Source organism: Arthrobacter sp. UYCu512, assembly GCF_040547075.1.
GTDB lineage: Bacteria > Actinomycetota > Actinomycetes > Actinomycetales > Micrococcaceae > Arthrobacter.
In genome coordinates, this window is the sequence record NZ_JBEPPA010000006.1 from 1 (window position 1) to 115,343 (window position 115,343).

The following is a 115,343-nucleotide window of genomic DNA, read 5'->3' on the forward strand; positions in this document are numbered from 1 at the left end:
GAGAGATCCATGACCAAAGCATGACGCTGACGGGGCTCGTCCCAGGCCGACGACACGCGCTGTGAACCGTCAACATAGTCCGGTAAACAGATCATCGACGACGGCACCTTCTGCCCCGGATTCCAGTTCCTCCCCGGCGGACAACTCCGCCCGCAGGTCGTTGAGCTTTTTCAGAGGGCGATGGAACTGGACATCCCGCATAACTACTTCACCGTCTGGATGGTCACGATGTCCAGGGATCCTGCCGTCTCCCGCCCCGTTGACCACCTTAAGACCGACCCCGCTCCCCTGCTCCGCGCGCTGGAATCCTACCGCTGGCGGTAGGTGCCAACCAGCCTCTTGCTCGTCTAGTTCGTTTCCGGCCGGAATGCGGATCCTTTAGATGTCCGGGAAACAACCTTTTCTACGATCCGATTGATGACGCGCTGGTGATCTTTCCACTTCATAGCCAGCCGGTCGTGGTCCATCCCGTGTTCAGCCACGATGTCACGTAGCTGCTCGAGGTCAAGGCCTGAGAGGCGCTCTCGAAGACCCTGCTCGTCGGTATCGTTGTAAATCCCGAAGGGATCGACGACGCCGGGCGCTCGGCGCCCCGTTCTCCTAGCCTTAGGTAATTCTGCCGAACTGGGAGAAAGCGCAGTTTGAAGAGAGTTGGCAAAGCGCGGCGTTCGCGCTGCTTCATCAGCAATGGCGGCAATCAAGCTAGACAACCTGGCCGCAAGCTCAGGGCGGCTGCCACCAAGAGCGAGAAGGGCAGCGGCTACCGCTTGCGCGCTCTTGACAGTTGGTTCATCCGTCACGCTATCGCCTCGGCAGCATCAATGACCTCCGCAGCCAGATCGCGGAAGGCCTCATACCCACCCTGATACGCGTACTTCTGCCGTAACGTGGACGTGGTCGAGTACTCGGTAGAGGCCGCAATGGCGTTTCCCTCAGGGATGACGGTCTTGAATACCTGAGGTAGCTTGACGTCGTCTTCCAGACGTTCGATCGTCGTGCGGTGCAAGGTTGAGCTTGAGCGGAATTTGGTGATGACGATGCCCAGCTCACTGATGGTCTCGCCCAAGTTGTCCGCGAAAGCCTTCACCCGAGTCTGGATCTGCGGAATGCCGTAGGTAGAGAGGACGTCCGGGATAGTCGGGATGATGTAACTCTCTGAGATGCGGATTCCGTTGAGGGTGACGATGCCCAAGTTGGGTGGGCAATCAACGATCACGTAGTCATAGTCATCAAGGATTGGCTTCACCGCGCGCCGCAAGAGATCGGTCGGATTGTTGGAATAGAACTGGCCCGAAGGCATTGATGCCAAACGGTCCTGAACATCAATCAGGTCAAGGGAGGATGGGAGCAAATCAACATTTTGAACTTCCCCGACCGAACTAACATTATGCTGCAGCGTGGCATTTAGGTCGAACTCAGCGGGCTGATCTTGAGGTCGCAAGGCATCTTTAAAAAGAGTCGCAAGAGTGTGGCCGTCGTTGTTGAGCTCGCGCCAGCGGTCTTCTCCAATCAGCACTGTCGTGGCGTTGGTTTGGGGGTCGAGGTCTATCACAAGGACCTTCTTGTTGAACTCAACTGCAAGTAGCTCAGCCAACCCGACAGTGGTAGTTGTCTTACCGACGCCACCCTTTAGATTGATGGTTGAAATCACATGCGCCATAGTTTTATTCCGCCTTCGTAAGTACCTCATGATGATGTCTCGGCGGAAAACAGGTCCGCTCCGCAGGTCAGCGATAGCAGGGGGAAATCTGCGATCACGAACACGCCAGTTTGAGACTACGGTTTTGCTTACATGCGCCATCTCAGACACTTCTGCAAGTCCAACCAAATCTTCTTTGGCCATTACACTCCTGTGGATGATGTTCACGCCGGTGAGATCATAGTGAACGATGTTCACAGAGATGTCAACGCTTGCCGCCGTTCGTACGCTATGGGCTTGCCGAGACGCTAGCCCACGCCGGCGCTGGGACCGTGGGTCCCCCTTACCGCCATCCACACGACGAGCCGCACTTCACCCTCGTTGACGGCTGGCAGTGGTTCCACCTTGGCCGGCGGCTGAATTCCTGCTGCTTCGATTTCCTTTGCGACCGTCCGGATCCGTTCCGTTGCGGCTCCTTCGGCGTTCAAGGCAGAACGCACGGCTCGAGCGACCTTTGCCGATGGAACACTTCCCAGTTTCCGAAGGAGCTCGCGCTGATCTTCTGGGCCCAGAAAGGATCCGTATTTGTAGACCATCGCGCTTGCATCTCTGAATGATTTTGGCGGTTCGGGGAGGAGATTATTGATATCGGTCAGGCTGCGCCAGCTCCCGAAGGCATCTGCTCGTGCGGCGTCCCAGGCATCGAAGGCACGGTCGTAGACTTCGTCGGTCATCCAGCGAGGGACGTGCGGAGACTGCGGGTCCGCTGCCACAAGGCTGCGGAGGGTGTCTGCGACTACCTCGTGGTTGCCGGGTTCGCCCATTATCCTCCAGTCGTGATCGGTCGGTACGTACCTGAACCACGGCTGAGGGTGTCCCGCAATCTTTATGCAGAACACGTAGCCGTTCCCTTCAACGTGGGGGTTCTCGAACCCGCTCCCCGACCCGTACGGCAAGGATGTGACTTCGTGTTCGGCCATCAGGTCGCCGGTGAGATCGGTGAAGAGGCGACGGCGGTATTCTTCCCCTGACAAGGCTGCGCTGCTGCCCCGGGACTCGAGCAGGTCCTCGATCTGCTCGACGGCACGGACCTTGTCAGTGAGTACGACTTCCTTGGCGGCCTTGCGTCCAGGTAGGACCTGGCCTGTGCCGACCGCAGCCTCCGCCTGTGCAAGTTTGCGCTCGAGTGTCTCCTCCAGCTTGAGCAGCAAGTCAAGTTCGTCCGAGGGAAAGAAGAGCCCCAGCTCGACGGCGTCGTGTTTGCTTCCGATCCGGTCGACACGACCGTGCCGCTGTACGATCCGCATCGGGTTCCACGGCAGGTCATAGTTGATTATTTGACCAGCCTGCTGGAGGTTTACTCCTTCGGCAAGCACATCCGTAGTCAGCAAAATATCGTACCTATTATGTGCATGCGGTGTTCCATCATCTCCCATGCGGCCGGCGGTATCCGGTGCGAACCCTTCGACGATCGCGGCCCTGCCGCCCTGGTCCACGCCGCCTGATTTGCCGGCTCGTTGAGTAGATGCGTAAGCCCCCATGACTGGCGGGGGCAGCCGCCCGACATAATCGGCCAGAGCCGAATCAGGGTCCGCTGTCAACGCCGCTGCCACGCGTTCGTGGAGATCAACGATCGTGTCCGAGTACGTGGAAAACACGATGACTTTGCGCCGGTCACTCGACGACAGCCCACCCGGATCAATTGCGCGAGCCCGGTCGGCGATTTCGGTGAGTTCGTGGATCAACCGGTCTGCCTTCGAATCTCCGTCGTTGGCCGTGGTGACAGCCAGCTGTCTGAGCTCTTCGAGCAGGGCAAGGTCTGAGGCGACGTCCTCCCGGAGAGCTTCATAATGGAAGCCCGAACGGCTCTCCGCCTGGCCGGTGTCGTCAGCGTCAAGGTCAGCGACGAAAGCCTCCAGGTCATCGGACTCGGAAGAGGCCCAGTCCCGCAGAGCCTCACCGCGCAGTACGTACCCTTTGTCGAGAGCGCCAAGGAATGTGTTGTGCGCCTTCGTCAGTACCCCGAGAGTGTTTGCCAGGGCGTGCGGGCTGCTCTCCAGCCGTTTCAACAGGGCCGAGCGCAGGAGGCCGGCGTTGCTGATCTGGAACGCTTCAAGCTCCTGACTGATTGAGTATGCGCTGGAGGTGTACCTTGCCAGCACGAGCCGGTTTGGATCCATTTTGCGTTCTGAATATTTCGCAACCAATGGCGTGTCTTCGGGCAGATCAAGCGCGTACACAACGCGCTTGATCAGTTCGCTTCCCGAATCGTCCAGATCGTAATCGATGCGGCGGACCTTGGGCTTGGGGAATTTGATGACGACGGGTTTCCCATCCGGCCCGTCGATGGTTTCGTTGGGGTATTGCTCCTTAACGAACTTGCGCGTGCGGCGAACGGCGACCTGGTCCATGAGGTCGAAGAGGTGTTCGGGCGTCAGATTTTCCGGCTCCAACGCCTGGGCCGCCTTGATGTACCCACGGATGCTTGGAATATTGAGGCTGGCAAATTGGGCGTCGTCCCTGATGAAGTACTTGATAAGCGTTTCGAGATCAGTGAGGCTGTTGTTGACGGGTGTTGCGGTTAGCAACACGACCTTCTTCGGGACTTTTCCGCCGAGAATCGCCCGGTCAACGGCCTCGGCGCGGGCGGTTGACGCGTTGCGGAGGTTGTGTGCCTCGTCGATGACAACCATGGCATACTCTTCGATTTGACGCCGGAACGCTTCATGCTGAGGGTTGCCCTCGTCCATTCGGTTGCGGATTTCCTCATAGGAGAAAACGTCTGTCAGGCGAAAGCCTCTTTTCTGAAGGAAAGGCTCCCACATTCCCTTTTTGAGGGATGCAGGACAAATGATGAGCACGCGCTGGCGACGCTCTTCCGTGGCGCGGTGAATCACTTCACCCGCCAGGAAGGTCTTGCCCAGACCGACTTCATCGGCAACAAGAACGCCGCCGAGAGTGTCGAGCAGCCGTTCCATTCGGGCCACGCCGTCGCTTTGGAATCGGGCGAGATTGAACGCGGTTGAGGGAGTCCGTTCCTCCTCAATATTTGCCCCGTAAAGCTCCCAGAGCATGCGCATGAAGATCGTCCACGGCGTGTGTGCGTCCCACTGGTGTTCGTAAAGGCCTTTGAGATCGAAAGCGTCGCTTTGCTCCCAATAGTGTTCGAACCAGTCCACGACCTTGGCTGCGTGGTGCGTGTCTCCGGCGGGGTAGCCCAGATTAAGTTCAGCATTCAGGCTCAGCCCGGCGTACGTCATATTGCTCGATCCGGCCAATACAGCGGGCATCGTCGGGTCGTCAGAGATGAACGCTTTCCCATGGAGAAATCCCTTGGCGTAGCGACGAACCTCAACCTTGGCCTCGCCCTGAGGATCAACGGATTGCAGCCACTCAACAAGCCGTTTTGCCTGCATTGTGGATTCACGGCTGAAGCCCATGGTGTCTCGTTCGGCGTGGAGCCAGTCGTCATGGTTGCGCAGTGCGGCGGAGACCCGTTCGTCCCGATCGCCGTCGTTTTCGGCGATAGCTCGCACGGAAGCCTGTTCGGGCTCCGCGCCGAGCAGCAGACGTATGCGTGGCGCCTTTTCTAGCTCATCGGCGAGAAGACTGAAACCACCGGGGTTGATGTATGCGGTGGCGATCGCCACTGCAGGATCCTCCGCGTACTTCTCACGAAGGATGCGGAACATCTTGCTCACTTCACCGCCAACGGTCTGATTGAGATCCGCCCTGTTGCTCGCGAACGCCGGCAGCATCTCCATACCCGTCACGCCTTGTCCTTCCATGCCTCGTAGTGCTCAAGAACCGCATCGAGACGCGGCTGGTAGTTCCACCCACGTTGGAAGGTCTCGAATACATGGGTAGTTTGCGTCTCGTCGAGACCGTAGAGTAACGCGACCAGAGCATCGAGTTCATCCGTTAGGGCAGACTTCGTTGCCGCATCGGCAGCCGAGCCAACAGGAACCCCCACCTCCGCGGCCCACGCCGTGTAGCGTGCATCCACGGCTGCCATTCGACCGCTAATCTCCACGATGCGACGACGAATAGGATGCTCGGCCTCCGGCCGCGGTACTGGACAGGCGTTCAGGATCTCGATCTTCAGATGAAGCTCTACCCATTTGCGGACGCACCAGTCGAATGAGATCGAGGACATGACTCCCAAAAGGTAAGCCTCTGTCCGCTCGTCTCCCTTAGACCTGAACAGATATGGAGCGTTTTCAACCAGAAATGCCCTCGGCGGCAGTAGACACGGAATCGTTGTGCGGCTATCCGTCTGCCGTGTTACATCGCGAAAGGCTATTCGCGCGCGCAACCACGGGCGTGGAGTTAGCTGTTCATTCGTCATGCCCAAGAACGCCGAGCTGGAGAGAACGCGCTGTCTTGCAAGCTTCTTCTCAAGCAACTCAGTGACGTCCTTGAAATTCACTCTCGCGAAGGGATTCCCATACGTAGGATCCCAGTGTCTGAAGGACGCTCCAGTAAGTACGACGGCATCGCCGTCGCCGTCAAGATCGAAGTTATACAGAGCCTTGTTTGAAGACGTGTGCAACTCCGCGACGGGCCTGAAGCGCCAGTTGGTGTCATCCCGATCAAACCTGGGCTGCTTCTTCATCAGGCGGAAGACCTCCGCTGACGCCGCATCAGGGATGAGCGGAAAAGCAGCTGTGTTCGACCAGGACAAGAACTCCTCCGCATTCACTCGTGCGAGCGTCTCGGCAGCATGGCCAAGCTGTTCTGCGTTGTTAAAAGGTCCGCAGAAGCGGACAACGGGGTCCCCTCCGCGCTCGATAACTGTGAGCCCAACGGTGTAAGAGTTATGTACCCCTTCGAAGATCCATCCTCCGGTGTTTGTCAGGAAGCAGACATCGGCGAAGGACCCTCCGCTGAGGACATCCTGGCGCCACGTCGAGAGCCCGGATCCGGATAGCGCGCCGCGTGGGAGCACGATGGCGGAGCGTCCGCCCTCGCGAAGGAGATGCCAATTGCGCCATGCGAATGCCTGGTAGAGGTCGGGGTCACCACCGGAGCCCAGGCCCGGGTATGGGCCTTTGATGAGAACCGCGCGAAACGCGTCGACAGATTCAACTTCGTCTCGGTACTCGGCCATGAGATCCGGCCGCGCTTCCTGGAAGTCCTTCAACGCGGAGTTCTTCTGCTTCTGCGGCATGCTGCGCAGCTTGGGGATGCGAAGGCCCCACCATTGGTGTTCCTCGACCTTGACCTTTTCCCACGGCGGGTTACCGAGCAGGATGTCGAAGCCGGGGTTCTCGCGAATGAAGACCTCCGGGAAGAGGTAGGGCATGTGTGCAGGCGCGAGTTTGCCGACCACGTCGGCGACGGCTTTGCTTTGTGATAAATCGGTGAGCTCTTCTTCTGTGAAGATCCCGTCCGCATTCACGGCTCCGATCCGTGCAGCTACCGCCGCGTCGAAGATCAGCTTGGTTGGTTTGGCTGCCGCCTTGGCTCGCTGTGCGAGAGCAACTCCGTCGCGCACTTCTTTCTTGCTTGCTTCGCTGGCGTTGGCGGCATCCAGCAAGAGCGACTTTGCGGAGCTGAGGTTGCTCTCAATGATGCCGTCGAAGAAGGTGGCGTGGCCTGGGATCCTTTTGGGTTGCAGTGCGTTGAGGGCTTCCTCGATGGTGCCGATGCCGGTGAGGCTGTTTGCGCAGACCAGGCCGTGGTCGAGGCTGGACATTGGCAGTCCGGGGACGAAGGTGTGAATCCACAGCGCAAGACGCGAGAGCTCAACTGCCAGTGGGTTGATGTCCAGACCGTAGATACAGCGCCGGGCGACCTGCCTTCGCAGTAGCGCGGCTGGTTCGACCTCGCCGATGGCGGTCTCATCACGTCCGAGCGCATTCTTGGCTGCATCGGCGAGGCGCATGAGTTCGTCCTGGACACCGGGAACCTGCGTCTCAGGGTCCGCCAGGAATGACCGCATCCTGGATTCGATCCGGTCGACGGCGGCGACGAGGAAATGTCCGGACCCCATGGCGAGGTCCGCGACGCGGAAGTCAAAGAAGTCGCGTGCTGCCGCTGCGTCGTCCCCCGCGTTGAGGTGGGTACGGATGCGCTGTAGGTGGGCGTCAAGGGCCGGGTCAAGGGACCGGTCGATCAGGTGGTCGACGACGATCGCGGGGGTGAAGTACGAGCCGGTCGCCTTGCGTTCCCCGGATGCGGAATGGAAGTAGGCAGTTCCTGCCGCAGCCTCCACGACATCACCGTCCTTGGCCGGTACCCAGGCCCCGTTCCTGTCTAGAGTGAGATCGATGTCGGTCACGGACAGGCTGCTCTCCAACAGGCCCTCGTAGATTGTCCCGAACTCACGCACGCTCAGCGACCTGAAGTCGACAGGCCCGCGCACACCGTCCTCGCTGAGATCGATGAGCATGTGCTGCAGGGCTGGACCCAGGACATCATCCGTAAGGGTCAGCTTTTCGAGAAGTGCGCCCTCCGGATGCAGGTCAGGATCGGATCCGAAAAGACCACCGTTATATGCCGGGACCTCCCACAGAGTATTGCCCTCATCAATCGCGTTCCATACCTGCACCAGGTCAAGCCACAGCGACTTCGCGCCCGGACTGAACTCCTCGGGCTGGGTATCGATCTCGCGCTGGGCGATGGTCTTGAGGCTGTTGGCGTCGTAGCGTGCATTGCGGCCGGCCGGAAGCAGTCCGCGGTCTTCGGCGTACGCCTGAAAAAGCAACCTGAACAGCAAACGAAGGGTCAGACGGTAGGCTGTCGCCAGTCCATCGGCGTCGGCGGCTAGCCCGAGCTGCGGCAATTGCCCCGCCACAGCCTTGGCAATGCCGGGAACAACATGTTCGTAAACCCGTTCACGCAGGCGTACGCCCAGTCGGGAGGCGTATCTGCTGCTGTCATCCAAGAGCTGCTTTGCCGTGCCATTTGGCTCGAGCGCATCCGCGGAGAACACCAGTGGCAGCAGCGCGGCATGGGCTTCATCGATCGCGGCGAGGTCAATTTCGAAGAAGGTCTCGACCTGGCCCTTCTGGCCCACGCCAACGCCATCCTTGCCGGGATACAGACGGATCTGATCCTTGCGCAGCACGATAAGCCACGGAACCCCCTGCCTCGCCGCCACATTCAGGCCCCATGCAACAGGAGAGAGCTGAAACCGCGCACTTTTGCTCTCAAACTGCTCAGTCTCATCCAGGAGCACCGCAACGGCGCGCGGCGATTCCGTACTCGCTGAAAGGACCAGCGCATTTCCGACTGTGCTCTTGGAGGTGAACCCGAGACCGTGAATGAGCTTGAGATGCCGCAGTCCTAAAAGCTTTTTAGCAGCCGTGTTCTTTTCGCCCCAGTCGGCGCGCTTGGGTACGTTTTCGCGAACGTGGTAGCTGGCGAACAGTCCGTTGTTGGTGAATCCAGGGATGCTCGTGCTGTCTAGGGCGCGCCGGAGTGAGCCCAACCGGGTATAGGCGGCCAGGCTGTCGGGTTCATCGAGCGCGGACTGCAGCTGGCGCAGTCCCTGGTCGAGGGTCAGGTTGTCGACCACCGCTGTCTGCTCGTCGGGGCCAAGCAGCCAGATGCGGTCGCCCGTCACGGCAGCAACCACAAGGCTGATGTTGCGCTTCCCTTTGCGAGCAGAATGGAGGGAGAGCATAGTCTCCCTGGATGGTGGTGCACTCGCCTCGGCGATCGCCACTTGGAATCCGCCCAGTCCGTATGGGTCCGGTCCGACGTAGACCTTGCGCGGAACGGCACCGTTCGTTGCTGTGTCGTTCCAGTCCAAGACCTGCGGCGCGGATAGTTCGTAGCGGTTCTCACTCATGGGGTCACTCTAGTTTCCGGGTTCACGTCATCATCAGCTGACGGTTTCGAAGGTTGCGGGCTGGGCGCCGGGGTGGATCTTGCAGCTCTTAATCGCCGAGGACAGCCCTTTTCCGAAGTGGGTGGTCAGCGCCTGGGTGCTTTTTTTCCGGCCGAAAACGGCCAGCGTGCGACGACGCAGGTCTTCTTCGTTGAGCGCGCCGGCGCGGAGTATGTCTGTGGCGGCGTTCGCGATTTCGTGGGGGCTAATTTCCAGGAATTTCCGGGTTGTACCTATGGGGCTGCGTCGATGGATTTTCCAGTCTGCGGGATCCGTGTCGCCGGGCCAGACGAAGTGATCCTGATCGACAAAACACGCTGATGCGTTGATTTGGCTCAGAATCTTCTTGGCCCGGGCCTCGTGTACCTTCCCCAGGCCGTACGTATAGCCGACAAGTTTGGTGAGCCGGTCGCGGTGGATGGGGCCCTCAGAGTCCACGATCTCTTCGATCGTGGCGCGCACGGACTCTTTGGCGACCTTCTTTGGGAGGTTGTCCAGTGTTTCGACAGATCCGGTGACGACTACGTCCCAGGGCTCAAATTCTGTCCGCCGACGTGCGAATCTCCGGACCGGTTCCCCGGGCACGTCAGGGGCCTCCTCGGGAAGGTTTTCCGGTTCGGTTGATTCCGGGCCGTCCTGCCCGTCCGGCATCTTCTCAACCGCTGGCTCGTCGATCAGTCCCAGCACCAGTGCGGCCCGTTCGGCTGCGGCTCTTCCGGCGCCCTCGGTGTCACCGATGTGCGTCAGGAGTATAAAGACTGTATCGACGGCACGCATCGCCTCGAAGCTGGTGAACTGGTCGTTGTGCGCCCAGCGGTTCCGGACGATTCTCAGTTCATTGCCGTAGGTGCTCATCATCCGGTTCGGGTCACCGGAGTCGAAGGGATAGCCCAAATTTCCCAGCCGTTCGGTGATGGCCCGTAGCTGGCACTGGATGTCGGTGCGGCTGTACAGCTTGGGGGCTTTGCCTTTCATCTGGTCGAGTTCCTGGAGGATGTCCGTCCACTCCAGATCACCGCCAAGGTGTGGTGCCAGAACCTTTGCAATGTGTTTTTCGAGTCCCCCAGACAGCAACGCCAGTGCTGTTTGGACCCCGGTTTCATTGTTCACTGGTGTCTTTCCTGTTGATCCAGTCATCAGCGTAGCCACGAATACCGACTTTTCGTTGGTAACGACACACGAGCCGAGGTCCGGTCGGCACTTGGCTCTGATCTAATTCCTTGCAGATACATCGAAATGCTGATCTTCAATACGGAGCCAGCGATGATGTGACGCTGCCAAACCCTCGCGTCAGATCATTCATCGCTGGAAAAGGAACGGACAAGTGTGAAACGTGTTTTAGCGGTCTTAATTGCGGCAACGGCGTTCGTCGTCTCGGTCCATTTCCCATATGGTGCCGTTGGCATGGGCATTCTGGCCGGTCTTTTGTGGGACAGATCCCGGTCCAAGGCCGCCCCGGGCCTCGGCGCCAGCAGCAAGGACGGACCTGCTCCGCTGTCTCTGGCGGTCCCCCCTCGGATGCTCGACTCCAACGGCCCTCCCTCGAGGCAGGAGAGTACAGGCCGGTCCGATCCGCCCGCAGCGCTGGTTCCACACGTCGGCATTCCACATATATCGACACCACCGCCGAACATCGGGACCGCTTCCACAGCGCTGCCGCCGGCGTCCGTGACAACCACCGCCGGCGAACGACCTGCCAACCACATACCGGACCGAGGCGTCTCCGACCCGGACGGAGGCGCCAACATCATCACGCGCACCTCCACTGCGCACCCGAGGCAGCCGCTGGAGGACCCATTTCTGAATACGGAACGCGTATGGGCCCGGGAGGAACTGATCCGGATGCTTGACCTGTATGAGAACCGGCAGGGCGTGGCCGCCATCGCCCAGGCAATGCGAATCGATCAGCGGCAAGTCGCCATCCGTCTCCTCCGCATCCTGTTCCAACCTGCTGGAGACATCGACGATGCGACGGCCGCCCCGAGATACGGAAAGAACTACTCCAAGTCAGAGACTGAAGAGCTGCTGAACCTCTTCCACAAGGGAGCGTCGATCGTACAGATCGCAGGGAAGGTCAGCAGAACGCCGCTGGGTGCTGCCTGGAAATTGTTCAATCTGCATGTGGTCCAAGTCCCGCCGGGCTTGCGGGAAACACTGTCAGGTGACGCCTAAGCGGGCGCGTATGCTCCTCGCGTGATTGGTCCGCGAGGGATGTCGATATCGCACTCTTCTGGTTCGGCGATCCGAAGTCACAGTCCTGAAGCACGCCGCGACTATATCCACGTCGCACGTGCCTTGCGCCGAATCAGGTGCTCGTGAAACTTGGGCGCCGTGTATTCACGGTGAGGGACCGGAAACCTGCTCCCCGTTCCCTGATGTCCTCGATGATGTCCAGGACGTGGCGTGTATTTCAACCCAAACGGTCGAGCTTCCACACCGTGAGTACGTCGCCGGTCTCCAGCCGGTCCAGGGCTTAGGACAACTGAGGGCGTTCAACCGTGGACCCGCTGACCCCATCGACAAAGGTCCGGGCTGCACCTGCGGACTTGAGTGCAGGGAGCCGCAGATCAAGGTTTTGTTCCGCGGTGGAAACCCTCGCGTACCCAATAACAGCCACGGCCAACCTACTATTCTCTTAATCCCGATCAAATTGCCGTTCAGAGACTATCTGTTGTTGGACGGCATGGGGGTTCACGACTGACGTGAACGCCGTTCTCCCTTCGTACCCGGACACGTCGTCGTTGATGGCAGCCGGCAGATCTGTCATATCGAAAACGAAGAATTCCGAGAACGACGTTAATCGAGAGTCGAAGGCGTTCCAGCCCGTCAGGTGAAGCGCCTCGGTAACAGTTCTCGAAACCACATAGGCGATCTAGGTCCGCGGCTCGGGTTTTGAGAATCGAAGAGTTCTCCATCGTTCTGTGCATAATTATCGAAACGACTGGGGGACTAAGATGTTCGATCTTTTGCCGCTCGATGGAGACGGACGCAGCTGCTATCCGAAGGACCCCGACAGTCGCTGGGAGAGCGCGGAGGTTCTTGTCGTGGTGAAGGCTGCTCCCCAGCCCTCTGCAGCCTATGGCGACACCGTCTGCGTGGCGGGCATCCGAATGAGGGAGAGCGGCCCGGAGTGGATACGTCTCTACCCCATTCCGTTCCGCTCAATGGAGGAGTATTTCCAATTCACAAAGTACGACTTGATCCGGCTGCAGGTGAAACCGGCGTCAAAGGATCCGAGAAGCGAAAGCTACATTCCAGACCGTTCCACGATAGAAGCTGTCGCCCATTTGGATCCTTGGAAACCGCGTCATCGTTATGTATCGCCGCTTTCGTCACAATGGAGCATGTGCGGAATACTCAAGGCGCAGAGGGCCGGCAAGGAGTTCCCGTCGCTTGCGGTGATACGCCCCCGTGAGGTTCGAGACTTCAAGCTAACCCTTCACCCAGGCTGGACTCCGGAACAGGCACAAAAGCTGAAAGTGAACCTTGGCCAGGAAGATTTATTTGGAGATGCTCCCAAAGTGCAGCTGCTGGAGGCACCTCGGTTCGAAGGAAAATATTCCTACCTCTGTGAAGACAAGACTTGCAAGGGGCACGTCCAGGGATTGCTCGACTGGGAGCTTGTCGCGCTCGAGCGACGACTGAAGGACCGCGAAGACGCCACTGCCATGTTCGAGATCCGCAAGAAATTCTTCACGGAGATGTGTTCTCCCGATCGTCGCCCGCTGTTTTTCGTCGGAAATCAGTTGAAGCACCCCCTAGCGTTCAGCGTCATAGGGGTCTACAGATCCCAGTCGCAGAACTAAGTGCGAGACAGAGCTGAAGCCTCGGCCGAAACGGCCTCAAGCACCAGTCGACGATGGCAGCAAGCCTCCGATGCCTCAAAGCACAGAAGGGCCACATGTTCGGTCGCCGCGAGCTGGGCCAGATAGTGGATCGCAGCGTGAGCTGAGTCAGCGAGCAGCAACTTTCGATACTTTTCATGGGCAGACACCGCGGCATTCGTACCAGGGGCCCAGAACCCGTCACGGTTGTCTTTGGGATTGCCGAGGACGGGAAGATGCTCGTAACGAATGCCGGCCTCAGCCAAGGCAGACGAAAGTGCGGTCTTGGAGAACCCCTTTTTCCGAGAGATGGCATTCAGGCGAACGTCTACGAGTACGTCAACCTTCCACGGCTGAAGATGGTGAATGAACGACGAAATATCGTGGCCCTCGTAGCCCACACCGATAATCCCGCTAGTCTCCGTCCACATCACCCCATTCTTTCATGGGTTGAGTCGATAACTTCTTGGTCTGCGTCGTACGCCGCCGGTTGCTCTCTGCCCTGGCGACCGGGGTCGCCGTAGGAGCGGGTTTCTTCGTACAAGCTCCTCGCTATACGCACGGACTGCGAGCCGACAGTCTTACCTAGGCGCAGCTTTAAGCCCTCTCGCGATACTCAGCTCGGCACTTGTCGTAATAGTCATCATCGAGTGATGCTAGGAAATGGACGGCGTCGCCGGACCAAACGTGGCTTGCCGCGTTGCTGTGCTTCCACGCGTATTTCGCCTCGTCTTTCAAGTTTTCTTTCCAGCACACGGCTTGATAGTCGTAGCTATTCAGGAGACGCCCTTCACGTCGGTCGTTGACCCTTACCAGTAGCTCTTTCATGTTGTAGGGGTGAGTCTTGTTGGGGTCGGTCTTCCGCACCACAACTTGCCCGTCTCCCGTCGGAGAGATGGCAACGACAAGGTCCGCACTCGTCATTTTCTTCACGGACTGCATGTTGATGTCGTAGATCGTGGCAACGCGCGACATTTCACTGCCCGCCGCCTCTGCGTCGTCCATGTAACCTCGCAGCGCTTCGATGAACTGCCGCACTTCGGTAACCATGGTTGCATTGCCGTCCGTGCGCATGAACCTCACGGCGTCCGCCGGCGCTGTCGCTCCAAGCGGCAGGAGCTGCCATGTCATGGAATCAGCAAGATCCTTGTTGAACTTGGCCAGCATGAAGTCCCGGTAGTTAAGGACATTTTGTTGCAGAAATGGGTAGATGATCGCCCCCAGACCTTGGGCGTTGTAGAGATGAATGGCGCGATCCCGGTACTCCGAGAGGGCCTTCACGTTTGCTACTACGGCTGGACCATCAATGTGGGTGGGCCAGAGATTTTGTGCGGAGACTCTTCCAAGGCAATCGTCGAGGGTGAGCGATCGGTACTGATCGCCTCGATTCTTGGGATAGAAGATCGTTTTACCGTTCTTCCGCAAGGTTGCCTTCAGCGCGAGTTCCCAGGCATTCACCACAAGCATCACGGTGACTTCATCCCTGTATGTCATCCGCGGCTTGTTGTAGACCTCGACTGCGCCCAGGATTGCAGACAGCGAGTTATCAACCAACCGCCTCATAGATACATACGGCGCACCCATTCGATCTACCTCCAGCATTCGACGCTGGATGAGATCCTGCGCTGTGATTGTCCTCCACCTCGGGACACTATTCCCACAGGCTACCTGCGCCAACGGCGTGGAAGATGAGACCTCAACGTGTCGAGGTCACGTGGCTGGCACGGAGCGTTGAATGGTGCTGTTGACCGTAGAGCGAGCGATGTCGAACAGTCGCACTTCGGGACTTGCGGCTACCGATATAGGGTCGCTGACGGTATCCGGTGAAGGATCGCCAGTCGGGCACGATCGCCGACCGATCTCAGAGCGCCATCCGGCATCTCTGGGCAGGTATGGTTCTCGAATGGCTAGCTGGTAGCCGGATCGATTCATCTCCGACTGATCGGATCTGTCCAAAATTGCGAAGCTATTGGCTCTGCCCCTTCGGTCCACGAGCAGATCGTGGCTGAAGGCGTCGGACCGCCAACGGTTGAATTGATCGGGTGAACGTGAGCGAGAGGACGTCAGAATGAGCTCGCCGAGTTCGAAAGCACGCCGCGCGGCGCAAGCAGCGAAAGTGACTGCCCGCAGCGCGCAGAGTTCCGGCATGATCAAGTGCTACGTGGAGTACTTCGATCACCCTGACGGAACACCCGACCTCTGCCTTCGTGAAAAGTTGACCCGGCGGACGGTGCGTGTTCTGACTGCCGAACCGATGCTTCAACCGTTAGCGCCGTTGTCGAATCTGTTGCAGGACTGCTATGCCCACGGCGGGGGGCTTATCGAGCCCCGGAACCGCAAGGAGCACGTCGCCATCGCCGCACCAATCGTCATGCAGAACGCGCAAGAGATCGCGGTGCAGCTCGATGGCAAGTTCTCGGTGATAGTTAACATCCTGCCCGCGCGAATTACCTCACCGCCTGTCTCCGTTTGGTGCTACATCGAGGAGTACCCCGGCGGGAATGGGAGTCTCGGCCTCCGACTCCGGGAGAAGGTGACCGGCCGCAAGGTCGAGATGTATGGCAAGACTAAGGAGCACTTGACCGAATTCCTTGCCAGCCCTATCTTCACTGGCGCGTATAGGCACATGCCGAACCTCTATGAGAAGGACGGACACCAGGACTACGTGCTGGTCTCTGGTGGGACTGCCGTGGACTCGTATGACGTGCTCCTCTTCCAAGGCGACGCCCAGCTCTCATACCTGCTCGGACCGACCCCGGACACCGCGTACCGGGATGCGTTCCGTGCTCTGGAAGAGGAATCTCCGGTCGCGGCGCACTCACGTACGGCCGTAACTCATTTCGAGGGTGGCCGATACCGCGAGGCCGTGCTCGCCGCACGTCTCGCGGTCGAGATGGCCAGCGGCGGAGGTGGTACAGACGTGAAGCGTCGTCTCATTGGGGCACCCCAGGATGTTTCGACAGCTGGCGACGCCCTTTATACGAAGCGGCATGTTGCGGTCCATGAGGGCGGCACAAGAGTCGAACAGCAGGACGCCCTAGAAGCGATCCGCGCGATGAAGCTCCTCCTTGACTACCTGGAGCTGCAGGGCGGCCCATCGTGACTGTCGAGGCAGCGGCTCGTGCGCCTCGCAAGCAACCACCGACAGAACATAGGCGCTGATTGCCGGTTTGAATCGCGTCGGGGCCGTGCCCGAGCTCCCTCTGAGGTTTCCGCCGGCATCCCGAATCGCCATGTCGCCCCGCAGGCTGATCCACCTACGGCACACAATCGCCAAGTCATGGACGGCCATGGGGGAAGTCTGCGGCCGGCGTCGCTCCCTGGCCATGCGGCGCTCAGCTAGCCTTTAGATAAGGCTTACTGACGGCCTCAATTCGAGCCTTCCCACCCCTTTCCTGCTGCGTCTACGCATGTAAAAAGACATGGACCCCCGTAAGAGGCCTCAGCGCCCAAAACGCCCGCTCTCCGCTCGTGCCCTAGAGGCATTCGTAATCGCAGCATCGGCTGCGGCTGGAAAGATCGGAGTCGATTTGCTCTTTGACTGTCTAGAAGCACTCCTCCAGCTTCCACACCGCTAGACCAGCCTCCGGATCCCTGACGCGACGGCCGTAGGGTGTTCCACTTCCTTAGAACTGGGACACCGCGAAGTGGGACACTCCCCCGGCAACTGGATCCGCGTCCTTCCACGTAATCTGAACGTCCAGGATGTTATGCCAAAACTTCAGCCATAATGAGCCTTTGCGGAAGCAACTTTCGGTACCGTGCGTGAAAGGACATTGGATATGCGCGCGTCTCAACGGCAAAGCAAGACTTGGGCCGGCAACCGGATGCCCTGGCGCCGGCATCACGATGGTCTTTTCCGAAAAGAGGTCCGGAGCCACTAGAGATCGCCCTGGTCTTCCTGGCGCGCTGCAGCACGCCAGGGACGGCGATGTCATCGTGGTGCACACCCTGGACAGGCTGGGGCGCACGGTGCGGGATACGCTCAATCTGATGCACGAGCTCAACGAGCGCGGAGTTGGAGTCCGAACGCTGGCCGACCCTCTCCGAATCGATACATCGACTCCGGACAGTCCCACGGCGCAGCTGGCCGTGGTCATGCTGGCCCTCTTTGCGAAAATGGAGCGCACCTACGCTGCCTAACGCGCAGAACACGCCTGTGCCGTGGCCACAGCCAACGGCCGGCGCACGGGCAGGCCTTCGGTCGTGGATCCCGACAAGCTCGAACATGCGCTGATGCTGCGGGACAAAGGGGTACCCATGCGCGAAATCGTCACCAAGACGGGACTTGCGCGGACCACCTGTACCGGCATCTCCCGCCTCGTTCAAGCCAGCGAGGTGATGGGAAAGACCCTGAAGAAAGCGGGACGTCAGTTCTCCCCTAAGGTGACCAAATGTCGTGAGGCCGCCCGCCATCGTGGCGCCCAGCCTCTTGTCAGTGCAGTCACCACCGGAAACGCTGGGTGCGGGAAGCGCGGGATTCCTCAAAAGCAGCCAGCGCCTGCCCTCCGAGCGCGCTTTCCAGATCTTCTTGTACGAACTGAGGTACGTGGGCGTCGTACTGCCCCAGGAGCTCCCCTGCGGCGAGCACCGTAAGGTGTCCTTCCTCTTGGCGGAAGAACGGGTCCAAGTCTTCTCGAACAAGGTCACCAAACAGGTTGATGTAGCGGGTGATTTCAAGGGTTAGATCCGACATATACGCCCGCCGGGCCTTGTACTTCGCCAATAGTGAGCTGTAGCGCTCCGCATCCCACTCATTGATCCGGTAGAACGCTGGATAGATTCTCCGGTGCCCCCCATCTTGCAGCTCCGCGCGCTTGTTAAACACATTGAGCAACTCGTTCAGAAAAAGACCGATGTTAACAATTGCGGCTTTTAGCCTGTCATGGCCTTGGGGCCAAGGCCTCTTCGCAAGCCACAATGCACAATCGCGAAGCCGTTGCTCAGTGGCAACATCTAACTGGATCGGGGTTGCGTCGAAGAACGGGCTAACCTCCTCCGCCCAGGTATCCAGTCCCAACTTTGCCGGCAATTGGTCGACGATCTTTGCCCACAAAACCTCGTTCGCATCGACCTTCGACCCCAAGGTCTCTCGTACCCAGGCTTCATGGTCCGCCTTTGTCTCGTGCAAGAACTCAACGGTGTACTCTTGCGGAGCCTTGTCGATGCGAGTGTGATCATGAGAGCAGAGCAGAATCAGATTGCTGTAATCGTTGCGTTCCTCCAGAGTGAGCGGGGATTCGCCGCGCGGCCCATCCTCCTCCTTCGCGACAATGTGCGCCTCTTCGCCGAGAACTATTGCCCCAGTGCTGAGCACAAGATCCTGACTGAGGGGACTGCGACAATCTGGCCATGAACAGTGGCTGGCCGCCCTGCCCCAGAGGAGCTTCCGCGATACAACTGATATAGACACTCAAGTTCTTCCTGATCGAGCTGGGCAATGTACCTGCAATACTGTCAAAAGCGTGGACGCGGCGATGCCAGCCACAGGCACCTCGCACCCAGAATGGTTCAAGGGCCACGCTAGCCGGGATTGCTCCCTATTGCGTCCCTGCCGGGGCCTGCTCCCCCAGTACTCCGGGGTTCCCACACGACATCGTTATCGCAGTCTGCTTGCGCGAACCCCGCGCAGTCTTTGACGACGTCAAGGGACTATCTCATTAACGGTGGATCCGGGGTTGGCCTGACACGCCGGGCGGTGCCTGGCGGGGAGGACTGATCATGAGCGAAACCATGGATCACATGGCGACTGAAGTGGATCAGCAAGAGTTAGCGCAGCAGCTCCTGGCCCAGGCCAAGGAGCAGGGAATCGAGCTCGTCGGCCCGGGCGGGCTGTTGAACCGGTTGACGAAGAACGTCTTGGAGACCGCTCTGGAAGCGGAGATGGACGAACACCTCGGATACGGCAAACACGACGTGGCCGGGCGCGGGAGCGGGAACTCCCGCAACGGCACCCGCACCAAGACCGTACTTACCGAGATCGGGCCGGTGGAGATCGACGTGCCGCGGGATACCGGATCGACGTTCGACCCGCAGATCGTCAAGAAGCGACAGCGACGGCTGACGGGAGTCGACGAGATCGTGTTGTCGCTGAGCGCGAAAGGCCTCACCACCGGGGAGATCGCTGCCCACTTCGGCGATGTCTTCGGTGCCCGGGTCTCCAAGGACACCATCTCAAGGATCACCGAGAAGGTCATCGCCGAGATGACCGAGTGGCAGAACCGGCCCCTGGACCGGGTCTATCCGGTAGTGTTCATCGACGCTATCCACGTCAAGGTCCGGGACGGTCAGGTCACGAACCGGCCGGTCTACGTCGCGATCGGAGTCAGCGTCAACGGCGAACGCGACATCCTCGGGCTATGGGCCGGGGACGGCGGCGAAGGCGCGAAGTTCTGGCTCTCCGTCCTGACTGAAATCAAAAACCGCGGTGTCGAGGACGTCTGCATCACGGTCTGCGACGGGCTCAAAGGCCTGCCCGAGGCCATCACCACCGTGTGGGAGCTCGCTGTGGTCCAGACCTGCATCGTCCACCTGATCCGCAACACCTTCCGGTTCGCGGCCCGGCAATACTGGGACGAAATGTCCCGTGACCTGCGCCCGGTCTTCACCGCTCCGTCCGAGGCCGCCGCTAAGGAACGCTTCGTCGATTTCTCGGGCAAATGGGGCCAGCGGTATCCCGCGATCACGCGGCTATGGGAGAACGCGTGGAGCGAGTTCGTTCCGTTCCTGGACTACGACGTGGAAATCCGGCGGGTCATCTGCAGCACCAACGCCATTGAATCCGTCAATGCCCGCTACCGGCGCGCGATCCGAGCCCGGGGACATTTCCCCACCGACCAAGCCGCACTGAAATGCCTCTACCTGGCCACCCGGGCACTGGACCCGACCGGCAAAGGCAGGGCACGATGGGCCACAAGGTGGAAGCCGGCCCTGAACGCCTTTGCCATCACCTTCGAAGGAAGAATCAATTAAATGCCAGCCACGGTTCCACCGTTAAACGGACACTCCCGGCTGGCGCGGGTTGGAATCTTAGATCGCGGGCCAGAGCCTGCAGGACAGTAGGCCATGCGGATCGTATCCATTTCGGAGAAGTCTGCTGCGGGTGCATTGAGGCCGCAAGTTCTCGGGCGTATTCGAGCATTTTGTGCGCGTGCCCTAGGTCAAGTCCAAATGCGTGGTGTAACGCGGTTGCCGCGTGATCTTTGGTTTTTTTAGGCGCTGAGCGCCAGTTCTGGGGTGTTCGCTGTCTCCTCTGTGGTCGTGGTGCCGATGGTCCGGGCCTGTTGGATGAGGTCCAGGCCGAGGTAGCGGCGGGCTTCGATCCAGTCATCATGTTGCGTGGCGAGGACGGCGCCGACGATGCGGATGAGGGAGTTCCGGTCGGGGAAGATCCCGACCACGTCGGTGCGGCGGCGGATTTCCCGGTTCAGGCGTTCCTGTGGGTTGTTGGACCACACCTGGCGCCAGAGGCCCTTCGGGAACGGCGTGAAGGCGAGCACGTCGGCGAGGGCGGCGATGCGCCGGTATTTGGCGGCCAGGTAAGTGTCCTTGCTTCGGGAAGCGGACAGCGCCGCGATGCCGAGGGCGGCTTTGAGGTATTTGTTGCCGGGCAGGATGTGCGCGGATTTGATCCGGCCGGCGGATTCGTTGGAGCCGGGACAGACCCCGGTCCAGGACGCGAGACGGCCGGGGGTTTCGAAGCGGGACATGTCGGCCCCGGTTTCGGCGATGATCACGTCGGCGACTTTGAGTGAGACTCCGGGGATGGTGGCCAGGAATTCCCTGGCGGCACGAAAGGGTGTCATCGCCTCCTCGATCCGCCCGGTGAGCGCGTCGATGATGCGGGACTGGGCATCGATTTGGTCCAGATGCAGCCGGGCCATGAAGGCATGGTGGGCCTTGAACCGGCCGGTCAGCGCGTCGACAAGTTCCGGGATCTTGGAGCGCAGGGTTCCCTTGGCCAGGCCTGCGAGGACTCCCGGGTCCCGTTCCCCCCTCGATCAGGGCTTCGAGAATCGCCCGGGACGACACTCCGGTCAGGTCCGAGACCACCGAGGAGAGCTTGATCCCGGAGCCTTCCAGGAACTTCTCCAGGCGCTGGATTTCCCGGGTCCGGTCACGGGTGGCGATCGCCCGGGCCCGGGTCAGGTCCCGGAGTTCACGGATCGGCTCCGGAGGAACGAACGAGGCCCGGAGCAGTCCGTGCGCGCCGAGCTGGGCCAGCCATGCCGCGTCGGAGACATCTGTCTTGCGGCCCGGGATGTTCCGTGCGGCCTTGGCATTGACCAGCATCACCGGCAACGTCTCTTCGAGCAGGTGGTAGAACGGTTTCCAGTAATCACTGGTCGCTTCCATCACCACCGTGGTGACGTGCTCGCGTTCCAGGAGGTCCCGCAACTCAAGGATCTGCCTTGTGGTCGCACCCCAGGTGCTCACCGTGGAGGTGTAAGTCCCGGCCCGCTTCCCGGGTACCCGGAGACACACCTTCGCGTCGCGTTTGGAAATGTCCACACCGGCCGCCCGTTCGTGCACGATATCCATGACTGTTCCTCCTGACACCTTGAACCGGATATTGGGTGTCTGCCGCGGGGAGGACAGGAAAAATTCAGGAATCTGACACTCGTGCTCCAAAGCAACAATCCACGGTTCCCGTGGAAGTCCTCCGCGCCACGCTAACCAGCAGGCTCACCATCAGCACCAAGGGCGAACCGGCGCCCACCGCGGCAGACACCTTCATAATCCGCCCGGACACGCACCACCCGCCAGAGACTAAACGTGACGCGAGAACAACTTTCTCCCACCACGGCGCGACAGCGACGCTGAACCGCTAACCATGCTCATCTGCGAAGGGCCCGATTTCCTGCCTCCGTCGGACTCAGCAATAATGGGCTGATGCCCCCTTGGTCTATAGCGTCTCAAGTGCCTCAACGCGTGCTCGGTCCCACGCCCATGGGGGCGTTCGCAGCTTGATCAAGCAGTTATACAAGTCCCCGATGCTTCGCAGGTTTTTCGCCAGCATCTGGTCCACGCTCGTATCATCGGCCGTGATCTTTGCGGGCGGCGCACTAATCACGATCGGGCTGCGAGACCTAAGCAATCCGGGGAAGAAGGCCATCGTCGTTGGGATCGTCATCCTCGTCCTCGGATGGTTCCTAGCCCACATTGCGAAAAAGTTCGAGAACGAAGAGAAAGACTCTTCCAAACGGGACCTTGAGAGTGCAGGCCGAAAGGCGGTAGCCGCTTTCAACGGCCGTCTCGGCCACGTGTATACATTGCTGCTGAAGGTCGTGGACCCAGTCACAAGGCAAGCAAATCTTGAAGCATACATCCAGACCGCATTGGGAAGTTCCGTCTCGCTCTTCGACGTCGACCGCGCAAGGGCATGTTTGTACATTCTCGACGGATCTGTGACGAAAGCAGACAGTGACAAGCCAAGCCTGCTAGTTCACAGACCCCCACACTGTGGACGCGCCGATTCGCCGAGACGCGACTTTCGAAGAGACACGGACCACGGCGACCTGCTTTTTGACGTCCTGGCTACCAGGCGGCCTCTGCACATCCCCGACACCTCATCCACGGAAAAGCGCATTGATGCGGAAGCGAAGATCTACAACTCCTTCGTTGCGGTGCCAATCTACTCGGGTAACGATGAACTCGGCGTTCTGACACTGGATGCCGTGGTGGCGGGGTCACTCACCGACGACCACGTCGTCACGGCCCAAACGCTCGCTTCCATGCTCGCCATAGGCCTCCATCTCGCTGCGCCACTCGAACGAATCGTGCCCAGTAGAACAAGAACAACAGAAAGCGTTCGCATGGGCCCAAATCCGGCGATCGCGAGCGGCGCTACTGTAGCCTTTGTCCAAGGCAATGAAGGGAGCAACAACAATGGCTGACGTACATAACGTTGCTGCTTACATAGTTTCCAGGCTCGGCAACATGTCCACGATGAAGCTGCAGAAGCTGTGTTACTACAGCCAAGGTTGGCACCTCGCATGGGAGGGGGAGCCGCTCTTCAACGCACGTATCGAAGCGTGGCGGCTGGGCCCAGTCGTACGAGAACTGTATGCTTACCACCGCCTTGAATCATCGGTAGACAGCTGGGAGAAGGGCGATGCATCCCAACTTTCCCGCGCGGAGCGATCCGTAATCGATGATGTCTTGGCGGCATACAAGAACATGAGTGGGCTTCAGCTCAGCGAATTGACTCATCAGGAAGAGCCTTGGTTGAAAGCCCGTGGCGCTTCCCATCCTGCCGCTAGCAGCAACCGGGAAGTAAAAATCTCTGACATGGAGACCCATTTCCGGGCCCTCGCTCAGGAAGCACTGGATTAGAACGACTGCGGGCCGAATCACCTCGACAGGCATGCAAAACACCTCACCGCCAAATCCTGGCCGCGAGGTGTTTTGCATTGGCATGACAGCACGTCAGACGATGCAACTTCCACACCACACAAACATCACCAAGAACATGCGATGCCGACGCACCAAGCTGGAATCGCACTGGCTAGTCCCACGCGATCGGCCCATCGCCGAGGCCGGAGACGCCGTTGCCTGAGCTGACTGGATAGTCAGGCTATGGTCGTGGAAGACAGAGACCGACCCGAACCACCATGGGGAGGTACCTCAGGACTCTTCAGAGTGGTCATGAGACCTTCATCGGGAAGTATCAGCATGTCCATTTCCCTAGGTAAGCAGTCACGCTCAGGATTGACAGCCAGCTACCACGAATCGTTGGCCGTCCTGGAGCCCGGAGACAAGTCCAACTTCAGTGGCACGATGCAAACTCCCAATCGCCCGAAGGCAACTTACTAATCGACTGGATTGCAGCGCCCACGCGTTTGAAGAGACATCTGAATTACACCCTCAGCTGCTCAGAGCGAGTACCTCGCCCCCGGGGGGCGTCTATGACGAAGCGGAATGAGCCCGCGGTTGCCGGGCACATACTGGGCACATTCTGAGCACATCCGGTGTCACCTGCGGCTATCTGCAAGTCAAGGCTGGTCGTGGAGAGGGCAAGCTTCTCTGCGGGGTGGGCAATCGAACTGGTCTGATCATCCGTAGCGGGAAGTAGCTGAGGTCATTCATCGAACTGAAAGAAGAGAACCGACTGCGAACGCTTGCCGGCCCTCACCGCACAGAAGCGAAACTGTCGGAATCTGCAACTGGAATTGATGTCGGTGCCCGACTCCAGTTTGCCCCAGCGCCATCGACCTTTGAGCCCTGTTTACGAAACGCAACGCGATCCCCGGCCCACCCCTTACTGTTGATCCTGCACGCAACGAAACCGTTTACGTAAACCGTTTGCGTAACTCGTTACGCACTCGGGCCACGCAACGCCCAGAAGACACCCTCAGGGAGGAGGAACCGTGGTCACCATCCGCGATGTCGCCAAGCACGCCGGCGTCTCCCCGGCCACCGTCTCCCGGGTCGTCAACGGACTCGTTGGCTACTCGGATGAGACCCGTGAACGCGTCGAAACCGCGGTCAAGAGCCTCAGCTACGAAACGGACTACCTCGCCCGGGGCCTCAAGACCCGGCAAACCTCCGTGATCGGGCTCCTCGCCCCGATGGTCTCCGATGCCCTGGCCTCCCAGGTCATGCAGGGCGTGGAGGAGGAAGCCCAGGAGCGCGGCTACGCGGTGATGCTCGGCCGCACCGGCGCCAAATCCGCCTACATCGCCGGATACCTCCGCACCCTGCGCACCTACCGGGCCGCCGGCGTCATCCTCATCTCCGCGGTGATCACGCCGGAGACCCGGCAGCTGCTCGGGCCCAACGTCCCCATCATCTCCGTCGCCATCAGCGACAAGTCCGGCTCCCCCAGCGTGGCCATCGACGACGAGCAGGCAGCCTACGACGCGACCCGTCACCTGCTCCGGCTCGGCCACCGGCGCATCGGCCTGCTCACCGGCGACCCGGCGTCGATCTACGTCGCCCAGCCCCGGAAACGCGGCTACCTCCGCGCCATGACCGAGGCCGGCTGCACCCCGGTCACCGCCACCGGGAGTTTCTTCTACGAAAGCGGCGCACCCGGCGTCGACGAGCTGCTGCAGCAGGAGCCCGGCCTCACCGCGATCTTCGCGATGAGCGATGAGATGGGTGCCGCCGTCGTCAATGAACTGCAGCGGCGCGGGCTCCGGGTGCCGGAGGACGTCTCCGTCCTGGGCTTCGACGGCACCTCCACCTCACTGCACGTGAACCCGCCGCTGAGCACCATGGCGCAGCCGCTGGAGGAGATGGGGCGGATGGCCGTGAAAAAGCTGCTCCGCTCCCGCGACCTGGGGCCGAAGATCATGCCGCACCGGCTGATCGAGCGCGGCTCCACCGCCCCGCCCAGCTCAACACCGGCGAACCCGGCACCGCCCGGCGAACAAGTCCTCGTCAGCTAACCCACCGAAACCACCCACCACCGGCGGCAGCCGGCACTCCCCCGTGCCACAAAACCAGGCAGCCGCCGCAGCTCCGCATGCACCAACCCACTCGCAAAAAACAGATAACAAGGAGCAACACATGAGGCAGCGCCGCCGCACCTGGCAGACTCTTCTCGCCACCACCGCATCCCTGACCGTCGCCGCCGTCGCCCTCACCGGCTGCGGCGGGACCGCCACGGAAGCGAAGAGCACCCCGAAGGCCGCCGCCGCGTCCTTCGAGGGCAAGGGCCCCATCAACTACGTCTCCAACCGCGACGCCTCCGGTGCCGCGAACAAGACCATCGAGGAGTGGAACGCCGCCCACCCCGAGGAGAAGGTCACGTTCATCGAACTGCCGGACTCCGCGGACCAGCAGCGCCAGCAGCTCATCCAGAACGCGCAGATCAAGTCGGACACCTTCAGCGTGCTGAACCTCGACGTCGTCTGGACCTCCGAGTTCGCCGCCAACAAGTGGATCCTGCCGCTGCCCGCGGACGCCGTCCCCACCGACAAGATGATCCCCGCCACGGTCAACGCCGCGACGTACCGGGACACCCTGGTCGGCGCCCCGTACTACACCGACGGCGCCCTGTTCTACTTCCGCTCCGACCTGCTGAAGGCCGCCGGCATCGCCGCCCCGCCCAAGACCTGGGACGAGATGAAGACCGCCTGCAAGTCCGTCCTGGCGCTCCCCGAAGCCGCCGGCATGTCCTGCTACACCGGCCAGTTCGACAAGAATGAGGCCCTCACTGTCAACTTCTCCGAGGCCGTGGCCTCCGCCGGCGGCACAGTGGTCGACGCCGACGGCAAGCCCACCGTCAACACCCCCGAGGCCAAGGCCGGCCTGAACCTGCTGGTGGACGGCTTCAAGGACGGGCTCTTCCCGTCCGACGCCATCACCTACCTCGAAGAGCAGGGCCGCCGCGCGTTCCAGGACGGCAAGCTCGTCTTTATGCGCAACTGGCCCTTCCTGCACGCCTCCCTGAGCGCCACCGACGGCTCCAGCAAGGTGAACGGCAAGTTCAGCATCACCTCCATCCCCGGCACCGACGGCCCCGGCGTCTCCACCCTGGGCGGCCGCAGCCTGGCCATCTCCCCGTTCACCCCGAACAAGGCCACGGCGCTGGAGTTCGTCAAGTTCTTCACCAGCGAGGAGCAGGCCCAGAAGCGCCTCGCCCTGTCCTCCCGCGCCCCCGTCTACGCCTCCCTCTTCGAGGACCCCGCCGTCGTCGCCAAGCGCCCGTTCTTCCCCACCCTGCTGACCTCGCTGAACAACGCCCAGCCGCGCCCCAAGGTGGTCCAGTACGGCGCCACCACCAAGGCCATCCAGGAAGAGGCCTACGCGGCCATCACCGGCGCCAAGGACACGGACACGGCCCTGAAGGACATGCAGGCCAAGCTCACCGAGCTGTCCAAGTAACTCAGCCCGCAGTTCAGACCACACGCCTGGCCGGCCGGTCCGCCCCGGCCGGCCAGGCAGCTGCAACTCCAGTTAGGTACCCAGCATGACGACGACGACCGCCCCGCCCGCCGGCGCGCAGACCGGCACGCCCCAGCCAGGCAGCCCGCGCAGACGCGGCAAACGCTCCCCAAGTGAAGGCCGCATGGCCGCGATGCTGCTCTCCCCCACCATCCTGGTGCTGGCCCTGGTGATTGTGTACCCGCTGCTCTCCGCGGTGCACCAGTCCCTGTTCCGCGCCGAATCCGGCCTGGACGCGGACGGCTTCGTCTCCGATGTGGAATCCTTCGTGGGCCTGGCCAACTACGCCGACCTCTTCGTCGGCGAATCCGGCCGGCGCTTCCTGAACGCCTTCGCCAACACCACCTTCTTCACCGTCACCACGGTGTTCCTCGAGACCGTCCTGGGCCTGGCCCTGGCCCTCGCCATGAACCGCGCCTTCCGCGGCCGGTCCTTTTTGCGCGCCAGCATCCTGGTACCGTGGGCCGTCCCCACCGCCGTCTCCGGCCTGCTGTGGCGCTGGATCTTCCAGTCCGACGGCATCGCCAACACCATGCTCGGCAGCGAAATCCTCTGGACCGCCGAAGGCAACGCCTCCAAAGTCGCCGTCATCATCGCCGAAGTCTGGAAGACCGCCCCGTTTATCGGCCTCCTGGTCCTCGCCGGTATGCAGGTCATCCCCGGCGAAGTCTACGAAGCCGCCAGGATCGACGGCGCCGGCTGGTGGCGCCAACTCGGCTCCATCACCCTCCCGCTGGTCAAACCCACTCTCCTGGTGGCCGTGCTGTTCCGTATGCTCGACGCGCTGCGCATGTTCGACCTGCCCTTTGTGCTGATCGGCCCCGGCAAGGAATCCGTGGAAACCCTCTCCATGCTGGCCTGGGACGAATCCAACCAGCTCCGCTACGGCTCCGCCTCCGCGTTCGCCGTCATGCTCTTCCTGTACGTCGCCGTCGTCGCGATCGTCTTTGTAAAGGTCCTCGGCGCCGACGTCACCGGCGCCAAGGAACTGAAGCTGCTGTCCAAGAAAAGCGCGAAGAAGTCCCGCTCCCTGGCCAACTCCGAACAGAAGAAGGCCGAGGCCACCCGATGACCATCTCCGACCTCCGCAACGCCGCAGCCGACTCCGGCGCCACCGCCCCCGACGCACGCACCGCCGTCGTACCCGGCAAAACGAAACCCAAGCGCACCTGGCGTTCCTACAGCGTCTACGCCGGCCTGGCCCTGATCTTCGCGTACTGCCTGGCCCCGTTCTACTGGATGCTGGTCTCCAGCCTCCGCCGCACCGCGGACATCTTCGACAACACCCTGTTGCCGGCCCCGTTCTCGCTGGAGAACTACACCAAGGTGTTCGACGGCTCCACGATGTTCGGCCAGGCGCTGCTCAACTCCCTGATCGTCGCCGGCACCACCACCACGTTCGCGCTGGTCCTGGGCGTGTTCGCCGCCTACGCGATCTCCCGGCTGAACTTCCGCTTCAAATCGGTGATCCTCGGCGTTATCATCGCGACGTCGATGTTCCCCGGCATCTCCGTTGTGGTGCCGCTGCTGCGCCTCTTCACGGACATCGGCTGGATCAACACCTACCAGGCGATGATCGTGCCCAACCTGTCCTTCGCGATCCCGCTGGCGGTCTGGAACCTCACCACCTTTATGAAGGCCCTGCCGTTCGACCTCGAGGAAGCCGCCATGATCGACGGCTGCACCAAGTGGCAGGCGTTCCGCCGGGTGCTGCTGCCGCTCGCCGCGCCGGGCGTCTTCACCACCGCGATCCTGACGTTCATCCACAGCTGGAACGAATTCATCATCGCGCTGTCCATGATCAACGACCCCAAGATCCAGACCGCCACGGTCGCGATCTCCAAATTCACCGGCGCCACCGAATTCCAGGCGCCTTTCGGCGAACAGATGGCCGCCGGCGTGATCGTCACCGTACCGTTGGTCATTATGGTGCTGATCTTCCAGCGGCGGATCGTCGAGGGCCTCACCGCGGGCGCCAGCAAATGAGCCCTGCCGAAGAGACCGCTTTGGCGCCTGCCGCCGAGTGGTGGCAGTCCGCCGTCATCTACCAGGTGTATCCGCGCTCCTTCGCCGACGGCGACGGCGACGGCGTGGGCGACCTCGCCGGGCTCATTGCCCGGCTGCCGTACATCGCCTCCCTCGGCGTCGACGGGATCTGGATGACCCCGTTCCAGCCCTCCCCGCAGGTGGACCAGGGCTACGACGTGTCCGACTACTGCGGCGTGGACCCGCTGTTCGGCACCATGGAGCAGTTCGATACTCTGCTGGAACTGGCGCACTCGCTGGGGCTGCGGGTCCTGCTCGACGTCGTCCCCAACCACTGCTCCGCCGAGCACCCGCTGTTCCAGGCGGCCCTCGCGGCCGGCCCGGGCTCGCCGGAGCGGGACATGTACCACTTTGTGCCCGGCCAGGTGGACATGTCCGACGGCGGCGGTAACGTCGCCGCTGACATCCCGCCGAACAACTGGCAGAGCGTCTTCGGCGGCCGCGCCTGGAGCCGCGCCACCCCCGGCTCGGCGACGGACACGGACTGGTACCTGCACCTCTTCTCCGCCGGGCAGCCGGACTGGAACTGGCGGAACCCCGCCGTCAGTGACTACTTCGACGGCGTGCTGCGCTTCTGGTTCGACAAGGGCGTGGACGGGCTCCGGATCGACGTCGCGCATGCCCTGTTCAAGGCCGACGGCCTGCCGGACTCGCCCTCCACCGGCGGAGTGGTGGACGGGCTGCGGTCCAACCCGCAGGTCTCGGACCAGGAAGAAGTCCACGAGGTCTACCGCCGCTGGCGCACCCTCGCCGAGAAGTATCAACCGCACCGCCTGCTGGTGGGCGAGGTCAACCTGGAACCGGCCCGCGCCGCCCGCTACACCCGGGCCGACGAGATGCAACAGGCCTTCGCCTTCGCGTTTGTAAAACTCGGCTGGGACCCGGAGGCGTGGGCCGCCGTCGGGAACGAGCTCGAAGCCGCCCGCCAGCTCTACGGCGCGACCCCCACCTGGGCGCTGGAGAACCACGACATCGTCCGGTCCGTCACCCGGTTTGGTGGTGGGAATGTTGGCGCCCTGCGGGCCCGGGCCGCTTTGGTGGCTTTGCTGGGTTTGCCCGGCCCGGCGTACCTCTACCAGGGGCAGGAGCTCGGACTGCCCGAGGTCGACGTCCCGTTAGAGGCCCGGGTGGATCCGATGTGGGCCCGCGGCGGCGTCTGCCGCGACGGGGCCCGCGTCCCGTTGCCCTGGACCGCGGACTCGGCACTGAACCACGGCTTCTCGCTGGCTGAACCGGCCGCGGCGGTTCAGACATCAGCGCCCTGGCTTCCGGTCCCCGCGGACTGGGGCGCGCACGCCGTCGCACTCCAGGAGCAGGACCCGGCGTCAGCGCTTAACCTCACCAAAGCAGCCCTCGGGTTACGCCGAAAGCTGTGGAAGAACGAGGTCTTCGGCCCGGACGACGGCGGCACCTGGCGCGTCGAAGCCGGGAACCTGCTGATCTGCGAACGCAGCGCCGATTTCTTCGTCGCCGTCGCGATGGGCAGCGAACCGGTGCAACTGCCGGCTGGAACCGTGCTGCTCACTGCTGCGCCCTTGGAACAGGACGGCTGGCTCCAGCCGAACAACGCCGCGTGGGTGCTACGCGACTGAGCTGACCGGCCGCACGAAGTGCCGTCCACGAACCGCGTTGCGCTATCACTTGTAGCTGCTCTAAAGGCTCAGAACGCCCATAAGTGATACCGCAACTGGGAAGTGGGGCCCTCCGTTCCTCGATGAAGGGCGCGCCCGGCCAAAGCCGGACGCGCCCTTAAGTGCACCGAAGCCGCGTGTCGGTTCAGGCGAGTCAACTAGTCGACGAGCGCCGGCTGCTTGTCATCCTCTGAAGAATCAATGCTGCCCGGAATCTTCCTCCGCTGGTGCAGCCAGTTCGCCACCGCCAGCAGCGCCACCAGCGAGAAAGTGCTCAGCAGCTGGGGGCGTGAGTCCTCGCCGATGAAGCCCACCGTGAAGATCGCCGCGAGGATGAGCAGGCCAAAGCCCGTCAGCCACGGGAAGCCGGGCATCCGCAGGGGAAGCTCCGTCCCCTCGCGGTCGGCGCGGAGCCGCAGCGCGAGCTGGGCCAGGAGCGCGGACGTCCACACCAGCAGGCAGGTCGAGCCCACAATGTTGAGCAGGACGGGAAGGACTTGATCGGGGAACGCCAGCTCCAGCCCGACCGTGACAACGCCGAAGGCGACGCTGGCCAGGACTGCGATAACCGGGACCCGTGCCTTGGACACCGAGGCGAGCAGGCGCGGCGCGTCGCCCCGCTCGGCGAGGGAGAACGCCATCCGGGAGGCGCCGTAGAGGTTGGCGTTGAGCGCGGAGAGCAGTGCCGCCACGGCCACCAGGGTGATGGCGGTGGCTGCACCGGGCATGCCGGCGGCGTCCAGTACCGCCGCGAACGGACTCTTCAGCCCCGCCGAACCCACGGGGACCACTGCCGCAATAATAAAGATGGAAGCGATGTAGAAAACCAGAATGCGCCACAGCACCGTGCGGACCGCTTTCTTCACACTGCGGGCCGGCTCGGCGGTCTCAGCTGCCGCCACGGAGACAATCTCGGTGCCGCCGAACGCGAAGGCCACCACGAAAAGCGCCGTCGCAATCCCGGCGAAATTGCTGGGTGCGAATCCGGCACCGCTGAAGTTGGAAAGGCCCGGCGACTGCACGCCCGGCAGCCAGCCGAAGAGCAGGGCTGCGCCCACCAGGAGGAACCCGACGATTGCTGCCACCTTGAGCAGGGCGAACCAGAACTCAAACTCGCCGAAGTTCTTCACACTGGTGAGGTTCACGGCGGTGAGCAGCACGATGAACACGAAGGCCATCAGCCACACCGGCAGGGCCGGGAAGATGGTGGCCAGCAGGCCTGCCGCGCCGAGCGCCTCGGCGGCGATGACCACCACGAGCTGCAGCCACCACAGCCACCCCACAGTGGCACCGGCCACCGGCCCGTAGGCCTTGGCGGTATAGACGGAGAAGGCTCCGCTGTCCGGGTTGGCTGCGGCCATTTCGCCGAGGGCCCACATCACCAGGATGATGAGGGTGCCGGCCACCAGGTAGGAGATCAGCACGGCCGGGCCGGCGGCCTGGATGCCGGCCCCGGAGCCGATGAAGAGGCCCGCACCGATGGCGCTTCCCAGGCCCATCATCGTGAGCTGCCGGGGTTTGAGTGCGGCGCCGAGCGGGCGGCCAGACGTCTTTGTCTGTTGTTCCATGGGGAGTCCTCTGGTTGTGGAACGGATTGATAAGGGGTCGATAAGTTCCTAGGCTGCGTGGGCTTCCAAAACCCGGAGCACGCGGTTGTTGGCGGCGGGGCCGGCAACGGTGATCCGCACCCCGTCACCTCGGTAGGCCCGGACCATGATGCCCGCGCGGTCAAACGCGTCCACAAGCCTTGCCTGGAGGCTCTCATCCGCGCGGATCCAGAGGAAGTTGCCCTGGCTCGGCGGCAGCTTCCAGCCCTGGGCTTCGAGCTGCGCGGCCATCCGTGCGCGCTCCTGCTTGACCGCCGCCACGCGCGCTTCCATCTCGTCCCCGGCGTCCAGCGACGCGATCGCGGCTTTCTGGGCCAAGGCGCTCACCGAGAAGGGAAGGGCGGTGCGGCGCAGTCCCTCGGCGATGGCCGGCGCGGCCACGGCGTAGCCCACGCGCAGGCCGGCGAGCCCGTAGGCCTTCGAGAAGGTGCGCAGGATGCAGACGTTCGGGTGCCGGCGGTAGAGCGCCAGGGAATCGGGGCCGCTGCCCGCTTCGGCGTATTCCACGTAGGCCTCGTCGACCACCACGAGGATGTCGGGACGGACGGACCGCAGGAACGCCTCGATGCGCTCGTGGCCGATCGGCACGCCGGTCGGGTTGTTGGGGGTGCAGAGCAGGATCACCTTGGTGCGGGCGGTGACGGCTGCGGCCATGGCATCGAGGTCGTGGCCTTCAAAGGTGTCCAGCGGAACGCGGACCGGCCGGGCGCCGGCCAGCTCCACCAGGATGGGGTACGCCTCGAAGGAGCGCCACGCGAAGATCACTTCATCCCCGGCATCGCACAGGCCGGTGATGATCTGCTGGAGGACGCCCACGCTGCCGGGTCCCACCGCGACCTCTCCGGCGGTGACGCCGAAGTGCCTGGCGATCCGTTCACGGAGTTCGACGGCGGCACTGTCGGGGTAGCGGTTCATGGTACCGGCCGCTGCGGCCACCGCGGCGGCGGCAGCGGGCAGCGGCTCGTAGTGGCTTTCGTTGCTGGCAAGGGCAGCAATGTCGGTGCCTGCGCTGCGCCGGCCCGGGACATACGGCGGGAGGCCGGACACGGCGCCACGAAGGGTGGGGAGTGCGGTGTCCGGTGCGGTGCGGAGCTGATCACGGGTCATGAGGACTGATCATGGTTGTGACTCCGCCCACAATGCAAGGTACGCTCAACCCATTGGGACTTCTGCTCAACTTCAACTGTCTCTGGTGAAAATATGACCATCCTGCACCCCCGCACCCTGGATTCACTCGACGGCAGGATCATCCTGGCCCTGGATAAGGATCCGGAGGCCAGCGCCCTGGCACTCTCCCGGACACTCGGCGTCGCACGGAACACGGTCCACGCCCGGCTGGCACGGCTCGAGCGCAGCGGCGCCCTCCGCTCCTTCAGCCGTCGACTGGATCCCGCTGCACTCGGCTATGAACTGATGGCCTTCCTCTCCCTGTCCATCAGCCAGACCCGGACAGGTGCGGTGGAAGACGGGCTCGCCGCGATCCCGGAGGTCATTGAGGTTCACGCCACGACCGGCGACGCGGACCTCATGGCCAAGGTGGTGGCACGCGGCACGGCGGATCTCTATCGCATCACCAACCAGATCCTGGAAATCGAGGGGATTCAACGGACCAGCACGGCCATTTCCGTGCTGGAACTCATGCCGCCCCGCTACGACGGACTGCTGAGCCGGCTCTCCGAGCAGGAGCCCCGCGCTGCCGGCTAAGTGCGGGTGACGCAGGGCACAATTGGTCATATTTTCAATTGCGCATCTTGCGCCTGCCAAATCTCCTAGCCAAACCTGACCCCCTTGCCTATCTGGGGACCAGCGCACAAAATTTCTGCATGACTACTCTCACCGTCTCCGGCCGCGTGGCACAGGTTCTCAGCAGCTATCTCACTGATCTCTTCGGTGTGATGGGCAACGGAAACGTCTACTTCCTGGACGCCGCGGAAAAGCTGGGCCTCCGCTTCTCCGCCGTCCGGCACGAGGGCGCCGCCATCGCCGCGGCCGACGCCTACTACCGGACGTCGGGACGTCTCGCCGCGGGCACCACCACCTACGGCCCCGGCTACACCAATGCACTGACCGCCCTCGCCGAGGCGGTCCAGGCGCAGATCCCCGTCGTGCTGGTCACCGGGGACGCCCCCACCACCGGCGCCCGGCCCTGGGACGTGGACCAGGCGGCCATCGCCGCAGGCCTCGGCGCCGCCACGTTCACCGTCACCCGCGACGCCGCGGGTTCCATCACCCGGCAGGCGGTGGAGTACGCACTCACCAAGCGCACCGCCGTCGTGATTGCCATCCCCTACGACCTCGCGGCCGTCGAGGCTGCGGACGAGGAACTTCCGGCACCCCCGGCACGAACGGTGACGGACGACGTCGACGCTGGCCTTGGGCAGGTAGCCCGCCTGCTCGCCGGGGCGAAGCGGCCGCTGATCCTCGCCGGCCGCGGCGCGCACCTCGCCGGAGCCGGCCCGGAGCTCCGGGAGCTCGCCGACCGCCTCGGCGCCGTGACCGCCGGAACCGCTCTGGCGCTCAACCTCCTCGAAGGCGAGGGATACCTCGGCGTGGCGGGCGGCTTCGGCACGGACACCGCAGCCGGGATTATGGGTGAAGCCGATGTTGTCCTCGTGGCCGGGGCAAGCCTGAGCGCCTTCACCATGCGGTTCGGGCACCTGCTCGGCCCGGACAGCACCGTCATCCAGATCGACACCGCCCTGCAGCCGACGCACCCGCGGGTGGATAGGTTCGTCAGCGCGGACGCGAAATCCGCGGCCGGACACCTCCTGCGGATGCTGGAGGGCGAGGCCTCGCCGGACGCCGGCCGCGGCGGAGCGTGGCGCGCGGAAGCCCGCAAACGGCTGGCCGAAGGACCGGCCCACCACCCGGGCTCCGAGGAGACCGCGGACGGCCGGCTGGACCCGCGTTCCCTGGCCACCGCATTGGACGCCGTGCTGCCGGAGCGGCGCACGGTGGTCCAGGACGGCGGGCACTTCCTCGGCTGGGCACCGATGTACTGGAACATCCCCCGGCCGCAGGACCTGGTGATGGTGGGCACGGCCTTCCAGACCATCGGGCTGGGCCTCGCCAGCGCCGTCGGGGCAGCCCGCGCCGTGGAGGACGGCCGCACCCTGGTGCTGGCCTCCGGCGACGGCGGTTTCCTGATGGGCCTGTCCGACCTCGAATCGCTCATCGGCGCGGCGACCAGCGCCGTCGTCGTGATCTACAACGATGCCGCCTACGGCGCCGAAATCCACCAGTACGGCTCCCAAGGCCTGACCGTCAAGCCCATGCTGATCCCCGAGGTGGACTTCAGCGGCGTCGCTCGAGCGCTTGGTGCCGAATCGGCGATCATCCGCTCGCTGGCGGACCTTTCCGCGTTGCAGGACTGGGTCGATGCCGGCGCGAAGGGAACCTTCGTGGCCGACTGCCGCATCACCTCCAGCGTCCGGGCCCCGTGGCTGAGCGAGTGGATGGAGGCCTCGCGGGCGGCGAAGGCGGCGGTGGCTGGCTAGTCAGCCCGGCGGGCCGGGAAGGAATCAGGCACGCCGGGCGGGTCCGCTTCCCGGCAGGAGTCTGCAGCCACCTCAGACACCTCGGCGGTTCCGTCCAGACCGCGGCGGCCCCGGAGGTTGGATGTCGGTCACCCAGCGTATGGTCGCGACCATGATCAGAGACGACGATGACCTGGACTTAATAATGATCCAAGAGGCGATCCTCCAAAAGGAGGAGGACATGAAGGCGTGGTGCCCGTCGAGCGGTGAGGACGTGGGCGAGATGATCGAGTTTCCCGGAAACGACGAGTGGTACATCAAGTGCCCGACGTGCGGCACGAGGTGGGCTGGCGGCAGCACTGTGCTGGCCGATCACAACAAACCCGATTACCGATGAACGCGGGGGCTCACCTCGGCTGACTCCGGCTCCTGGGTCCCTTCGGCTGGAACCCACGCGCCGCCGTCGTAGGCCTCTCCCGGGACCACGCCTATCGGCGGCCGCGAGAGCACACATGCGGCCCAACGGCGAGCCGTTCCAGGGTCCGGGACGGACACCGACTGGTACCTGCACCTCTTCTCCCCCGAGCAGCCGGACTGGAACTGGCGCAACCCCGCCGTCGGCGACTACTTCGACGGCGTGCTGCGCCTCTGGTTCGACAAGGGCGTGGACGGGCTCCGGATCGACGTCGCCCATGCCCTGTTCAAGGCCGACGGCCTGCCGGACTCGCCCTCCACCGGCGGAGTGGTGGACGGGCTGCGGTCCAACCCGCAGGTCTCGGACCAGGAAGAAGTCCACGAGGTCTACCGCCGCTGGCGCACCCTCGCCGAGAAGTATCAACCGCACCGCCTGCTGGTAGGCGAGGTCAACCTGGAACCGGCCCGCGCCGCCCGCTACACCCGGGCCGATGAAATGCAGCAGGCCTTTGCCTTCGCGTTTGTGAAGCTCGGCTGGGATCCGGCGGCGTGGGCCGCCGCGGGGACCGAACTCGAAGCTGCCCGCCTGCTGCACGGCGCCACGCCGACGTGGGCGCTGGAGAACCACGACATCGTCCGGTCCGTCACCCGGTTTGGTGGTGGGAATGTTGGCGCCCTGCGGGCCAGGGCCGCTTTGGTGGCTTTGCCTGGCCCTGCGTATCTCTACCAGGGCCAGGAGCTCGCACTGCCTGAGGTCGACGTCCCGATGGAATCCCGGGTGGATCCGATGTGGGCCCGCGGCGGGGTCTCCCGCGACGGTGCCCGCGTCCCGCTGCCGTGGACGGAGGACGCGGCACTGAGCCACGGGTTCTCGCGGGCCGAAACTGTGGCCGTCAAGTCACCAACGCCGTGGCTGCCTATTCCGGCGGGATGGGGCACGCACGCGATCGAGCTCCAGCAGCAGGATCCGGCGTCGTCGCTTGCCTTGGTCACCAACGCGCTACGGCTGCGCCGGCTGCTGTGGAACAACGAGGTCTTCGGCCCGGACGACGGCGGCACCTGGCGCGTTGAGGCCGGGAACCTGCTGATCTGCGAACGCAGCGCGGACTTCTTCGTCGCCGTCGCGATGGGGAGCGAACCGGTGCAGCTGCCCACCGGTTCCGTGCTGCTCAGCGCCGCGCCCCTCACCGAGGACGGCTGGCTGCAGCCGAACGACGCGGCGTGGGTGCTGCGGGGCTGAAACTCGAGGCAGGCAAAAGGCCGTCCACGTTTCTTCAGGAACGTGGACGGCCCTTGCAAGCCAGCCAGTCAGTCCGGTCGCGTCAGGCCGGCGACACTCCTTACGGTTTCATTCTGATTCGGGACGTCCACGCTGAACCGTCCCAATACCTGAACGGCGCCACTTCCTGTGGGTCGGGATAGAAGCCGGGCACAAGTCCCCCCGCTTCGGGCTGAGCTAATTCCGGCTCATCGGAAATGTCGGCGTCCTCATCGAACGACAGATCGATGACGGCCGCCTGCAGGGCTGGCTTCGGGGCTGCCCGCTCGGCTGCCAACCGATCTCTAGCGGCTGCTTTTTCTGCCCGGACTCTCTCCGCTTCGGCGCGCTTCTCCTCCTTGGCACGCTCGGCCTCCTCGCGCTTTTGCTCCGCAGCGCGTGCCTTCTGCCGGATGGCATCGGATTTATCTTGTTCGATTTCCTGTTGGCGCCGCTGGATCCGGGCAAGCGCCTCGCGAAGGCCCGGGAGGCTGGAGTCTTCGGCCAGAATCTTCTCCAGGTCCGCCGTGGCGCGCGCGAATGCTCCCTCTGTCAGACTGATCTCGGAGCGCAGAGCCAAGGCCTGAAAGCGCAATCCGGTCCCGTACTTCTTGCTTGCCGTCAGCGGCTTGATGCATTCCTTGGCTGCGACGAGTTCACCCAGTGCCAGATGTGATTTGGCCCGGAAGATGGCAAGCATGGCTGTGATTTCGGAATCGACGCCGAAGCCGTTGGTGAGTCGAAGAACCTCATGCCAGTCTTCTAGTTCGACATAAAGGTCAGCCAGGCTCAACAAGGCGGGATAGCTCGGATCCAAAGCCTCGACGTAGTACACAGCGGTCCGGGTCTGACCCTGGATCTGCAGCCCTTCGGCAAGCGCGAGAGTCACGGCATCGTGCGAAAGTGGCAACTCCACTGAGACGCCGCCGGCGATACCGAGCGTCAGCCGGTAGCTGGAGAGATACTTCCGGGTGAATGCGTGCGATTCCACTTCTCCGTCCAGGGAGAGCGCGGCACGGAGATACTCGACAGCCCGGTCCGTCTGTCCGTGGATGAGGTGCCGCAGGCCCAGCAAAGCGTTTCCGAGCAATGCGTATTGCGGGTGTGCCAGCACGGTCTCCTCTAGGTTCAAGGCATCCGGCTGGGAGAGAAAGGCAAAAAGGGCCTTCTCCTCCTTCGGCGCGAACATCCCTGGCCGGACCGGCGCCTGCGCCGGAGCCGTCGTCGACGTTCTGGCAGTACCCGTCCTTGGCGAAGCTGGGACCTTTCTGGGCGAAATCTTGCGGCCGCCCACGTAGGTGCCGACTCCGTGAGTGGAGACCCGGACGCGCACTCCGGGCATCACCTTGAACGACGTGCTTTTTCTAAATCCCACTAGTCCCCCTTGGACATTGAAATGCTGCGCCGAAACTCTGAGGCTTCGGCTTCTTCCCTGAATTCGAGTGTTGTGGCCCCGACAATGCGTCGCACCGCTTCACGGACCTCGTGCGGAGTGGCGTAGAAGAACTCCCTGCGCAGGTTGACGCGATTGACGCGGCGATCCTCGAATTCGCGGTGCAGTTGCCCCTCCAGACCGGCGGCGTCGTCACTGAAGAATAGAACATGAACGTCGTAGAGGAACGGGACCCCCGCGCCGCTGAGTTCACGGATTCGCTCCGTTGGCTCAAGGCGGCGGGTCATGCCGATCTTCACAATCTGGTCGCCGAAGGCACCGAGATTCGAAATGACGTAGACGTAGCCGGCCTTGGCATTGGCTTCCCGGTTTTCGATATCACGAAGGTTGTGTTCGGCTTGTTCGAGCCGCGACTGCATCATGGCTATGGCCGAAGCATCCCCGCTACTGATCGCTATCTGCAGGGCCGCTTCATATTGGTCGCGTTCCTTTTCGAACTTTTCCCTGGCCTTTTGGAGCTCCCGCTCGACCTTTTCCTGTTCACGGAGTTCCTCGCGGATGGCCCTCTGAGTCTCCCGCTCTTCGGTGACCTTCAGGTGGTAGTCCGCTGTGAGCTGGATTTCGGCGAGACGGAGCTCGTGATACTCCCCTGTGATCTGAATGGCCATGCTGCGGCCCAGTTTTTGGATGGATTCTTTCGCCCGAGTCAGCCTTGCCATGGCCGGCTCAAGGTTGTGGCTGCGGACTGTCCGGATGCAGTTGTCGGCTTCGGCATTGTAGGCGCGCAGCATCAGCCGGCATTGCTCGCGAACCATCCGGGCACCGTCTTGCAGGCTCCCGTTAACTGCCCAGTTTGCAGCGCCCGTCACGCCCCGCTCCTTCGCGGTTTCTTTCACGTTGGCGCGCAACAGGTTCAGGCGATCCTTATATTCAACTGCGTCATCCAGCGGGTGCGCGAACTCGTAGATGCCTAGATCCTGGAGGAGCTTGATCTCCCGGGTTTCGATAATCGCTGATTCGAGTTCTCTCAGCACCGCCTCCTTTTCGCGTATCCGGTGTTCCAGGTCATGGAGGTCATTGATACGGTGGCTGTCAGGTTCCCGGCGTGGGTGATCGGGCGCGGGATCCGGTGAAACCTCACCGCCCAGCGCCACCCCATGCTGGTCGAGGAAGGATTCGAGACCACCCGTCCATCCTTGCGAGACGTTGCGGATCTTCCACTCGCCGTTCCTGCGGTAAATTTCGCCTATTACTGCCACATTCTCATTCGACAGATCCGCTGCCGGCACTTCGAAGGAAACGCCGGAAGGCGACTTTATGAACAGGCGCAGGTCTCCCAACTGGCCCAGGACCTGTTCCTGAGAATCCAAGCTGGCCGCTATTGCGATTCGCTGAACAACGGCAGGGATTTGGGCCAGCGAAATCGATGCTGAATGTTCTTGGCTGTCAGCCCGCGCAGATGTCCTGCCGAGGTATTCAACCGCGCCCTCGAGATATCGCGGCTGATTGTAGAAAACGACTGCCTCATTGGAAGGGACGCGCCCACCAGCGTCGACCATGACCAGGAAAAGGTCAACATCAGAATTAGAACTCAAAGACTGCCATTTAGGCTCAACTGACAGTCTTTCGCCGGTGTGTGCTGGCAGAGTCGAATTTCCACCTTTGGACAGGATTGAGTGCGGCATTTACAGACCATATAGCAACCGACTGACATCTCTTGCGTGGAGGTCCGCTCCCGCCGTGGCGCACCATCGACCGGAACTTAGGCAGCGGATTAGTCAGGAGATAGCCGACGACCCGCAGCCCACTAACCTCCGGGGTTACTTCTCGACCAGTTCCTCGCTACCGGCCTCAGACCCGCCCACCGACTGTTCGCCGCGCATTTTCCGTTTGATCAACCCTGCGACGCTCCCGCCGACCGAGCCCGCCGTGCCAGTGATGGCGCCGCCAACACCCTTGACCGCGGTGAGGGCCTGGGGCTCATCTGGGATCCCATCACCGTCGATGTTCACGCTCCGGAACGCGCGCGTTACCATGTCCGCTGCGGTTGCCACCACGGCGCCCGCTAACACAGCGCTCGTTGCGACGCCTTCTCCGACAGTGTTGGCCGTGCCGGCGATCCAGTTACCCGTCAACTTCGCGGCATCTTCCATGGCTGCAAGAGCTCGGTTCTGGTCCACGTCTCACTCTTCGGCGCCAGCCTCTACAGGAACGGCCAGATGTTCGGGGAACGTGTCTGGGGCATCGGCGAATGCTTCCCGGGCTGCGACGATGACACAGCGGCCGAACACGAAGCGGGCGACGCCAGAACCACGACTTCTCGCTGACTGAAGCTTTCACCGCGGACGACGGCGGCACCTGGCGCGTCGAAGCCGGGAACCTGCTGATCTGCGAACGCAGCGCGGACTTCTTCGTCGCCGTCGCGATGGGGAGCGAACCGGTCAGGCTGCCGGCTGGATCCGTACTGCTCAGCGCCGCGCCGCTGGCCGAGGACGGCTGGCTGCAGCCCAACAACGCCGCCTGGGTGCTGCGCGGCTGACGCTAGCGTGGCCAAGGGCTGCCACTACCCGCCGCACAGGCTACGTCGGCACCCAAGACCCGGTGCCGCCGTCGTGCTAAGCACTGCGGGGTCCCTCAGTTTATCATCGCGCCCTGGGCGCCGCCCATAAGATGAGGCATGGACTTTGCGGATACGCTCTGGACGGTTTTGGGGGCCGGGCTGGTTCTGCTGATGCTCGTCGACGTCTTTCGTACGCTCCTTTATCCCCACGGCTCCGGTCCCGTGGGCCGGGCGATCATGCGCGGATTCTGGCTGGTATCCAGAAAACTGCGCGGCCGGGGCTCCTTCATCGCAGCACCGTTGGCCATGGCGGCTGTCATTGGCGCCTGGGCGGGCCTCGCGGCCATAGGCTGGGCCCTGCTGTACTTGCCGCATCTGCAGTCCGGCTTTATTCATGGACCCGGGGTGCCGCAGCACGGCGACTTCGCCGAAGCGCTCTACATCTCCCTGGTCACGCTTTCCACGGCGGGGTTCGGCGAAATCGTGCCGGCGCATCCGCTGCTCAGGCTGGTCGTGGCCCTCCAGGCCGTCACCGGTTTCGGTTTGCTGACAGCAACAGTCACCTGGATCCTGCAGATGTACCCGGCCCTAAACCGCCGCCGGGCCCTTGCCCACGAGCTTAACTTGTTCAGGGAGGCTGCGGGTCCTGCCGGTGTGCTGGCCGTGGAACCCACGCATGCTGCCGGGCTGCTGGAGTCAATGGCCGGAAACGTATCTCTAGTGAGCATCGATCTGCTTGCGTTCCATGAAACCTACTATTTCCGTGAAATCGAGCAGCGCGGCTCCTTGCCGGCCACAGTCGCCTATGCCCAGGAGCTGGCATCCGAAGCCCAGCGCAGCGACAACCCTGAGCTCCAGTTCGCCGGCCGGATGCTCCGCGCGGCGCTGGACGGACTCGCGGACGTCCTCCGCGGCAAGTTCGGCCATTCAGGAACCACCTCTTCTGAAGTGTTCGACAGCTACGAGCTGCACCACCGGCATCTGCGGGGCGGGAACTAGAGACGAACCAGCGAGCGGGTAGCGCCCTGCAGCCCCGACGCCTGGCTCACGGTCGGCCGACCCGTCATCCCAACCTCCGGGGCCTCGACAATGCAGTCTCTCTTAGCCAGCTGAATCCGACTCCCGCCTTGGTCGCGGAAGCCGGATCACTTCGCCTTTGCTTCGGGCAGCAGCGTTGCCCTGCGTCGTTGATCGGAGCCAGACTCCGGCCTACGCGCGCTGGGCGATGTTGATGATGTTGCCCTCGCTATCCAGGAACCAGGCTGCCTTCCCCCAGGATCCCGTCGCGATGCCGTTCTCCGTCTTCAGCCCGGGAAAATCGTAGTCTTCGAAGACGACACCGCGGCCTCGCAGTTCCTCCATCTCGCCTTCGAGATTGTCCGTTTCCCAGCCCATCTGGGTGTTCTTGGCCGACCCGGCATTATCCGTCGGGTAAACGAGGAAGCGGGTTCCTTGACCGCAGCTGTACCTAATGCTGCCGTCCTCCATGGATTCGTCGGGTTCGATTCCCAGCTTGTCCCGGTAGAACGCCTTCGCCCTGTTGATGTCCTTCGCGGGGAGGACAGCAACGATGTTTGAATCCTTGAGCATGATGATTCCCTTCAGTGCGTTGATGAGCGCAGGGATGGCGTTGCCCACCCCGGTTTCGGTCTCCGGAATCCTTGTCCGGAGACCGTGACTGCCCCTTGCGCCCAGCCGGGGCGGCCACCTGGGACCCTTGAACGCCGCGCCACCCCGTCCACCAGCGCGAGGAGTCCCCGAAGTTTATGTGGCCATTATGGACCGCTTTGGTCCTTCGGAAAATGGGTGGCTGGCACCCGGCCAACGTCCTGAGCGCAGGGCCGCCGTGCCGGCCGCGCCGCTTCCGTCAGCACGCCCGATGCTCCCCCAGGCGACCGGGAAACCGTCGTCGACCTTGCACCGCAACGGATGGACCGAGTCGTTCGATAACTTGCAGGCGGTATTAGGTAGTCGCACCTGACAACGCCGTCTGCTGCTGCGCTGCTGGGCCAAGCGTGGCAGAGTGCTGCCATGGCAGCTTTCAGTCAGTCCGATGACCTCCGCGGCGCAGAATTCACCGACGTGAACCTGCGCGGAGCCCGGTTCGTCCGCTCCGACCTGTCCGGCGCCGTGCTGCGCGGGGTGGACGTGGCCGGGGCGGAGATCGATGCGCCGTGGCTCTTCGATGGCGTAGACGCCCTGCTGGTCAACGGCGTCGACGTCGTCCCGCTTGTCGAGGCCGAACTGAACCGCCGCTTTCCCGGCCGCGCCGAAAGACGCGCAGCTGACCCCGACGGTCTTCGTGCGTCGTGGACGGTGCTGGAGCGAACCTGGGCGGCCACGCTGGAGCGGGCCGCGGCCATGCCGACGGGCACGGTGGATATCTCGGTGGATGGTGAGTGGTCCTTCGCCCAGACACTCCGGCATCTGGTGATGGCCACCGACACGTGGCTTCGCAAGGCAATCCTGGAAATCGATCAGCCCTATCACCGGCTCGGTCAGCCGAACGTGGAATACGCATCCGACGGCTACGACACCTCGGTCTTCACCCCGGACGCACCCTCCTACCAGCAGGTGCTGGAGGTGCGCGCCGGCCGGCAGGCCATGGTGCGCAACTACCTCGCCGCGCTCACCCAGGAGCAGCTGTCCGGGGCCCGCACGAACCCCTGGGCCCCCGGGCAAGCCGAGACGGTACTCGCCTGCCTGCATACGATCTTCGCCGAGGAATGGGAGCACCTCCGCTACGCCGTCCGTGACCTGGACGTGATCGAGGCGGCGATTCCCACCCCAGCCCCCGCGAACGGCAGAATGGAACCATGACCCTCACAACGTTCGCGCTCATCCGTCATGGCCAGACCGACTGGAATGCGCAGCGCCGGCTGCAGGGAGCCACCGACATTCCGCTCAACGACGTCGGCCGCGGCCAGGCCCGGGACGCCGTCGCCGTGGTGTCCGGCTATAAGTGGGATGCGGTGGTGTCCTCGCCGCTGAGCCGGGCCGCGGAAACCGCGGAGCTGATCGCCGGCGGGCTGGGGCTCGCCGTCGACCGCCATGTTCCCGAACTCGCCGAGCGCAGCTTCGGCGACGCCGAGGGCCTGCAGGACGGGCCCGAGCTGGAGACCCTGCGCATCCCCGGCGGATTCCGTGGCGCCGAGACTGAGGACCAGGCGGCAAGGCGCGGACTCCTGGCGCTGGAAACCCTGGCCGAGGAATTCCGCGGCGGCCGCATCCTGGTAGTGGCCCACGGCACGCTGATCCGGCTGAGCCTGAACCGTGCGGTCGGACGCCAGCTGGAGCGCATCAACAACGCCGCGCTGAACCTCGCCCACCACCACCCGGCCGACGGCTGGCAGCTCGAATGCCTCAACGGCGCACCGGTGACGGCCGCGGCGCTGAGCTGAGCGCCGCCCCGTTCGACTGGTCCTCGCTGAACCTGACCAAGAAGATCGCCCCGGAGCTGCCGCTGGTTGCCCTTTCCAGCGGCGACGCCTGGCTTGAGGTCGGCCGGCCCGGCGCCAGCCCCAATCTCGGCGGCATCGACATCGACACCTACGGCGGATCCCTCGCCCAAGCGGCCGCGGCCCAGGGCTACAACGCCATCTCCCCCGCGTTCCGTTCCGTCACGCCCGGAATGATCACGGAGGCCCACGGTCTCGGACTGCCGGTCATCCCCTGGACGGTCAACACCACGGCTGATATCAACCGGCTGATGGACCTCGGCGTGGACGGCATCATCAGTGACTACCCCACCCGGCTGCGCACCGTGATGGAAGAGCGCGGAATGAAGCTCCCGAAGGCCTACCCGCTGGTCGCGTCCCGGGGCCGCCCGCGTCAGCAACGCGGGCGTCTAAGCGTCATTGGCGCTAAGTTTGAGGGATCCCGGCACTTCGCGAGCGTGACGTTCGTTCGTTAGGTGACCAGCCCCCGCCGACCACACCGGCCGACACAAAAATGAGGCACCATGCAAGTCCCCGCCATTGTTTGGATATTCACGATCATCGGAATAGTGGGCCTGCTGGCCTTCGACTTCTTCTTCCACGTACGCAAGGCCCACACCCCCACCCTCAGGGAGTCGGCCATCTGGTCATCGATCTACGTCAGCATCGCCCTGCTGTTCGGCGTTGGTGTTCTGGTTTTCGGCGGTGCCACCATGGGCACGGAGTACTTCGCCGGTTACGTCACGGAGAAGGCCCTCTCGGTCGATAATCTCTTCGTCTTCCTCATCATTATGGCCAGTTTCCGGGTGCCCCGCGCCGATCAGCAGAAGGTGCTGCTGTTCGGGATCGTCTTCTCGCTGATTGCGCGCACCGCGTTCATCTTGCTCGGCGCCGCCCTGATCAACAGCTTCTCCTGGGTGTTCTACATCTTCGGCCTAATTCTGCTGCTCACGGCCGGCAACCTGCTGCGGCCGGATTCGCACGATGACGACTCCGACGGGCTGATCGTCCGTCTGGCCAAGAAGTTCCTGCCCGCGTCCTCGCACTACGACGGCGACAAAATGTTCACCCTCGTAAACGGCAAACGCGTCCTCACCCCGATGCTCCTGGTGATGGTGGCCATCGGCGGGACGGATATCCTGTTTGCGCTTGACTCGATCCCGGCCATCTTTGGCCTGACCCAGAACGTCTATATTGTCTTTACCGCCACCGCCTTCTCGCTGATGGGGCTGCGCCAGCTGTTCTTCCTGATCGACGGGCTGCTGGACCGGCTGATCTACCTCTCCTACGGCCTCGCCGCCGTCCTGGGCTTCATCGGCGTCAAACTCGTCCTGCACGCCCTCCACGAGAACAACCTGCCGTTTATCAACGACGGCGAACACGTCAGCGTCCTCGAGGTCAGCACCGGCGCCTCGCTGCTGGTCATCCTCGGAGTCCTCACCGTCACCATCCTGGCCTCCGTCTTCAGCCCCAAGGGCAAGGCCAAGAACGCGGTCTCCGGCGCCAAGAGGCACGCCACTGACTACCTGGACCTCAGCTACGAAACCGACATCGCGGAACGGGACGCGATCTTCACCAAGATGGTCAGCGAAGAAGAGCAGCTGCGGACGCTGCCGGAGAAGTACAAGCGGCTCATCCACCATGAAACCGAGTTCCTGGATCTCCTCCACCGCGCCCATGCCGAGCACGACAAGGCCCTGGAGCGGAACACCCGCGGCTAAACCCGGCAGCCGGCGCGGTGCGGGCAAAAGGCCGCTAGGACACCCGGCGGGACAATAGCGTCGGCTGTCCGTGCCTGCTGCGGGTCTTTGAGGCGTACATATCGGCATCGGCCCGGCGCAGCAACTCCTCGGCCGTTTCGGTGTCTCCGTTGCTGATCGCCACGCCGATGGCAAGTCCCACCTGCAGTTCGGCCCCGTCGACCATAACGGGTGGTGCCAGCGAATCCAGTACCCGCAACGCCACTCGTTCCACATCGTCGACGGTGGCCGGACCGGCGACCAACACCACGAATTCGTCGCCGCTGTAGCGCGCGGCCGTGTCGACGCCGCGGATCGCTCCGGCCAGCCGCGCGGCAACCTGGCAGAGTACCTGGTCGCCGGCGGCGTGGCCCATTGAGTCATTGACTGTCTTGAAGCCGTTGACGTCGCAGAACAGCAGGCCTACCTCCCCGCCGTCGTGCACTGCGGCCGCCAGGGCCATCCCCAGCCGGTCATCGAACAACGCCCGGTTCGGCAGCCCGGTCAGCGAATCATGCATCGCCGCGTACCGTGCTTCCGCCAGCAGCCGTGCCCGGTCCGCCTCGGCGGCCTCGAGCTTACGCATCGCGGCCGCGAGTTCACGCTCGTAGAGCCGGCGTTCCGGGGCGCTGAAGAGGACGATGCGGTCCAGCTCGGGCGCATTCGCCGCGGTGCGGGACCGCGCAGCAGCGAGAAGTACCGGCAGCCGGGTCCCGTTGGCGCCAATGATCTGGACGGAGAGTTCGGTCAGCACCCCGGTGGCGTCCAGCTCCGGCATCGCGTGGGTCAGGTACATAATCCGGTCACCGGCCGGCATCAGCCGCAGCAGGCTTGAACCCACCAGCTCGGCGCGGGATTTGCCGGTCCAGTCGCAGAGCGTCCGGTTCGCCTCCACGATGGTCCCGTCCGACAGGGTCAGCAGATACCCGGCCGGCGCGGCATGGAACAGCGCCGCGAAATCCGTGCGGCCTGCCGGCTGGGGCTCCGGCGCGGCGTTCACGTGCCGCTCTGCAGGTAGCCGAGGATGGCGGCCGCTGTCTCCTCGGGCGCACTGGCCTGCGGGAAGTGGCCCTTGGCGGCCAGGGTTTTGAGTGTGCCTTGCGGCAGCCGTTCGAGCAGGTAGTCGCCGATGTGCGCCGGGGTCACCACGTCATCGGTGGTCTGCAGGATCAGGACCGGAATCCCGACGTCGGCCAGCCGGTGCCGGACATCGGACAGGAACGCCACCCGGGCGAAGTCACGGCCCACCGCGGGGGTGATCCGGCCGAAGCTGCCCCGGATTTCGGCACCGAGTTCGGCGGCTTCCGGATTGTTCAAAAACACCGGAGCCATCGAGTTGGCCCAGACCAGGTAATTGGCGTCGAGGGATTCAAACAGTTCATCGAGCTCGTCGCTGGTGAAGCCGCCGGTGTACCCGTCGTCGGGGTGATCCAGGTAGCTCGGCGACGCCGTCAACAGCACCAGCCTGCTCAGCCGCGGGCCCCCGTTCTCGTTCGTGGCGGTGGCCTCGCGGGCGGCGGCCTCGATGGCCATCATGGAGCCCACGCTGTGGCCCACCAGGGTCACCTCGCGAAGATCCAGTTCCGTGCAGATGTTCAGCAGGTCCGTCACGTAGGGGCCGATGCTGGAGTACTTCCCGGCATCATAGGCGCCTTTGTCAGACCCGCCGGACCCCACGTGGTCAAAAAGCACCACCCGGTAGGTGTCCGTGAAATAGGGCAGGACCTTTCCCCACATCTTTTGATCGGTGCCAAATCCGTGGGCGAACATCAGTACCGGACCCTGCTCGGGTCCGGTGATCTGGACGTTGCTGCGTGCTGAAACCGTCATGGCCCGGTGATGCCGCCTGTCTGATGGAAAGGGAGGTCCGGATCACCCCAGTCGCCGGACCACGTTAGCCGGATGCTTCGATGCGAAGTACGGCCCTCGAAAATGCTAGCCCTCGGAAGGAGCGTTCGTTGCATTCTCCGGAATGATGCCCCGCGGTTCGGAGCGCTCATTGCTGCGCCGGATCCAGTCCGAAACGTAGACCTTCGGCAGGATCTTAGCCACCGCCAAGGCCACGTACATCACGGTGTTGATGGCCACAAACGCCGCCAAGGCCGCGAAGGCATCGCTTTCAAGCAGTGCGTGCGGCAGCAGGAGGCCCGCCGGGACCGTCAGGTGGTTCGTGATCATGGGTGGCTCCCCGGGGTGGTGGTCATGGCTGCGGTTTTTGCTGCGGCGGACGACGCCGGGTGCTGCACGTGCTTCCACGCAGCCTGCCGCCCCACGGACAGATCGATAACACCCTTGACGTAGACGAAGTTCAGGTACATATCAAAGATCAGTTCCGGGAAGATCAGCACCGCCAGCAGCCTTCCGCGCCAGCCGGCCCGCCACACCGTCACCACACGTTCTACGGTGAAAATCGCCCCCAGGCCCAGCCAGAAGGGAAACCAGACCCACTCGTCCAGGGCAAGCAGCATCAGCATTATCAACAGCAGGTAGGACCCCAGGGCGATCACACCATAGCCAATACCGAGCTGCTGCGCCCAATACCGCATGGTCTGCGGCGTGATCCCGTAGGCCCCGAGGTTCTCCAAGGCGCCGCGCTGCCAGCGCAGCCGCTGCGCCCAGAGGGTGCGCCACGTGGGCATCAGCTCGGTGACCACAGTGCATTCCTGCGGCGAAATCATCAGTCCGCCGAGCGACTTCAGCGCAATCGTCAGCTCGTTGTCCTCGGTCAGTGCCGCCGTGTCATAGACGTCCCCGTGCTTACCGGGCAGGGACAACCCGCGGCCTTGCGCCACCGCCCGCAGCGCCGCCGGGCGGAATACCGAGGCGGTGCCGGTCAAAACAAAAACCCGGCCCCGCCGCCGTCGCATGTCCCGGGCGTAACGGACGTATTCGTTGCGCTGGAACTGGCCCAGCATGCCGTGGCCTTCCTCACCGTAGAAGAGGCCGCCCACGGCCATCAGGGCCCGGTCCTGGCTGAGCCGGCGGACCGCGGATTCCAGGAATCCGTCGTCGAGCTGGGTGTCGGCGTCCATAATCATCACAACGTCGTTGTCCCCCAGCCCGGGCAGGACCTGGCTCAGCACCTGGTTCAGCGCGCCGCCCTTTTTGTGGGTGTTCCCCACTGTTTCGAAGACTTCGACGCCGGCAGCCCGGCAGGCAGCCACGGATCCGTCGGTGCAGTTGTCCGCAACAACGATGATCTTTTCGGGCGGGTGCGACTGGTCCATCAGTGACGCCAGGGTCAGCGGCAGCGAGGCTTCCTCGTTGTGGGCGGGGATAAGTACGGTGACCGTGACCGGTCCGGCGTAGACTCCGCGCGTCGCCGCCATAATGACTTTGGGCGCCAAGGGTTTGGTGTTGATGTTCAGCGAGCGGCGGCTGCGGTTACCGATCCGTTGCTCCAGCAGTGCCACCCCGGCCGCGAGGGCCAGGGCGACGGCGATCGCGGCGGTAATCACCCGCGGCGCCGGGGCTTCGGTGGCGTAGAGCACTTTCCAGAGCCCGAAGACGAGCCCTTCAACCGGCGCCTCGGAGGACATGGCGCCGCCCGCTGACACCAACGTCAGGAGCGCGGCAGCCGCCGCAACAACGGACCCCGCGATCAGCAGGCCGGCGGAGCGGGAACTGCTCCCGCCGGCTTCCGGGGACCGGCGCTTGCGGGGCCTCCGGTCGCGGTCACGGGGTTCACGGTTTTTTGTCATGTTTGGCTCCAGCCACCTAAACAGTCAATCTCCAACAGGATCAGCCTCCCGGCAGACCTAGCTGCTGCCTCGAACCATTCGGTGCCATCGGCTCCGGCGGATGGTCCGTACGCCGTGTTGTTACGCCACCGTGACATCCAACCACCACCGCCGGTCAGCTTGTCGATTGTTGTCATCCTACCGGCGAAGGTTGTCATCTGCCGCAGTATTTCCGCGTATTTCCGTCACGTTCACCCCGGTAAGGTTCGTTCCCGCCACAACAGCGAGACGGCAAACACCACCGCACCCAGGCCCAGCATCACAAAGACCATCAGTCCCCAGTTGGCCTGGTTCACCCCGGTGCCGTAAAAGACGCCGATCAGCACGGTAGCCATGATCGCCCCGAGGTACCGGCAGGTCTGGAATATCCCCGCAGCCACCCCGCGCTCCTCTGCCCGGGTTGACACATACATGCCCTGACTCGAAGCGATGCCGACCACCCCGTAGGGCACACCCAGCAGTGCTGTCAGGGCCAGGACCAGCGGGATGGCGAACGAGCCGGTCAGCAGCCACATCATCCCCGACGCTGTCACCAGGAGCACAACGCCGGCAATCAGCACACGCTTGACCCCAAAGCGGTCAATCGCGCGGACGGCGACGGGTGTGACCACCACCGACATCGCCGCCAGCGGCAGCATCAGCAGGCCTACCATTCCGGGGCTGTACCCCCCGGCTTCCTGCAACAGCTGCGGCAAGCCAAAGAAGGCAAAGTAGTAGACGCCGCTGAACAGGGCAAACCCCAGGTAAACGAGCAGCAGCGGGCGGTTGCGTCCCAACAAGCGCAAATCCAGGAACGGGGTGGCAAAGCGCAGCTCCCGCCAGACGAACAGCGCTGCTAGGCCGGTGCCGGCGGCAAGCAGCCACCAGCGGTAGTCCGGCAGCACGTTCAGCAGCGCCATCATCGCCAGGACCATGGAGCCGACGAAGGCCAGGACGCCGGGGACGTCCGAGTCCCGCAGCAGCTCGACGGCCCGGCCGCTCTCGCGTTCCCCGTCCGGCGGAGCAAACCGCCGGACCAGGAGGATCGCCGCGACGGCCAACGGAACGTTGATCAGGAAAAGTGCCTGCCAGCCCACAAAACCCACCAAAAGACCGCCCACCACCGGTCCGACAGCAGCCGCCGAGGTATTCGCCATCTGGATGCGGCCCAGCGGCCGGGTCGACTTCACGTGCGCCTGACGGGCCAATGCCCCCACCATCACCACGGCGCTCGGGTAGGCCGTCGCCGTGCCAAGGGCCATAACGGCCCTGGCAACACAAAGCAGGGCGAAATTCGGGGCAAAGGGAGCCAGTGCGCAGGTCACCGCCACCAGCGCCATGCCCAGCAGGAAAAGCCGGCGCGGACCGAAACGGTCGGCAAGACGGCCCATCAGCGGCTGGCCGGCCGCGGAGGTGAGGTAGAACGCGGTAATCACCCAGGTGACGGTGGCGACGTCGAGCGCGAAATCCGCACGCAGCACCACCAGGGCGACGGCGATCATCGAGGAGTTCAGCGGGTTCAGTGCAGTACCCAGGCTCAAGCCTGCGACGGCCAGGCCGGTCCGGGGAGAGTTGCTCACGGCAACAGTCTCTCCTACCGCGTGCGGTGCCGGAACTCCGTGACGCGTCAGAGGACCTTGGACAGGAACGCCTTGGTCCGGTCATGCTGCGGATCGCTTAGGATCTGACGCGGTGGCCCGGCTTCGACCACCACACCTTCGTCCATAAAGACCAGCGTGTCTGCCACCTCGCGGGCGAACCCCATCTCATGGGTCACCACGATCATGGTCATGCCGGTCCTGGCCAGTTCCTTCATCACGTCGAGCACCTCGCCCACCAGTTCCGGATCCAGGGCACTTGTCGGTTCGTCGAAGAGCATCAGCTTCGGGTCCATGGCCAGCGCACGGGCGATGGCCACACGCTGCTGTTGGCCACCGGACAGGTGCGCCGGATAGGCGTCCGCCCTGTCGCCAAGCCCCACCCGGTCCAGCAGCTCCCTGGCCCGCTCGGTGGCCTTGGACTTGGACAAGCCCTTCACCCGAATGGGGGCCAGGGTGATGTTCTCCACGGCGGTCAGGTGGGGGAAAAGGTTAAAGCGCTGGAACACCATCCCGATTTCCTGGCGTTGGAAGGCTGCCTCCTTGAGCTTGAGTTCGTAGAGCTTGTCCCCCTTTTGCCGGTAGCCAACCAGTTGTCCGTCCACTGACAGCCGGCCGCCGTCCACCCGCTCCAGGTGGTTGATGCAGCGCAGGAACGTCGACTTGCCGGACCCGCTGGGGCCCACAATGCACAGCACCTCGCCGGGATCGACCGCCAGGCTGATCCCGCGCAGCACCTTGTTGGTGCCGAAATTCTTGGAGACCCGCTCCGCCAGGACCATGGGCATGTCCGTCATCCTTTTCCGCCAAAGTCCGTGCCGAGCGGTGCGCCCGGTATACCGGGGACCGCCGTCGGTGCCGGTTCCGGCGTCGACGGTCCCTTGCCCGTTTTCAGCCGACCGGTGCCGCGGGAGAACCGCTTTTCAATGAAGTGCTGGCCCACCATCAAAACGGAAGTGAAGAGCAAGTACCAGAGGGAGGCCACAATCAGCAGCGGCACTGGTGTGAAGGTCACCGCGGAAATACCGCGCGACACCCCGTAGAGGTCAATGCTCAACGGGATCGCCGCCACCAGTGAAGTGGTTTTGAGCATCGAAATCACCTCGTTGCCGGTGGGCGGAATGATGATCTTCATCGCCTGCGGAACCACCACAAACCGCATCGTCTGCCCCCAGGACATCGCCAGCGCCGTCGAGGCTTCCGCCTGCCCCTCGTCCACTGAGAGCAGCCCGGCGCGCACGATCTCGGACATGTAGGCGGCTTCGTTGAGTGCCAGTCCGATCACGGCGGTGATAAAGAGGTTGGTGAAGATCTCGTTGGGGATGGTGACCCACGGTTCCGTAAACGGAATACCCAGTGTAAACACCGGATAGATCAAGGACACGATGCCCCAGAAGACCAGCTGCACGTATACCGGGGTCCCCCGGAAAATCCAGATGTACAGCCAGGCAATACTCTTCAGCACGGGGTTTGGTGAGAGCCGCATGATGGCCAGCAACAAGCCGATGACGATCGCGCCGATCATGGCATAAACGGTCAGCCACAAGGTCACCCAGGCGGCCTGGCTGATCCGGCGGTCAAAGATGAATTTGCCGACGTCGGGCCAGCCATAGTCCGAGCGTTGGGCGGCGTCCAGGACAAAGACCGCCAGGCCCAGGACCAGGAGCACCGCCACCAGGATCCGCCAGGGATGGCGCAGCGGGATTGCGACGATCTCCTCCGGCGGCGCTCCGCCGTCGTCGGTTCGGGTTCTGCCGGCCCGCGGCGTCCTGCCCGGTTCCGTTTGCCCGCCGGGCTCCGCCTCAACCATCCGGCCGGGTTCCGGTTCGCTCATGTGCTATCACCCTTTGGCTGCCACGTTGAGTGCCGCCGTCTTGATTCCGCCGGCTTCCACTCCCCACTTGGACAGGATCTTGTTGTACGAGCCGTCATCGATCAACGACTGGAGGGCCTTTTGCAGGACCGGCGTAAATTCGCTGCCCTGCGCCACGGGTATGCCGTAGGGTGCCACCTCGAAGGCGGTGCCCGCGGTCTGCAGCTTGTCCTTGGTCTTGGAGATCGCGTAGAGAGTCACTGGTGAATCGGCGCTCATGGCGTCGACCTGACCGACCACCAGGGCGTTGGTCGCCTGGTCCTGCGCGTCGTATTTGAAGATGGTGATGGCCGGCTTTCCGGCGTCGGTGCAGGCCTTGGACTTGGCGGGCACTTCGTGGGTGTCCTCGTAGGTGGTGGCCTGGACAGCAACCTTGAGCCCGCAGGCGTCGTTAGGGTCGACCGTTTTGCCCTTCGGGGCCGCCCACTGGATTCCGGCGGAGTAGTAGTTCACAAAATCCACCTGCTTTTCGCGTTCCAGCGTGTCAGTAAAGGAGGACATGCCCATGTCATCTTTTCCCGCGCGGACGGCGGGAAGGATGTTGTCGAAGGTGCCGATATCAAAGTTGACCTTTAAGCCCATCACCTTCCCCAGGGCGTTGGTGAGGTCCACTGACCAGCCGGCCGGCGCCCCGTTGTCGTCCTTGAATTCGTTGGGCGGGTAATTGTTTGCCATGCCGACATTAAGCACGCCTGCGCTCTTGATTTTCTCCGGGAGCATCGCTGCAATCGTGTCACTCTTTTTCACGTCGATTGCGTCCGCGGTTCCGGAGGCCCCGCCGGTGGCGGCGGGTTCACTGTTGTTAACGCAGCCGGAAAGCGAGAGCGCCGTGGCTACGGTGAGGACGGGGAGTAGGTAACGGGTGCGCATGGTTTCCTTAGCTGTTCAGAGATTCTCTAAACTCCCGCAATCCTGCGGGAGCGTGCTGTCTGCCTGCTTATTCAGAATTCATATCTGCGAGGTGGTTGACGCCGTGGTTTCCAGGATTCCTCCGGACTGACGGATATCCCGAAGAATTTCCCCGCCCCGAGCCTTCAACTCGGGAATACTGGAAACGCCTACTAACGTCATCGTACGCCGCAGTTCGTCACCGAAGATCTCGATAATGCGCCCAACACCCGGCGAGCCCGCCGCGACCAGGCCATACAGGTATGCCCTGCCGATCGAACAGGCATCGGCGCCGAGGGCCAGCGCCTTGAGGACATCGCTGCCGCGCCGGACACCGGAGTCCACGTAGATTTCGATCGAGTCGCCCACCCGTTGCCGGGATTCCTGCAGCACATCCATGGGACTCAGCATGTGGTCCAACTGGCGGCCGCCGTGGTTGCTTAACTGGACGGCGTCCAGGCCAATCCGGGCAGCCTTGTCCACGTCGGCCGGGTTGACGCACCCCTTCAGCACGATTTTGCCGTGCCATCCCTGGCGCAGGGCCACCAGTTCCTTCCACCCGCTGGTGGCGTCCGAGTGGCCCAAAATGTGTTGCCACATGGACGGGGTGACGACGGACGTGGCCGCAGGACTGCGCGGATCCAGGTTGGGGAAACTGATGCCGTCCGACTTCAGGAAGTTGATCCACCAGGACGGCCGCCGGGCGATGTCAGCGATGGCGGAAAGGGTCAGTGCGGGCGGGGCGGTGAAGCCGTTGTGCAGGTCCCGTTCGCGGGATCCCAGCGCCCGTGTGTCGACGCCGACAATCAGTGTGGTGAATCCCGCGGCCTCGCAGCGCGCGAGTTTGTTCTTTAAGGCCTGGGCGTCGGAGGTCAGCCCGAAGTTGAACCAGCGGTCAAGGTCCGGGTGGCGTTCCGCGATCGATTCCATCGGCACGGTGCTGAGTCCGGCCAGCCCATAGGGGATCTGTGCCCGTTCCGCGGCCGCGGCGACGGCGAGTTCGCCTTCGGGATGGAACAGCCGGGTTGCGCCGGTGGGAGTCAGCGTCAGGGGCAGCGTGCTGGCTTTCCCGAGCAGGTTCGTGCTGGTATCGGGCCCGGAGACCGGGCCCCAGCTTGGCATCAGTGCCCAGGAATCGAAGACGGCGCGGTTGCGCCGCAGCGTCACCTCGTCCTCAGAGCCGCCGTCGAGGTAGTCGAAGATCCCGGCAGGCAAAACTTTCCGTGCGGCCTTCCGGTATTCCTCGACGTTGTAGGCGTTGGCCAGCACCCGGCGTCGGCGTGAGAAGACGGGGGCCTTCACCTGGATAAGCTGCCTGGCGTCGCTGATCTTCAAGAAGGGCCTTTCCTGTCGCTGTCCTGCGTTATGGTTCAGCGTAGAAAGCCCATTCCTGTGCCACTATGGAGATTCCAACAAATTTAGGGAATCTTCATTAGTAGCAACTACCAAACGACCTGGTTGGTGCCGGCGTGACCCCGGCACCGGCAGGACAGGGGTACTCGCTGCCTACCCTGGCGGACGTCGCCCGCTCGGCGGGTTCGGAAATTGTCAGCCTCGTCGAAATGCCGGCTGACGACCGGCAGATCGTGGCGGGCTCCGTGCTTTACGACTCGACGGCTGTTCCTGCCAGGTACCCGGGCGCTGTTGCGTTGGCCATCGGGCTCTCCCTGTCAGGGAAACGGCTCGGCGTGAAGGTCCGGGAACTCAGCGACGCCGGGTACGTGGCCATTGTCTACAAGTCCAACGGCAGCTCCGACGCTGCGCTGCGCGCCGCCGCGCGTGGGGCGGGGCTGGCACTGTTCCGGGCCGCAGACGCGGTGCCGTGGAACCAGCTCGCAGAGATCATGGACGCCGCCGTCGTCCCGCACCGCCAGTCCGGACACACGCTGGTGGACATCCGGCCCGGAGACCTGTTCGACTTGGCCAACACGGTAGCAGCCCAAACCGGCGGTGCAATCGCGGTCGCTGATCCGGACCAGACGATCCTGGCGTATTCGACGCTGCCGGACCAGCCCATTGATGAGACGCGCAGGAGTTCGATTCTCCGGCTTCATGTGCCGCATTCGGTTGAAACCGACAAGGACTACCGCCGCGTCCATGCCGCCACCGATGCGCTGGAGGTGGCGACGGCGGATCCCCTGCTCCGGCGTACTGCCATTTCCATCCGGGCCGGCGGCTCCGTCCTGGGCTCGCTGTGGCTGCTGGAACGGGCGGAACACCACACCGAGGATGCGAACCGGATCCTGCGTGAAGCAGCCAACGTTGCCGCGCTCCACATCCTGCACAAGCGCACCACCTACGTCTCGAACCTGACCCGCCAGATAGATTTGGTCCAGCCGCTGCTGTTTGAACCGCAACGCGCCGAGCTGGCGGCCATCAGGCTCGGGATCTCCGCGCCGTCCGTCCGGGTGGCGGCGCTGGGCGCCTGGCCGGCCGGTGGCACAGCGTCCGAAACCCTGCAATCCCGGCTCCGGCTCTTCGACGCCATCCGAACCGCCTGCGCCATCCGACTGCCCTCGGCCGTCTGCGGGTTCTCGGACAACATCGTTTACATCGTCCTGCCGCAGAGCACCGAATCGTCCCGGCAGTTTCAACGCACAGCACTATTAAAGATTGTGCAGAATGCCCGGCGGCTCCTCGCCCGGCCGGTCCTGGCCGCACTGGGCGGGGCTGCCACAATCAATCGGCTCGGCGAGTCCCGGGTCAACGCCGAGCTGGTCCTGGCCGAGCTGGCGCGCAACGTCGCCGAAGGACGCATCGCCGCCGATTCCGACGACGTCGTCTCTGACGATGAATCGCTCGGCGCGTCCCTGCAGCTGCGCCAGATCGTTACCTCGCTGACGGCGGCCGGCCAGCTGCCCGGCGCGCACGCACTCCGGATCGCGGATTACGACGAACAGCACAAGAAGTCCTTCGAAGAAACCATTCACGCCTACCTGCGTTGCAGTGGCAACGCCGTGGAAGCCGCGAAGACCCTGGCGGTCCACGTCAACACGGTCCGCTACCGCTTATCCCGGGTGGAAGAACTCTTCGGCCTCGACCTGGACGACCCCGAGACGCGCCTCCTGCTCTGGCTTCAACTCTGGGGAAGGCGCAACTAGCGTCCGGCGGCGGCACTGCCGTCAGGTTTTGATTTTCGCGACCGTCATCAGGATCGCCGAGTCTTCTTCCGCTTCCAGGCTGTGCAGCCCGTCCGGCACTATCAGCAAATCCCCGCTCTTGCCCTGCCAGGACTCCTCGCCGGCCCGCAGCCGCACGCAGCCACGGAGCACAAAGACCGTCGCTTCGCCCGGATTCCGGTGCTCGCTGAGCTGCGTCCCGGCCCGAAACGCCATCACCGTCTGGCGCAGGGTCTTTTCGTGTCCGCCAAACGCGGTGTCGGCAGCCCGCCCGCTGGGAGCCGCCACCGCGGCCGCAATTTGCTGCCGGGCCAGCGCATCAAGGGATATCTTCTGCATGGGGCCACCCTACCGAGAATCGTGCGCGCTGCCGAGGGTCCTTTGCCCCATCCCGGCCAGGAGCAGCCGCGGGGATGGGGAGCTCCCGGGTCAGTACACCACCCGGAAATCGCTGAACCCACCCGTGGCCCGGGAGACCACTTCGTCCACGCTCGCCACCCGTCCCGGGGCTGCCGGCGAGCGCAGCCAGCGCCGGAACTCCAGTACCGCCGGCTGGGGTCCCTCCGCGGCGATACCGACGGAGCCGTCGTCGTTATTGGTGACCGTTCCGGTCAGCCCCAGCTCCGCAGCCTTGCGCACCGTCCCATAGCGGAAGCCAACAGCCTGGACGACGCCGTCCACCCGCGCCGTCAGCCGGACCCATTCACCGGAATCGCCCTTCGGAAGCTCAGCCATGTTCCTAAATGTAGCGCCCGGCATAAAGTGCCCGATATAGAGCGCCCGGGGCGGGACCGCCGCCAGGGACGAATGTTTGTCCACATCGGGACCTAAGCCCCTTACTTTCCCGGCGCCCGGTCGCAAGGATAGTCAAGTGCGCTGCGTGGACCTGTCGAGACAACGGCATGGCGCCTTGATGTGCCTTACCCTCCCGCAGCCCTGCATGGCCCGAAAGGACAATAACGATGGCAGGACAATTCGAAATTTTCACGGACGCTGAAGCGAACGTCCGTTTCCGGCTGCTCGGCGCCGACGGCACGGTGTTGGCGATTTCCAGGCCCTTTGAGGACAAGCAGTCCGCCGCGGAAGGCATTATGGCGGTGCGCGAATGCGCGGGAACGGGCTTGATCAAGGAAGCCCGTCCCAACGCCTGGGGCGGTACAGGCAGCACCAGGCCAGGACTGCCGACGCCCGCCCATCGCCGGCACCGGCACGCCCCCGCCGTCTAAGCGGCGCAACGACACATCGCCGGGCCGCAAGCCCGGCACCATCGGGAGCCACAATGGCCGAAGCTAGGGTCCACATCAGCGGCTTCCGGATGGACTTCGGCGACACCACAGTGGTTCGCGACTTGTCCTTTGACGTGGAAGCCGGCGAGACATTCGGTTTCCTCGGCAGCAACGGTTCCGGCAAAACCACCACCATCCGGGCCCTGCTCGGCATCTACGAGCCCACCGCCGGCACCCTCCACATCAACGGCCGGGACTTCAAACCGGAGCACGGCGACCGGTTGGGTTACCTTCCCGAAGAGCGCGGGCTGTACAAAAAGGAAAAGGTCATCGACATCATGACCTATTTTGGCCGGCTCAAAGGTATGGAGCGGCGCGCCGCGAAGCAGTGGTCGCTCGATTACCTGGACCGGGTGGCGTTGGCGGACCGGGCCTCCACAGTGCTGGACAAGCTCTCCAGCGGGCAGCAGCAAAAGGTCCAGCTCGGCGTCACCATCATGAACAAGCCGGAGCTGCTGATCCTGGACGAACCCACCAAGGGCTTCGATCCGGTCAACCGGCGACTGCTGATGGACATCATCGAGGAACAGAAACTCGCCGGTGCCACGGTGGTGATGGTGACCCACCAAATGGAAGAAGTGGAGCGGCTCTGCGACCGGGTCATCCTGCTCAAGGACGGTACCGCCGAAGCCTACGGCACCATCGATGAGGTGCAGAACAAGTACGGCGGCCGCATCATCCGGATCCGGCACGGCGGGACCATCCCGCCTTCGCCGCACTACGAGGTGATGCTGCACCAGACCAACTATGCGGAGCTCTCCATCACCGATGCCAGCGACGAGGCCAGCATCCTTAAGGACCTGGTTTACGCCGGCGTCAGCGTGCGGAGCTTCACCACCACCAAGATTTCCCTCGAGGACATCTTCATCCGGGTCTACGGCGACCAGAACACGGCGGCCGCTTCCGGGGCAGCCGGAACCGCGCCAGCGCGGAAGCGGGAAGGAACGTAACCGGTGGCACAGCACAATCTCGGTACCGTACTGAGCTTCGAGTTCGTCCGCACGGTCACCAAACGGCGGTTTTGGATCGGCACCTTGTCCGTCCCCCTGGTCCTTGCCGTGGTCTTCGGTCTCGTTTTCCTCAGCAACACCACCACGGATACCGCGGCCGAGGCCCAGAAGAGCGCCCAGTTCAGCATCGCGTACACGGACGCCTCGGGCCTTATCACCGCCGCGGACGCCGCGATCTTCGGAGCCACGGCGGCGGACTCCCCCGACGCCGGAATCCGGGCCGTGCAGTCCGGCGCTGTCGACGCGTACTTCGACTACCCGGCCCGCCCCGAATCGACCGCCGTGCGCGCCTACGGTGTGGACAAGGGGATATTCGAGAACGGCAAGTACGCCGCCGTCGCGCAGGCCATCCTGGCCCGCGCCGTCGAACAGAAGATCGGCGCGCCGCAACTGTCAGTGCTCGCCACCGGAAAACTCCAGATCGAAACCGTCACTTACAGCGGCGCCAAGGAATCCGGCGGGTTGGGCTCGGTGATTCCACCACTGATCTTCCTGGTGGTTTTCTACGGGCTGATCGTGCTGCTGGCCGGCCAGATGCTCAACTCCACGCTGGAGGAGAAGGAGAACCGCGTCACCGAAATGATCCTGACCACCCTCAAACCGACGACGCTCATCGCGGGCAAGGTGATCGCGCTCTTCGCGATTGGCCTGGTGCAGATGCTGGTGTTCCTGTCACCGATCGTGATCGCCCGGTTGTTCTTCCCCGAGGAGCTCAGCCTGGCCGCGCTGAACCTGCCCCCGCTGATCCTGGACCCGGTCCGGATGACAGTTGGCCTGCTGATCCTGGCCGGCGGCTTCGCCCTGTTCACCACCACCCTGGTGGCCATCGGCGCCGTGATGCCAACGGCCAAGGAAGCCGGAAATTTTATGGGCGCGATGATGGCGCTGATCTTTGTGCCGTTCTACGCCGTGGCCCTAGTGGTCTCCGATCCACAATCCCCGATTGTGCAGATCTTCACCTTTTTCCCGTTTTCCGCACCGGTCACCGCCCTGCTGCGCAACGGCTTCGGCTCCCTGAGCCTGCTTGAGGCCGGCATCGTGATCGTAATCCTGTATCTGGGCGCGGCAGTGATGCTCCGTGTGGCCGTGCGGCTCTTCCAGTACGGTTCCATCTCCTACACCTCGAAGGTCAACGTCCGCACCGCATTGCGTGCCGGGTCGCGGCACCGGCCCCCGGTCCGTCCCCCGACGGCGGCCCGCTGAGGGCTGTGGCTTCACCAGCGCGCTACTTACCCGCGCTTCCGGCAATCCCGTCCGCCGGCCGGAGGGAGGTGATCATGGTCCGGATGTCCTGGTATTCCAGTGTGGACGCGTACAGCTTCGCCTTCTCCAGATACGGCAGCGCGGGGTCCCCGGGCGTCTGGTTCAGCTCCGGACTGTACGTCCCGCCGAAGAAGGCGCCGCTCGGCGGCCACAGGAACAGGTGGAACATCGGGCACGCCGTAGCACCGGACTCTTCGGGAACCATGGTGATGCCGTAGGCGGCGATTGTGGACCGGGTTGCCAGCGCCTGCGTGTCCTCACCCCGGGACTCGAACACATAGCGCGGCGCTCCGGCGTCGGCGGCTCCGGGTTCGGCGAGCGCCACCATCGGCTGGGAGTCGAAGATCCGGTAAGCGGACTTATCGGTGCATTCCGCCCCGGTGGCAATGTTGGTCCGCAGACCCGCCATCTGTTTGCCACCGGCGTTCATCACGTCGACAAAATCGCCGGACAGTGCTCCGCCCGGGTCTTTGACCGTCCAGCCGGCGGGATAGTCGAAGGACAGCTCCCGGCCCGCTGTTGTGAATGTCCTCCAGCCCGACGCCGGCGTCCCGGGCTGCGTTGTTCCAGGCGTTGTTACGGGCGGCGGGACGGCTGTGGCGGCCGGCGGCGGGACGGGCGCCGTTGTGCTGCCCGGGCTCCCCGAGGCGGCCGGAGAGGCGGCCGGAGCACCGCAGGACGTCAGCAGCAGCAAGCTCAAGCCCAAGCTGAAGTCCGCGGTTGCGGCGCGCGCGGTGTACACAGTTCGACTCATCACACCCCCCTGGGAGACGACGTGTTGGAACCATTCTCGAACGTTGCGGCGCAGGCGGTAGGGGCTTTGGGCCCGTACCGGCCGCCACAGCCGGCCGTGACGCTACCCACGTTGACACGGCGCCGATTTCAATTGCCCGTCAAAGCTTGCTAGAGCTTAAACATATGGAAGAAGTCTTAAGTGAAGCCGTGCCCTATTTTGCCGTCGCCTGCGGCATTGCCGCCGGGTATTTCCTGTCCTGGCTGATTCGAAAGGTAGTGCTCCGGATTAACCGCGGACGGCACGAGCTGCAGGAGACGTCCCGGGTGGCCCGGGCCCCGCTGCGGATAGTGCTGGTGCTGATCGGCGTTAAGGTCGCGCTGGCCTTCACTACGCAGGGCGGTGGCTGGCGCACGCCGGTGGACCATCTGCTGCTGATCGCACTGATCGGCTCCATCGCCTGGCTCGCTATCGCCTTGCTGCTGATCGTGGAGACCCTGGTACTGCACCGCTACAGTGTGGACAAATCTGATAACCGGCGGGCCCGGCGGCTGCAGACCCAAATGATCCTGGCCCGGCGGATTGCCGTGGCCCTGATTGTGGTGCTGGCGGTAGGCAGCGCCATGCTGACCTTTCCGGCGGTCCAGGCCCTGGGCGCCGGCATCCTGGCCTCGGCCGGTGTGATCTCGATTGTGGCTGGCCTCGCGGCGCAAACCTCGCTGATCAACGTCTTCGCCGGTGTCCAGCTGGCCTTCACGGATGCGATCCGGGTGGGCGATGTGGTGGTGGTTGAGAAGGAATGGGGCCGAATCGAGGAAATCACCCTGACCTACGTGGTGGTTCACATCTGGGACGACCGTCGTATGATCCTCCCGTCAGTGCACTTCACCACCACACCTTTTGAGAACTGGACCCGCCGCCAGTCCGAGGTGATGGGCACCGTGGAGTTGGACCTCGACTGGCATGCCCCCTTGGAGGCCATGCGCGCGGAACTAAAAGCCGTGCTGGCCGAGACGGATCTTTGGGACAAGCGTGTGGGGGTCCTGCAGATCACCGACGCCACCAAGGGCTTTGTCCGGGTCCGCATCCTGGTCAGCGCCGCGGACAGTGCCGCGTTGTTTGACCTGCGCTGCCTCATCCGGGAAGAAATGGTGCTCTTCCTGCAAAAGGGACATCCCTCGGCCCTCCCCCACGTCCGGCTGGAAACCATGCCGGCTGCCCGCCCGGCGGCGAAGCCGGGTACCAAGGGCGAGGCTAAGGTTGCCGCGGCCGACGAGCAGGCCCGCACCCACGGGGACCCGCGCGATTCCCAGCTGTTTACCGGTTCCGTCGAAGCCATCGAACGCTCCCGGGCCTTCTCCGGGCCCGGCGAGGAGGTCTTCGAGGACCGGGACAACGCCATCGCCGCGCAAAAGTAGGCCGGCCGGGTCTTCCCAGCTCCCACCCATTGGCCGATAATCAGACGTTGGCGAAACAGCAGGCGCAACCCAGTATCTGCTGAACCAGTCAGCCCAGGCACCATCCGTTCGATGAGTGAGGGAGCCAGAGATGAGCATTCCGCCGCCGCAAGAACCTGAGCCGTTTCCGCCGGAGCCGGGTCCCACCACGCCCGAGCCGCACCCCGGCGACCCGTTCCCGCCCGAGCCCGGGCCGTCCCCTTCCCCGGAACCCGGCCCCTACCCCGCACCCGGCCCGCTGCCGATTCCGGATCCCGGCCCGCTTTAGCTTCGGGCCGGCACCCAGGACACGCAAAAGACCCCTCGCCCACCGGATTCCGGCGTCGAGGGGTCTTTTGCGTGTCGCGGGGAATGCCGCGGGGAAGGCTGGTCGGCCGCTACGGCAGGACGATATCGTGGGTCCTGTGGTCGTAGTGGATCACCAGCTGGCCGCCGGAGTGGTGCACCTCGTGGTTGGCGCCATCGAACGCACCGAAGGCGCCGAAATTCTCGGTCCAGGAGCGGTTGAGGGCGATCTTGAAGCTGTAGGAGCCGGCCGGGAGTTGCGCCGCGAGCTTCCAGAGCTGATCAACGAGATCCAGCTCCATTTGGGATTCGTCGTATTGCGGGGCCCAGTTGGCCGGGGCGCCCAGCAGGATGTTGAAGTCGCCGGCAACTGCCACTGCGTCCGGCTGCTCGACGGCGCCGACGCTGGCGGCGGGGGCGGCGGGGGCGGCGGGGGCCACGGACTCAGCAGCCGGCGAAGCGGCAGCCGGGGCAGTGGCCGGGGCGGCGTCCGCCGCTTCAGCAGGTGCCTTGACGGCGGTTTTACGCTTGCGGACCGCCTTGGCGACGGGGGCGACGGCATCCTCGACAAGCTTGGCTGCCTTTTCCGCCACCCTGGCAACCTTCGGAGCGGCCTTCGGAGCGGCCTTCGCGGGCATGACGGCGGGCGCCGTAGGCAGCGGGGTGTCGGCGGGAACAGGGGTTCCGGCGTCGAGCGCTGCGGCGAAGGCTGCCGGGTCGGCGAAAGCCACGGTGGCGCGCTGGCCGTCCTCGGTGATCGTCCAGCCCGAACGGCCCTTGACCAGCCAGCCGGCCTTGACCAGCTTGGCAGTAGCTGTGGTCAGCGTCTTGTGACCGCGGGGGATGCCGCCGCTGAGCAGTTCACGCTCGAACTCGGTGAGCGGGACGCGGGCGATTGCCTCGCCCAGGACTGACCCGGCGTTCAGTTTCTCATCTGTCCACACGCCCTCGGCCAGGACGTCCAGTACGGCCTTCAGCCGGCGGGTGGTGTTTTCGGCAGTGTTCGCGCCCATGGGTCTCCTCTAGAAGCAATTGATCCATCTGCATTTTGCCAAGGATGGATGCGTTTCCGCGAGTAGCAACGGTTAACTCTGTGTGTCGTGACCCACTATGACAGCCTCAACGGGGGTCCGCGAGGGCCGAACCACCGGTACCCGTCAGTAGCAAACCCAGCGCAGGCCTCTCGGGGCCGGCGCCGGAGTCCGCGTCCGGCCCTCAGCGACCCCGCCGCGCTGCTAAAGCTTGGGGATCAGGACGGGGGTGTTCTTCTTGTACGCCTCGTAGTCGGCCTGGCCGCCCCACTTCTTGTCGGACTTCTGTTCCAGGAGCGGCACGCCGCTGACCCGGGTGAGCAGCAGGATAACAAACACCGGCGAGATCAGGGCCACCCACTGCCAGCCTTCCAGCGCCGGCGCGGCGATGACCGCGACGCCGATCCACAGCAGGATCTCGCCGAAGTAGTTCGGGTGGCGGGACTTCGACCAAAGCCCGGTGGAGATGAAGTGGCCCTTGTTGGCGGCATCAGCGTTAAAGCGGCTCTTCTGCAGGTCCGCCACGGCCTCGATGGCAAACCCGACGGCCCACAGCACGAAGCCAATCAGCGCGAACCAATCGAGCGCCACGCGGGTAGCTGACGTGATGGCCACCCACGCCGCTGCGGCGGTGAAGACCACCCAGAGTCCCTGAATCGTCCACACATTCAGGAACCGCACAAAGGACGGCTTAATCTCGTCGAAGCGGTCATCCTTGCCGGCCTTGCTGATGCGGCGGAACAGGAAACTGCCCAGCCGCAGGGCCCAGACGAGGACCATGGCTGCCAGCAGCAGGGCCCGCGCGTCGATCCCCGGCGTGAGCAGGACCAGCAACAGTGTGATGGCAATGTAGGTCAGGGAGCCGGTCAGGTCGTAGAACTTCTCAGTCTGGGCTTTAAAAGAGGGAATAAACACCAGCCACTGGATGAGGAACGCCGCCCCCACCGCCATGGCGAAGGCGGGGATCGCGCCCACGGTGGCTCCACCCTGGCTGCCGGCCACGGCGATGAGTGCCGCCAGCAGCACGATCACGGGGAGGACAATAAGCGACTTTCGGACTGAATCCTTCACGAGGAATTCCTTTCACACGCGGGGCGGGACACTGCCGCGCCGCCCCGGAGGTGTTCCGCCGGGCATCAGCAGGTTTAGTCAATCTTATTTGATGATCAAATAAGATTGACTCGTCACGGGATCCGGAACGTCAGGAGTGGACATGACCGCGTCAAAGCAGCACCCGGCCACCTTGGCCCTGCAGAGCCTGTTCACGCTCGCCAACGAGACCGAACGTGAAATCGCCCGCGGCATGGGGCTGAACCTCACCGACTTCCGTGCGCTCTCGGCACTGGAAATCTCGGGGCAGGTTACGGTGGGCCAGCTCGCCGAGCAACTGGGAACAACCCCTGCAACCACCACGGCGATCGTTAGCCGGTTGGAGTCCCGCGGCTACGTGGCCCGGCACCGCAGTACTGAGGACCGCCGCCGGGTCCACGTCCGCCCCACCCCAGCGTCGTTCACAGCAATTACGGGCCTGATGCAGCCCCTGATGATTGCCTCCAACGAGCACCTCCGGCTGTTGCCTGCCGCAAACCAGACCGTCATCGCGGACTTCCTGCACGTCGCGCAGGGCATGATGCGCCACCATTTACACGCACTTTCCGAAAAGGACGCCCGATGAGCGAGTTCACCACCCCGCTGCTGGTCCAGGCCTCCGGCCATCGAAACGCCACGGAACTGCTCCTGCAACGGTTCCGGACCGCCCCGGAGCACATCGCCTTCGAAGTACGCGCCGCGCACGCCGACGTCACCGCACCGTGGCGGCAGGTGACCACCCGGCAATTCGTTGACGAGGTCCGGGCCCTCGCCAAGGGCCTCATCGCCGCCGGTCTGCAGCCGGGCGAATCACTCGCCATTATGTCCCCCACCCGATATGAGTGGGCACTGGCCGACATGGCAGCGTGGTTTGCGGGCGCCGTCGTGGTCCCCGTCTACGAGACCTCGGCCGCTCCCCAGGTGACTGCCATCCTCGCCGACGCCGACGTCCGGCTGGCGATAGCCGGCACCGCTGAGCATGCCCTCTTGCTGGAGCAAGGGTTTGCACAGTCCGGGATACCGTGCCTGGGGGTCTGGACGATGGATGCCGGCCCGGGGCCGGACCTGGCCGAACTCGTGGCCCGCGGCGCCGGCATCACCGACGACGCGGTGGAGGAACGGCGCCTGCTGGCAGACCTCGACTCGGTCGCGACCATCGTCTATACCTCCGGCACCACCGCCGCGCCCAAGGGCGCCCTGATCACCCACGGCAACTTCGTGGGGCAGGTGCTCAACGTGGCCGCCGCCTACACCGGGGTGGTCCGGGAGGGCGGCAACACCATTATCTTCCTGCCCATGGCCCACGTGTTAGCCCGCGGACTGCAGCTGACCTGCCTTGCCAACGGCATGCGTATTGCGCACCTCGCGGACCCCCGGGACGTTGTGCCCGCCCTCGGCGCACTGCAGCCCACCTTCCTGGTGGTGGTCCCCCGCGTCTTGCAGAAGATCCAGGCGACTGCCGCGGCCGCCGCCGCGCAGAAGCATCTGGGCCGGGTGTGGGCGTCTGCGCAGAGCACGGCAGTGGCTTGGGGCCGGCTGGCTGAAGCGCGCGACGCCGACCCGACCGTCAGGCCTGCCCGCGGCCTGCGCATCCGGCATGCGCTCTTCGATCGCCTGTTCTACGCCCGGCTCCGGACGCTGATGGGCGGACGCCTGGACTACCTGCTCTCCGGCGCCGCCGCGCTCGACGCCGAGTTGTCCCTGTTCTTCCGGGGCCTCGGCCTGCCGGTCATCGAGGGCTACGGCCTTACCGAAACAACCGCCCCGCTGACCGGGAATATGCCCGGCTCGATCCGGGCCGGGTCGGTGGGAGTCCCGATGCCCGGCACCACCGTGCGCCTCTCGGACCAGGGCGAGGTACTCGCCCACGGAGTCGGGGTCTTCGCCGGCTACCGCAGGCCGGCCGACAACGCTGACGCGTTCGAGGACGGGTTTTTCCGCACCGGCGACCTCGGCGAACTCGACGAGCTGGGACGGCTCACCCTCAAGGGCCGGATCAAGGACGTTATTGTCACTGCCGGCGGCAAGACCATCTCCCCCGCAATTTGGGAAGGCTACGTCGAGGGCGACCCCCTGGTGGCACACGCCGTCATGGTGGGAGAAGGCAAACCCTTCCTCGGCGGCCTTGTGCTGCTGGATCCGGAGTCCGTCGCTGCGTGGGCGGAGCGCGAGGGCATCGCAGATCTGGCCGGCCTGCGGATTCCGGACGACGGCGGCGCCGTCCAGATCGACGACGTTCGGCTCCTCACCGCGATTGGCAAGGCGGTCAGCTCCGCCAACGCCAAAATCGCGCGCTCCGAGCAGGTCCGCCGGTTTGTGTTGCTGCTCGCGGACCTCAGCGAAGCCAACGGCATCGTGACCCCCACGATGAAACTCAAGCGCGCCGCGTTCACCGCCCGCGCCCACCACATCGTGGACAACCTCTACGCCGAACCCAGGAGCCAGGCATGAACGTTCGAACCAGGAATTGGCTGCTGTCCTACGCAGTCACCGCTGTCATCTTCGCCGTCATCGACGTTGCGTGGATCACCATCGTGGCGAATCGACAGTACGAGAGCCAGATCGGCGACCTGCTGGCCCCCAGCGTCAATCTGGCCGGCGCCGTTGTGTTCTACCTGGTCTACGTCGCCGGGATTGTGCACTACGGCGTCCGGCCCAACCACCGGGCCGCGACGCTGCGGCAGCGGGTGCTGGGAGCCGCGCTGTTCGGATTCTTCAGCTACGCAACGTGGGCGCTGACCGCGCTCGCCGTCCTCAAGGACTTCCCGGTCCTTGTGGCCTTGACCGACATTGCCTGGGGCGCCGCGGTCTGCAGCGCCGTCACCTGGCTCACCGCAACCCTCCTGCGGCGTATCCTCTCCCGGGCCGGCACGCCCGGGTAGGCCGCCGTGCCGGAATAGGCCGTCACGCCCGCATAGGCCGAAGCGCCGTCACGCCGCCGCTTCGGGCACCCAAAAAGTGCCGGGGCGGCGGGGCGTCAGTGCCCCGACGCTGCCAGTTCGGCCAGCAGCTCCATCTTGCGTTCCTCGCTCGCGAACGAGGAACGGATCGAGTTCGCTGCCATCCGCACGCAGTCGAACTCGGAAAGGCCGATCACCGACTTGAGCTGCGCGAAGTTGTCATCCACATGGCCGCCGAAGTACGCCGGATCATCCGAGTTCACACTCACGTTCAGACCCGCCGCGAGCATAGCCGGCAGCGGGTGCAGCTTCAGGGTGTCCACGGCGCGCAGCCGGACGTTGGAGAGCGGACATACCGTCAGCGGTGTGAGCTCCTGCACCAGCCGCTCCACCAGTTCGGGGTCCTCCATGCAGCGGATGCCGTGGTCGATCCGTTCCGCGTCCAGGAGGTCCAGCGCGTCCGTGATGTACGACGGCGGGCCCTCCTCGCCGGCATGCGCGATCCGGCGCAGCCCGGCGTCCTTGGCCCGGGCGAACAGCCGCTGGAAGTTGGCCGGCGGATTACCCACCTCGGCCGAGTCGAGTCCGATGCCCACAATCGGCGCTTCCATGGCGAGCAACTCCTCCAGCACCTCCAGCGCGGAGTCTTCGGCGAGGTCGCGCAGGAACGCGGCGATCAGCAGGGTGGAGATCCCGAACTCCTCGCGGGAGGTCGCCAGCACCGACACCACGCCGTTAACGCAGGTCGCCAGGGCCACCCCGCGGGCCAGGTGCGCCTGCGGATCCAGCATAATCTCGGCGTGCCGGACGCCGGCGAGCGCCGCCCGGGTCAGGTAGGCCCGGGTCATGTCGGCAAAGTCCTGCTCGGTCTGCAGTACGGCCATGTTGGCGTAGTAGAGATCCAGGAATGACTGCAGGTCCGTGAACTCGTAGCGGGACCGCAGCTCGTCCAGATCCGCATACGGCAGCTGGATTCCGTTGCGTTCCGCGAGGGCGAAGATCAGTTCGGGCTCGAGGGTGCCTTCGATATGCAGGTGGAGTTCCGCCACCGGCAGTGGGCCGTACACTTCCTGCGGAACCTCGGCGAAATCGTGGACCTCGGGGGCAGGTACCAGCGGGCTGTCCGGGGTAGCGCCCTCGGTGGCGGGCACGCCGTCGTAAGTTTCCATTGGGTAAGGATATGCCCGCAGACTGCATGGACCGATAGAGTCGATAAGATGCACACTGATCAGCATGCTTCCAATGTGTCCGGCGCGGTGATGTCAGGGCTGGGTCCCGACGATTCCTCCGATGGCTTTGTTCGTGTGCGCGGCGCCCGCGAGAACAACCTTCGGAACGTGGACGTGGATGTGCCGCGCGATGCAATCGTCGCGTTCACCGGCGTCTCCGGCTCCGGCAAGTCCTCCCTGGCCTTCGGCACCATTTACGCCGAGGCCCAGCGACGGTACTTCGAGTCCGTGGCCCCCTACGCCCGGCGGCTCATCCAGCAGGGCCACAACCCGAAAGTGGAAATGATCACGGGCCTGCCGCCCGCCGTGGCGCTGCAGCAGCGACGCGGTACGCCCAGCTCCCGCTCAACGGTGGGCACTGTCACCACCCTGTCCAATTCGCTGCGGATGCTCTTCTCCCGCGCCGGCAGCTACCCAGACGGCGCCAGCCCCCTCGACTCGGACGCGTTCTCCCCCAACACCGCCGCCGGGGCCTGCCCGAAATGCCACGGCCTGGGTGTCGCCTACACCGTTACCGAATCCTCCCTGGTGCCGGACACCTCGCTGAGCATCCGCGACGGTGCGATCGCCGCCTGGCCCGGGGCATGGCAGGGCAAGAACCTGCGCGACATCCTCACGCACCTGGGCTACGACGTCGATACGCCCTGGCGCAAGCTGTCCAAAAAGGACCGCGACTGGATCCTTTTCACCGAGGAACAGCCCGTTGTGGAAGTCACGCCGGAGCGCGACCGGGTGGCTAAGCCCTACAAGGGACGCTTCTGGAGCGCAAAGAGCTACGTGCTGCACACCCTGGCCGATACCAAAAGCAGCACCATGCGGGATCGGGTGCTGCGCTTTATGGACACCGGACCGTGCCCGGTCTGCGGCGGCAGCGGCCTGACCCCGGCCGCCCTGGCCGTGACGTTCGCCGGCCGCACCATCGCTGAACTCAACGGCGTGCCCATGACGGAGCTGGCCGAGATCATTCGCCCCACCGCTGAGCTGAAGTCCGCCGGAACCGCCTCGCGCAGGCTGAGCTCAGGGGAGGACAATGAGGTGGCGGTCGCCATCACCCGGGACCTGCTGCAGCGGGTGAGTGTGCTGTTGGACCTCGGCTTGGGCTACTTGGCCTTGGGCCGGGCCACACCCACCCTCTCGCCCGGGGAAATGCAGCGCCTCCGGATCGCCACCCAGCTCCGCTCCGGGCTCTTCGGCGTGATCTACGTGCTGGATGAGCCCTCCGCCGGCCTGCACCCTGCCGACGCCGAGCCGCTGCTGGCTGTCCTGGACCTGCTCAAGTCCTCCGGCAACTCCGTTTTTGTGGTGGAACACAACATGGACGTCGTCCGGCGCGCCGACTGGCTGGTGGACGTCGGCCCGCGCGCCGGTGAAGGCGGCGGCGAGGTGCTCTACAGCGGCCCGGTCGCCGGGCTTGCCGGGGTGGATGCCTCCGTGACCCGGCCCTATCTGTTCCCGGACGAGGCACAGAACACCACGGACGACGGCCGTTCCCGCCGGGAAGCTGCCGGTTGGCTCGAACTGCGCGACATCAGCCGCCACAACCTGCGCGGACTCGACGCCGATTTCCCGCTGGGCGTACTCACCGCGGTGACCGGCGTCTCCGGCTCCGGCAAATCGACGCTGGTCAGCCATGTCCTCGCCGAGGTGGTCCACGCCCATCTGCATCCTGGCGATGCAGACGCTGCACCGGCACCCGACGACCTGGAATCCGAAGCCGGCGAGCCAGCCGGCGAACTCAGCGTTGGCCCCGTTTCCGGACTGGACCAGTTGGACCGGCTGGTAAAAGTCGACCAGAAGCCTATCGGCCGCACACCGCGGTCCAACCTCGCCACGTACACCGGACTGTTCGACGCCGTCCGGAAGGAGTTTGCGGCCACCGACGAGGCCCGCGCCCGCGGCTTCGGGGCCGGCCGTTTCTCCTTCAACGTCGCGGGCGGACGCTGCGAAACCTGCCAGGGCGAGGGCTTTGTCGCGGTCGAACTGGTATTCCTGCCCGGCAGCTACGGACCGTGCCCGGTATGCGACGGCTCGCGCTACAACCCGGAAACCCTGGAGGTCACCTACCGCGGCAAAAACGTCGCCGAGGTGCTTGGTATGACAGTTAACGCTGCGGCCGAATTCCTGGCGACGGTCCCTGCCGCCGCCCGCAGCCTGCAGACCCTGCGCGAGGTGGGCCTGGGCTACCTCAGGCTGGGCCAGCCGGCCACCGAACTCTCCGGCGGCGAAGCCCAGCGCATCAAGCTCGCCACCGAACTGCAGCGTGCCCAGCGCGGCCATTCGCTCTACCTGCTGGATGAGCCCACCACGGGACTGCACCCGGCCGACGTCGAGCTCCTGATGGCCCAGCTGCACCGGTTGGTCGACGCCGGCAACACGGTCATTGTGGTCGAGCACGAGATGGACGTGGTGGCCGCGGCGGACTGGGTGATCGACCTGGGCCCGGCCGGCGGCGATGCCGGGGGCACGATCGTCGCCGTCGGGACGCCCGCCGTGGTCGCACAGTCCCCGGCGAGCCGGACGGCGCCGTATCTGGCGACCGTGCTGGGCTGAGGCAGATAGCGGCCCCTGCCCCGGTGGCACGCCACGTTGCGGTGGTCCCGCTCAGCGGCGAAAGCTACACCATCCAAAGCGGCGACACCTTGAGCCAAACCGCGGAACAGTTCCACCTGGCCGGCGGTTGGCAGGTCCTGGCCGATGCCAACTCAGCCAGCATCGGCGACCCTGACCTGGTGTTGCCGGGCCAGGTGCTGCAGCTGCCGGCCTAGCCGGCCCGCGGAATTTCGCGAACAATCCGGACTTTCCAGGCCGTGTCGTCGCTGGTATCCAGCAGCGCCACGGTGCCCATGGCGAGATGCAGCGCCACCCGCTTGGCGGCGAGCAGCTCAAGGTAGAGGCCCTCATTCATCCGGACCGGGGCATCGATAACGTACTTCACGGCGTCCCGGACTTTGCGGTAGTTGTCGCTCTTTTCGCGCTTGAGGTGCAGCTCCAGCAGTCCACGCTGGCGGATCTTAGGCTCGTGACGGTTCAGCCAGGTCACCGCCGCGTGGACTGCCACCACCAGAACGAGCGAGACGATGTAGATCTCCCAGCCGCTGGAGAGCAGGAACAAGGGAAAGTTGGCGATCGCCACCACGGCGATAAATAGGCGGAACGCGAGGATGCGGCGCATGGTCAGTGCCACGGAGGCCAGTGCCACGCGGAATCCGTTCTCCTCTGTCCGCGCGGCCGCCGGATCGATGGTGAACTCCTCCAACACCAGGATCCCGTTCGCCTCGGGGCTGAGCATCTGTCCATACTTGGGCAAGTGGCCGGCCTCAGGCCGCGCCGCAGAGTCAGTAGCAAGCTTCTTTGGCATGGGCGCGTCTTCCGGGCGGCAGGGATGTGTTGTGCTATTGTAGGCGCCGTCGCCCGCGGCTGTCTGTCCCGTTCCAAAATGTGAACACGCTCACCCGCGGCCGTCAGTAATTGGCGCATTGGCTCCGTGGCCTCAAACTGGAGAGATGCAGACCTTTCTCCCCTTCCCCGATTTCCAGCAGAGCGCAGCGGCCCTGGACCGCGAGCGGCTCGGCAAGCAGCGAGTTGAAGCGCTGCAGATCCTGCGCGCGCTGGTGATTCCGGAGTACGGCTGGCAGTCGCACCCGGCAATCCGGATGTGGATGGGATATGTTCCGGCGCTTACCCTCTTCGGCCTGACAGTGGTGGACGAGTGGACGAAGGGCGGCGGCGAGGACACCACACGCGAGAAGATCATGGAGTTCGCACCGCAGGCTGCACACCCCGATTACGCCTCGAAGATCCCGATGCCGCCATGGCTCGGCGCCCCCGAACTGCACCTCAGCCACCGCTCCCGTCTGGTCGCCAAGGACCCTCGGTTCTACGCGCCGCTGTTCCCGGACACCGAGCATGACCTGGAGTATGTCTGGCCCGAACCCAGGCTTGAGCTGGTCCCGGAGGACCCGTCCGGCGACCGCATGTGGGTCCTTCGCCTGCCGCTGGGTAATACCGAGCCGCAGAAGCTGGAGACTGTCAGCCTTCCGCCCGCGGGCCGGGCCAAGGCTGCGCCCGCAAACGAGGATGAGTACCAGTTCGTTTACGCCGACTCCGGCTCCCGCCGACCCGCGAAACAACGCAAGCTTCCGCCGAAGCAGCTCGTCAAAAAGCCCACCCGCAAACGCCAGCAGCAGGAAGAGGCGTTTAACACACTTCCGGGCAACTCGATCGTTGCCATCCCGTTCGACGGCGGTGCATCCTTCGCCGTAGGCAAGGTCCTGGGCCGTCCGATCACCGTGGAAGGCCGATTCGCACGGAACTTCCAGGTCGACGAGATCCTGGACCGCTCGGCCTTCGACTACCCGGCGCTGCTGCAGGATCCCCGGGTCTTCTTCCCGATCCCGGCGCGCTAGCCAGGATTCGGCGGCCGGGCTGCCGAAATGCTGGCAGACTGGCCCCATGAGCGTACTTATGGCCGGTTGCGGCGATCTGGGAACCGAAGCCGGCCTGCGGTTCGCGGCGGCGGGTTACCGTGTGGTGGGCTGGCGGCGATCGCCGGAGAAACTTCCGGCCGCCATCGAAGGTGCTGCGGCTGACCTGGCCGCCGGCGACCTGCCGCCCGTCCCCGCGGACACCACCGCCGTTGTCGTCGCGATTGCGGCAGACTCCCCCACCGAGGCGGCCTACCGTGCCGCTTACCTCGACGGGCTTTCGAACGTAGTGGACGCCGTCCTGCGCTCCGGCGCCCCGGTCCGGCGAGTCCTCTTTGTCTCCTCGACAGCCGTCTACGGCGACGCTGGCGGCGAATGGATCGACGAAAGCACAACGCCGGAACCCGGCGGTTTCTCGGGGCGCATCATCCGCGAGGCGGAGGAAGTGCTCTACCGCCGCCTGCGCGGCACCGGCATCACCCCGGTGGTGCTGCGGCTCGGCGGGATCTACGGTCCTGGGCGGACCCGACTCATCGATCAGGTGCGCAGTGGAGCCGCGGTCATCCCGGCGGAATCGCGCTTCACCAACCGTATCCACCGCGACGACGCCGCTGCCGCGATCGTCCATTTGTGCACCATGGACGCGCTTCCCGGGCCCGTGTACCTCGGCGTGGACAATGAACCGGCCGAGCAAGGCGAGGTGTTGAGTTTCCTGGCCGCCGAGCTGGGACTTCCCCTGCCGCCGTCGGACACCGGCGGGCAGAGCGGTGAGCCGAACAAGGGCAGCGGCGAGCCCTCGCGCGGCGGCAACAAGCGCTGCAGCAACAACCTGCTGCGAAGTACCGGCTTCGCGTTCTACTACCCGAGTTTTCGGGAGGGTTACCGGGCGATGCTTGCCGGCGCCGGAGTCCGGCACCCCTGAGCTGCTGCGCTGGATTCGCGCTGGATTTCAGCAGCCTCAACTGTGAAGGAAACGATGGATTTCAAAGAAATTATCCAAATTGTCGGCGGCTTCATGGACATCGCCGGGGTGGCCGTGATGGTCATCGGCGCCGTGGTGTCGATTCCGATGGCGTTGCGTGGCTTCCAGCCGAGCAACCTGCCGGCAGGGGCCGCGCCGTTTTCGCCGTACCGCTCGTACCGGCAATTGCTGGGCCGTTCCATCCTGCTCGGACTCGAACTCCTGGTCGCGGCCGACATCATCCGGACTGTCGCCGTTACCCCGACCTTCGAAAGCGTCGGCGTGCTTGCCATCATTGTGTTGATCCGGACCTTCCTGAGCTTCTCACTTGAGCTCGAGATCACCGGCCAGTGGCCCTGGCAGAAGCAAAGGACCGAGTCGCCCGCCGCGGCGCCCGGGTCCGAAGGTGACGCCGGGTCCGAAGGTGACGCCGGGTCCGGGTCGAGGCTGGTCGGCAGTTCCTCTCCTGGACGAATCCCGACTTCTGAACTAGCGGGGACCGACCGGTGAACCGTGATCCTTGGCCCAGCGCCCCAGAGCTTCCGGCGCCTATCATCATGGACCAGCGGTGGCTGGACGCGGTGTTCCTGCACTGGCGCATCCCGGCTGCCGCTGCGGCACCATTTATGCCGGCGGGTGTGGTGCCGGACGTCTTTGACGGGTCTGCCTGGGTGGGACTGATCGGATTCCGGATGCAAGGCGCAGGCCTGGGCAGCGGACCCGGAATCCCGTATTTCGGGAGCTTCAACGAGATCAACGTGCGCCTCTACTCCCGGGAGCCCGACGGGACGCGGGGTGTGGTCTTCCTGAGCCTCGATGCGACACGACTGGCGGTGGTACTGGCAGCGCGCGCCGCCGGTATTCCGTATGTGTGGTCCCGGGCGGGCTTCCGCGGCGAGCCTGCTCCGGACCGTGCAGGCCCGATCACCGGAACGGCAGGGCCGGTCGGCGGAACGGCAGGGCCGGTCACCGGAACGGCAGGGCCGGGCGCCGGAACGGCAGGGCCGGTCACCGGAACGGCAGGGCCGGTCACCGGAACGGCAGGGCCGGTCACCGGAACGGCAGGGCCGGTCACCGGAACGGCAGGGCCGGTCGCCGGAACGGCAGGGCCGGTCGCCGGAACGGCAGGGCCGGTCGGCCTCCGTGCCGGGTACTGGGTGCGGCGGTTTCGGGGCGGCGCCCGGAGCGACTTTGAGGTTTGCCCGGAATCTGACGTCGAAGCGACTGACCCGCTATCCATCCACCTCACCGCCCGATTCGGGTTGCACACCCGGTTTCGTGGCAGGACCTTGTACGTTCCTAACACCCACGTTGCCTGGCCGCTGTTCCGCGCGCAGCTGACTCAGCTTGAGGATCAGCTCGTTGCCGCCGCCGGCATTCACGTCGCGGGTGCGCCCGAATCGGTGCTCTACTCTCCCGGGGTCCGCACCCAGTTTGGCCGGCCCCGTGTGCTGGATGGCGCTTCCTGACGTGCTGGCCCGCACTGACACGTCGCGATTTTCGTCGTTTTGGTGCCCAGCGGCGGGATTCCGGCACTGCGCTGGCGGCGTTGCGATAAATGTCGGACCCCCTTGAGAGAGTGGGTTTATGGAAGCCGAGAAGGATTTCATTCCTTGCCAGGACATGGACCGGGGCGCTGCTCCGGCCGGGCAATCCGGTGTGGGTGCTGCCTTGGCCGCGCTCCGGGGAGCAGGTTCGACGGCGGCGGCGGACGCGGCGTTGCGGGGCTTCCGGGCCGCGTCGGATTTCGCCGGCGCGGTGGAGGAACTCGCCCGGTGTGTGGAGTATCTGCAGCTCGTAGCGGCCGACGCCGTGGACCGGACCCGGAAGCAGCCCTCGGCCGGTGGCACAACCGCCGGCACTTCCTGGACCACCGGCTGGCGGGTGGACTCCGGCGACGGCCCGGGCAACGGGTCCGGCGCCGCGCCGGCGGGTGCTGCAACGGGTGCTGCAACGGTTGCTGCAACGGTTGCGGCAGCGCCGGTTGCAGCAGCAGATGACGGGTACCGGAACACCGCGGAGTTCCTGCGGGCACGGTTGCGGATCAGTGCAGCCGAGGCCCGGCGCCGGCTGTCCCTAGCCGGCACGCTCTTGCCGCGACAGGGATTCAGCGGCCAGCAGCTTCCTCCCCGGTACGCGGAACTCGGCGCCGTCGTGGCCGCCGGCGCAGTCGGGTCCCGGCCCGCGACCATCATCGCCCTGGCCCTGGACCGGGTCCGGCACCTCTGCGATACCGCGACCGCCCAGCAGATGGAGCACGCCCTGGCCCGCACCGCCGCGGAGAACGACCCGGACTTCCTGGCCCGCGTGGCCCGAAGCTGGACCGATGCGATTGATCAGGACGGTGCCGAACCCTCCGAAGAACTGCTCCGCCAACTCCAGGGCGCCTTTATCCGCAAACCCCGCCACGGGCTTCGGCACCTGGAAATCTTCGCGACCACCGAGCAGTTCGAATACCTCCTCACCGTTATGAACACCGGCACTAATCCCCGCACCAGCCCTCCGAAAACACCCGCACCTGCCACCGGCACAGGATCAGCGGCCATGGAAGCCGCGGGTGCTGCCGCCCTGAACGCCACGGCCCCCTGGTCCGGCAACGACCCCTGGCCCGGCAGCAACTCTTGGTCCGGCAGCGACGGGAGCGTCCCGGAGATCGACCTGGACCGCCGCTCCCGCCCGCAGAAACTCCTCGACGGACTGGTCGGAGGTTGCAAAGCCGCCCTCACTACCGGGAACCTCCCCGTCGCCGGAGGATTGCGCCCCCAGGTCATCGCCACCATCGACTACCGCGACCTGCTCAGCCGGCTCGGAACGGACGGGACCAACACCATAAACGGCAAAGCGGCCGGTGGCGGGACCGCCAATGACCCGTTGGCGCAGACCGGGACGCTGCTGTTCACCGGACCCGTCACCGCCGCCACCGTCCGGAAAATCGCCTGCGACGCGGACATCATCCCCGTCCTGCTCGGCAGCGAAGGCCGAATCCTGGACATCGGCCGGGCCACCCGGGTTTTCCCGCCCCACCTTCGCAAGGCCCTCACCGCCCGGGACCAGGGCTGCGCGTTCCCCGGCTGCACCACCCCCGCACCTTGGTGCGAAGCCCACCACATCACTTACTGGTCCCGCGGCGGAACAACGGGCATAGACAACGGAACCCTGCTGTGCTCACACCACCACCACCTAATCCACAAAGAGCAATGGACCATCCAGATCCGCACCGGCGTCCCCTGGTTCATCCCGCCGCCGCACCTCGACCCACGGCAAAAACCCCGCCGCAACCGCTTCTTCCACCCCACCACCCACTACACCGCGCCCCATCCCCCCGGACTTCCGCCTGAAGCTGCTGGCAGCCCCCCGGACGCCGCCGGGCCTGATTCGATGGCGCAGTATGGAGCGGCCAGTTGCGAGTTATCTCGATGATGGAGATATCCTGGAACGGTGAAGGACATAACGCCGGATGACCCCGGCAGCCCAGCGGCGGCAGCTCCGCCCGATGACCCCGCGACAGCCGGCGGGGCCGAGTCCTTAGCCCGCACCGGGCTTGCCCCGGGCGTGCCGGCTACACCGCCCCAGCCCGCACAGCCCCGGCCCCAAAACCGGAAGCCGAACAGCCTCCGATCGGCAGTCCTGTACTGGAGCGGCGCTTTTGCTGCGGTCGCGCTGCTCGCGGTCCCGATCTCGATCTTGTTGGGCAACAGCGCCGTCCCCGCCGGCCACCCGGCGTTGCCGATCCTGCTGCTGGTTGCCGCCGGCCTGGGCATCCTGTGGATGCTTATCCTCCTCAGACGTTCGCCACTTTTCCATCCCGGTCCCCTGTTCCAGCGCTCGACGCCGATCAGCCGGCCGGACCCGAACAACCAGAGGACCGCCGCAAATAGCCGCCAACAACTGCCCACTGCCTCAAGCTGGCAGCTGGCCCGCGGACTTGCGGTCCGGATCGCGGCGCTGGGTCTTGTTGCGGGGTTGGTCTGGCTCAGCCCGTTCCCCTACCAGCCCAGCGGAGACGATGGCCAAACCAAGGGAACCACCGCCGAGGACGCCACGTCCATCACCCTCACGCCGGAAGGAAAACCCAGCGCGGGGCTGATCTTTTATCCCGGCGCACGCGTTGACGCGCACGCGTACCGGGACATCCTGGGCCCGCTCGTAAACGCCGGCCACCTGGTCGTCATCTTGAAGGTACCCCTGGGCATCGCCCTGCTGGACACCAGCCAGGCCCGCGGAGTGATGGACCGGCACCCGGACATCACAGCCTGGGCCATCGGCGGACATTCCCTCGGCGGAGTGAGCGCAGCCGGCTTCGCGAAATCGAACGGGGATGTCGCCGGACTTCTACTCTTCGCTTCGTTCCCCGCAGCCAGCCTGGCGGAGTCCACCGGCCTTGCCGTGCTGTCCATTTCCGGATCGAATGACCGCCTGACCACTCCGGAGAAGGTCGCGGAGTCCAAGTCCCTGCTCCCGCCGACGTCTACTTACGCGACTGTCGAGGGCGGAGTTCATGCTTTCTTCGGAGACTATGGTGAGCAGCCGGGTGATGGCCAGCCGGCCATCACAAGGGAACAGGCCCAGCAGCAGATCACCGCCGAGTCCGTCGGCTTTATGAACCGGCTGCGGGGCTGACGGACTCCGGCCAGGGCCAATCATGTCCGCTAGCGCCCGGCGGCGTACCCTTGCGCACCGCGGGGATTGGCTGCGGCCTGCAGGACGCCGGTCGAGGGGTCACGAATGACCGCGGAGAGCCGTCCCAGCGTCCAGCCGCCAGCTCGGGTGACGACGTGACCCCGGCGTTCAAGTCCGGCTATAACGTCCTCTCCCAGCCGGTCCTCAACGACGGCGCCGCCTGGCTCCCAGGTGCGCGGCCAGAACGAACCGGGCATCGACGTCGTATGGAAGGTGGGCGCATCGATGGCCTGCTGCGGTGTGTAACCGCCAACAATCGTCCGGAGCAGGTACGGCAGCTGCCATTGATCCTGTTGGTCACCGCCCGGCGACCCCAAGGCAGTCACTGCCCTCCCGTCCCGAAGCACGAGGGTCGGCGTCAGCGTGGTCCGGGGCCGCTTGCCCGGCGTCAGCGTGGAGGGTGTGCCCGGTTCGAGCCAGGTCATCTGGAGCCGGGTGCCGAGGCAGAAGCCCAGCTCCGGGATAGCGGGCGAGGACTGCAGCCATCCTCCCGAGGGTGTGGCAGAGACCATGTTGCCCCAGCGGTCCACGACGTCGATATGGCAGGTATCGCCGCGGGTCTCGCCGCTCGGCGCCACGGTCGGCTCTCCCACCCCGAATCCCGCAGCACGTGCCCCCGCGAGCGCCGGCGTTGGATAGCCGGTGCGCAGTACGGGCATATACGGCACCCGCCCGGGCACCGACCCCGGCCTGAGCTGGTGCGAGGCCCGCTCGCCGATGAGCGCCCGGCGGCCTGCGCAGTACTCGGCCGACAACAGATACTCCAGCGGCACGTCAGTGTCACCGTAGTAGGCTTCCCGGTCTGCGAGCGCCAGCTTCTGGGCCTCCAGGATGGTATGCGCTCCGAGCTCGGTGGATGGATCCAGGTACCGGTCAGCGAACCCCTCGAGAATGGCAAGTGCCTGAAGTAGCGCCGGGCCCTGCCCCCACGGCCCTGTCTTGGCGATTGTGTGCCCCCGGAACTCCACGGTGGCGGCCGGTTCGTAGCCGGCCTCGAACCCGGCGAGATCTTCCAACGCCAGGACTCCGCGATGGTCTTTGCCGGAGGAGTGCCGGTGCGGCGTCCGGGCGGACTTCACCATGGCGTCTGCTGCGAAGCCTCCGCGCCATTCACGTCGGGCGGCGTCGATCCTGGCCACACGGGAGCGACTTGCCGGGGACTCGTCCGGTATCCCGGCCGGAGGGGTTGCCCCGGCGTCGACGAGCCGCTGCAGGGTTCGGGCATAGGCGGGGTTCCGAACCAGCTCACCCTCGGCCGGGATCCGTCCGCCGGGCATCCACAGCTCGGCCGAGGTGGGCCAATGCGTACGGAAAAGCTCCGCCACGGCAGCGATCGTTGTCCCTACCCGGCCCAGCATCGGATGCCCGTCGCGGGCATAGCCGATGGCGAACTCCAGCACCTCGCCGAGTTCCCAGGTCCCGTGATCCCGCAACAGCAGCAGCCACGCGTCAACGGCGGCGGGCACCGCGGCGGCGAGAGCACCCGAGCCCGGCACCAAATCAAGGCCTTCCGCGCGGTAGTGATCCACGGTGGCCCCCGCGGGCGCCGGACCCTGACCCATCAGGACTACCGGTATGCCCGGTTCCGCCGCGGTGGCGAAGACGGCGGTCATGTCGCCGCCGGGACCGTTGAGGTGCGGCTCGACAACGTGCAGCACGAACGCTCCGGCCGTCGCGGCGTCGAACGCGTTCCCGCCGCGTTCCAGCACGGCCTGGGCGGCCGCCGTCGCAAGCCAATGCGTGGAGGCGCTCATCCCGAAGGTGCCCTGCAGTGTGGGCCGGGTGGTGAACGCATCCGGTCCCGTGAACCCGGCAGCGGAGCCGCCTTGCCGGGTCACGGGTCCGCCGGCAGCGTCAGCCAAACAGCGCCGCCACGCGGGTGAGGGTCTCATAGATGCCGTAGGCCAGCGGGGCACCGACCAGCGCCCAGGCGATGACCATCTTCCCGGTGGACTTGTTCACTGATGTCTGTGCGGTACTCATTTCAAGCCTCCATGGCGGGTTCGTCGTTACGGACCTGGTCCGGGCGGGGTTCGTGGAACCGGGCATCGACCGGTTTGACCAGCAGGTTGGCCACAAAGCCGATGATCAGCAGCCCCACCATGGTCAGCAGCGCGGGCTGGTAGGACCCGGCGGTCAGCTGGCCGGGTTTGCCCTGGGCGTCAAGGAAGGCGTTCACGATCAACGGCCCGGCGATGCCGGCCGCGGACCAGGCCGTAAGGAGCCTGCCGTGGATAGCGCCAACCTGGAAGGTGCCGAAGAGATCCCGCAAATACGCCGGGGCGGTCGCGAAGCCGCCGCCGTAGAAGGAGATGATTACGAAGGCGAGCGCCACGTAGAGGAAGGTCGTGGTGGAACCGGCTAGCGCCAGTACCGTATAAAGCACGGCGCCGATGCCGAGGAACACCATGTAGATGCGCTTGCGCCCGGTCGTATCCGAGGTGGCTGACCAGGCGAAGCGGCCGGACATGTTGCCGATCGAGAGCAGCCCGACGAAGCCGGAGGCGACTGCGGCACTGACCAGGGACACACCGTCGGACTGGCGGAAGAAGTCCTGGATCATCGGCGCTGCCTGCTCCAGGATGCCGATTCCGGCCGTGACGTTGCAGAAGAGGGCCACCCACACGAGCCAGAACTGGCGGGTCTTCACAGCGTTCACTGCGGAGACATTGTCAGTAGTGATCAGCTTGGCCGCCTTGACCTTGCTCGGGTCAAAGCCGGCCGGTCGCCACCCCTCGGCCGGGACCTTGATGGTGAATGCGCCGAACATCATGTAGGCCAAATACACAACAGCGAGGGTCAGGAAAAGCTTGCCGACGGAGTCGCCGCTGGCCACCCAGCCCTTGGCGCCGGAGTTGGGGTCATACATCTTCAGCAGCGCGGTGGAGACCGGGCTGGCGATCAGGGCACCGCCGCCAAAGCCCATAATGGCCATACCGGTCGCGAGGCCCGGGCGGTCCGGGAACCACTTGATCAGCGTGGAAACCGGGGAGATGTAGCCGATCCCCAGGCCAATGCCGCCGATGAAACCGTAACCGAGGTAGACCAGCCACAGTTGGCCGCTGAAGATACCCAGCGAACCGACGACAAAACCGCTGGCCCAGAACACGGCCGAGGTGAACATCGCCTTGCGCGGACCGTTTTTGTCCACCCAGGTCCCCATGATGGCGGCCGAAAGTCCCAGCATCACAATCGCGATGGAGAAGATCACGCCGATCTCGGTCAGGCTGGCGCCGAAGTGCTTGACCAGCGCTGTCTTGTAAACGCTCGTGGCGTACGCCTGCCCGATGCACAGGTGCACGGCCAGCGCGGCCGGTGGCACCAGCCATCGATTGAATCCCGGCGGGGCAATCGTTTGTTCACGGTCCAGCCAGCCCATAATGTGTTCCCTTTGCTCGTCGAAGACCTCGGTGTCCAGCGATTTTAGAGGCGAAAGACCCCAAGATGAGCCGTTGCCTCCGGCAATCATGGTGCAGATCATCAGTAAACGTACGGTTCGTGCGCCGAACGGTAGGAAATCCTCGACGAACGGTAAAACTACTTCCCGAGTCCCGCCTTCCGCAGCGCCTCGGCCATAGCGGTGTTGGCCGGTGCGGGAACCGCTTTGGCTTGAGATGTTTTTGCCGGGGATGTTTTTGCCGGCACCGGGCGCGGCGGCTGCCCGGCTGAAGACTGGCGGCCGGGCACCGGAGCGCCGGAGGGCCGCCGGGCAGCGAACGGTTGGGACGCTCGGCCCGCTTGGGCTCCTTGAGCCGCTGGTCGGTCCGGACGAGCTGCCGGTTCGTCGTCGAGCCGCAGGGTCAGCGAAATCCGTTTCCGTTCCGGATCGGCCTCCAGCACTTTGACCCGCACCACCTGGCCGGATTTGACCACCTCGCGGGGATCGGAGACGAACCGGTTGGCCAGCGCCGAGACGTGCACCAGGCCGTCTTGGTGGACCCCGACGTCGACGAACGCACCAAAGGCCGCCACATTGGTCACGGTCCCTTCCAGCACCATCCCCGGCCTGAGGTCCGAGATCTTCTCGATACCCTCCGAGAACGTCGCCGCGGCAAAGGCCGGACGCGGGTCACGGCCAGGCTTCTCGAGTTCGGCGATGATGTCCTGAACCGTGGGCAGACCAAAGGAACCGTCAACGAAGTCCGCCGGATTCAGCGCTGTGTAGCTTCCGGCGGCCAGCTCTTTGCCCGCCGCAGCCTTGATCTTCCGCGCCACCGGGTAGGCCTCCGGGTGCACGCTGGAGGCATCCAGCGGCTCCGCTCCCCCGCTGATCCGCAGGAAACCCGCGCACTGTTCGAAGGCCTTGGCGCCGAGCCGTGGCACCTTCTTCAGCTCGCTGCGCTTGCCGAACGGTCCATGTTCATTCCGGTAGGCCACAATATTCTCACTCAGCAGCGGACCGACGCCGGCCACTCGGCTCAGCAGCGCCGGGGACGCGGTGTTGACATCGACGCCGACTGCATTGACGCAGTCTTCGACAACGGCGTCGAGGCTACGATCCAGCTTGGCTGCGGTGACATCGTGCTGGTACTGCCCGACGCCGATCGACTTAGGCTCAATCTTTACGAGTTCCGCGAGCGGATCCTGCAGCCGCCGTGCGATGGACACGGCACCGCGCAGGGATACGTCCATCCCCGGCAGCTCAGCGGCAGCCAGCGCCGAGGCCGAATAGACGGACGCACCGGCCTCGGAGACCACGATTTTTTGCGGTTTGCCGCTTCGGTTGGCACTTTCCGTGCCCGTTGTGAGCTGTTTGAGCAGCTCCGCGGCGAGTTTGTCCGTTTCCCGCGACGCCGTGCCGTTGCCAATGGCGACGAGTTCGACGCCGTGCTTTTGCGCGAGGTTTACCAGCGTCCGGAGCGCCTCGTCCCATTTCCGGGCCGGCGCGTGCGGGTAGACGGTGTCCGTGGCAACCACCTTACCGGTGCCGTCCACCACCGCGACTTTCACCCCGGTCCGCAGTCCCGGGTCCAGGCCCAGGGTGGCGCGGTTCCCGGCCGGCGCAGCGAGCAGCACATCGCGCAGGTTGGCGGCGAAGACCCGTACTGCCTCATCCTCGGCGGCAGCGAACATCCGGCTTCGCAGGTCAGCGGTGAGTCGGGCCAGTACCCGCGAGCGCCATGCCAACTGGGCGGTCTGCAGCAGCCAGGCGTCTGCCGGCCGGCCGCGGTCGGCGACCCCGAGGAAGCGGGCGACGGCGGCTTCGTACCTGCTGCGGGCGGCGGTGAGGGCGGCGTCGTCGTTCGGTTCAGCCTCGGCGAGATCCAGCTCCAGCACGCCGTCCTTTTCGCCGCGCAACAGCGCCAGGACGCGGTGCGAGGGCATCCCGGCGGGCTGCTGGGAGAATTCGAAGTAGTCCTTGAACTTCTGGCCCTCGGCGTCCTTGCCCTTTTTCACGCGGGACACCATCCGGCCCTGGGTCCAGAGCCGTTCGCGCAACGCAGCTGCCAGGTCCGCGTCCTGCGCGACACGTTCCACCAGGATGGATCGGGCCCCCGCGAGCGCCGCCGCGGCGTCCCCGATGGAGTGCTCGGCGTTGAGGTAGCGGCCCGCTTCCCGTTCAGGATCCAGCTCCGGCCGCTTCAGCAGCGCCTCGGCGAGCGGCTGAAGCCCGGCCTCGCGGGCGATCTGTGCCTTGGTGCGCCGCTTGGTCTTAAACGGGAGGTAGATGTCTTCCAGCCGCGACTTCGTATCGGCCCCGGCGACGGCGGCCTGCAGTTGCGGCGTCAATGCCCCCTGCGCCGCGATAGCCTCGAGAATGGTGCCGCGACGCTCCTCCAACTCGCGCAGGTATCGCAGCCGCTCCTCCAGTCCACGCAGCGCGGTGTCATCGAGCGTCCCGGTGGCTTCCTTGCGGTAGCGGGCAATGAAGGGCACTGTGGACCCTGCGTCGAGCAGGTCCACTGCGGCTTTGACCTGCCAAGCCTGCACACCGAGCTCTGCGGCGATCTGCGCGGCAATGCCGGACTCCTGCGTGTGCGGAGCCTTGCTGGTGGCGGACGGGGACGGGCGCTGCGGGAGGTTGGTCACCCTGCCATTTTGCCTTACCCCGGCGTTTCCCCGGGCGTCTCCCCACCGGCACCGGCACGCGGATGCTCGGCGTCCTGGAGGACCTCGTTGTGGCGGAGGAACCAGGGCTTAAACGGCGGATCAAAACGGGCAAACCGGGGCAAGCCCACGGCGCGTAGGCCTGCATTCGTCAGGGCTGCCTGCAGTTCCAGGTTCCGTTGCTCGAAAGCGCCCTTCGAGCCGCCGCCGGAGAACACCTTCGCGGCCACGAAGGACCCGGGCACGGTCCGGATCCTGACCTTCGGATCTGACGGTACCGGGGCAGTTTCAGCTGTCATTCCCGCCGGCAGGACAAAGGCCACCACAAACTCTGCCGCACCGTCTGCGCTGGTCAGGGACCCGCTTTGGAGCACCGGGGCGGTCATCGCCAGTTTCTGGGACGGGCCGAAGCCCTGCACAACCGGGGCGGTCATGGCTACCGACTGCCGGGCAGCGTTGTTGCCGCTGATGTAGTTGAAGAGGTATCGGAAGGCCGCGTTGCCTGCCCGGTCGAAGCTTGCGTTGACCCGGACTTCGGCCACCACGTGCGTCGGATAGTGCCGCAACTCGAAATGCGGGTAACGCTGGACAAGTTCGAAAGGCTGCTGTTCCGTCATGGTCTTCAGACCATACGCCCGACCGACGACAGGAACCAGTGCGTTCCAGCCCTGGTGCCCGCCGGAATGTCGGCGGGCTTTGATAGCTTGAGGACCAGAAGGGCGGTCGGCGCTGACGCCCGCAGGCCCAGCCTTAGAACCAGCAGCGCGTCAGTTATCGGGGGCACAGTGTTTTTTCTTGAACCGGACGTGCCGGGTTCCGCACCGGACCTGGTTTTTTCCGCGAGCGACCTCGTCACGGCAGCCGGTTGTGAGTATCAGGTGCTGCGCAAGCTTGACGAGAAGCTGGGCCGTGCCCCCAAAGCCGGGTTCGAAGCTGACGAGATGCTCCAGCATGCGGCAGTGCTCGGTGACCGCCACGAACTCAAGGTCCTCGCAGGCTTTGTCGAGGAGTTCGGTCCTTGGAATCCCGCCACCGGGCGGGGGGTGTACGACGTCGCGCCTGCCCAAGCCATGGACCGCACGACGCTGCTGTCCAAACACCACGAATCCCTTGAAGCCCTGCGCTCGGGGTCAGACGTGGTGTTCCAGGCCGCCTTCTTTGACGGCCAGTTCCATGGCCGCTCCGACTTCCTGGTCCGCCAGGCCGACGGCAGCTACGCGGTGTTCGACACCAAACTGGCCCGCCATGCCAAGGTGACCGCGCTGCTCCAGCTGGCCGCCTACGGTGATCAGCTGCTGAAGGCCGGGATCACACCGGACCCCGCCGTGACCCTGATTCTCGGTGCCACCGTACCGCTCCCGGGTGGTGGCTTCGACTACGTCCGCACCAACCACAAGCTGGCCGAGATCCTGCCGGTCTTCCGCGAGCGCCGGGACCGTTTCGTGGCGTTGACCGCCGCCCATCTGGCGCAGCCGCAGAAAGTGCGCTGGGGTGCGGCCGGGCTTAGCGCCTGTGGCCGCTGCGACTACTGCCAGGAGCAGGCCGCAGCCACAGACGATTTGCTGCTGGTGGCGCGGATGACTTCGGCGCAGCGCAAAGCCCTGCACGCCCGGAAGATCTTCACGGTCAGGGCACTCGCCCAGGCTGACCTTCCCGGAGCGAACGCAGCCCTGCTGCGGCTGCAGGACCAGGCCCGGATGCAGAGCGGGGTTGGCGCTGCCGACGGCGGAGTCCGGTACGTCAAGGACGGAACGGAACACGCCCTCAGCTACCGGGTGGTCCCGGAGAACTCCCTGGCGGAGCTGCCACCTCCCAGCGCCGGTGATATTTTCTTCGACTTCGAAGGCGATCCGCTGTGGCAGGAGAGCGCCACCGGGGTCTGGGGACTGGAGTACCTGTTCGGCGTCGTCGAGGCCCCGGCAGGGCCCGGCTTGGCAGGGGTGTTCCGGCCGTTCTGGGCGCACAGCCGGGAGGCAGAGAAGCAGGCGTTCCTCGACTTCCTCGACTATGTCCAGCAGCGCCGGCAGGAGTATCCGGATATGCACGTCTACCACTACGCCGCTTACGAGAAGACTGCCCTCCGGAAGCTCTCCGTACTGCACGTCGCCGGCGAGGACACCGTCGACCGGTGGCTGCGCGAAGGACTCCTGGTGGACCTGTACCAGACGGTCAGGACCAGCATCCGAATCTCCGAGAATTCATACAGCATCAAGAAACTTGAGCCGCTCTATATGGGGACGAACCTGCGGTCCGGGGACGTCAAGGACGCCGGCGCCTCCGTGGTTGCCTACGCCCACTACTGCGATGCACGCGACGACGGCCGGGCCGGGGAGGCTGCCTCAATCCTCGCCGGGATCTCCGACTATAACGAGTACGACTGCCTCTCCACCCTGGCGCTCCGTGATTGGCTCCTGGACCTGGCACGGGAGCGCGGCATCGGGCCGGACGGTGCCGGCGGGGCTTCCCCTGCTGCTCCCCCCACCGCCGGCTCCGGCACCGACGCCGCACCGGGAACCGCTGACCTCGATGAACTGGAAGTGAGGCTTGCCGGGCTGGCGGAGGCCGGCGTCGGGCTGTCCGGGAACGACCGGAGGGCCGTTGCGATGCTGGCGGCGGCGGTCAGCTACCACCGCCGCGAGCGGAAGGCCTTCTGGTGGGCGCACTTCGACCGCTGCGAGAACGGCCCCGACAGCCACCACCAGCAGGACCGCAACGTCTTCCTCGTCGAGGACGCTGAAGTGTTGACGGAGTGGCGCAAGGAAGGTGCCAAGCTCCCGGAGCGGAGGGTAAAGCTGATCGGCACTCTTAGCCCTGGCTCCGATCTTCGTGCAGGCAGCACCTGGTTCCGGATGTACGAACCGCCGCTCCCGGCCGGGCTCGAGGGGACGGGGATAAACGGGAGCGGTCGCAACGGGTGGTTCGGAACGGAGGTCCTGGAGCTCGGCCACGAGGACGGCCGGGATACTGTCATCATCCGCGACAAGCTCCGCCGTGGCATCGAACCTTACGGTCAGGTGCCCGTGGCGCTGACCGAAGACCAGCCCATCCAGACCAAAAGCCTTGAGGAGGCCTTGGCCACCCTTTCCGGCGACGTCGCCGCCGGATTAACAGCCGCGCCGCCTGGTTTCCCGCGTCACCCGGCGCTGGATCTTGTCCGCCGGGTTCCGCCGCGGCTGGTTTCCGGGGCGCCGCTGCCTGCGCCGGGTGAGGGGCCGGACCGTTTTATTAACGCGATCACCGAGGCTGTTAGGTCCCTGGACCATTCCTATGTCGCGGTCCAGGGACCGCCGGGGACGGGCAAGACCCACGTGGGGTCCCATGTCATCGCCCGGCTGGTAGCCAGCGGCTGGAAAGTCGGTGTCGTCGGTCAGTCCCATGCGGTGGTGGAGAACCTGCTCACAACAGCTGTGGCTAAGGCCGGCGTCGATCCTGCCTGCGTGGCCAAAGACGTCAAACACCAGGAACCGCTCCCGTGGGATCAACGGTCGGCGCAGGATGTTGCGCGGCTGCTCGCTTCCCCGGGCGGCGCCCTGATCGGCGGGACTGCCTGGACGATAACTGGCGCTAACGTTCCGGCCGGATCCCTGGACCTGCTGGTCATTGACGAGGCCGGCCAATTCTCGTTGGCCAACACCCTTGCCGTGGCGCAGGCGAGCAGCCGCCTGCTCTTGCTTGGCGATCCCCAGCAGTTGCCGCAGGTCAGCCAGGGCAGCCACCCCGAACCCGTGAACGACTCAGCGCTGGGCTGGGTTTCGGCCGGCCATGCCACGCTGCCGCCGGGGCTTGGTTACTTCCTGGCCGACTCGTGGCGGATGACCTCGCAGCTGTGCCGGGCCGTCTCCGAACTCTCGTATGACGGCAAGCTGCGCTCGGCCCCGGCCGCGGACCTCCGCCGGCTCGAGGGAGTTCCGTCCGGGATCGAGACGGTGCTGGTGGAGCACAGCGGCAACACCACGTCCTCGGTCGAGGAAGCCGCCGAAGTTGTCAGGCAGGTACGCCGCCATGTGGGGCTGAGCTGGCATGCGGAGGACGGCACCCGGCCGCTGGCAGGTGCGGACATTCTGGTGGTGGCTGCGTACAACGCCCAGGTCAACGTGGTTCGGGAGGCCTTGGAGGACGCGTCCCTGGCTGGCGTCCGGGTGGGAACCGTAGATAAATTCCAGGGCCAGGAAGCCGCCGTAGTGATTGTGTCCATGGCGTGTTCGGCGGTGGCCGAGGCCCCGCGCGGCATGGAATTCCTGCTCTCCCGCAACCGGATTAACGTGGCGGTGTCCCGGGGCCAGTGGCGCGCGGTGCTGGTCCGTTCGCCTGAGCTCACCAACTACCTGCCCCTGCACCCCGAAGGCCTCGAGCAGCTGGGCGGGTTCATCGGGCTGTGCCAACGCTCTGTCGCGGCCGGTAGCTAGTCCGGCTAGGAGTGAACCGACCCGGCCAGCAGGAGCGCCTCATCGAGCACCGTGCCGAAGTTCACCGGATTGTGCGCGAACCGGCCCAGGAAGAGGCCGGAAACGCCGTCCAGTGCCGGCAGGAGTCCGGGCTTGGCTGAGCCGCCATAAATGATGGGCAAGTCGGCCCGTCCCGAGGCGGCAAGGTTGTTCCGGAGCCGCGCTACGACGTCGGACACGTACCCGGCAGCGGCTGGTTCCGGCGCACCGATGGCCCAGACGGGCTCGTACGCGATGACGAGCCGCGAGGCAAGATCCCAGTCGCCGTCGACGGCGGACCGGATCTGGCGGTACACAACGTCCGCGGCGCTCTCAGCATTGCCGGCGTCGGCCTCTCCGACGCACAGCAGCGCCGTGAGCCCGGCGTCATCCGCGGCCCGGATCTTGCGCGCCACCATCGCGTCGTCTTCTCCGAAGTGGCGCCGGCGCTCGGCGTGGCCGATCTCCACCAACCCGACGCCCAGCTCGGCCAGCATGGACGGGGCAACCTCCCCGGTCCATGGCCCGTCGGCCCACCCGCAGTTCTGCGCGCCGAGCAGCAGCGGCGAACCGGCAAGCAGCGTGGCCGCGGCCGGCAGCACCGGGAACGAGGGGATAACAAACGGGACAACCCGCCCGGCTGCGAGAGCCGGGCGGGTGTCCACAACATGCCGCAGCCGTTCCAGCCAGTCCAGGCTGTCCCGGTATCCCAGGTACATCTTGGAGCTGACACCCACCAGGATGCTGCCGGCGGTGAATTGGAGGGCGCTGCGCTGCTGCATTGTTGGTGCTTTCTGCTGGATCGGGCGGAACGGCTTGGTTTACTTCTCCAGCAGTTCGTCCGCTTTGTTCTTGAACCGCTTGGTGGCGAACATCATTGCCGCGGCCAGGAAGGGCAACACACCGAGGGCGTAGACGCCCATGGTCCCGGTGTCCGAGGCGGTGGCCTGGTTGACAGTGGTCCGCAGGATCGGTGCCACAAATCCGCCGAGGTTGCCCAGCGAGTTGATCAGGCCAATACCGGCAGCCGCGGCGGTACCGGTCAGGAACGCCGTCGGGTAGGACCAGGCGATCGGGCCGATCGAAAGGAAGCTGCACACGGCCAGCGTGATGAAGATGATGCCGAGGGCAGGCATGTGGTTCGCGCCGGCCCACGCGGAACCGAAGATGCACAGCCCGGTGGAGATGAACAGCCCGGTGCCCCAGACCCGGCGGCGGACCACCGTGTTGGCGGCCTTGCCGATGAAGTAGCAGGCGAAGATACCGAAGAACCACGGGATCGCGGCCAGCAGACCGACAGCAAGGCCAACCTTCTGGCCGGTGAGCTGGGCTACCTGCTGCGGGAGATAGAACGTTACACCGTAGACGGCGATCTGGAGGCAGAAGTAGATGACGGTGAAGTACCAGACCTTGCCGTTCTTCATGGCGGCGAGCACGCCGCGCGGGCCGGACTCTTCCTTGACGGTGTCCTCCAGTGCCATGACCTCCAGGAGTGCGCTCTTCTCTTCCTTGGTCAGGAACTTGGCGTCCTGGGGGCTGTTGATCAGGAAGAAGAACGCTGCAACGCCGGCGAGAACTGCCAGCATGCCCTCGCTGAAGAACATCACCTGCCAGCCCTGGACACCGGGAACCTGGTCGCCGATGTTGATCAGCCAGCCGGAGAGCGGCGCGCCCAGCATCTGGGAGAACGGCTGGGCCAGGTAGAAGATGGCGAACATCTTGACGCGGACCTTGTTGGGGAACCACGCGGCGAGGAACATGATGACGCCCGGGAACAGGCCGGCTTCGGTGACACCCAACAGGAAGCGCAGGATGATGAACGACGTCTCGCCCTGGACGAACGCGAAGCACGCCGAGACGATGCCCCAGGTGATGGCGATGCGGGCCAGCCAGATCTTGGCGCCGAACTTCGTCAGGAGCAGGTTGCTCGGGATTTCGAACAGGGCGTAGCCGATGAAGAAGATCCCGGCACCGAGGGCATAGGCGCCGGCAGTGATGCCCTTGTCCACGCCCAGGGCGGCTTCGGCGAAGCCCACGTTGGTGCGGTCTAGGAAGGCCACCACGTACAGGATGACCAGCATGGGCATAAGTCGGCGGGACGCCTTGGAGATCGCCGATTTTAGGACCGGGGTCTCCAGAAGGTCCCTGGTGGACGTTGATACAACGGACATCAAAACTCCTCGTCGAGCAGATTAGTTGAGTGAATCAGGTGGGTGGAGCGGTCAAAACGATGTTCTCTAGCGGGACAAGGCGATGATCATGACCCCGGCCAGGCAGGCCAGGATCCCGACGGCGAGATAGATCTTCCGTCCCCTGCTCCACGACGCGAATCCGGAGGTTGCGGTCTTACTCGGTTGTGCCACGGTGCTTCTTCCTTAGTGCATGTAGAGTCCGCCATCCACATTCAGCGTCTGGCCGGAGATGTAGCCGGCGTCCTCGCTGATGAGGAAGGCGATGGCGGCCGCGATGTCCCGGGTGGAGCCCACCCGGTTCACGACGAGGTCTTTGGTCATCTCGTCCTTGCGTTCCTGGCTCAGGGTCCCGCCCATAATGTCGGTATCGATGGGGCCCGGCGAGATCGCGTTGACGGTGATGTCGTATTCACCGAGTTCGCGGGCGGTGGCACGGGTCAGCCCAATCACGCCGGCCTTGGCCACGGAGTACGGGGTTTTGGAGTAGGTGCCGCCGCCGCGCTGGGCGGAGACTGAGGAGATGTTGACGATGCGGCCGATCCGGTTCTTGACCATGGACTCGGCGACCCGGCGGGTGGCGTAGTGGACGCCGTTGAGGTTGATGCCGAGGACCCGGTCCCACTCGGCCGCGTCGAGTTCCAGGTACGGGACCGGGGAGCTGACGCCGGCCACGTTGGCGAGGGCCACGATCTGCGGCAGTTCGGCTTCGATCGCGTCGATGGCTGCACGGACGGAGGCCTCGTCGCCGACGTTGGCGCCGGCACCGAAAGCCCTGACGCCGTACTCGGCCGCGAGTTCCTTGGCCGCGGCCTTGCACCTGGCGTCGTCGAGGTCGATGATGCCGACGTTCCAGCCCTGCGCGGCCAGGTAGTTGGCGGTGGCACGGCCGATGCCACGCTCCGAAACGGCGCCGGTGATGATGACTGTGCGTGCTGCGGGGAAAGTGCTCATAAAGCTGCTCCTGAACGGATAAAAAGTGGAAGTGGCGGTGCTAGTTGATGGGCGCGGGGCCGAGATCGTCGATGAGCTTCTGCATCGCCACATAGGCCTTGTTCCGGTAGGCGATGAGCTCGGGAGTACGCTCGGCGGGGACGTTGAGGAAACCGGCACCGGTCTTCGTGCCCAGCTTTCCGGCGTCGACCAGCTCGCTGAGGATCTTCGGCGTCGCAAAGCGTTCCGGGAATTCGCTTTGCAGCGACTTGTAGCAGAAGTTGTAGACGTCCAGCCCTGCCATGTCGGCAATGGCGAACGGCCCAAAGAACGGCAACCGGAAGCCGAAGGTGGTGCGGACCAGGGTATCGATGTCCTCGGCCGTCGCAATCTCCTGCTCCACCAGCTGGGCGGCCTCGTGGAACAACGCATACTGCAGGCGGTTGAGCACAAAACCGGTGACGTCCTTGACGACGGCGGTCTGCTTGCCGGCCGCGTGGACAAGGTCGCGGACGGCGCCGATGGTGGCCGCGGTCGTCCCGGCGTGCGGAATGATTTCCACGCCCGGGATGAACGGTGACGGGTTGGAGAAATGTACCCCCAGGAACCGGCCCGGGTTGGTGACCGGTTCGGAGAGTTCCGCGATGGAGATGGTGGAGGTGTTGGAGCCGATGACCGCGTCCGGACGGGCCGCGGCGCTGATGCGAGCCAGGGTCTGGTGCTTGATCGCGATGACTTCCGGGACGGCTTCTTCGATGAAGTCGGCGTCGGCGACGGCCTCCTCGATGTCCCTGGCGGCCCAGAGGTTCTGCTTCAGGATCTCGGTGGAACCGGCCGGGAAAAGCCCCGCGGCGACAAACTCATCGGATTCGGCCAGCAGCCGGTCGTAGTTCTTTTGCGCCACCTCGGCGGACACATCGGCCAGCGCTACGCGGGCACCGCCAAGGGCCAATACCTGCGCGATCCCACCACCCATGTAGCCGGAGCCGACGACGGCGATCTTGCGGGCGGCGTTAAGTGCACCCGCCGCATCGATGGACTGTGCAGCCTCGCTGCTGAGGTTGTCGGTCATGGTCAGACTGCTTTCGTGTAGTCGGGCTCGTAGGAGCAGATGGCGTCCACCTTGGCGGCGGAGGAAGAATTTTCATCAAAACGGTGGCTGAGCCATTCGCCCACGAGCTTCTTAGCCAGCTCCAGGCCGATGACGCGCTGCCCGAGGGTAAGCACCTGGGCGTTGTTGCTGAGCACGGACCGTTCCACGGAGTAGCTGTCGTGTGCAGTGACGGCACGGATGCCGGGAACCTTGTTGGCCGAGATGGCGACGCCGAGTCCCGTGCCGCAGATCAGCAGCGCCCGGTCGGCTTCGCCGTCGGCGACTTTTCGGGCGGCAGCGACGGCGACATGCGGGTAGGCGGTGGTGTCGTCGGCGCCGACGCCGACGTCGTGGACGGTGGCGACGCGGGGATCCGCCTCGAGCAGCGCCTTCAACGCCATCTTGTATTCGACGCCGGCTTCATCGTTGCCGATGACAACGCGCCAGCCTGTTGCTGTGCTCATGCCTGTGCTCCTTGCTGTGCCGGTCCGGGTTTGACGGACGCGAAATCGATCTCTGCGGTGTCAGGGTATTCGGTGTTCAGGTGCGCTGAAATCCGCGCCGTAATAAGGGCGAAGGAAATGGCTCCGGGGTCCGCGTGCCCGAGGCTTTTCTCCGCAAGCGGCCGGGCGCGGCCCTTCAGCGGACGGAGCTTGGCGGTATCCTCGGCAGCGGTCTGCGCTGCGGCGGCGGCGCCGGCGAGCGCCCCAGCGACGGACGCACCGCCGTCGAACGCGGTGACAAATGTGTCTTTGAACGGCAGCAACGCGTCCACCATGGTCTTGTCTCCCGGTTCTGCTTTGCCGAGTTCGGTGATGGCGTCCGCAAAAGCGGTGACGGCGGCGGCGGCATCTGCTCCCGAATAGTCCTCCCGGTTTCCCAGCGCAAGTCCGGCGGCAATGACGGCGGAACCCCAGAGCGCGCCGGAGGTGCCGCCGGCGCGCTCGCTCCAGGCCTCCCCCGCCGCGGTGAGGACCCGGGCAGCCGAGGCGCCGCCGTCGAGGGCCACCGCCTGCTCGGCCGCCGTGACAGCTGCGTCGACGCCGCGCCGCATCCCGATGCCGTGGTCCCCGTCGCCGGCGATGGCGTCCAGGCGGCCCAATTCGTCTTCATGCTCGACGACGACGTCGCGCACCTGGCCCAGGATTGCCGCAGCCCGCAGCCCGAGGCCCGCCGCTGCCGCGGTGGGGTGTTCGACGTCGGCTGCCGCTTCCGTTTCGACCAGCGCCTGCTGGCGCGGGCGGCGCGGACCCAGGTTTCCCTTGCGGAACGCCGGCGTGTCCGCCGGTGCTCCCCAGTACCGTTCGAGTTCGTCATCAAGCCAGAGCAGGGTCAGGGAAAGCCCTGACATGTCCAGGCTGGTAACAAGTTCACCGCATTCCGGTTCCACAACTGTGAGACCGGCCGCGACGAGGAGCTTTTCGATTTTCCCGAAGAGCAAGAACAGTTCGTCATACTTGACGGTGCCGAGGCCGTTGATGATCGCCACCACGCGGTCACCGGCGTCGTGCGGCTTGTCGGCGAGCAACCTGGAGACGAGCAGTTCGGCGAGTTCCGAGGCCGTGGGCATAGGGTGTTCGGAGATTCCCGGTTCACCATGGATGCCCAGGCCCAGGGACATCTGCCCGGCGGGTACGTGGAAGAGCGGTTCGCTGGCGCCGGGAAGCGTGCAGCCCTCGAACGCGACACCGAGGGAACGGGTCCGGTAATTCGTCCGGATGGCCAGCCCTTCGACGTCGTCCAGCGTCAGTCCGGCCTCGGCGGCGGCGCCGGCGACCTTGAAGACGGTCAGGTCACCTGCGATTCCGCGGCGCTTCTCGATCTGCTCGAGCGGAGCGCTCGCAATGTCGTCCGTGACCAAGACGGTGCGCGTTTCGATACCTTCGGCGTTGAGGCGGAGTTGCGCCTGGCCGAAGTGCAGCACGTCCCCGGCGTAGTTGCCGTAGCTCAGCAGCACGCCACCGCCGGCGTTGGCGGCCTTCGCGACCCGGTAGACCTGGCCGGCTGCCGGGGAAGCGAACATGTTGCCGCAGGCCGACGCGGTGGCAAGTCCGGGGCCGACGAGTCCGGCGAAGGCGGGATAGTGGCCGGAGCCGCCGCCAACCACCAGTGCGACCTGTCCGGCGGGTACCTCGGTGGACCGGACGACGCCGCCGTCCACACGGGCTACGTAGCCTCGGTTGGCTGCCACAAAGCCGTCCAACGCCTCATCCGCGAAGTCCGCGGGGTTGTCGAAGATCTGGGTCATGGTTCCTCTTTGAATCCGTGGTGGAGGTAATTCCGAAGTGGAGCAGGAGCAGCGGAAGTCAGCGGGCCGCCGTCGGGAACTGGCCTAAACGCCGGCGAGTTCCGCAGCGGCCGGCTGCTGGCGGCCCTGGGCCACCTGGCTGCGGCCGAGCGGATAGCCGGCGGTCTTGGGCAAGATGCGGCCGCGGAGGTAGTCCTGGTTGCTGGCCGTCACACTGAGGCCGTCGCCGCCGTAGTGCTCGGTGCACAGGATGCCTTGGAAGCCGACCGAGAGGGCGATCCGGAAGGCCTCCCGGTAGTTGATCAGGCCACTTTCCATCGGCGCCGGCATCGCGACGTACATGTCGCGGGCGAGGTTTTCGTCGCGGATGTAGTTCTTCATGTGCCAGTAGTTGGAGTACGGGAGTGTTTTGGCAACCATCTCCCGCCAGTCCTCGATCGGGCGGTGCACGCGGATCAGGTTGCCGAGGTCCGGGTTGAGGCCGACGTTATCCAGTCCGATGTCCTGCACCAGCTGCACCGATGAGTCTGCGGTGCCCAGGTAGGTGTCTTCATACATTTCAAGCGAGAGCAGGAGGCCCGCGTCGGCGGCGTGCCGGCCCAGTTCACGCAGGCGGGTGACGGCTTTGGCCCAGGTCTCTTTGTCGCCCACCGGGTCCTTGTGCCCTTCGACTGTCCAGAACCACAGTTGTTTCTGCTGTTCGGCGGTGAGCGCCTGGTGGAGTCCAAACGAGACCACCTCGCAGCCAAGCTCGGCGGCAGCGTCGATGGTTCGGTGGCTGTAGGCCAGGTTCGCTTCCCAGTTCCGCTCCTCGATGACACTGCGGCGGATGGCGGAGATGACGGGAATGCCGATGCCGACGTTGTCGGCGGTCTGCTTGAACTCGGCGAGGCGGGTGGGGCTCAGGTCGCCGGGGCGGACCCAGCTGTCGGTGAGGTCCGCGTTGGTGAAACCAGCGTCCTTGACTTCCTGCAGTACCGCGGCCCACGCCGTTGCCTCAGCGTCGTTGATCGGGGTTCCCGCGGCGTCAACGCCAGGGAACTGCAGCAACGCTGCCGTGATGGGCCAGTTTTCGGCTGTATAGGCCATGGGTTCACTCCTTCGTGGAATCCTGTTTCCTATAGGATTTACTATCAAATGAATGTTGTCAAGGTCACATCCATGATTGCTGGCAACAATCAAAGATCCTATAGGGACAATCCCTGCCTGTGAAGGGGTCAGTTGTGAGGTTCCCTTGGGGGCCGGCTCAGCCGGCGGGCGCGTCCGCGATGGCCCGGCCACGTACCCTGTACACGTGGTCGGACATGGCTGCCGCGGCCCGGTCCGGGTCCCCGGTTGCTAGGGCGTCCAGGACGGACTCGTGTTCGGCGATGGCGTACTCCGCGTCGGTGATGCCCACTCCCCCGAAGAGGCGGAAACGCTGGACCTGCCCGCCAAGCGCCGCATAGGCGGCGACCATAAACTGGTTACCGGTGAACTCCGCTATCAGCCGATGAAACCTCTCGTCCGCCTCCAGATAGTCGCGGTATTCGGCAAACGACGGTCCCCGCGGCGCGGACCTGAGATCAGCGACGGCTCGGCCCAGCTCGGCGAGATGCTCCGGCGTCAGCCTGGCGCAGGCGAGCCGGGCATTGACCGGCTCAATGGCCAGCCTTGCCTCCATCAGTTCCGCGAAGTCCTCTTGGGTAAACACCGGCGCCACACGATAGCCCTTCAGCGCCACCCGGCGCACCATGCCGGTGTGTTCGAGCCGGGCCAGCGCTTCGCGGACCGGAGTGGGGGACACGTCCAGTTCCCGTGCGGTACCGTCGATGCTCACCACGGCCCCCGGTTCCATCCGGCCGTCCATCAGGGACGCCAGGAGTTCCTCGTAGACGTGGTCTGCAAGGACCTGTCGGCTAACGGGTCGGCCTGCGGGTCGGCCCTGAGACAGGTTCCCGGATGAAGCTGGTTGCATGGTCAAATCCTATAGGACTGCGCCGTTCGGATAGGCATGGGCGCTGCGCCCGGACCCACACCGGACATGCCCATCCCTGCTTCCAAGGGCCGACGGGACATGCCCATTCTTGGAGCCCAATCCGGTGGCACATGCCCATTCTTAAACACCAACAGTGGGCAGAATGGCATTCTGCCCACTGTTGGTGATCGCGGAGGGACATGTCCCTCGGTCACAGTGATCGAGGAGGGACATGTCCACCCGCGGGAGGTATTCCGGGGGGTGCTGCGGCCCGGGGCCTAGTTCTGGTACGCCGGGTAGTCCGTGTAGCCCTTGGCGCCCTCGCCGTAGAAGGTGGACTGGTCCGGTTCGTTGACCGGGAGCCCTTCCTGCCAGCGGCGGACCAGGTCCGGGTTGGCAATGGCGGGGCGTCCGACGACGACGGCGTCAGCGTGGCCGTCAGCGACCAGCGCGGTGGCTTCCTCCCGGGTGGTGATAACACCGAAGCCCGTGTTCAGCAGGAACGTGCCGCCGAACCGGGTGCGCAGGTCCTGCACCAACTCGCCGGTGGGGTCCTGGTGCAGCACACTGAGGTAGGCGAGCTTCAGCGGGGCCAAGGCATCCACGAGCTGGCCGTACGTTGCCTTGATATCGGCGGCGTCAAGCTCCACCGCGCCCTGCACATTGTGCTCGGGTGAGATGCGAATGCCAACCCGGTCGGCACCCACGGCGTCCACCACGGCCCGGGTCACTTCAATCACAAAGCGCGCCCGGTTCGCCGGGGAACCGCCGTAGACGTCGTCGCGCTGGTTGGCGGACGGGGCCAGGAATTCGTGCAGCAGGTACCCGTTGGCGGAGTGCAGTTCCACGCCGTCGAATCCTGCGGCAATGGCCTTGCGGGACGCGGTCACAAACTCCTCGACGATGCCCGGCAGTTCGTCGGCGGTCAGGGCGTGCGGGACGGGGTACGCCTTTTTGCCCTCGTAGGTGCGGGTCTCGCCGTCGATCGCGATGGCGCTGGGCGCAACCACCTGGTGGCCACCGTTGGTGTCCTCGTGCGTGACGCGTCCGGCGTGCATGACCTGGGCGAAGATCCTGCCGCCCTCGGCGTGAACGGCGGAGGTGACGTTGGCCCAGCCCTTGAGCTGTTCCTCGGTCACCAGGCCGGGCTGGCCCGGGAACCCCCGGCCGGTATGGCTGGGATACGTGCCCTCACTGACTATCAGGCCGAGGGATGCCCGCTGCCGGTAGTGCTCGACAACCAGCGGGCCGGGAATGCCTTCCTTACCGGAGCGGACGCGGGTCAGCGGCGCCATCACAAGTCGGTTGGGCAGTTCCAGCTCGCCGAGAGTCATCGGGGAAAACAGCATGCGCAGTTCCTTTCACCAGGGATTGGGTTCACTGGCTGCAACTGCGCGGCGCCTGCAACTATTCCGGGTGGGACCCGGATCACTACGGGTGGACGATGATCTTGACCGCGGTGTCGTTGTGGTGGATCAGGGTGTCGAAGCCCTTGTCCACGAGATCATCCAGGGCGATTCGTCCCGTGATGAAGGGTTTCAGGTCAACCTTCCCTCCTGGACGAGCTTGATCGCGGCCTCATGATCGCCGCAGTAGGCGATGGTGCCGCGGAGGTCGATTTCCTTCAGGACGACCTTCTGCATATCCACGGTGGCCGGACGTCCCCAGATCGAGACGTTGACAACGACGCCGGCCGGCTTCACGACGTCGAGCATGGTGTCCAGCACGGCATTCACGCCGGCACATTCAAAGGCTGCGTCCGCCCCCGCACCGGCCGTCAGTTCCAGCACCCGCGCCTTGACGTCATCCGAGCTCGGGTCCAGCACATGGTCCGCGACTCCCGAGGACATCGCTTTTTCCTTCCGGGCCGCCGAGAGCTCGGTGACGATCGTTGTGACGCCCAGGCCCTTGAGGACCGCTGCGGTCAGCAGGCCAATCGGGCCCGCACCGCCGACGACGGCGACGTCCCCGGCCTTGACGTCGCCCCTGCCGACGGCGTGATAGGCCACCGCGAGGGGTTCGATGAGGGCGGCTTCGTCCAGCGGGATGTCGCCGACCGGGTGGACCCACCGGGTGTCGACGACGACCTTCTCACTCAGGCCCCCGCCGCCGCCCGCCAAGCCGATGAAGCCGAGTTTGGTGCACAGGTTGTAGTGGCCGCTGAGGCACGGGCCGCATTCGTTGCAGACGATATATGGTTCCACCACCACGCTGTCTCCGACGGCGAGCCCGGTCACACCCTCCCCCAGTTCCTCGATGGTGCCGGAAAATTCGTGCCCCAGGGTGACCGGGGCTTCCTCGTGGGAAATCGGGTGGGGGTGGCCGGGCGGCGGGGTGAAGATCGGCCCTTCCAGGAATTCATGCAGGTCAGTCCCGCAGATCCCGCACCAGGCGACGGCGATCTTCACCGCTCCGGGGCGCAGCTCCGGCTCCGGAATATCTTCGATCCGGAGAACCTCACGGGCATGGAATCGTGCTGCTTTCATGGTGGTTTCCTTCGCATTTCGGGCCGTGGATGCGCCCGGTCAGGCGCATCCACGGCATGTCGTTGGATTGTCACAGCAGGAGGCCGTCACCCCAGTGTGGTTCCCGGGGCTGTGAATGTCACGGCGTGTCCGGGTCAGCGTGTGTGATGCGTGGGCTGACGTTCGAACACCGGCGTCGGCAGCCCCTCCATCCTGGCCTTGAGCTGAAGGGCCAGGTAGTTGGAATAATGGCGGCTTTGGTGCAGGTTGCCACCGTGGATCCAGAGGTTCTCGACGTTGGTGGGCTTCCACATATTGCGCAGCTCGCCCTCCCACGGGCCTGGGTCCTTGGGCGTATCCGAGCCGAATCCCCAGCACTTGCCGACGGCGTCGGCCACCTCGGGTGAGACCAGGTCGGCCAGCCATCCGTTCATTGATCCGTATCCGGTGGCGTAAATGATGGCGTCGGCTTCCAGCTCGGTGCCGTTGGCCATTACGACGGCGTTCCCGGTGATCTTCCCGACCTCACCGTTGGCCAGCTTGACCCGGCCGTCGATGATCAGTTGTGAGGCGCCGACGTCGATGTAGTAACCGGAGCCGCGGCGCAGGTATTTCAGGAACAGTCCGGAGCCGTCGACGCCGAAGTCGAGGTCGAAGCCTGCGGCCTCCAGCTGAGCGTAGAATTCCGCGTCGCGCTCGGCCATTCGCGCATAGACGGGGATCTGGGCGTCGGGCAGGATCCGGTAGGGCAAGGAAGCGAACAGGAGATCGGCTTTCTCCGTGGTGACCCCGTTAGCCAGCGCCTTTTCGGAGTACAGGTCGCCGAGAGCCAGATCCATCAGGGACTCGCTCCGGGCGATATGGGTCGAGGACCGCTGGACCATGGTGACGTCCGCGCCGTGTTCCCAGAGGTCGGCGCAGATGTCGTGGGCCGAATTGTTGGAGCCGATGACCACGGCCTTCTTTCCGGTCCAGTCTCCGCCGCCCGGGTGCTTGGAGGAGTGGTACTGCTCCCCCAGGAAGGACTCGGCGCCGTCGAACGCGGGGACGCTGGGGTATCCCGAGACGCCCAGGGCGAAGACGAGCTGCTTGGGGCGCAGGGTGACCGGTTCGCCGTCGCGCACCACCTCCACCACCCATTCCTTCGTGGATTCATCGAAGCGTGCGTTGGTGCATTCGGTCTTGGACCAGTAGTTCAGCTCCATGATCCGGGTGTAGTTTTCCAGCCAGTCGCCGATCTTGTCCTTGGCCGCGAAGACCGGCCAGTCGTCCGGGAACTTGATGTAGGGCAGGTGGTCGTACCAGACCGGGTCGTGGAGGTGGAGGGACTTGTAGCGGTTCCGCCAGGAGTCACCCGCGCGCTCGTTTTTCTCAATGATGATGGTGGGCACGCCGAGCCTGCGCAGCCGGGCCCCCAGCCCGATTCCGCCCTGGCCGCCGCCGATAATGACCGTGTAGGGCTGGTCCTGGTAGCCGAGCCGGGCTTCCTGTTCTTCTTTTAGTTCAAGCCAGGACTTGCGGCCCCTGGTGATCTCGTGGGCGACGCCCTTCTCCCGTTTGGCTCCCTTTTTCTCCTCAAAGCCCTTGAGCTCCTGCATGGTGGTCAGCAGGGTCCAGCACTTGCCGTTCCGGATCCGCAGGTGGGCGTACCCCCGGGCCTGGGCGGTCTCGAAGTTCACCCACGCCTCGGCGTTCGCAGCGGCGCCGGTGGCATCCTCGGCGAGGGTCCAGTTCCTTGGCTGCACGTCGTTCAGTGTCGCATCGAGCATCCGCCGAATGTCCTCTTTGCCCTCGAGGGTTTTGAGGTTCCAGGTGAACGAGACGAAATCGCGCCAGTACGAATCGTCGTCGAATAGTTCCAGCACGGCGTCAATGTTGTGGTTCCGCAGCGCCTCATCGAAGTGCACCAGCCACGTCTCAACCACGCTGTTTGGAGTCTCAGGCATCTTTCCTCTTTCCCTTGCTGACGGCGGGCCGTTCCCCTTGCATAACGTCCAGACCATGCGGTGACCCGCATCACAAGTAGAGTTCGCAGGGGGTTACAATCGGGTTACACAGGTCTGCCAAGCTGCTGCCCTCCGTCTCCGGCGGCCGGTGGTCTGCCGCACCTGGACGGGTGCAACGATTCGATGGCGAGTTGGGAGGGTCAGTATGGGGCTGAGCAACAGCTCGATCCTGAACTCCGCGGACCTCAGGTTTTCCGCGCCCGAGGAGTACGCCCGGACGCTCCGGGCGGCACACGAGGCGACCATTTCCGGCGCTCCCGATCCGCGCCTGCCGCCGTCGCTGATTAAATCCTGGCAGCGTTCGCTCGCGCTGGGCATTAACCCGGATCAGCACCGGCCCGTTCACCGGCATGAAGTTTCCGAAGCACGTTCCTTGAGTGCCGGCCACCGGTTGGCGGCGGTTATGCCCGCGCTGTCCCAACTGCTGGCGGATGAGACCGCGACCGGGCGCCATTTGCTGATCGTCACGGACCATGTGGGCGAAGTCTTGTGGCGGATTGGCAGCAGGCAAGCCTTGCGGCTCGCGGACTCCTTGGAGTTTGTCGAGGGCGCCGACTGGTCCGAATCGGGAGTGGGCACCAATGCCATCAGCGAGGCGCTGGTAACGGGGGTTCCGGCGCAACTCTTCTCCGCCGAACACCTCGTGCGCACGCATCACGACTGGGCCTGCACGGCATCACCGATTCGTGACCCTTTGACCGGGGACGTCCTCGGAGTCTTGGATGTATCCGGCCCATTCGAATCGGTCACGCCGGACAGTCTTCGCCTGGTGCGGTGCGGAGTGCGGCTGGCCGAGGAGCTGTTGAAGTCCGCGACCCCTCCCGCCGGACCGGATCGCGACGCCGGAAGTACGTTAGCGCTGAAGCTGAGACTGCTGGGGGACGCTCCTTCGGCCGCGCTCGACGGCGATACTCTCCGCCCGCTGACACTGCGCCGCGCCGAGATCCTGGCGCTGCTGGCATCCCGTACCCAGGGCTGGAGCGCCGACGAGTTGGCCTACGAAATTCACGGCGATGCCGGTACCGCGGCAGCCATCCGGACCGAGATGCACCGGATCCGCAGCCTCCTGGGCAGCGTGGTGGAAGCAAACCCTTACCGTTTTGCAGCCGGCGTCACGGTAGATTCCGATGCTGCACGGGTTGCCCGCCATTTGCGGGCCGGCCGGGTTGCTGCTGCGTTTGCGGCCTATCCGGCCAAATTCCTCAACCGGTCAGCCAACCTCGCCATCGGATTCCTGCGCGACGAACTCAACGAAGCGGTTGGCGCCTCCGTCCGTGCCAGTGGGGATGCGCGCCTTATGCTGCAATGGTGCTTGAGCGACATGGGCTCCGTCGATACGGCCGCCGCGGCCGCCGCAGCGAAGCTGATGGGCCCGGATGATCCTCGCGGCCAGCTGGTGAACGCCCGAATGGAGCGGATCGACCGGGAACTGCGGGCTTAGGCTGTGCCGGCGCGAAGCTGGCGCAGGCCGAAAGCCTGGCTCACTGCTAAGGAGCAGGCGGCGCGATGCCAGGGCAACCTTGACCCAGCGGGTTACGCAGGCAGTCGTCAGCGTAGTTTCGGGTGATGGAGCGCCAGACGCTGATGGTCTGCGGCAGCGAACTGAATTGTCCTTGGCCCGGGATAGGCAACGGCGGGCCGCCATTGACGGAATACGTGCCCTGGAAATGTGTCGTCAGCACCACGGAAAAGTCGCCGGTTTTCGGGTAGACGTGGCTTGTGGCAGTCTTTTCGCCCCAGCGGTCCTGCGGGAGCGGTCCACCGGCCGAGAGCTGTGGGCCCAGCGAGGTCCCGTCGCCGTAGCCCCAGGTGTATTGGACGGGCTTGGCGAAGACGTGCACCTTCTGGCCCAGAATCGTGATGTCGAACTGCTGCTCCGTCGCATTAGCGAAGAAATTGGTCTCGGCTCCCCGGAGTGTGTGCGGACTCGGTTGGGCCGTGACTGATGCTGGAGCAATTGGCAATTTTTGGAACTCCGCCTGCATCATGGCCGCGATTCGATCCAGCACGTCCGCCGGCCTCGGATCAAAGAGACACGTGGGCCCCGAATGATAGGTCCACGTTGGATTCGGCACGCCGGCCGGGGCCTTCAGCCAAACAACGGGAATTCCGCCCTGGCCATCGGGGCCGCTTTTGCAATCCACAAGGACGGCAAGGCATTCCGTATCAAAGTCGCCGGCGCCAAGATGGCATTGAAGTTCGTACTTGTACTGGTTGGGATCGGAAAGCGCTGTGCCGGGCTCGAGCGCCACGAACTTCCCCGAGGCCGGATCCAGCCGCCAGCCGCCGACATTGACGCCCTGGTTGCCAAAACCGGCATCGATGTCATCACCGTCTGCGTAGGCAACGTAAGAGAGAAGACAAAGCCCGAAGGCTATTGCCGCGCCCGCCACAATCCGGTGGGGCAGCCGTCGACAGCACAGACTCAAGTGATTCATCGGATTGGATGTAATCCTACGAGGCGCCACGCACCGCTCTCATACGTCGCGAGCATGACGTTTCCGGTGTCGGACGGCTGCGTTGATTCACGGATTTCGAACCCTCCCGCGTCAAAATAGGCAATCCTTGCCTGCTGAACCTGCACAATGACCTGGTACTGGCCATCAGCTTCCTTTGCGAAAGTGGTGCTCAATGATGGAGTTTCAATGTGGCCCCCGACCAGCCATCGATCGCTTGCATAGTTTTTCGCCAGAGAACTCACGATATTGGAACAGAACACACAGGTTGGAGACGTGACAGCGTTCAGTCCTGACGAAACTCCCGTTTCGTAGGCGAAATTCAACTGGCTGAACCAGTACCGCGCGAACGCCTCTAAGCCTTCCTTCGTCTCCGCTTTCGCAGCATCGGGCAGCACCGGAACGGGTACGTTCTGCGCTCGTCCAGAGGCATCGGCCGGTCGGTAGCTCGCAGTGGGCGTCGGGGTGGGCGTCGGGGTCGGCGGCGGCGGCGGCGTCGGGCTCGAAGACTCCGACGATGCAGTTGCGCCGGGCGTTGTTCCCCCGGCGGTGCAGGCCGTGACCGGCACAAGGGACAACGCGAGCACAACAGCGCAGACGCGCTTGCGGACGAACAATGAGGTGCGAGATGTCATGGTCAGCTGTTCCCCCGATAGAAATCAAGACGCCTGAAGCCAAACAATGCCTTAAGGGTAACCGACGTCACATTTTGGACGTCCAAGTTATCCACAAGCGTTCGATTGAGGACAGGGATGGCCCAGACAAGGCGAACGGCAACAGGCTACGGCGAGCGTCCGACAGTTTGCCGGCGCCCGCGGACGGCTGCAAACTCGCGCTGGCTTTCCCCCTTTAGCCTCTAGCGCTTTTCTACCGGAGTCAGAACAATGAACCCATGATGTTCGAACATGCAGACGGAAACCCTATCCTCGTCCTCGATGAGGATCAGAGCTGGAAAATGATTGAGGGCACTCAACACGGCAGGCTTGTTGTCTTCGTGGCCAACGAACCCGATATCTTTCCGGTCAACTATGCCGTGAGCCACCGGAAGCTCTACCTCCGGACGGCGCCCGGCAACAAACTCGCGGAACTGACCATCAATTCCAAGGTCTTGTTCGAAACGGATGGCATCCTCTCCGACGAGGCATGGTCGATTGTTCTTCGCGGAACGGCACGGGTGCTGGACCAGTCCGCCGATATCGCAGCCGCGGAGGCACTGGGCCTCAAGCCGTGGGTTCCTACCCTGAAGGACTTTTACGTCGAGATCGAACCGACTTCGGTCAGCGGGCGCCATTTCCAGTTCGGCGAACACCCGGAGCGGGAGATCTAGCAACCGCTCGACGCCGGCCAAGACCACCTGGACGCAACCCATGGCGGACAAGCTGACTCCCGAGCAGCGCAGCGCGAACATGTCGCGCATCCGGAGCACAAACACTAAGCCTGAACTACTGGTCCGGAAATTACTCCATGCCAGGGGTTACCGCTACCGACTGCACGGCACCGCCGGTGGCGGCCGGCTGCCGGGCAAGCCGGATCTTGTCTTCGCGAGCCGGCGCAAAGTCATTTTCGTCAACGGCTGCTTCTGGCACTTTCACAACTGCCGGGTCGGGCAGCACGCGCCCAAAACCAATGCGGAGTTCTGGGGCACCAAACGCGAGAGAACGCGGAACCGCGACGTCGAACAACGCCGTCAGCTTGAAAGCTCCGGCTGGGACGTCCTCACCGTCTGGGAATGTGAACTCAAGGACCTTTCAGTGCTGGAAGAGCAACTCCACGATTTCCTGCAGGCAAGCCACCGCCGCGCGCGCGGTGGCCTCGACGGCGAGAACCGCTGATAGTCAGTCCGCTCCGCGAAGACTGGAAGCCAGGGCGACGACTCCAAAAAAACTTCTTCCGGCTTCACGAGACAGACCGATGTGCCTCAGGTAACATCACTCTCTGGGGGACGCGGACACTACCGGTCCGCGATTACACGTACCAATATCCCCCGGGAGCACCAAATGCCGAAGTTACTGATGTCCACAACATCGCTGCGGACATCAAGCCGGCCGCCGAGGTCATTCCCCGGCTCCCTGCGGCAGGAGTACCGCCGGTCCCCCGAGGTCGACTCCGACCTTGGCCCCCTGCGCCTCCAGGTTTCCGGGATTATTGATTCGATTCTCGCTGACACGAAGCCCGAAGAGGCGGCGGTCCGCGAAAAGCTCCGCTGGCATGTAGCGAACCACCCCGGCCAGCCGGAGAAAGCCCTCTTGAGCCATCTGCTGTCTGTCTCCGTGCAAGCGGAAGCCGGTTAGCAAAGCGCCGGTCAGCGTCCGATACTCGCCTGACGCACCACTTCGCCCCAGGACTGCTGAGCGAGGTCCGCGATGGAGGCCAGGATTTCCGCTGGCGGCTGCGACAGGTCGAGCGGAAACTCCACCACATCGATGTCAGTGTTGAGGATCCGGCGCAGCTTGATCTCCCCCGCCCCCGGGTAGATGAGCCACGCCGTCGGAACCCGCAGCGACGTGCAGTACGCCAGCATCCGGTAGTGGTCCCCGGACAGCGACGCCCCGGCGTCGGCAGCGGCCTGGTACCTGGCGTCGTAGACCATCACCGGGCGTCCGCCAAGCAGGTGGACAGCACCGGGTTGCACCACGATCCGGTCAGAGTCGCGGACGGCCTCATTGAGCAGCGCGTTGTACCGCAGCCGCATCTCCCCCGGGAATACGGCCATAGCCTCGCGGAGCGCCGTACCCACAAAGTCCTCGAACACCACGGACATATCAACAACAAACGACGCCGACTGTTGGGTACCGTCCCCGGCCTCCGCCGAAGAATGGCGCAGGATGACTTCGGCCAGCCGCAACGCGGACTGGTATCGCGTGTTCATCCGGCTGGCCCGCCACACCGGCAGGGGCGCACCGGACTGCAGGCGGGTCACGGCCGCGAGCTTGCCCTTGAGCTGGCGGAGCCGGCTCAGCACGTCCGGCCGCACACCCGAAACCTGGGACATCCGCTCCAACGCCGCCCGCAGGATACGGTTTTCGGCGATATCCTCGGTGAACTCGTCGTAGGAAACTTCAAGGGGCACCAGCATGCCGGGCCGGCGCGAGATCTGGTCCGACATCCGAATCCGCCCTTTGACCGTCCGGAGCGATTCATCAACATTCAGGTAGCCCTGCAGCACACCTCGGCTGAGCGCCCGGTCCGAGAGCTGGGCGAGCGACTGTGCCAGCGCGCTCCACAGATCCGCCTCTTCCACCGCTGTGACGGTATCCTCCCGGAACCCCTGATCCCCGGCGTAGCCGAGCAGGAACAGCAACCGGGCCAGGCCCAGCCGCTCCTTGGGCCGGACCTCAAGCTGCACCGTCGGGGTGCGCACCGCACCGATCTTCCCTACGGGCTCGATCCGGTAGATGCCCATGCCCATCGGCGAGGACTTGGCCAGGCCGCTGCCATTAATATAGGCCGCGCTGGCCGGGTCAAGCCGTTCCACCACACCGCTGGAAAGCTCGTCCAGGACAACCCTGCGGATCGGCGCGGAACCCGCCACACCGTGGCCTGCCCGGCCGGGCTGGCTAGACGCGCGCAAGGCGGTCAAGGAGCTGGTCAAGTCCGAACCGCTCCTGAAGCTGCGCACGGTTCAGCTGCCCATGGTAATGCTCCTCCAGCAACGGCATCAGCTCGTACTTCCAGATCCGCCGCAGGCCCTTGGACGTCTGCGCGGACGGCTTCATAAAATAGGACGGACCGATCATCAGATCCCGGTCCCACTCATCGATGGCGTCATTGAGGGCGTCCATCAGCAGGGCCGGCGTCGTATCCAGGTTCCGGGCTTGCAGGAAACGCAGCAGCGTTCCCTGCACCGGCGCGGTCTCGGGGTGGAGTTCGATGAAGGAGAAGCGGCGGCGAATGGCGGCGTCCATCATCGCAATGGACCGGTCAGCGGTGTTCATGGTGCCGATGATGTAAAGGTTGTCCGGCAGTGTAAAGGGCTCGTTGGGGCTGTACTGCAGGTAAATCCGGTCATCGCGGTATTCGAGCAGGAAATACAGCTCACCGAAAACCTTCGCCAGGTTCGCCCGGTTCATCTCATCGATGATCAGGAAGTACGGCTTGCTCTCGTTTCCCGGCTTCGCGGCTTCCTCGGCGATGCGGCGCAGCGGCCCGGCCACGAGCTTAAAGGACACCTGGCCCTCGTCGGTTTTATCCGGCCTGAAGCCCTCAAAGAAGTCCTCATAGGCGTACGAAGGGTGGAACTGCACCAGCTTGACGCGTTCGTCGGTGGTGTCGCCGGCGAGCTGGGCGGCAAGGTGCTTGGCCAGATACGTCTTGCCGGTTCCGGGCGGCCCGTACAGCACCAACTGGCGGTTCTCCTCCAGCAGTTCGGCGATCTCCTGCAGCGGCTCCAGGTCCATGTGCAGCGACTGAGCGAACTCCGGCGTCAGCGGGCGGAACCCTTCACAGGCAGGTTCGACGACGGCGGCCGGTTCTACACCCTCGCTTGGCCCGGCTTCCGCTTCAGCGGGCAGCAGTACCTCCAGCGCCTGGATGACTCGGGTGATGTCGACGACGATCCCGGAGGTGGCGAGTTGCCGCTGAACATGACGGGGCAGTTCGGTCATGGTGTGTGCCTCGTCGAACCAGCGGACCTTCCGGCCCAGCCGGCGGTTGTCGTCACGGTGCTCAGGTTCACCGAGGACGACCCCCAACCGCACAGTGCCCGAGCTCTGATACAGGGCCAGGTCGCCGGGCTTCATCACCCCCAAAAAGGCGAAGACGGCGGTCTTGGTGTCTTCCCGTTCAACGTAGCCGAGGTGCTTGTAGTCCTCGTCGACGGCGTGCTGGACCAGCCCGGCGGTAACACCGGGGTCCAGCAGCCGCAGGTGCTCAACATCGAGCGTGATCGATTCCTCGGCCTGCCAGCTGCTGAGCAGCTCGGCGTTGTCGTGGTGGGTGCGCAGCAGCCAGGCCCGGCGCCCGGGGTCACCAACCTTGCGCCACTGGCTCACCAGCTGCCGGGAGTACCAGTCGATCCGTTGGCCGGCCTGTTCGTCGAGGTGCAGGCGGATCCGGTGGATGTCCGCGGAGATCTCCTCGTCGCTCTCGCCCTTCGCCCCACCTACGAGGGACGCGAAGGCATCACGGATCTCCTGGCGTTCGACGTCGGCCACAACTGGTTCGAAGTAGCTGGGCCAGACCAGGAATTCGATGCTGCGGCGGATGGCCGGCTGGTCATCGGGTGTGCCGGCAACCAGCTGGTGGAAGGCCAACGGGTCCTTCACCGCGGCCGCAACTTCACCGGCAGGACGCCGGGCAACATGCTGAACCAGCCGGCACAGCCAGCTCAGGTGGTCCCAGATGGTCCAGTTGAATTCCGCGGTGCGGTCCCGGATGACGCCATGGTCCGTCATGCCCGCGTACAACTCGATTGGCAGTTCCAGGGGCGGCTCCAGCCAGGTAGCCGCTTCGGCCACCCGCGCCCTTTTGACCTTGAGGGATTTCACCTCATGTGCCAACGGCAGGGACTGTAGGAAGAGCAGTTCGACGGCCAATTGCTTGGCACCCCGGGAGGCGTCCTGCAGGTTCTGCCGCAGGTTGGTCATCATGGGCGCCTTGGGATCCGGGACCCCGCGCTCAAGGCGACCCAGCAACTCCGTGGCCGCCGGCACCGACCATGTTTTGGTGCGGCCGTCCAGGGCAGACGCTTTGCCCAGCAACCCCGGCCCCAGCACAAACCAGGCCGCATCTTCGATCTCCTTGGAGATGCCGAGGGCGCGGTGCATGGCAGGCTTTTTGGCTGGGGTCATGCCTTCAATTTACAGGCTTAAGCTGAACGCCGGCATCATCGGGGAGCCCGAAAGTACCGACCGGAGGCTGAGCGTGTTTCCGGCGCTGGTTGCTACTTGGCGGCCGTGCGCTTGACGCCAAAAGTGAAATAGCTGCCCGGGCCGACGAAGTTGACCAGGGTCGCCACCCGCCACATCGTTTTGCTGCCTCGGATTTGTTCGGCCGGCCGGCGTGAGATATCCCGCTGGGCGGCGACCAGTAAGGAGAGCTGAACAACAGCCGCGGTCACCGTTCCGACCTTCGCCATCGGCGTGAGCTCTTTCCAGGTCTTCTTCTGGGCTTTTTTCTTGCCTTTGTTCGCCATTAGCTGTCCTCGTTTGTTGACCATAAGATGCACTCCTTGGCTCCCGGGCCGGGTGCCGAGGCTTGTCCATCCTAGGGACGATAGCTCGGCCCAAGTAGAGGCTATGGGACCGGTTTTTCGGAATCCGCAGGATCCGGAGTGAACCGGGCGAGCATCGCCTTTTGCTCCGGAGTCAGCCGCAGCACCCGCCCGGTGGCCTCGTCGACAAACGCCAGATGGCTTGAGGCCCGGACGCAGTCCTCCCGGGTCACGGGGTCCTGCACCAGATAGTGGATGTCAAAGCTGGCGCCCTTGATCGCACCGATCCACAGCTGGACTACCGCCGGCACGTTGCGGTACTCGAGGGTCCGGACGTAGCGGATTTTGTGGTCCACGATCAGCGCCAGGGTTCCCTCCGGGACCTCGTTGAATAGCGAGACCGGCGGCTCTACACCTGGCCGCCCCGACCCTCTGGGCGGCCCGAAGGCCGCGATTCGGGCTTCCTCCAGGATCCGGACGATCTGGACGTTGTTGATATGGCCGTAGGCGTCCATGTCGCCCCAGCGCATGGGAATCTGAACCTCGATGCGCCGGGACGCGGCAAGGTGGCCGGCGGCGCTCAGCTGCGCGCCGCCGTCGTGTTGTCGGCAGTATTCTCCGAAAAAGCCGTCTCGGCGTCTTCACCGGCGAACTGGGACATGTACAGGCGGTAGTAGGCACCTTTGAGTTCCAGCAACCGGGCGTGTGCACCCTGTTCAACGATCCGGCCGGCCTCCATCACCAGGATGGTGTCGGCGTCACGGATAGTGGAGAGGCGGTGGGCAATCACGAAGCTGGTGCGATCGGTGCGCAAGGCGGCCATGGCCTTCTGAACTAGGACTTCGGTGCGGGTGTCCACCGAGCTGGTGGCCTCGTCCAGGATTAGCAGCGAGGGGTTCGCCACGAAGGCACGGGCAATGGTGATCAGCTGCTTTTCGCCGGCGCTGACATTGTTGCCCTCCTCGTCGATGACGGTGTTGTAACCGTCCGGAAGGGCCCGGACGAAGCGGTCCACGAAGGTGGCTTTCGCCGCCTCCAGCACCTGTTCTTCCGTCGCGTCCAGCTTGCCGTAGCGGATGTTGTCGTAAATGGTGCCGCCGAACAACCACGCGTCCTGCAACACCATGCCAACCTTGGACCGCAATTCCGCTCGGCCGAGCTGCGTGATATCCGCCCCGTCCAGGGTAATGCTGCCGCCCTGGAGCTCGTAGAAGCGCATCACAAGGTTCACCAGGGTGGTCTTGCCCGCACCGGTGGGGCCAACAATCGCCACGGTGTGCCCGGGCTCAGCGGTGAAAGACAGGTCCTCGATCAGCGGTTTGTCCGCGGTGTAGCTGAAGGTGACGTGCCGGAAATCTACGTGGCCATCGGTCTTGGCGGGCAACTTTTCGGTGGCGGTCTCGGCCTCTTGTTCCTCGGCGTCGAGGAATTCAAAGACCCGCTCCGCTGAGGCGACGCCGGACTGCAGCATGTTCGCCATACCTGCCATCTGGCCCAGCGGTTGGGTGAACTCGCGGGAGTACTGGATGAACGCGGTGGCGTCGCCCAGGCTCATCGCGCCGGAGGCAACCCGCAGTCCGCCGACGACGGCGATGCCGACGTAGCTGAGGTAGGACACAAACTGCATCACGGGCATGATCATCCCGGAGACGAACTGTGCACCGAAGCTGGCCCGGTAGAGCGCTTCGTTACGCTCGTCGAAGCGGTCCAGCATGTCCGCGTCGCGGCCGAACACCCGGACGAGGTCGTGGCCGGAGAAAGACTCCTCGATCTGGCCGTTAAGATCCCCGGTGTTCTTCCACTGGGCGGCAAAAAGCTTTTGGCTGCGGGAACCGATAATGCCGGCAGCCACTGCGGAGAGCGGCAACGCCACGAGGGCGATAAGGGCCAGCTGCCAGGACACGATGAACATCATAATAACAATGCCGATCACCGTCAGCGCCGAGTTCACGAGCTGGGCGAAGGCCTGCTGCAGCGCCTGCTGGATGTTGTCGACGTCGTTGGTCACCCGCGAGAGGATGTCGCCGCGCTGGCGGGTGTCGAAGTAGTTCAGCGGAAGCCTGTTCAGCTTCTTCTCGGTGTCGTCGCGCAGTTGGCGGACCACCCGCATGACCAGGATGTTCAGGACGTAGCCCTGCAGCCAGAGGAAGATGTTGGCCACGAAGTACATCACCAGGACCACGCTGATCAGGGAAGCCAGCCGCTGGAAATCCACGCCCACACCCGGGACAACGTTCATCCTGGCGAGCATGTCCGCGAAGTTGTCCTGGCCCTGGTCGCGGAGGCCTGCGACGAACTGCTCCTTGGTGCCGCCGGCGGGCAGCTGTTTGCCAATGACTCCAGCGAAGATCACGTCCATGGCCTGGCCGAGGATCCGGGGCGCCACCACGTTGAGGACGACGGCGACCGTCACCATGGCGAGTACGGCGGTGATGCCGGCCCGTTCGGGTTTCAGCAGGGACATCAACCGCTTCGCGGAAGGCCAGAAGTGCTGGGCTTTCTTCGCCGGCAGGTCGCCGAACATACCGCCGTCGGCCTCGCCCGGGGTGTATTCCTCTTCTACAAAGTCGTCTTCCGGCTCCGTGTCCGGGGCTGGCTGCCTGGAGTGCAGCGAAACCTTCTCGTTGGTGCTCATGCCACGGCCTCCGCGGTCAGCTGGGATTCGACAATTTCCTGGTAGGTGCTGGAACTCTGCAACAGCTCCTTGTGTGTGCCGCGGTCCACGATCCGTCCTTTGTCGAGGACCAGAATCTGGTCCGCGTCGGCGATGGTGGAGACGCGCTGACCGACAATGATTACGGTCGCGTCCGCCGTCTTGGCCTTGAGTGCGCGCCGGAGCCTCGCGTCAGTGGCGACGTCGAGGGCGGAGAAGGAGTCGTCAAACAGGAACACTTTGGGCTCCGTGACGAGGGCCCGGGCAATGCAGAGGCGCTGGCGCTGGCCGCCTGAGACGTTGGTGCCGCCCTGGGAAATCCGTGAGCCGAGTCCATTCTTCTTCTCACGCACAAAGTCGGCTGCCTGGGCCACGGTCAGGGCGTCCCAGAGCTGCTCATCCGTGGCCTCGGGCTTGCCGA

Annotated in this window: 97 protein-coding genes and 3 pseudogenes (1 of these 100 running past the window's edge); 43 read left to right on the top strand and 57 right to left on the bottom strand. The window is 64.6% G+C overall.

Annotated features, from left to right (window positions below):
- The first annotated feature begins 180 nt into the window (after nt 1-180).
- Nucleotides 181-324: a hypothetical protein gene (locus ABIB49_RS07550; protein ID WP_354156865.1), complete on the top strand. Its 144-nt coding sequence runs from the start codon at nt 181-183 to the stop codon at nt 322-324.
- Nucleotides 325-347: 23 nt separating this feature from the next.
- Here ABIB49_RS07550 and ABIB49_RS07555 read toward each other — a convergent pair whose 3' ends face one another.
- From ABIB49_RS07555 to ABIB49_RS07575, 5 genes are read right to left on the bottom strand one after another with little or no spacing between them, the layout of a single operon-like run.
- Nucleotides 348-800, bottom strand: a complete 453-nt coding sequence (locus tag ABIB49_RS07555; RefSeq protein ID WP_354156866.1) for a hypothetical protein — start codon at nt 798-800, stop codon at nt 348-350.
- Nucleotides 797-1,897: a ParA family protein gene (locus ABIB49_RS07560; protein WP_354156867.1), complete on the bottom strand. Its 1,101-nt coding sequence runs from the start codon at nt 1,895-1,897 to the stop codon at nt 797-799. The genes ABIB49_RS07555 and ABIB49_RS07560 overlap by 4 nt, the downstream gene beginning before the upstream one ends.
- Before the next feature lie 50 nt (nt 1,898-1,947).
- Nucleotides 1,948-5,403, bottom strand: a complete 3,456-nt coding sequence (locus ABIB49_RS07565) for an SNF2-related protein (protein WP_354156940.1) — start codon at nt 5,401-5,403, stop codon at nt 1,948-1,950.
- Nucleotides 5,404-5,408: 5 nt separating this feature from the next.
- Complete coding sequence (locus ABIB49_RS07570) at nt 5,409-9,437, bottom strand: Eco57I restriction-modification methylase domain-containing protein (protein ID WP_354156868.1); 4,029 nt, start codon at nt 9,435-9,437, stop codon at nt 5,409-5,411.
- A 33-nt stretch (nt 9,438-9,470) separates the two neighbouring features.
- Complete coding sequence (locus ABIB49_RS07575; protein ID WP_354156869.1) at nt 9,471-10,586, bottom strand: DUF3320 domain-containing protein; 1,116 nt, start codon at nt 10,584-10,586, stop codon at nt 9,471-9,473.
- Nucleotides 10,587-10,802: 216 nt separating this feature from the next.
- Between ABIB49_RS07575 and ABIB49_RS07580 the strand changes: the two genes are divergently transcribed.
- Nucleotides 10,803-11,648, top strand: a complete 846-nt coding sequence (locus ABIB49_RS07580; RefSeq protein WP_354156870.1) for a hypothetical protein — start codon at nt 10,803-10,805, stop codon at nt 11,646-11,648.
- Nucleotides 11,649-11,949: 301 nt separating this feature from the next.
- Here ABIB49_RS07580 and ABIB49_RS07585 read toward each other — a convergent pair whose 3' ends face one another.
- The gene (locus ABIB49_RS07585) at nt 11,950-12,093 is read right to left on the bottom strand and encodes a recombinase family protein (RefSeq protein WP_354156871.1); all 144 of its coding nucleotides are present in this window, start codon (nt 12,091-12,093) and stop codon (nt 11,950-11,952) included.
- A 337-nt stretch (nt 12,094-12,430) separates the two neighbouring features.
- Here ABIB49_RS07585 and ABIB49_RS07590 point away from each other — a divergent pair, with 337 nt between their 5' ends.
- A complete protein-coding gene (locus ABIB49_RS07590) occupies nt 12,431-13,282 on the top strand; it encodes a DUF8757 domain-containing protein (RefSeq protein WP_326961434.1) in 852 nt (283 codons plus the stop codon).
- Here the strand turns inward: ABIB49_RS07590 and ABIB49_RS07595 are convergent.
- Entirely contained in the window at nt 13,279-13,731 is a 453-nt protein-coding gene (locus tag ABIB49_RS07595) for a DUF488 domain-containing protein (RefSeq protein WP_354156872.1), read from the bottom strand. The two genes, ABIB49_RS07590 and ABIB49_RS07595, sit on opposite strands and share 4 nt — an antisense overlap.
- 166 nt (nt 13,732-13,897) lie before the next feature.
- A complete protein-coding gene (locus tag ABIB49_RS07600; protein WP_354156873.1) occupies nt 13,898-14,902 on the bottom strand; it encodes a DUF3644 domain-containing protein in 1,005 nt (334 codons plus the stop codon).
- Between the two features lie 544 nt (nt 14,903-15,446).
- On the opposite strand from ABIB49_RS07600, the gene ABIB49_RS07605 reads away from it, so the two are divergent.
- Both ABIB49_RS07605 and ABIB49_RS07610 read left to right on the top strand, forming a co-directional pair.
- Complete coding sequence (locus tag ABIB49_RS07605; protein WP_354156874.1) at nt 15,447-16,403, top strand: hypothetical protein; 957 nt, start codon at nt 15,447-15,449, stop codon at nt 16,401-16,403.
- 746 nt (nt 16,404-17,149) lie between these two features.
- Complete coding sequence (locus tag ABIB49_RS07610; protein ID WP_354156875.1) at nt 17,150-17,443, top strand: recombinase family protein; 294 nt, start codon at nt 17,150-17,152, stop codon at nt 17,441-17,443.
- Between the two features lie 301 nt (nt 17,444-17,744).
- Here ABIB49_RS07610 and ABIB49_RS07615 read toward each other — a convergent pair whose 3' ends face one another.
- Nucleotides 17,745-18,617 (bottom strand): HNH endonuclease family protein, encoded by an 873-nt coding sequence (locus ABIB49_RS07615; protein ID WP_354156876.1) that lies wholly within the window; start codon nt 18,615-18,617, stop codon nt 17,745-17,747.
- 416 nt (nt 18,618-19,033) lie between these two features.
- Between ABIB49_RS07615 and ABIB49_RS07620 the strand changes: the two genes are divergently transcribed.
- Nucleotides 19,034-20,272 carry an IS256 family transposase gene (locus ABIB49_RS07620; protein WP_502913780.1) on the top strand — a complete coding sequence of 413 codons (1,239 nt, stop codon included), beginning with the start codon at nt 19,034-19,036 and terminating at the stop codon, nt 20,270-20,272.
- A 239-nt stretch (nt 20,273-20,511) separates the two neighbouring features.
- On the opposite strand, the pseudogene ABIB49_RS07625 reads toward ABIB49_RS07620, so the two are convergent.
- A pseudogene (locus ABIB49_RS07625) lies at nt 20,512-21,841 on the bottom strand (IS110 family RNA-guided transposase).
- 425 nt (nt 21,842-22,266) lie between these two features.
- Here ABIB49_RS07625 and ABIB49_RS07630 point away from each other — a divergent pair.
- The 7 genes from ABIB49_RS07630 to ABIB49_RS07660 all read left to right on the top strand — a co-directional run bounded on the left by ABIB49_RS07630 (nt 22,267) and on the right by ABIB49_RS07660 (nt 30,831).
- Entirely contained in the window at nt 22,267-23,196 is a 930-nt protein-coding gene (locus ABIB49_RS07630; RefSeq protein ID WP_354156878.1) for a GAF domain-containing protein, read from the top strand.
- Nucleotides 23,197-23,239: 43 nt separating this feature from the next.
- Nucleotides 23,240-23,635 (top strand): Panacea domain-containing protein, encoded by a 396-nt coding sequence (locus ABIB49_RS07635; RefSeq protein ID WP_354156879.1) that lies wholly within the window; start codon nt 23,240-23,242, stop codon nt 23,633-23,635.
- Nucleotides 23,636-24,669: 1,034 nt separating this feature from the next.
- Nucleotides 24,670-25,692 (top strand): LacI family DNA-binding transcriptional regulator, encoded by a 1,023-nt coding sequence (locus ABIB49_RS07640; protein WP_354156880.1) that lies wholly within the window; start codon nt 24,670-24,672, stop codon nt 25,690-25,692.
- A gap of 121 nt (nt 25,693-25,813) precedes the next feature.
- A complete protein-coding gene (locus ABIB49_RS07645; protein ID WP_354156881.1) occupies nt 25,814-27,133 on the top strand; it encodes an ABC transporter substrate-binding protein in 1,320 nt (439 codons plus the stop codon).
- An 85-nt stretch (nt 27,134-27,218) separates the two neighbouring features.
- Nucleotides 27,219-28,265 (top strand): carbohydrate ABC transporter permease, encoded by a 1,047-nt coding sequence (locus tag ABIB49_RS07650; RefSeq protein ID WP_354156882.1) that lies wholly within the window; start codon nt 27,219-27,221, stop codon nt 28,263-28,265.
- The gene (locus ABIB49_RS07655) at nt 28,262-29,179 is read left to right on the top strand and encodes a carbohydrate ABC transporter permease (protein WP_354156883.1); all 918 of its coding nucleotides are present in this window, start codon (nt 28,262-28,264) and stop codon (nt 29,177-29,179) included. The genes ABIB49_RS07650 and ABIB49_RS07655 overlap by 4 nt, the downstream gene beginning before the upstream one ends.
- Complete coding sequence (locus ABIB49_RS07660) at nt 29,176-30,831, top strand: alpha-amylase family glycosyl hydrolase (RefSeq protein ID WP_354156884.1); 1,656 nt, start codon at nt 29,176-29,178, stop codon at nt 30,829-30,831. The genes ABIB49_RS07655 and ABIB49_RS07660 overlap by 4 nt, the downstream gene beginning before the upstream one ends.
- A gap of 197 nt (nt 30,832-31,028) precedes the next feature.
- Here ABIB49_RS07660 and ABIB49_RS07665 read toward each other — a convergent pair whose 3' ends face one another.
- Nucleotides 31,029-32,438, bottom strand: coding sequence for an amino acid permease (locus tag ABIB49_RS07665; RefSeq protein WP_354156885.1), 1,410 nt, complete (start codon nt 32,436-32,438; stop codon nt 31,029-31,031).
- Nucleotides 32,439-32,486: 48 nt separating this feature from the next.
- The gene (gene hisC, locus ABIB49_RS07670) at nt 32,487-33,584 is read right to left on the bottom strand and encodes a histidinol-phosphate transaminase (RefSeq protein WP_354156886.1); all 1,098 of its coding nucleotides are present in this window, start codon (nt 33,582-33,584) and stop codon (nt 32,487-32,489) included.
- Between the two features lie 93 nt (nt 33,585-33,677).
- Between hisC and ABIB49_RS07675 the strand changes: the two genes are divergently transcribed.
- The 4 genes from ABIB49_RS07675 (at nt 33,678) to ABIB49_RS07690 (ending at nt 37,607) form a co-directional block, all read left to right on the top strand.
- Nucleotides 33,678-34,181 carry an Lrp/AsnC family transcriptional regulator gene (locus tag ABIB49_RS07675; RefSeq protein WP_282360157.1) on the top strand — a complete coding sequence of 168 codons (504 nt, stop codon included), beginning with the start codon at nt 33,678-33,680 and terminating at the stop codon, nt 34,179-34,181.
- Between the two features lie 119 nt (nt 34,182-34,300).
- Nucleotides 34,301-35,974 (top strand): thiamine pyrophosphate-binding protein, encoded by a 1,674-nt coding sequence (locus tag ABIB49_RS07680; protein ID WP_354156887.1) that lies wholly within the window; start codon nt 34,301-34,303, stop codon nt 35,972-35,974.
- A 151-nt stretch (nt 35,975-36,125) separates the two neighbouring features.
- The gene (locus tag ABIB49_RS07685) at nt 36,126-36,350 is read left to right on the top strand and encodes a hypothetical protein (protein ID WP_226774082.1); all 225 of its coding nucleotides are present in this window, start codon (nt 36,126-36,128) and stop codon (nt 36,348-36,350) included.
- Between the two features lie 168 nt (nt 36,351-36,518).
- Nucleotides 36,519-37,607: an alpha-amylase family glycosyl hydrolase gene (locus tag ABIB49_RS07690; protein ID WP_502913781.1), complete on the top strand. Its 1,089-nt coding sequence runs from the start codon at nt 36,519-36,521 to the stop codon at nt 37,605-37,607.
- A gap of 100 nt (nt 37,608-37,707) precedes the next feature.
- Here ABIB49_RS07690 and ABIB49_RS07695 read toward each other — a convergent pair whose 3' ends face one another.
- The 3 genes from ABIB49_RS07695 to ABIB49_RS07705 form a co-directional block, all read right to left on the bottom strand.
- Nucleotides 37,708-39,000, bottom strand: a complete 1,293-nt coding sequence (locus ABIB49_RS07695; protein WP_282360155.1) for a DUF2510 domain-containing protein — start codon at nt 38,998-39,000, stop codon at nt 37,708-37,710.
- Complete coding sequence (locus tag ABIB49_RS07700) at nt 39,000-40,703, bottom strand: SNIPE associated domain-containing protein (RefSeq protein ID WP_354156888.1); 1,704 nt, start codon at nt 40,701-40,703, stop codon at nt 39,000-39,002. The genes ABIB49_RS07695 and ABIB49_RS07700 overlap by 1 nt, the downstream gene beginning before the upstream one ends.
- A gap of 135 nt (nt 40,704-40,838) precedes the next feature.
- The gene (locus ABIB49_RS07705; RefSeq protein WP_282360152.1) at nt 40,839-41,198 is read right to left on the bottom strand and encodes a hypothetical protein; all 360 of its coding nucleotides are present in this window, start codon (nt 41,196-41,198) and stop codon (nt 40,839-40,841) included.
- Between the two features lie 497 nt (nt 41,199-41,695).
- Between ABIB49_RS07705 and ABIB49_RS07710 the strand changes: the two genes are divergently transcribed.
- Nucleotides 41,696-42,577 carry a potassium channel family protein gene (locus tag ABIB49_RS07710; protein WP_282360151.1) on the top strand — a complete coding sequence of 294 codons (882 nt, stop codon included), beginning with the start codon at nt 41,696-41,698 and terminating at the stop codon, nt 42,575-42,577.
- Nucleotides 42,578-42,787: 210 nt separating this feature from the next.
- Here the strand turns inward: ABIB49_RS07710 and ABIB49_RS07715 are convergent, their stop codons facing one another.
- Nucleotides 42,788-43,168 carry a VOC family protein gene (locus tag ABIB49_RS07715; RefSeq protein ID WP_282360150.1) on the bottom strand — a complete coding sequence of 127 codons (381 nt, stop codon included), beginning with the start codon at nt 43,166-43,168 and terminating at the stop codon, nt 42,788-42,790.
- 441 nt (nt 43,169-43,609) lie between these two features.
- On the opposite strand from ABIB49_RS07715, the gene ABIB49_RS07720 reads away from it, so the two are divergent.
- From ABIB49_RS07720 to ABIB49_RS07735, 4 genes are read left to right on the top strand one after another with little or no spacing between them, the layout of a single operon-like run.
- Nucleotides 43,610-44,398: a DinB family protein gene (locus ABIB49_RS07720; RefSeq protein WP_282360149.1), complete on the top strand. Its 789-nt coding sequence runs from the start codon at nt 43,610-43,612 to the stop codon at nt 44,396-44,398.
- Nucleotides 44,395-44,979 carry a histidine phosphatase family protein gene (locus ABIB49_RS07725; protein WP_354156889.1) on the top strand — a complete coding sequence of 195 codons (585 nt, stop codon included), beginning with the start codon at nt 44,395-44,397 and terminating at the stop codon, nt 44,977-44,979. Before ABIB49_RS07720 ends, ABIB49_RS07725 begins: the two co-directional genes overlap by 4 nt.
- Entirely contained in the window at nt 44,937-45,491 is a 555-nt protein-coding gene (locus ABIB49_RS07730) for a glycerophosphodiester phosphodiesterase family protein (RefSeq protein ID WP_354156890.1), read from the top strand. Before ABIB49_RS07725 ends, ABIB49_RS07730 begins: the two co-directional genes overlap by 43 nt.
- Before the next feature lie 48 nt (nt 45,492-45,539).
- Nucleotides 45,540-46,736, top strand: coding sequence for a TerC family protein (locus tag ABIB49_RS07735; protein ID WP_226774088.1), 1,197 nt, complete (start codon nt 45,540-45,542; stop codon nt 46,734-46,736).
- A gap of 34 nt (nt 46,737-46,770) precedes the next feature.
- On the opposite strand, the gene ABIB49_RS07740 is transcribed toward ABIB49_RS07735, so the two are convergent.
- The 9 genes from ABIB49_RS07740 to ABIB49_RS07780 all read right to left on the bottom strand — a co-directional run bounded on the left by ABIB49_RS07740 (nt 46,771) and on the right by ABIB49_RS07780 (nt 56,167).
- A complete protein-coding gene (locus ABIB49_RS07740) occupies nt 46,771-47,754 on the bottom strand; it encodes a sensor domain-containing diguanylate cyclase (RefSeq protein WP_226774089.1) in 984 nt (327 codons plus the stop codon).
- Nucleotides 47,751-48,584: an alpha/beta fold hydrolase gene (locus ABIB49_RS07745; protein ID WP_226774090.1), complete on the bottom strand. Its 834-nt coding sequence runs from the start codon at nt 48,582-48,584 to the stop codon at nt 47,751-47,753. The genes ABIB49_RS07740 and ABIB49_RS07745 overlap by 4 nt, the downstream gene beginning before the upstream one ends.
- A 105-nt stretch (nt 48,585-48,689) precedes the next feature.
- Nucleotides 48,690-48,932 (bottom strand): hypothetical protein, encoded by a 243-nt coding sequence (locus ABIB49_RS07750; RefSeq protein ID WP_226774091.1) that lies wholly within the window; start codon nt 48,930-48,932, stop codon nt 48,690-48,692.
- Entirely contained in the window at nt 48,929-50,455 is a 1,527-nt protein-coding gene (locus ABIB49_RS07755) for a glycosyltransferase family 2 protein (protein WP_354156891.1), read from the bottom strand. Before ABIB49_RS07755 ends, ABIB49_RS07750 begins: the two co-directional genes overlap by 4 nt.
- A gap of 230 nt (nt 50,456-50,685) precedes the next feature.
- Nucleotides 50,686-52,053 carry an MFS transporter gene (locus tag ABIB49_RS07760; RefSeq protein WP_354156892.1) on the bottom strand — a complete coding sequence of 456 codons (1,368 nt, stop codon included), beginning with the start codon at nt 52,051-52,053 and terminating at the stop codon, nt 50,686-50,688.
- Nucleotides 52,054-52,100: 47 nt separating this feature from the next.
- Complete coding sequence (locus tag ABIB49_RS07765) at nt 52,101-52,868, bottom strand: amino acid ABC transporter ATP-binding protein (RefSeq protein ID WP_282360136.1); 768 nt, start codon at nt 52,866-52,868, stop codon at nt 52,101-52,103.
- Entirely contained in the window at nt 52,865-53,905 is a 1,041-nt protein-coding gene (locus tag ABIB49_RS07770; protein ID WP_226774094.1) for an amino acid ABC transporter permease, read from the bottom strand. Before ABIB49_RS07770 ends, ABIB49_RS07765 begins: the two co-directional genes overlap by 4 nt.
- 6 nt (nt 53,906-53,911) lie before the next feature.
- Nucleotides 53,912-54,814, bottom strand: coding sequence for an ABC transporter substrate-binding protein (locus ABIB49_RS07775; RefSeq protein ID WP_226774095.1), 903 nt, complete (start codon nt 54,812-54,814; stop codon nt 53,912-53,914).
- A gap of 78 nt (nt 54,815-54,892) precedes the next feature.
- Nucleotides 54,893-56,167 carry an alpha-hydroxy acid oxidase gene (locus tag ABIB49_RS07780; protein WP_354156893.1) on the bottom strand — a complete coding sequence of 425 codons (1,275 nt, stop codon included), beginning with the start codon at nt 56,165-56,167 and terminating at the stop codon, nt 54,893-54,895.
- Nucleotides 56,168-56,301: 134 nt separating this feature from the next.
- Between ABIB49_RS07780 and ABIB49_RS07785 the strand changes: the two genes are divergently transcribed.
- Nucleotides 56,302-57,933, top strand: coding sequence for a PucR family transcriptional regulator (locus ABIB49_RS07785; protein WP_283480503.1), 1,632 nt, complete (start codon nt 56,302-56,304; stop codon nt 57,931-57,933).
- Between the two features lie 21 nt (nt 57,934-57,954).
- On the opposite strand, the gene ABIB49_RS07790 is transcribed toward ABIB49_RS07785, so the two are convergent.
- Together ABIB49_RS07790 and ABIB49_RS07795 are read right to left on the bottom strand one after the other, a co-directional pair.
- Nucleotides 57,955-58,290: a cupin domain-containing protein gene (locus ABIB49_RS07790; RefSeq protein ID WP_226774098.1), complete on the bottom strand. Its 336-nt coding sequence runs from the start codon at nt 58,288-58,290 to the stop codon at nt 57,955-57,957.
- Nucleotides 58,291-58,380: 90 nt separating this feature from the next.
- Complete coding sequence (locus ABIB49_RS07795; RefSeq protein WP_226774099.1) at nt 58,381-58,686, bottom strand: acylphosphatase; 306 nt, start codon at nt 58,684-58,686, stop codon at nt 58,381-58,383.
- 227 nt (nt 58,687-58,913) lie between these two features.
- On the opposite strand from ABIB49_RS07795, the gene ABIB49_RS07800 reads away from it, so the two are divergent.
- Genes ABIB49_RS07800 through ABIB49_RS07810 form a run of 3 tightly spaced genes read left to right on the top strand, consistent with a single transcriptional unit; the run spans nt 58,914 to nt 61,450 of the window.
- Nucleotides 58,914-59,177 carry a YegP family protein gene (locus ABIB49_RS07800; RefSeq protein WP_354156894.1) on the top strand — a complete coding sequence of 88 codons (264 nt, stop codon included), beginning with the start codon at nt 58,914-58,916 and terminating at the stop codon, nt 59,175-59,177.
- A gap of 53 nt (nt 59,178-59,230) precedes the next feature.
- Nucleotides 59,231-60,187: an ABC transporter ATP-binding protein gene (locus tag ABIB49_RS07805; protein ID WP_354156895.1), complete on the top strand. Its 957-nt coding sequence runs from the start codon at nt 59,231-59,233 to the stop codon at nt 60,185-60,187.
- Nucleotides 60,188-60,190: 3 nt separating this feature from the next.
- On the top strand, nt 60,191-61,450 hold the full coding sequence (locus ABIB49_RS07810; protein WP_226774102.1) for an ABC transporter permease: 1,260 nt from the start codon (nt 60,191-60,193) through the stop codon (nt 61,448-61,450).
- A gap of 22 nt (nt 61,451-61,472) precedes the next feature.
- On the opposite strand, the gene ABIB49_RS07815 is transcribed toward ABIB49_RS07810, so the two are convergent.
- Complete coding sequence (locus tag ABIB49_RS07815) at nt 61,473-62,264, bottom strand: hypothetical protein (protein ID WP_354156896.1); 792 nt, start codon at nt 62,262-62,264, stop codon at nt 61,473-61,475.
- A gap of 164 nt (nt 62,265-62,428) precedes the next feature.
- Here ABIB49_RS07815 and ABIB49_RS07820 point away from each other — a divergent pair, with 164 nt between their 5' ends.
- Nucleotides 62,429-63,661 (top strand): mechanosensitive ion channel family protein, encoded by a 1,233-nt coding sequence (locus tag ABIB49_RS07820; RefSeq protein WP_226774104.1) that lies wholly within the window; start codon nt 62,429-62,431, stop codon nt 63,659-63,661.
- A gap of 416 nt (nt 63,662-64,077) precedes the next feature.
- On the opposite strand, the gene ABIB49_RS07825 is transcribed toward ABIB49_RS07820, so the two are convergent.
- Nucleotides 64,078-64,998: a pullulanase X25 domain-containing protein gene (locus ABIB49_RS07825; protein ID WP_283480507.1), complete on the bottom strand. Its 921-nt coding sequence runs from the start codon at nt 64,996-64,998 to the stop codon at nt 64,078-64,080.
- A 222-nt stretch (nt 64,999-65,220) separates the two neighbouring features.
- On the bottom strand, nt 65,221-66,087 hold the full coding sequence (locus tag ABIB49_RS07830; protein ID WP_226776021.1) for a DUF1295 domain-containing protein: 867 nt from the start codon (nt 66,085-66,087) through the stop codon (nt 65,221-65,223).
- Between the two features lie 142 nt (nt 66,088-66,229).
- On the opposite strand from ABIB49_RS07830, the gene ABIB49_RS07835 reads away from it, so the two are divergent.
- From ABIB49_RS07835 to ABIB49_RS07845, 3 genes are read left to right on the top strand one after another with little or no spacing between them, the layout of a single operon-like run.
- On the top strand, nt 66,230-66,691 hold the full coding sequence (locus ABIB49_RS07835) for a MarR family winged helix-turn-helix transcriptional regulator (protein ID WP_226776022.1): 462 nt from the start codon (nt 66,230-66,232) through the stop codon (nt 66,689-66,691).
- A complete protein-coding gene (locus ABIB49_RS07840; protein ID WP_354156897.1) occupies nt 66,688-68,556 on the top strand; it encodes an AMP-dependent synthetase/ligase in 1,869 nt (622 codons plus the stop codon). Before ABIB49_RS07835 ends, ABIB49_RS07840 begins: the two co-directional genes overlap by 4 nt.
- Nucleotides 68,553-68,987 (top strand): DUF2177 family protein, encoded by a 435-nt coding sequence (locus ABIB49_RS07845; protein WP_226776024.1) that lies wholly within the window; start codon nt 68,553-68,555, stop codon nt 68,985-68,987. Before ABIB49_RS07840 ends, ABIB49_RS07845 begins: the two co-directional genes overlap by 4 nt.
- A gap of 95 nt (nt 68,988-69,082) precedes the next feature.
- Here ABIB49_RS07845 and ABIB49_RS07850 read toward each other — a convergent pair whose 3' ends face one another.
- Nucleotides 69,083-70,174, bottom strand: a complete 1,092-nt coding sequence (locus ABIB49_RS07850) for an adenosine deaminase (protein WP_354156898.1) — start codon at nt 70,172-70,174, stop codon at nt 69,083-69,085.
- Between the two features lie 90 nt (nt 70,175-70,264).
- On the opposite strand from ABIB49_RS07850, the gene uvrA reads away from it, so the two are divergent.
- Nucleotides 70,265-72,784: an excinuclease ABC subunit UvrA gene (gene uvrA, locus ABIB49_RS07855; RefSeq protein ID WP_354156941.1), complete on the top strand. Its 2,520-nt coding sequence runs from the start codon at nt 70,265-70,267 to the stop codon at nt 72,782-72,784.
- 23 nt (nt 72,785-72,807) lie between these two features.
- Complete coding sequence (locus tag ABIB49_RS07860) at nt 72,808-72,999, top strand: LysM peptidoglycan-binding domain-containing protein (RefSeq protein ID WP_354156899.1); 192 nt, start codon at nt 72,808-72,810, stop codon at nt 72,997-72,999.
- Here the strand turns inward: ABIB49_RS07860 and ABIB49_RS07865 are convergent.
- Nucleotides 72,996-73,523, bottom strand: a complete 528-nt coding sequence (locus ABIB49_RS07865) for a hypothetical protein (protein WP_226776032.1) — start codon at nt 73,521-73,523, stop codon at nt 72,996-72,998. The genes ABIB49_RS07860 and ABIB49_RS07865 overlap by 4 nt on opposite strands.
- A 214-nt stretch (nt 73,524-73,737) precedes the next feature.
- Here ABIB49_RS07865 and ABIB49_RS07870 point away from each other — a divergent pair, with 214 nt between their 5' ends.
- The 6 genes and pseudogenes from ABIB49_RS07870 to ABIB49_RS07895 all read left to right on the top strand — a co-directional run bounded on the left by ABIB49_RS07870 (nt 73,738) and on the right by ABIB49_RS07895 (nt 80,239).
- Nucleotides 73,738-74,640: an MSMEG_6728 family protein gene (locus tag ABIB49_RS07870; protein ID WP_226776027.1), complete on the top strand. Its 903-nt coding sequence runs from the start codon at nt 73,738-73,740 to the stop codon at nt 74,638-74,640.
- A gap of 46 nt (nt 74,641-74,686) precedes the next feature.
- Entirely contained in the window at nt 74,687-75,580 is an 894-nt protein-coding gene (locus ABIB49_RS07875) for an SDR family oxidoreductase (protein ID WP_282360120.1), read from the top strand.
- Nucleotides 75,581-75,634: 54 nt separating this feature from the next.
- Nucleotides 75,635-76,012 (top strand): annotated as a pseudogene (locus ABIB49_RS07880) (DUF1622 domain-containing protein); the annotation flags it as partial.
- 164 nt (nt 76,013-76,176) lie between these two features.
- Nucleotides 76,177-77,088: a DUF2071 domain-containing protein gene (locus tag ABIB49_RS07885; RefSeq protein WP_354156900.1), complete on the top strand. Its 912-nt coding sequence runs from the start codon at nt 76,177-76,179 to the stop codon at nt 77,086-77,088.
- A gap of 118 nt (nt 77,089-77,206) precedes the next feature.
- Nucleotides 77,207-79,039: an HNH endonuclease signature motif containing protein gene (locus ABIB49_RS07890; RefSeq protein ID WP_354156901.1), complete on the top strand. Its 1,833-nt coding sequence runs from the start codon at nt 77,207-77,209 to the stop codon at nt 79,037-79,039.
- 18 nt (nt 79,040-79,057) lie between these two features.
- Nucleotides 79,058-80,239, top strand: coding sequence for an alpha/beta hydrolase (locus ABIB49_RS07895; protein ID WP_282360117.1), 1,182 nt, complete (start codon nt 79,058-79,060; stop codon nt 80,237-80,239).
- Nucleotides 80,240-80,268: 29 nt separating this feature from the next.
- On the opposite strand, the gene ABIB49_RS07900 is transcribed toward ABIB49_RS07895, so the two are convergent.
- The 5 genes from ABIB49_RS07900 to ABIB49_RS07920 all read right to left on the bottom strand — a co-directional run bounded on the left by ABIB49_RS07900 (nt 80,269) and on the right by ABIB49_RS07920 (nt 86,964).
- Complete coding sequence (locus ABIB49_RS07900; RefSeq protein WP_354156942.1) at nt 80,269-82,053, bottom strand: gamma-glutamyltransferase family protein; 1,785 nt, start codon at nt 82,051-82,053, stop codon at nt 80,269-80,271.
- Between the two features lie 100 nt (nt 82,054-82,153).
- Nucleotides 82,154-82,282: an MFS transporter small subunit gene (locus tag ABIB49_RS07905; protein WP_256447069.1), complete on the bottom strand. Its 129-nt coding sequence runs from the start codon at nt 82,280-82,282 to the stop codon at nt 82,154-82,156.
- Between the two features lies 1 nt (nt 82,283).
- Nucleotides 82,284-83,678, bottom strand: coding sequence for an OFA family MFS transporter (locus ABIB49_RS07910; protein ID WP_226776467.1), 1,395 nt, complete (start codon nt 83,676-83,678; stop codon nt 82,284-82,286).
- A 158-nt stretch (nt 83,679-83,836) separates the two neighbouring features.
- Entirely contained in the window at nt 83,837-86,329 is a 2,493-nt protein-coding gene (locus tag ABIB49_RS07915; RefSeq protein ID WP_283480515.1) for a Tex family protein, read from the bottom strand.
- Nucleotides 86,330-86,343: 14 nt separating this feature from the next.
- Nucleotides 86,344-86,964: an SOUL family heme-binding protein gene (locus ABIB49_RS07920; RefSeq protein WP_226776450.1), complete on the bottom strand. Its 621-nt coding sequence runs from the start codon at nt 86,962-86,964 to the stop codon at nt 86,344-86,346.
- A gap of 168 nt (nt 86,965-87,132) precedes the next feature.
- Here ABIB49_RS07920 and ABIB49_RS07925 point away from each other — a divergent pair, with 168 nt between their 5' ends.
- Nucleotides 87,133-90,753, top strand: a complete 3,621-nt coding sequence (locus ABIB49_RS07925) for a TM0106 family RecB-like putative nuclease (protein ID WP_282360115.1) — start codon at nt 87,133-87,135, stop codon at nt 90,751-90,753.
- 5 nt (nt 90,754-90,758) lie between these two features.
- Here the strand turns inward: ABIB49_RS07925 and ABIB49_RS07930 are convergent, their stop codons facing one another.
- The 12 genes and pseudogenes from ABIB49_RS07930 to ABIB49_RS07985 form a co-directional block, all read right to left on the bottom strand.
- Entirely contained in the window at nt 90,759-91,553 is a 795-nt protein-coding gene (locus tag ABIB49_RS07930; RefSeq protein WP_282360114.1) for a triose-phosphate isomerase family protein, read from the bottom strand.
- A gap of 39 nt (nt 91,554-91,592) precedes the next feature.
- On the bottom strand, nt 91,593-92,942 hold the full coding sequence (locus ABIB49_RS07935) for an MFS transporter (RefSeq protein ID WP_282360113.1): 1,350 nt from the start codon (nt 92,940-92,942) through the stop codon (nt 91,593-91,595).
- 66 nt (nt 92,943-93,008) lie between these two features.
- Complete coding sequence (locus tag ABIB49_RS07940) at nt 93,009-93,134, bottom strand: hypothetical protein (RefSeq protein ID WP_256447068.1); 126 nt, start codon at nt 93,132-93,134, stop codon at nt 93,009-93,011.
- Between the two features lie 12 nt (nt 93,135-93,146).
- The gene (locus ABIB49_RS07945; RefSeq protein WP_282360112.1) at nt 93,147-93,914 is read right to left on the bottom strand and encodes an SDR family NAD(P)-dependent oxidoreductase; all 768 of its coding nucleotides are present in this window, start codon (nt 93,912-93,914) and stop codon (nt 93,147-93,149) included.
- Nucleotides 93,915-93,954: 40 nt separating this feature from the next.
- Nucleotides 93,955-94,965, bottom strand: a complete 1,011-nt coding sequence (locus ABIB49_RS07950; protein WP_282360111.1) for a 3-hydroxyacyl-CoA dehydrogenase family protein — start codon at nt 94,963-94,965, stop codon at nt 93,955-93,957.
- A 2-nt stretch (nt 94,966-94,967) separates the two neighbouring features.
- The gene (locus ABIB49_RS07955) at nt 94,968-95,450 is read right to left on the bottom strand and encodes a ribose-5-phosphate isomerase (RefSeq protein WP_282360110.1); all 483 of its coding nucleotides are present in this window, start codon (nt 95,448-95,450) and stop codon (nt 94,968-94,970) included.
- Nucleotides 95,447-97,234, bottom strand: coding sequence for a dihydroxyacetone kinase family protein (locus tag ABIB49_RS07960; protein WP_282360109.1), 1,788 nt, complete (start codon nt 97,232-97,234; stop codon nt 95,447-95,449). Before ABIB49_RS07960 ends, ABIB49_RS07955 begins: the two co-directional genes overlap by 4 nt.
- Nucleotides 97,235-97,318: 84 nt before the next feature.
- Nucleotides 97,319-98,323: a sugar phosphate isomerase/epimerase family protein gene (locus ABIB49_RS07965; protein ID WP_282360108.1), complete on the bottom strand. Its 1,005-nt coding sequence runs from the start codon at nt 98,321-98,323 to the stop codon at nt 97,319-97,321.
- A 157-nt stretch (nt 98,324-98,480) separates the two neighbouring features.
- Nucleotides 98,481-99,191, bottom strand: a complete 711-nt coding sequence (locus tag ABIB49_RS07970) for a GntR family transcriptional regulator (protein WP_226776441.1) — start codon at nt 99,189-99,191, stop codon at nt 98,481-98,483.
- 278 nt (nt 99,192-99,469) lie between these two features.
- Entirely contained in the window at nt 99,470-100,540 is a 1,071-nt protein-coding gene (locus ABIB49_RS07975) for an alkene reductase (RefSeq protein ID WP_354156902.1), read from the bottom strand.
- An 82-nt stretch (nt 100,541-100,622) separates the two neighbouring features.
- Nucleotides 100,623-101,677 (bottom strand): annotated as a pseudogene (locus tag ABIB49_RS07980) (2,3-butanediol dehydrogenase).
- 134 nt (nt 101,678-101,811) lie between these two features.
- On the bottom strand, nt 101,812-103,602 hold the full coding sequence (locus tag ABIB49_RS07985; protein WP_354156903.1) for an NAD(P)/FAD-dependent oxidoreductase: 1,791 nt from the start codon (nt 103,600-103,602) through the stop codon (nt 101,812-101,814).
- Nucleotides 103,603-103,807: 205 nt separating this feature from the next.
- Between ABIB49_RS07985 and ABIB49_RS07990 the strand changes: the two genes are divergently transcribed.
- Nucleotides 103,808-105,103 (top strand): GAF domain-containing protein, encoded by a 1,296-nt coding sequence (locus ABIB49_RS07990; RefSeq protein ID WP_354156904.1) that lies wholly within the window; start codon nt 103,808-103,810, stop codon nt 105,101-105,103.
- Nucleotides 105,104-105,149: 46 nt separating this feature from the next.
- Here ABIB49_RS07990 and ABIB49_RS07995 read toward each other — a convergent pair whose 3' ends face one another.
- Both ABIB49_RS07995 and ABIB49_RS08000 read right to left on the bottom strand, forming a co-directional pair.
- Nucleotides 105,150-106,055 carry a hypothetical protein gene (locus ABIB49_RS07995; protein ID WP_354156905.1) on the bottom strand — a complete coding sequence of 302 codons (906 nt, stop codon included), beginning with the start codon at nt 106,053-106,055 and terminating at the stop codon, nt 105,150-105,152.
- A gap of 41 nt (nt 106,056-106,096) precedes the next feature.
- On the bottom strand, nt 106,097-106,753 hold the full coding sequence (locus ABIB49_RS08000; RefSeq protein ID WP_354156906.1) for a DUF6318 family protein: 657 nt from the start codon (nt 106,751-106,753) through the stop codon (nt 106,097-106,099).
- A gap of 257 nt (nt 106,754-107,010) precedes the next feature.
- On the opposite strand from ABIB49_RS08000, the gene ABIB49_RS08005 reads away from it, so the two are divergent.
- From ABIB49_RS08005 to ABIB49_RS08015, 3 genes are all read left to right on the top strand, one after another.
- A complete protein-coding gene (locus ABIB49_RS08005) occupies nt 107,011-107,445 on the top strand; it encodes a pyridoxamine 5'-phosphate oxidase family protein (RefSeq protein ID WP_226776434.1) in 435 nt (144 codons plus the stop codon).
- A gap of 40 nt (nt 107,446-107,485) precedes the next feature.
- Nucleotides 107,486-107,950 (top strand): very short patch repair endonuclease, encoded by a 465-nt coding sequence (locus ABIB49_RS08010; protein ID WP_226776433.1) that lies wholly within the window; start codon nt 107,486-107,488, stop codon nt 107,948-107,950.
- 165 nt (nt 107,951-108,115) lie between these two features.
- Nucleotides 108,116-108,409 carry a hypothetical protein gene (locus ABIB49_RS08015; RefSeq protein WP_226776432.1) on the top strand — a complete coding sequence of 98 codons (294 nt, stop codon included), beginning with the start codon at nt 108,116-108,118 and terminating at the stop codon, nt 108,407-108,409.
- Between the two features lie 11 nt (nt 108,410-108,420).
- Here ABIB49_RS08015 and ABIB49_RS08020 read toward each other — a convergent pair whose 3' ends face one another.
- The 6 genes from ABIB49_RS08020 to ABIB49_RS08045 form a co-directional block, all read right to left on the bottom strand.
- Nucleotides 108,421-109,650 (bottom strand): 5-methylcytosine restriction system specificity protein McrC, encoded by a 1,230-nt coding sequence (locus ABIB49_RS08020; protein WP_354156943.1) that lies wholly within the window; start codon nt 109,648-109,650, stop codon nt 108,421-108,423.
- Nucleotides 109,651-109,675: 25 nt separating this feature from the next.
- Nucleotides 109,676-111,907: an McrB family protein gene (locus ABIB49_RS08025; protein ID WP_354156907.1), complete on the bottom strand. Its 2,232-nt coding sequence runs from the start codon at nt 111,905-111,907 to the stop codon at nt 109,676-109,678.
- 92 nt (nt 111,908-111,999) lie between these two features.
- A complete protein-coding gene (locus ABIB49_RS08030) occupies nt 112,000-112,275 on the bottom strand; it encodes a hypothetical protein (protein WP_354156908.1) in 276 nt (91 codons plus the stop codon).
- A gap of 77 nt (nt 112,276-112,352) precedes the next feature.
- Complete coding sequence (locus tag ABIB49_RS08035) at nt 112,353-112,799, bottom strand: acyl-CoA thioesterase (RefSeq protein WP_226776428.1); 447 nt, start codon at nt 112,797-112,799, stop codon at nt 112,353-112,355.
- A 50-nt stretch (nt 112,800-112,849) separates the two neighbouring features.
- Nucleotides 112,850-114,904 (bottom strand): ABC transporter ATP-binding protein, encoded by a 2,055-nt coding sequence (locus ABIB49_RS08040; protein WP_354156909.1) that lies wholly within the window; start codon nt 114,902-114,904, stop codon nt 112,850-112,852.
- On the bottom strand, nt 114,901-115,343 hold the end of the coding sequence (locus ABIB49_RS08045) for an ABC transporter ATP-binding protein (RefSeq protein ID WP_226776427.1). The gene runs 1,291 nt beyond the window's last position; the window shows 443 of its 1,734 coding nt (coding positions 1,292-1,734); its start codon lies beyond the right edge, outside the window; its stop codon occupies nt 114,901-114,903. The genes ABIB49_RS08040 and ABIB49_RS08045 overlap by 4 nt, the downstream gene beginning before the upstream one ends.

Coding starts and splice junctions, on each gene's coding strand:
- ABIB49_RS07870 (WP_226776027.1), top strand. CDS start 73,738: ATGCAGACCTTTCTCCCCTTCCCCGATTTCCAGCAGAGCGCAGCGGCC.
- ABIB49_RS08000 (WP_354156906.1), bottom strand. CDS start 106,753: ATGACATCTCGCACCTCATTGTTCGTCCGCAAGCGCGTCTGCGCTGTT.
- ABIB49_RS07820 (WP_226774104.1), top strand. CDS start 62,429: ATGGAAGAAGTCTTAAGTGAAGCCGTGCCCTATTTTGCCGTCGCCTGC.
- ABIB49_RS07675 (WP_282360157.1), top strand. CDS start 33,678: ATGACCATCCTGCACCCCCGCACCCTGGATTCACTCGACGGCAGGATC.
- ABIB49_RS07765 (WP_282360136.1), bottom strand. CDS start 52,868: ATGACGGACATGCCCATGGTCCTGGCGGAGCGGGTCTCCAAGAATTTC.
- ABIB49_RS07650 (WP_354156882.1), top strand. CDS start 27,219: ATGACGACGACGACCGCCCCGCCCGCCGGCGCGCAGACCGGCACGCCC.
- ABIB49_RS07570 (WP_354156868.1), bottom strand. CDS start 9,437: ATGAGTGAGAACCGCTACGAACTATCCGCGCCGCAGGTCTTGGACTGG.
- ABIB49_RS07800 (WP_354156894.1), top strand. CDS start 58,914: ATGGCAGGACAATTCGAAATTTTCACGGACGCTGAAGCGAACGTCCGT.
- ABIB49_RS08030 (WP_354156908.1), bottom strand. CDS start 112,275: ATGGTCAACAAACGAGGACAGCTAATGGCGAACAAAGGCAAGAAAAAA.
- ABIB49_RS07905 (WP_256447069.1), bottom strand. CDS start 82,282: ATGAGTACCGCACAGACATCAGTGAACAAGTCCACCGGGAAGATGGTC.
- ABIB49_RS07850 (WP_354156898.1), bottom strand. CDS start 70,174: ATGGAAACTTACGACGGCGTGCCCGCCACCGAGGGCGCTACCCCGGAC.
- ABIB49_RS07815 (WP_354156896.1), bottom strand. CDS start 62,264: ATGAGTCGAACTGTGTACACCGCGCGCGCCGCAACCGCGGACTTCAGC.
- ABIB49_RS07955 (WP_282360110.1), bottom strand. CDS start 95,450: ATGAGCACAGCAACAGGCTGGCGCGTTGTCATCGGCAACGATGAAGCC.
- ABIB49_RS07825 (WP_283480507.1), bottom strand. CDS start 64,998: ATGGGCGCGAACACTGCCGAAAACACCACCCGCCGGCTGAAGGCCGTA.
- ABIB49_RS07620 (WP_502913780.1), top strand. CDS start 19,034: ATGGATCACATGGCGACTGAAGTGGATCAGCAAGAGTTAGCGCAGCAG.
- ABIB49_RS07700 (WP_354156888.1), bottom strand. CDS start 40,703: ATGCCGCACTCAATCCTGTCCAAAGGTGGAAATTCGACTCTGCCAGCA.
- ABIB49_RS07610 (WP_354156875.1), top strand. CDS start 17,150: ATGGTCTTTTCCGAAAAGAGGTCCGGAGCCACTAGAGATCGCCCTGGT.
- ABIB49_RS07720 (WP_282360149.1), top strand. CDS start 43,610: ATGGCAGCTTTCAGTCAGTCCGATGACCTCCGCGGCGCAGAATTCACC.
- ABIB49_RS07975 (WP_354156902.1), bottom strand. CDS start 100,540: ATGCTGTTTTCCCCGATGACTCTCGGCGAGCTGGAACTGCCCAACCGA.
- ABIB49_RS07665 (WP_354156885.1), bottom strand. CDS start 32,438: ATGGAACAACAGACAAAGACGTCTGGCCGCCCGCTCGGCGCCGCACTC.
- ABIB49_RS07795 (WP_226774099.1), bottom strand. CDS start 58,686: ATGGCTGAGCTTCCGAAGGGCGATTCCGGTGAATGGGTCCGGCTGACG.
- ABIB49_RS07965 (WP_282360108.1), bottom strand. CDS start 98,323: ATGGCCTATACAGCCGAAAACTGGCCCATCACGGCAGCGTTGCTGCAG.
- ABIB49_RS07990 (WP_354156904.1), top strand. CDS start 103,808: ATGGGGCTGAGCAACAGCTCGATCCTGAACTCCGCGGACCTCAGGTTT.
- ABIB49_RS07865 (WP_226776032.1), bottom strand. CDS start 73,523: ATGCTCAGCCCCGAGGCGAACGGGATCCTGGTGTTGGAGGAGTTCACC.
- uvrA (WP_354156941.1), top strand. CDS start 70,265: ATGTCAGGGCTGGGTCCCGACGATTCCTCCGATGGCTTTGTTCGTGTG.
- ABIB49_RS07590 (WP_326961434.1), top strand. CDS start 12,431: ATGTTCGATCTTTTGCCGCTCGATGGAGACGGACGCAGCTGCTATCCG.
- ABIB49_RS07875 (WP_282360120.1), top strand. CDS start 74,687: ATGAGCGTACTTATGGCCGGTTGCGGCGATCTGGGAACCGAAGCCGGC.
- ABIB49_RS07890 (WP_354156901.1), top strand. CDS start 77,207: ATGGAAGCCGAGAAGGATTTCATTCCTTGCCAGGACATGGACCGGGGC.
- ABIB49_RS07655 (WP_354156883.1), top strand. CDS start 28,262: ATGACCATCTCCGACCTCCGCAACGCCGCAGCCGACTCCGGCGCCACC.
- ABIB49_RS07805 (WP_354156895.1), top strand. CDS start 59,231: ATGGCCGAAGCTAGGGTCCACATCAGCGGCTTCCGGATGGACTTCGGC.
- ABIB49_RS07770 (WP_226774094.1), bottom strand. CDS start 53,905: ATGAGCGAACCGGAACCCGGCCGGATGGTTGAGGCGGAGCCCGGCGGG.
- ABIB49_RS07635 (WP_354156879.1), top strand. CDS start 23,240: ATGTCCACGATGAAGCTGCAGAAGCTGTGTTACTACAGCCAAGGTTGG.
- ABIB49_RS07970 (WP_226776441.1), bottom strand. CDS start 99,191: ATGCAACCAGCTTCATCCGGGAACCTGTCTCAGGGCCGACCCGCAGGC.
- ABIB49_RS07735 (WP_226774088.1), top strand. CDS start 45,540: ATGCAAGTCCCCGCCATTGTTTGGATATTCACGATCATCGGAATAGTG.
- ABIB49_RS07605 (WP_354156874.1), top strand. CDS start 15,447: ATGATCAAGTGCTACGTGGAGTACTTCGATCACCCTGACGGAACACCC.
- ABIB49_RS07840 (WP_354156897.1), top strand. CDS start 66,688: ATGAGCGAGTTCACCACCCCGCTGCTGGTCCAGGCCTCCGGCCATCGA.
- ABIB49_RS07660 (WP_354156884.1), top strand. CDS start 29,176: ATGAGCCCTGCCGAAGAGACCGCTTTGGCGCCTGCCGCCGAGTGGTGG.
- ABIB49_RS07715 (WP_282360150.1), bottom strand. CDS start 43,168: ATGCTCAAGGATTCAAACATCGTTGCTGTCCTCCCCGCGAAGGACATC.
- ABIB49_RS07885 (WP_354156900.1), top strand. CDS start 76,177: ATGGACCAGCGGTGGCTGGACGCGGTGTTCCTGCACTGGCGCATCCCG.
- ABIB49_RS07550 (WP_354156865.1), top strand. CDS start 181: ATGGAACTGGACATCCCGCATAACTACTTCACCGTCTGGATGGTCACG.
- ABIB49_RS07680 (WP_354156887.1), top strand. CDS start 34,301: ATGACTACTCTCACCGTCTCCGGCCGCGTGGCACAGGTTCTCAGCAGC.
- ABIB49_RS07935 (WP_282360113.1), bottom strand. CDS start 92,942: ATGTCCGTTGTATCAACGTCCACCAGGGACCTTCTGGAGACCCCGGTC.
- ABIB49_RS07950 (WP_282360111.1), bottom strand. CDS start 94,965: ATGACCGACAACCTCAGCAGCGAGGCTGCACAGTCCATCGATGCGGCG.
- ABIB49_RS07600 (WP_354156873.1), bottom strand. CDS start 14,902: ATGCTGGAGGTAGATCGAATGGGTGCGCCGTATGTATCTATGAGGCGG.
- ABIB49_RS07910 (WP_226776467.1), bottom strand. CDS start 83,678: ATGGGCTGGCTGGACCGTGAACAAACGATTGCCCCGCCGGGATTCAAT.
- ABIB49_RS07725 (WP_354156889.1), top strand. CDS start 44,395: ATGACCCTCACAACGTTCGCGCTCATCCGTCATGGCCAGACCGACTGG.
- ABIB49_RS07790 (WP_226774098.1), bottom strand. CDS start 58,290: ATGCAGAAGATATCCCTTGATGCGCTGGCCCGGCAGCAAATTGCGGCC.
- ABIB49_RS07710 (WP_282360151.1), top strand. CDS start 41,696: ATGGACTTTGCGGATACGCTCTGGACGGTTTTGGGGGCCGGGCTGGTT.
- ABIB49_RS08015 (WP_226776432.1), top strand. CDS start 108,116: ATGCCGAAGTTACTGATGTCCACAACATCGCTGCGGACATCAAGCCGG.
- ABIB49_RS07960 (WP_282360109.1), bottom strand. CDS start 97,234: ATGACCCAGATCTTCGACAACCCCGCGGACTTCGCGGATGAGGCGTTG.
- ABIB49_RS07900 (WP_354156942.1), bottom strand. CDS start 82,053: ATGAGCGCCTCCACGCATTGGCTTGCGACGGCGGCCGCCCAGGCCGTG.
- ABIB49_RS07985 (WP_354156903.1), bottom strand. CDS start 103,602: ATGCCTGAGACTCCAAACAGCGTGGTTGAGACGTGGCTGGTGCACTTC.
- hisC (WP_354156886.1), bottom strand. CDS start 33,584: ATGACCCGTGATCAGCTCCGCACCGCACCGGACACCGCACTCCCCACC.
- ABIB49_RS07835 (WP_226776022.1), top strand. CDS start 66,230: ATGACCGCGTCAAAGCAGCACCCGGCCACCTTGGCCCTGCAGAGCCTG.
- ABIB49_RS08005 (WP_226776434.1), top strand. CDS start 107,011: ATGATGTTCGAACATGCAGACGGAAACCCTATCCTCGTCCTCGATGAG.
- ABIB49_RS07645 (WP_354156881.1), top strand. CDS start 25,814: ATGAGGCAGCGCCGCCGCACCTGGCAGACTCTTCTCGCCACCACCGCA.
- ABIB49_RS08040 (WP_354156909.1), bottom strand. CDS start 114,904: ATGAGCACCAACGAGAAGGTTTCGCTGCACTCCAGGCAGCCAGCCCCG.
- ABIB49_RS07930 (WP_282360114.1), bottom strand. CDS start 91,553: ATGCAGCAGCGCAGCGCCCTCCAATTCACCGCCGGCAGCATCCTGGTG.
- ABIB49_RS07920 (WP_226776450.1), bottom strand. CDS start 86,964: ATGACGGAACAGCAGCCTTTCGAACTTGTCCAGCGTTACCCGCATTTC.
- ABIB49_RS08025 (WP_354156907.1), bottom strand. CDS start 111,907: ATGACCCCAGCCAAAAAGCCTGCCATGCACCGCGCCCTCGGCATCTCC.
- ABIB49_RS07565 (WP_354156940.1), bottom strand. CDS start 5,403: ATGGAGATGCTGCCGGCGTTCGCGAGCAACAGGGCGGATCTCAATCAG.
- ABIB49_RS08035 (WP_226776428.1), bottom strand. CDS start 112,799: ATGCGCTGGGGCGACATGGACGCCTACGGCCATATCAACAACGTCCAG.
- ABIB49_RS07685 (WP_226774082.1), top strand. CDS start 36,126: ATGATCAGAGACGACGATGACCTGGACTTAATAATGATCCAAGAGGCG.
- ABIB49_RS07755 (WP_354156891.1), bottom strand. CDS start 50,455: ATGACAAAAAACCGTGAACCCCGTGACCGCGACCGGAGGCCCCGCAAG.
- ABIB49_RS08010 (WP_226776433.1), top strand. CDS start 107,486: ATGGCGGACAAGCTGACTCCCGAGCAGCGCAGCGCGAACATGTCGCGC.
- ABIB49_RS07845 (WP_226776024.1), top strand. CDS start 68,553: ATGAACGTTCGAACCAGGAATTGGCTGCTGTCCTACGCAGTCACCGCT.
- ABIB49_RS07750 (WP_226774091.1), bottom strand. CDS start 48,932: ATGATCACGAACCACCTGACGGTCCCGGCGGGCCTCCTGCTGCCGCAC.
- ABIB49_RS07945 (WP_282360112.1), bottom strand. CDS start 93,914: ATGAGCACTTTCCCCGCAGCACGCACAGTCATCATCACCGGCGCCGTT.
- ABIB49_RS07595 (WP_354156872.1), bottom strand. CDS start 13,731: ATGTGGACGGAGACTAGCGGGATTATCGGTGTGGGCTACGAGGGCCAC.
- ABIB49_RS07745 (WP_226774090.1), bottom strand. CDS start 48,584: ATGACGGTTTCAGCACGCAGCAACGTCCAGATCACCGGACCCGAGCAG.
- ABIB49_RS07775 (WP_226774095.1), bottom strand. CDS start 54,814: ATGCGCACCCGTTACCTACTCCCCGTCCTCACCGTAGCCACGGCGCTC.
- ABIB49_RS07730 (WP_354156890.1), top strand. CDS start 44,937: ATGCCTCAACGGCGCACCGGTGACGGCCGCGGCGCTGAGCTGAGCGCC.